Source organism: Methylobacterium sp. Leaf123 (assembly GCF_001423405.1).
Taxonomy (GTDB): domain Bacteria; phylum Pseudomonadota; class Alphaproteobacteria; order Rhizobiales; family Beijerinckiaceae; genus Methylobacterium.
Genome location: NZ_LMNS01000037.1, coordinates 57,672 through 172,667, shown reverse-complemented (window position 1 = coordinate 172,667; position 114,996 = coordinate 57,672). Strand labels below are relative to the sequence as shown.

Here is a 114,996-nt window from a genome sequence, read left to right as displayed (position 1 = left end):
AAGCGCGCGTTCGAAAGGCTGGCGGAGGAACGCGTGCGCTCCGCCGTCGAGCGACCTGGCCCGGCAACCGCTCCTTAATCGGCGTCCCGATGACTACTGCCTGCCCTATGCCGGGGATGAGGGCGAGCGGGCCGCCGGGTGCCTCGCGCCACCTCGAACGAACGCGGCATGATTCAACAAGAGCAGACCCGTGACGAGCCTTTCGACGAACACCGCCGCCCTGACGGCGCTCGGGACGCTCAAGGGCATCACGGCGCAACTCGCCACGACCGGCAATCGCCTGGCGACGGGGCAGAGGATCTCGACCGCCTCGGACAGCGCGGCCTACTGGTCGATCGCGACGGCGATCCGAACCGACAACGCCTCGTTGCGCGCGGTGGTCGACACGCTCGGCTTGGGTGCCGCGGCGTTCGATGTGGCCTATGCTGGCATCGACGGTGTCCTATCCGATCTCCGGACGCTACGCGCGACGCTCCAGACCGCCCTGACAACCGGCGTCGACCGGCCCAAGATCCAGACTGAGGTCGCCGCGATCCAGGCCCGGATGCGGGCCACCGCCGACACATCCGTATCGGCCGGCCGGAATTGGCTCTCGGTCGACTCCGGATCCGCCACCTACCGCGCAAGCGAGGACATCGTCGCAGGGTTCTCCCGCGCGCCCTCGGGTACGGTGGGCTTCTCGACCTTCCCGGTCGATATCGAGGCGCTCAAGCTCTACGACGCCAGCGCCACCTTCGTCCGGATCGAGCCGACACCGGCGACGATCACCGGCCCCCTGCCTTTGGCGATGAGCCCCGCCTTCGCAAGCAACGGGCGTGCGGACTTCACGGGACCGCTGGAGGTCAGCTTGCGGGTGACCACGGAGGACGGATCGAACGACATCCGCGTGAACGGGACAACCCTGGCGTCACGGGTTACCGATCTGGCGGCGGTCACCCCTGCCGAACTGACCGAAGCGATCGAGGCCCAGATCGCCTCATGGGGCGGGACGGGTAACGTTACCGCGGCGCTGACGGCGGACGGACGCCTGAGCTTCGCCACCACCGCGACCGGTGCCGCGGCGTCGCTCAGCCTGCAGGCGGTCCAGCCGAGCGTAGGACATGTCAGCGCCGACCTTGCCGTCGCCCCGGCACCGGATCTTCGTTTCAGTCGCCCCTTTGCCACCGCGACGAACGCCTATCAGAATATCGACCTGTCGGGCACGAACTCGAAGAGCGTCACGCTCGGCGACGGCACGTCCTCGGTCACCTTCACCTTCGACGCGAACAGCCAACCGCCGCCTGCCGACCTGACCTCGGTGACGTTCCACGAGATGGCTTGGATGTTCTGGCGCCATGCGGACAACCGGACCGATGTCGGCTTCTCGATGTGGGCCCAATACGATGGCAGCCAAAGCCGGTTTTCCGCCAGCAACAGTCTGGAAGGCCCCTCGGCGCACGTCACGGTCGGCGGCCCCGACGCCGCCGCCTTCGGGTTCACGCCGGGTCAGTCCGCTGTCGGGGGCGAATATTTCGTGTCATCTCGCCCCAGTTCTGCCGTTGGCCGCGACGGCAGTCCGCCGGTACCGGTCCGCGGGTTGCTCGACACGGCCGGCGCCTCCGGCCACGCGATCGCCACGCTCGACGTCTCGGATATGACTGGTCCCTTGGGGGACGCTACGCTCCTGGACGTCATCCGGGATGTCGAAACGGCCATCGGAAGCGTGACCGATGCCGGTACGCGACTTGGCGCGGGCAAGACGCTCGTCGAAGGCCAGAGGATGTTCCTCGACGCGCTCGTCAAGACCAACGAACGTGCCATCGGCGTCTTGGTCGATGCGGATATCGAGACGGAGGTAAGCAAGTTGAAGGCGCTGCAGACCCAGCGGGAACTCGCCGTGCAAGGGCTTAGCATCGCCAACGCATCGAGCCGGACCCTTCTGTCGTTGTTCGCCTAGGAGGTCTGCGGAGCCATTTTCCGTCCGCCTCTTCGAAGGCTCCCAACGGCTCAAACGGGAACTTCGGCCTCGCGATCCGTGTGAGCGAGCGTGTACCGTGGGAACAGCTCCATCTCGCTCGCCATCACCCTGATCGTGAATCCTCCGTACTTCCGGCCTTCGGTGTCCGGTGCGTGACCCTGGATGGCGTCGAGGACCGAGTCCCTCATCCCGCCCTGCCGCCCGCGTGTCTTGAAGCTGTGCCGCCAGCCGTGGTTGGGGTCCACGCCGACGTCGGTGATCCCGAGCTTCCGGACCCAGGCCGCCAGTCGTTCCCCAACCTTCTTCGAGAGCGGGTTGGCGTCCGAACCGCCGCGGCCCCGCGCCTTGTCGAAGAACAGCTCCTTTGATCGCGTGTCGACATAGTCGAGGAAACCCATCTCGATCAGGTGCGGGTGGATCGGGACGTCGCGGAACCGCTTCGTCTTCACCGTGCCGGCTTCCGGCGTGATGCGAAAGAACCGCACCCCGCCCTCGAAGCGAATGTCCTCGCGGCGCAGCTGCGTCACCTCGCCGACCCGTGCGCCGGAGTAGGCGCACAGCCAGGGCACCCAGCGGCGGGCCGCAGCCTGCTCGGCGCTCAGGCGACCCCGCTGGGACGCGAGGGATGCCGCGAGGATGGTCGTGATCTCCATCTCGGTGAAGTAGCGTTCGCGCAGGACGGGTCCCTCGACCACCTTCACGCGTAGGCCGGCGCAAGGGTTCGCGGCGATCTTCCGCTTGCCCTGCATCCATCCGAACAGCGCCTTGGCTGAAGCAAGGTAGACATCGCGGATGGTCTTGTCGGCGCGCCCGTCCGCGGCCAGGGCGTCGACCCAGTCGGCGATGTTGTCCGGGGTGACGCGGGCGAGATCGCCGTGCCCGACGGACGCCTCCAGCGTCGCCAGGGCCGGCCGCCACCGCTTCCGGGTCGAGGCGGCGAGCTTCGAGGCCTCGGCGTATTTCGAGAACCATTCGTCGAGCGGCAGGGCGACCGTGACCGGCTTGGCCGGCATCTTGGGAAAGCGCCCGGCCATCGGATCCGGGCTGAAATCCCCGTCGAGGTACTTCAGGCTCTGCGTGTTCGCCTGAAGGATCGCCTTGGCGATCGCATACTCCAGGGAGCCTCGCGTCTCCGGATCGACGACCAACCCTTTTCGGGCGAGGTGACCGTCGATCTCCGGCCCGTACAGTCGCAGGAACGCCGCGCGGTTCGTCGAACCGGTATCCTCCACGAACCGCTCGATGATCCCGGTCGTGGCCAGGTTGTAGACCGGCGAGAACCGGCCGACCTGGAACTTGGCGATCAGGTCGTCGTAGACCTCGCCCGCGATTGCGTTGACCTCAAGCAGGTTGAGCCGCCGCACGCCGGCCCGCAGGTTCGCCCAGCGGGCTTCGACCTGGGCGGCATGCGCGGCGTGGCGGCGCTTGGCCTCGCCGACGTCCTTCGTCGCGAGGCTCGCCTTCTCCTCCCGCCGGCCGACGAGGGCCAGCAAGTCCTTCGGCACCCGCCTTCGGAACCAGAAGACGCCGGTCTTCGGATGGGGCCAGGGGCGCGACATCGCCAGAACCACGTGTGTACCACCCGTGTGTACCACCGGACGGTCGCGAAGTCGCTGTTTCCCTAGGGTATCGCTGAAAACAAACGCTTTTCAGGATGAATCGTGGCGAACACCAAAGAATTTCCAATTTCACCATCCAAGTCACTGACAATAATCGTTTTTATTTTAGGGTTTTGCCATTCGCATTAGAATGTGAGGGCATAATTTGCGTCCAAATACGGCTTAGTCTGGCACCACCGCAACCCACAACGTGCTTCGCGCAAAGAAAAAGCCCCAGCTTTCGCCAGGGCTTTCCAAGTCATCGTCTTATCGACGGGCTACAGAAGCTGTCTTCTTGAATAGAACGTCGCGCAGACTTGATCATTCCGAAGCGCCGGTTCGATTCCTCGCCGATCCAGGTCCTTCTTCAACCGGAAGGCATTCGTCCTCCAGCGCTGGGCGAGTTCGGACAGCGACACGTACCTGCGCTCGAAGGCTTCCACCGTCTCGGGTAACACGATGCGGTTAGGGCAGCGGTTCACCGGGTTGATACGATCGACCTGAGGTAGGTGGCTCTTCGCGATGAGCGCCTCGACCACGCGTTGATGCACGCCCAGCCGTACCCGAAGCGTCTGCATGGTGTAGCCGTCGTGGGCTGGCCCGCGGACATGATCGAGCACCTCGTCGGCATTGACGAGGATCGCATGAAACCCGGAGACGTCCGGGTCTAGCCCGACCCACCTGAGCTGCCGCGCCAGGATCAACCGGAGGACGTCCGGGATCGTGCAGTAGGCCCGCTTGGCGGCTCGCGGGATGTCCATGATCGGCCGCTCGGGCTGCGGGTGGACGACGGCCTCCTCGATCAGGCTGGCGATGAAATCGTCGAGGTCGAAGGCCGCGTACCTGGGCCGGATATCTGTCTCCCCGGCGCTCGCGACGATGGGCTTGATGAAGCCGCTGCGCGCGAGCGTCAGCGTATGAGCGTATCGGGTCCGGAGGTGCTCCGCCACGCCATGAAGGCTCATGCCCTTGGCGATGCGGCGCAGGAACGGAGCCGCGAGCCTAGCGTCGAACAGGACGTCGGCATCTCTCCGTTGCGCGTCCGCCGCGATTATCCCCTCGGCGGCGAGGAGCTTCCGCAGCCGCGTCTGATGCTGTTGAGCCGCGGCAGCTGCCGTGACGAGGGAGTGCGTCTTGCGTCGCTTGACCGGCAGCCCGACGACGACCGCCCCGGGTCCGTACGGGATCGTGCGCATGGCATGTCGGAACACGATCTCCCGCAAGGGAGCGTAAGCGGGATCGGGTGTGGGGCGCGTGAGAAGCTCGTTCAGGAGCCCGTACACGGCCGGCGCGCCTTCCCGGCCGGTCCCCGGCGACCTGAGGCCAAAGCGAAGATCGTCGAGCAGATTCTCGACCGAACGCCTGCCGGCATCCATGATCTCGAAGCCGGCGTGGGCTGCGCGCCGCCGATCAGTCTCGTCTAGGCCGGCCAGCGTGACGGAGGCGCGGAACAGGGCGACGGCTCCGACCGCCTCGCACGTCCGCGCCGCGGCGTACCAGGGCATCTCATCGAGCAAGGGCGACGTCGTGGGCGACCCGTCGAGCCGCGCCTTCAAATATGCCTCGGCCGCCGAAGGCGGGACGGTGACGGCGTCATCGGCGCTCCTTTCCAGGGTGTGCAGAGAAGGCCCGATCGTTCGAGCGAAGTCATGCGCGTTCGAGCCGTGTAGCGGTCGGCCGAACTTCTCCAGAAGCACGTTGTGCCGTCCGCAGGCGCGAAGCGGTGCGAACTGCCAGGCGACGCGACCGTAGCAGGTAGCGATCGGCGGGTATCGGGCTTGAGCGACGTCCTCGACGAGGCATCGTGGGCATACGTACACGCAGCTGCGGCGCATCATTGGCTGGAGCGCGATCTGTCCGCGATACGAGTATGTCCTGCCCTCTCGCCGAAGGCTTTGCCGAGCGAGGTCGCCAACCGGTACGGCCGTCAACTCCGCGAGTTGATCGAGCGCCGACGGATCGCCGGCGACGATCTTCGAAAATCGCAGCCCCAGATAGCGGAAGAACGTTCGTACCGAGGACACACGGTGAAGGGCAGAGAGGCGAGCGCAGAAGCTCGGCACGCTCTCGTCTGACATCATGGGCATGAAGGGGAAGAGCTTGGCCATGGCTACTTCCCCTTCCGCGAGGCATTGCGCATCGGCGCAGAGTCCGAATCGTCGCAATCGGACCTGCGGTCGAGCGTCTGGAAGGGATCGGTCGATTTCCAATCGTCCGCGACGAAGGGATTGTCGGCGGCTTGAACGCCGGTGTTGCGCGCATAGGCCTTTGCGAAGTCGGCTGGGCAAAGCGCCCGACCGGACATCTTGTCCGCTGCGGGCAAGCGGTCGATGCGCTTGAGCCGCTCCTGAATGGCGTCATGGACATACTCGATCGATCGGCCGAGCTGATACCCACCCGCATGGATCAGGCGGGGGGCGAGCGAGTCGGCGTGTTCGGCGGTGACCTCCAGCTTCGCGAGGCCGGTGAGTTGCCGAACGATCCATCCGATTTTGTGGACGTCGCCCTCCAAGGTTAGGTCAGCCAGTCGTACGAACTTCAGGCGAGCTTGAAGCTGTCGGTCCTTCTGCAGAGTGCCGGTGAGTTCGGGGATGCCGGAAAAGATCACGCCTATGGGCCACTCCTTATCGATCATCAGGCATTTGAAAGTGTTGATGATCTTCTTGATCTGCCTCACGTTGGCAGGCTGGGTGATGTGGTGGGCTTCGTCGATGTGCAGGATCTTCGCGCCCATCAGGCGCAAGTGATCACGCACCATGTGGGCGAGCCGAGTCTCTTGATGGGGAACATCATGGACCGGCGTTCCTAGCGCCCGTAGGGCGTCGATCGTGAAGCGATCGAGGGTACAATCCCCTTGCGGGATTACCGTCACCAGGGGGCAGCGCGACCCCTCCTGGCCGTAGCCGGGGAAGGACGGACTCTGGTTGAAGATCCGGCGAAGTAGGAAGCTCTTGCCAGCGCGCGGCTCACCGATAACCGCTATTCCGTATGCCTCGTGCTCACCTGCCGGCTGGGAAGAAACGCGCTGCTCTTGAAGAAAATCGATCAGGTCTTCGACATACTCCTCGATCTCGCTGTGTCGCGTGTGCCGAAAATAGGTCCCCCGAATGACCTGCATGATTTTGATACGCTCACGCCGCTGCTCTGAGGCGACGCGGCGGAAATGATCGAGCGGACCCGTGAAATCGTCAGACATCGGGCGTCTCCATCGTCCAGTCGTTGCCGTCTTCATCCCCATCGTCGGCCGGCGGTGGTGCGACGGGTGTTGGCGTGGATTCGCCGCGTGATCGGCGTGTCGATCGTTTCGGCGCGGCGTCTGGGTCGGGCTGGCCGGTGACCGGGATGCCCTTGGCGAGTGGATCTTCGCCGGGTGTCTTGACCTGACGACTGGCGTCTTCGGGGATGTCGAACCCGTGCAGAATCTCCTTCTCAGCGCGACCGATCGCGTTTGCATCGTAGGTATGCGGCGCGATGTTGAAGCGGCGTTCGGCCTTGGCCGCGATGGCCCGGATTTGCCGGAGCGCATCGGCGATGATCGGCCGACTGGCTGCAGCGGCGATCGAGTATCGGCGTCGCTGATCCTCGACGACAGCAAGCCATTCCTGAATCGATGCTCCCTCCAGCCCGCTGGTTGCACAGGGTACGGATTTCCAGGTCTTGCAGATCTGGACGGAGATCCAGCCGAGGTTGTCCGGGTCGACCCGGACCGGGATCTCGATCTCACCCTTGTCGGCGAGCAGCGCCGCCAGGTCGCTGGACTGGTAGTGCAGGCCGAGGAATCGGATGCCTCGCTTGCCAACGGTACGGCTGAGAGGGATCCCGAAGATCGCTCTTAGCTGATGCGCGCCGGGCGTGACCCGGGAGCATCCGCTCTCGACCATGAGGCGCTGCCAGCAGTTGCGAGGGGTCTCACCGTACAGGCTCTCGTGCGGCGAGTTGTGGTAGATGTCGACGTCGTACAGGACGAGCGCACGAGCGAGCTCGTCGACGAAGAGGTTGGCATTCTTGCCGGGGTCGTAGTCTCCTTTGTCACCGACATTCGCAAAGGTTTGACCGGCGAAGTGTGTCAGGAACTGCGTCCGTGTCGTGCCGAAGCTGCGTTCGACATGCGCGCGCTTGTTCGGCTGTCCAACCTGGGGTGCGACGAACGTAATCCCGAGGTCCGCGAGCATCTGCCGAAACCGATCTGACCGGAACGCGGCTCCGGCATCGGTCGCGATCGCGTGCGGGACGCAGGCGTAGTCCCACGCCGTCCTAGCACCCATCGCGGCGGCGAGAGGGGTCTTGTCCTTGATCATCATCCGCAGGAGGACCGCGGCCGCCGCAGTGGTCTCGGTCGGCGCGATGACCTCCGCGAGGATGCAGCGAGAGGCGACATCGATCGCCCGGAGGAGGATCCATCGTTCCTTCGGCACGGCCTTCTGCTGTTCGGGTGTCAGCGTCGCCCAAAGGCCGCTCTCGACGGCCATGTGGATGAGCGATACCTTGAAGCCGTCTATCTGGACGAGCTCGCCGATGCGGGTGACCTCGAATTTACGCCGGACACCACAGTTTCGGCGGATGGCGTAATCGATGCCGTGCCGGGCGCAGTCCCGCTGAAATCGTGAGAACCGCTTGATCCGAGCTCGATATGTCGAAGCACCGATCTGGCGCAGCGGCGGCAACCCGGCCGCGGCACGCTCCTCGTTCTTGCGTTTTAAATCGTCTTCGTAGTCTTTATAGCATTGCTCATAGCTCGGGCGCTTTGTGCTGAGATAGGCATACACCGCCTCCATCATCAGCGCGTACTCCTCGGGCTCGAAGCGCGGCTCGCGATTGCCACTGTTGCAGTGACACTGCCGCAGGCCCCAGGCCTGGCATCCTGCCTCCTCATAGGACACGACATATCGGAGCAGCGTTCTCGGACCGGGCGGAGCACGGAACGAGATCTTCTGACCGGCACGTGCCTTGCGGCGATTGCCCGATTTGCTCAGAGGCGGCGCTTTCACCCCTCGGGCGGTGCGCTTTAGGCCCGACCCCGCCTTCTTGGCGTAGTCGAGTTGCATCAGTTGCGGTCCGGCGCGGCGCATGGCCTCTTTGAGACCAGCCTCAGTGCGGTTCACCCGCTGCTGTCCCGCCGGCGGCGGATTCCGGCAGTCTTGCGCCTCGAAATCCAAGAAGGCGCGGACGCACGCCTCCCGCCAGCGCACGTCTGGCATCTCCTCGGCCGGGATCTCGTCGTCGCTTTCGATGAGCGTACGAGCCCGGGCCCGCGCCCGCGGCTCTGTGTAGAACATGGTGTCCTGGCGGAAGTCGGGGTGCTGCCGCGCCCGCTCGAACTGCTCGAACGAGACGTGGTCGGTCATGTCCGACCCGAACGGCTGCAGAAGGTAGCCGGTCGCCGTCAGCCCTTTGCAGGTCAGCACCTGGCCGCCGCCCAAGACGAGGCGGTCGGCCGGGTCGACCCGATAGCGCGGTGTGATCGAGGAGCCGCCGGTCATCGCGCGCCCTCCGCACCCGCTGCCCAGACGAGGGTGTCGGCCGTGATCGCGGCGAAGCCCTTCGTGGTGATGCGTCGAGAACCGATCAGGCGGACGATGGCGCGGAACGCCTCGCCGCCGTAGCCAGTCGCGTCGCGGAGATCGCCGATGCTGATCTCGCCGACCACGGTCGCGAGCACGGAGAGGACCGCCGCGTCGGCGTCGCCGGGTGGATCGCGCCGACAGTCGTGCAACAACGCGGCGTTATATAGTGCGTCCTTCGGCAGATCACGCTCGGTGATGAGCAGGATCTCGTCGGCGACTACCGGGGAGATCCGGGCGGCCAAATCGATGAGGTAGTCCGCGAAACCAATGGTGTCCGCGCGCCGGCTAGGCTTGTACGAGACCGCTTTGCGCGTACCGTCGCGCATAGTTAGGATGGCGTCGAAATAATGCTTCCGAACGATGCCAGCGTCATCGCGATAAACGGCAGCCTGCTGTTCCAGTACATCGACGACATCGCCGCGTGCGAAGGCGTAGTGGAACAGGCCGCACTCACCCGAGCTCTCATAGAAGATCTGGCGTCGATGCTCGCCGGTCGTGACGAGCACGCCTTGGTTTGACCCACGTGATCGAAAATTCGACGGCAGGCGATGCGCCGAACTCGGCTCGGTTGGGTACCAGGTGTCATCGGGCGTGCAATTGCGACGCTTGGCCATTGAAGGGTCCTCGCGTTTTCGGGCGTTGCGAGCAGCGCGACGGCCAAGCCAGCGACTTGGCGCGCCGGGGCGACCGCCGGTGAGGGCTTTGCGATCGCGGCCTACGCTGACAAACGGCGTGCGATCGGCATGGGGCACCGCCGCCAGCGATCGGGCAGAAGCCCATCCGCCGACTGCGATCGTTCCGCATCGTGCTGGGCAGGGGGCTGTGCCATGCAGAAGCCACCTGCCAGGCTGCGATCAGTGATCGGCGGCAGAGCTCGCCGAGCTGTCGAGCTTGCGCTCAGTCAGCAGACGGATCTCGTCGGCGAAGTCCGGTGGCAGCCGCTTCTGAACATTCAGAAGGTAGGCTTCCAAGTCGTGCTTGCGAGCATACGCCTCGTCGTCGACCGCAATCGCGAGCCGCTTTCCGCAACGTGTGCGTCCGCGGAAGGCGAAACTGTAAAGACCGACCGATCCGTCGTCGCGGGTGAAAACCACATCGAACGGACCGTCCTCGAGCCCGACGATATCGTGCAAGAGGTCGAGGTAGATCTCGAAGTCGCTTCGGCGTGCAGAACCTAGCTTAAGCATCCTGTGATCGACGGTCGCGACATGCGGGCGGCGGAAGTGCTTCGGGACGGTATGGAAGGACATTCTTCGCTCCTTGCGCCAAGCTGCATGCGCAGCCCGGAATGGCTCCGATCCCGCTCGCCCAGGCGGGACGAGCGAGCGTTTCGAGGCGTTGCGAGGAAGCTGAGTTCACCTGTGGAGGGGGGCTTGTGGGCCGAGTCCGCCCGTGTAAGAATCCACAGATAGAGAGCCCGGAGCCTCGATATGCATCGAGTCACCAGGTTCTTCGGGTAGGCCACCCTTCGTTCCTCGCAAGATTGCAGGATGGCCTAGCTCAGCTTCGGAAGCGTCCAAGCGTCAGCTCGGGCGCTTTCGTCGTTTCTAGATCATGTCATGGGCGACGCCTCTATGGGTGGCAAACGATTCTGGGGCTTACATAAACGCCTGACAAGGTGTCCAGCCAAAGATTCTCGCTAGAACCGTCAAGTCGCACCAAGAAATGCCTTGCGGATGCAGGGCGAAGATCAAACAAGATTGGCGCTTTATTTGATCTAAAATTGGTCTAGGCGAGTCTATTCAACTGAGACGAGCCAAGGCTGGGCGTAAGCATCGTCGAGCAACGTCGAGACTATGCGGTCGTCGCATGCGCTGGAGCCGCTACGCAGAAGTCGGCTGCTGTTGACGAGAGGCGGTAAACACGAAGGCCTTCCATCGAAACCGCGTGCTTGCCAGCCGGGGCGTGCCACACCCTGGGCTCGTAGGCTGCAAGCCCCGCCCTGATGGGATCCCGCATGGCCTGCACCATCAGAACGCCAGCAGCACGATGCCGATCTGGATCAGGAGGTACAGGGTCAGGGCGATGTGCCAGCGTTCCAGATCGTGGCGCAGGTCATCGACGGCCCTCGCCGCGGAGCGGTCGATGGCGGTCGTCAGCGCGCCGGCTTGAGCTTCGGTGAAGCCGGTGAGTGTCAACGCGGCAGTATCGTCGGGACGGGCCAACATTGGCTCAGGCCCGAGCCGAAAATCGGTCGTAGGGTGTAATCGGCACGATGGGAATATCCATTTCGTGCCGATAGATCTCCAGGCGCAGCCAGGCTAATTCACTAGCGACTTCTGCTTCCGGCAGATCTTTGTACCAGCAGCGCAACTTGCTCGCAGCGCCGTCATCCCAACGGTACCGGCGGGCCTTCAAAGCATCCTTGGCTTCGAATGGTGCACGAACGGCTTTGATTCGATGCACGGGCTCGAACGCCCGTTCCAGCAGGTAGCTGAACCCTGTGCGCCCGGATTGGGGCAGCGGACGCGCCAGGCATTCGAGCGTGGCTTGGCAATCATCGACCGCGCGATGGGCTGAGTAGATGAAGCCTAAGTCGGCTGCGATGTAGCAGAGCTTGCTGCCCATCCCTTCAGCCGCCCAAGGCACCATCATTAGCGAACACCCCCACGGCTTCGCCGCCAACGCCGGGCAGAGGTCCTCCGCGAACTTCCGGTCAAAATTCGCGTTGTGCGCGATCACCAGATCGGCCTCTGCTACCAGCGAGTTAACCTGAGCGCGGTCGATCATCCGGCCCTCGACCATCACTCCGTCGATCCCGGTCAGCCGGGTGATTTCGGGCAGGATCGCTCCAAAGGGCTGCTGAAACGAGCCGTACGGCGTGCCGGCTGCGACCAGGCGTCCGTCAACAGTATATGTGAATGGTAGCAGTCCCACTTCGATGATTTCGTGGTATGCAGGGTCAAGACCGGTAGTCTCTAAATCGATGATGAGGCCATTTCGGACCTCTGCATCGCCAGGGGCATCGAAAACGCGACGAGGTTTGTGGCGGCGGAGGATGCGATAATCGCCATTTCGCTCCAGTGCGGTAGCGACGATCTCAGGATCTATATCGAGCATGTGCTTTGCACTTCCTGCTAGGGCTGCACTCTCAAGATAGCCCGACTTTCCCAAAACGATACATTTTGTATCGTTTTGATTGATCACATTGTCGTGAATCGGGTGGCTTTCTGGTGGATAGCAGGTTGGTTAGAGCTGGACGCGCGTTGCTCGGCTGGTCTCAGCAGGATTTGGCAGATCGCGCTGGAGTTAAGCGCCTCGTGATTGCGCGGTACGAAAGCGGTATCCAGATACCGCATCCACGCAATATGGATCGTGTCACCGAAGCCTTCGGCAAAGCGGGGGTCGAGGAAATTGTTCGAAGTGATGGGGCGGTAGGTATCGTTGTTCGCCCAAATGAAGGTGATGATAAGGCTGATACCGATTAATAAGCTTGATGATTAGTCATTGGATATTCAGTCGGTCAGTATTTTTAAGCGTGCGAAGCCAGAGGAGGCGTGACTTAGTCTGCAATCATGCTATTTCGGTGTGAGTGCGGCAATGCTAGTCGCTGGGGGTTGTGCCCCTTCAAGCTGAGATCGCGCACGTGGCATAGCCGTATCGGGACCAGCCGCCGATCAAGGTGGTGCGGCGGATCTCGGAGCGGTCGGTGGATGCCGCACCGCAGTACGTCTCAACGCGACGCGTGATGACGCGGGAGGGGGCGCTGCTCGACTTGGTCTCCGATGTAGGCCCGGATTTCTCCTGTGAGGCGACGCCCCTCGATGCGGAGGGCATCGTTTGGTCAGAGATGCCCGAACCGCTGGTCCGCGAACTGACGTTTCGCCTGGAGCCGGACCGAACGACGTTCCCAAGCACGATCTCGGGGACGAATGAAGTATCAGTGGCAAGCGCCGCCGCTGGAACGGGTATTGCCGACGCCGTCATCAACCAAGCGCTGACCGACACGGATTTACGGCCGGAAGGGAGCGCGCGGTTCGAGCGGGTCGATGAGATGCTCAATGCGCTGGAGGCGGACGGGCGTATCCGCGAGCGGACGCCGCTAGTCGAGCCGCCGGGCGGCCATTGGGCCTCGCAGCGGAGTCAGCGCGCGGTTTGGAAGCTCGGTGTCGGTCTGAAGCCATTCCCTGGCTGGTGTTGGATTGTCCTGCAACTTCCACACCGGCGCACCCTGCTGATCGTGAAGTTCGAATTCGATCCAGAGCGTGCGGTACTATGGCTTGAGATCGAGCCGCGCGATCGGGATCATCCGTCATCGTCGCTGATCATGGCCGTGGGGCCTGACCTCCGCGCTCGAGATGACGGCGTTAGTCCAAGCGGTCGAGAACGGTAAAGGTCTCAAGGCTGTGCGGGACGGCAAGGGCCGGCTCCCTGAATTGGTGTGACGGTGCTGGCTTCACCCAAGGCCGGCCAATTGTTGATGAAATTGCTTGCTAGAGAAACAGATTGAGCGGGCGTGAGCGTCACGCTCTGCAATCGTGAGGGCCCGGCTCGACCTCTGAGGGATTTTCGCAGCAGTAGCGGCAGCCGCGCGGGTCAAACCCAAGGCTGCCGCGTATCGGTGTCGACCGTCCTACCGGAGCAACTGCAAGATGCCCTGATTGGCCTGGTTGGCGAGCGAGAGCGCCGAGATGCCGAGCGACTGCCGCGTCGACAGCGCTTGGCTGTTCGCCGCCTCCTCGTTCATGTCGGCGTTGGTCAGGTTCGCCGCGCCGGTGTCGAGGACGTTGACGAGGTTTTTCGTGAAGTCCTGGCGCGTCTGCACCACCGACAGGTTCGAGCCCAGCGTTGAGGACAGCGAGTTCAAGGACGTCAGCGCGTTGGTCAGCGCGTTGGACGCCTTCGCCAGGTCGGCGTTGTTCTGCACCCCGAAATCCGCGCCCGACTGCGTCAATGCGCTGTCGACGAGGCTGCCGATGCCGAGGCCGGAGGCGGTGACGGCGTCACCCTGGACGTCGAGCTTGGACTGCGTGCCGCCGGTCTTCTCATTGAAGACGACCGTCAGCTTGTCGCCGGCCAGCAGGTTGGTGCCGTTGAAGCCGGCGTCCTGAGCAGCCTGGTTGATCTGGGTGCGCAGGTTCTTGAACTGCTCGACCAGGGCCGAGCGCTGTGCCGAGGTGCCGCCGCCGGTCACCCCGCCCGTCGTCGCCGTGCCGAACAGCAGCGCCGTATCGGTCGTGGAGGCCGTGAAGGTGCCCGAAGCGGTCGCGCCGAGGCTGACGCTGAGCGCGTCCGAGCCGCTGCCGGTGACGCTGAGGAGGCCGTTCGAATCGACCGCGGCGTTCGCGATGCCCGACTTGTTGATGGCGTTGACGACGTCGCCGAGGGTGTCGGTTGCGGTGATCGTGTAGGTGTAGACGGCATTGCCGGCCTTAAGCTGCACCTGATTGGCGGCACTGGCGCTGAGACCGAGATTGCCGCTGGCGGAACTCGTCGCGGGCGCGGCGGTGCCGAGCACGGTTTTTGCCATGGCGACGTCGCGCTGGCTCTTGCCCGTGGTGCTGGCCTCGCCGGAGGTACCCAGCGCCACGGTGCCGGCGACCTTCGGCAGGTTGGTGGCCGCATTCGACTGCGCTTGGCTGACCACCGACTGGAGCTGCTTCACCAGCGAGGTGACGGTGTCGATACCCTTGGCGGCGGCCTGGATCGTCTGAATGCCGTTAGAGATGCCGTCGAGCAGGCCGGATAGGGCGGCGGAGCGGTTCGAGAGGTTCTGGGCAGTGAAGAAGTTCACCGGGTTGTCGAGGGCGGAGTTGACCTTCTTGCCGGTGGCGAGCCGGCCCTGGTTCGTGGCGGCCAAGCCGGCGGTGTCCTGCAGCGAGAGTAGGTTCTGGCGCGTGGCAGATGAGAGCGTGACGGATGAAGGCATGTCCAGGATCCGATTTTCCAATATGCGTCGCAGTCGACGCCGCACAGATATTGGTCGGATGAGCTTGCCATCTTCGTAAATATTCAGACTGCGGCGCGGCCTATAGCGGACAATGCGTCCTAAAATACGGACGATGCGTACTTTTACTATATGGTGGCGCGGCTGAGCCTTCCGGTGTTGTTGGAAGCTCCGTGGAGCAAGGCGCGTTATCGGACATGGCTCCGCTGCGGCGTCATGATGCACACGCGAACGCAGGGCAGGAGGGTGGGTTGGATCGGGGGTACGAGGGTAAAAGCCCCATCAGCTCGGCCGCGTGAGGAGCTGTCTGCGGGGGGGGGGCTGGCGAGCAACGCGCATGCAGTCGCCTGCTACCGCAAGTGCGGGTTCATTGAGGAAGGTCGGGAGCGCGAGGCGGCCTTCGTAGGAGGCGCGTGGCAGGACGATCTCATCATGGGGATTCTCGACCGAGAATTCGTCTCCCGTTGAGACCAGCTTCGAGTGGTGATCTGAAGTTGGTTCCGCGCCGAGAACCGGGCATCCCATCTTCGTCCTCTGCAGCCTATTGTTTTATTTGCAATCTAGAGACGACAGATAACGTAGTTGACCAAGGCACCAAGAAACTTGGCCGCTTCACTGTGATCGTCTCGAGAGACTGCGCTGTCTCGTAAATTATGGACCATCCCAGCCGTTCGCTTGACCGGGTTACTACCAGCCTACTCCGGAATCCCTGCTCCGGATTGGATTATGGCAGCTCGCGAACGGACGATCCGAACTGCCTGGAGCCGGCCTCAAAGGTCCTTCATCCACGAGAGCAGGAGCGACTCCCGTTCCATGTGGAACCGGCTCTGGCTCTCGCTGTCGACCTCGCTCGGGTTCAGCCCGTACTTCCGCCGGAAGGCGCGGCTGAACACCCGGTCGTTCTCGAAGCCCAGGGTGTAGCCGATCGTCGCGATCTGCGACTTGCGCTCCTCGGGCTGAGCCAGGATCTGCATGGCCCGGGACAACCGTCGGTCGCGGATGTAGGCGTAGACGCCGCCGTCGGCCTCGAACAGTTTGTAGAGCGGGGTCCGCGAAAGCGCGAACCGGGTCATCAGCATCTCGGCGTTGATGGTCGCGAGGTTCTCGTCGATGAACTGGCGGATGGCGATGCTGGTGACCGCGGCCTTATTGTAGGCGCTGTCGGCCTCCGACAGGAACATCGCGTTGCACAGGGCCGTCGTCGCCGGAATGACGTGGCTCATCTGCGCGGGCGTCGCCGTCTTCAAGCAGGCGCTGACATTGCGGAAGTGGTCTGCGAGCAGCTTGGTCACGGGGTTAGAGGCGGACGGAACGATCTGACCGTGCCAGGCCGAGACGTCGCCAACGCGGCCCTCGAGGGTCCGGCGTGGGATCGCGAGGTTGAGCCCGGTCATACCCTTGGTCTCGGACAGGATCGGCTGCGAGAGATCGAAGGTGACGAAGGATTCCTGCGTGATCTCCCGCGCCTGTCCGGCGATGGAGATGTTGGTCCGGCCGGAGGTGTAGAGCCGCAGCACAATATGATCGAGGTTCTGGGCCGCCACCAACGCCGGCGTCCGCTCGATCGTCTGGGGTGACGCGTCGATCTCGCCGAACACCAACTGGTTCATGTGATGGTAGCGGTGGAACGCGGTCGTCGGCACGACGCTGTCGGAATCGATGTGCGTGACGAAGAACGACGACAGCGTGTCGATCCAAGCCCGGCGGCGTTTCTCGGCATCGAGGATATGGTCGAAGCGATGATCGATGATCATGGGAGCCGAAAGCCGGACGCGACGGGGATACACACGGTGCCGTGAAGGTCCGTGCCGGCCTCACACGCAATGATTGCGTTTGGGTTTCGATCTGCTTTCGGACAGGCGACGAGGGACGGTCCGTCCTCACATCGGAACGCAGCGTCCGTCATGGCCGCCCTGCCGCACGCTGCGATGCCCGAATGCTCGGTCGATGAGGGGCGGGCGGCTGTCCGCCGTCGCGTTCGATCGGACGCGCCTATGTCCGGGTTGACCACATTCTCGTGGCGATCTCTCGCTCCTCCGCCCCCATCACGTCGGCATAGATCGCCGTCGTCGCGATGTCGGCGTGGCCGAGCCAGCGCTGCAGGAGGTTGAGGGGGATGCCGGAACGAAGGGCATGCACGCCGAATCCATGGCGCAGTCCCTTGGGCGAGGCCGCGGTTTCGCCCACCCCCGCGAGCGCCATGACCACTTTCACGTGACGCCACGCCGTAGTGCGTCCGATCGGCCAGAGCCGGTCGCCGGATCGACCCTGGCCATGGACCTGCCGAACGCACGCGAGGAAGGCAAGCGGGACCGGCACTTCGCGGACGACGCCAGCCCGTCGCTTCTTCAAGCTGCGGACGGACACCATGCCGCCTTCGATATCGAGATCGGCATGGGTGAGATTGAGCGCCTCGGTGATTCGACACCCGGTCCAAGCGAGCATCAGGCAGAAGGTGGCGACTTCGGGTGGGTGAGAGGCGACCGCAGCGACGAAACGTTCGCGCTCGTGCGCCGTCAGGTACTTGCGCCGTCCGCTGCCGGTGTAGAGCGACAGGGATGAGGCCGGCACTGTTCGGGCCATCGTGGGGTGTCCTGGAGCCGACCACGGCAGCAAGGCTGCGCGTGGCGCGTTGGAACGCATTTGCCAATTCTGTTCCACGCCGCGGCCCTGACATTGTTCGCCATGGGCATGGAGAGAATGGGCAAGCTGGTAGCTCCGGCCCGGAAGACGATCAAGTGTAAATCGCAAGAAGTTGCAAGGACGTAAACAGAATTGGCAATTCTGTTCCGCGAATCGCTGCACGACTATGACTGAATCGCCAGGATCGATAAACCTCATCCGCGGCGCTTTTGCGATTCACGACTTTCGAGATGCGGCCTTTGTCGTGTCGCACCGATTGTCAGATGGCTGCGCGGTCTGTGTGTCCTGGGCCGAAGCGTACGCCTCCCAGTCGCGGACGCAAAGTACCTTCCAAAGAACGGATCGTCCTTCCGTAGAGGCAATCCTATTTTTCATGGAAAGATTTCAGAAAGGCGCTCAACCCCAACTTAGAACGGCAAGATGACGTCAAGTTCAGGTGCAGAGCGCAAGATTGCGCCACCTTCATGAACCCCACGTAGCGGCTGGAAGAACATACAAGGCAGTTCTTAAACTATCCGATCAACCGTGAAAAATCTTGTTTCAACCCCTGCATCGGCTTGCAGGTGAATGATGTTGCGTGTGGAGTTCACGATCATGGCCAAGACTAAGCTCGCTGCCCTGCTGCTGACCCTCCTGATGGCGGGAACTGCTCAGGCGGCAGATCTGCCGGCAACCCACTACGCGCCTGCCCAGGCCGTCCTCCCCGTTTTCACCTGGACCGGATTATATGCCGGCGTGAACGCCGGGGCCGCCTTCTCCGATTCAGGCCGGCCGCGCTACAGCGAAGGACCCGGCTTCGTCGGCCTTAATCCCGGCACGCTCGCCGGTTTCCAGCGTTCGCGGGAACAGACGGGCTTCGTCGGCGGCGGCCAGTTCGGCTACAACCACCAGGTCGGACGGATCGTCCTCGGTCTCGAGACCGACTTCCAGTATGCCGGCCTCGACCGCCGCCGTTCAGGGACGGGCACGTTCCCGAACCTGCCCGCGGGCGTCACGGACAACGACAATCTGACCTCCCGCTCGCGTCTCGACTATCTCGGCACCGTTCGTGGCCGCGTCGGCTTTCTGCCGAGCGAGCGCCTGATGGTCTATGCGACCGGCGGTCTTGCCTACGGCGATGTCGACGTCCGCACCAGTTACACGGTCATCGGCACCGGCCCGTTTTTCCCCGGTGGCGTCAACGTCATCCCGTATTCCGGTTCTCGCTCGTCGGTGCAGGTCGGCTACGTCGCTGGCGGCGGCGTCGAATACGCCTTCACCGATCGTCTCAGCGCCAAGCTCGAAGGCCTCTACGCCGATCTCGGCAGTTCGAGTGTGACCGCCCGCTACACTGGCACCGGCGGAACCGGCCCGACCGATATCTACACCGTACGTGAGACCAACCGCTTCGGTCTGGTCCGGGCCGGCCTGAACTATCGCTTTACCGGCCTCTGAGGCCTCAGCCTCGTATCCTCGACCGTCCCAGCGCCCGGCTCGCCGAGCGTCGGCCGGGCCGGTCGAGGCTGCACCCATGCCTACCGCCTCTCTTCCGAACGAGATTCCTGGATGTCTAGACACGTCCTGTCGCGGCCGATGTTCGCCGTTGCCATCCTGGCCTTGGGCGGGATTCCAGCCTTCGCCGCCAGCCCGCCGACCATCCCCGACTGGGTCGAGGCCTACACCCGGGAGGCTCTCGCGGCACCCGTCACCCTCGACAACGCCCAGAGGTACCGATGGTATCAGATCGGTGCCGCCATCCGCGCGCAGCACCCGATGGTGTACGACATCGATATTCGGCCGATGCAGGAGCAGCTCAGGCGGCATGGCAACGCCGCCGTCGGGGACCTCAAGCAGCGGCTGGATGAGCGCTTCGCGGCGATCCGCTCCCTCGAGGAGGCCGGCCCGTTCCTTGGCCGATGCGACTGGATCATGGCTCGCGAGCGCGGTGAGGGTGCGACGCAGCTCCAGATCGACCTCGACGCCCATTGCCGCGAGCGCGCACTGCCCGCCCTCTACGTCCGGCTCGTGCGCGAGCGAGCCGAAGCGCTCGACGTGCGCCTCGCGACCCTGCGCCGCCTCGATGTGGGCTATCCTGGCCATCTCGTCGGCAGCCCCGGGTTCGTCGGACGCGCCGATGTAGCCGGTGCCTACGCACGGGCGCTGGAGGATCGCCTGACCGCCGCGCAGCCTCAGGTGATCGCAGATCTTACAGAGGGCTTCCGGACCAGGACGATCGGCGACGATCCCCTGCAGACCGATGTCGCGCAATGCCGCGACCTGCTCGGACCTTGGTTCCCGCAGCGCGATCCAGTTCGCGACATGATGCTGAGCGATCCCCTGCGCAGCGCCGGGGCCGGAACCGAGGCGGCCCTGCGCTTCGGGCAGGCCGTGGGCAGCGCGTGCCGCCGCGAGGCGAAGGCGTGGCTGATGCGTCAGCAGCCCGGGATCGATGCGGCCGTCCGCGCCAGCATCACCGCGCTCGATCCGAAGCAGGGGCCGATCCTCGCCGTTGGCACGCGCTGCTCCGGAGTACTCGGCCGGTGGTTCACCGCCTTCGACGGTTTCGATCTCACCCTGACGGGGCCGCTCCATCAGACCTGTCGGGAGCAGGCGCAGGGGCTGAACGAGCGGGCAGTCGACATCCGGGCGCAGGCCCTGGCCGCCCGCTTCGCCGCCGCCCCGAAGACGCTGGACGGGCTGGAGCGCAACGGCTGGTTCGCGGTGTCGGCCGACGAACTCCAGGCCGCACACGACCCGCGTGATCCCGAGCGCGGCGAGGTCGATGCCCTGATGCAGGCGCGGACCGAGGCGCTCGTCCAGCCCCTGCGCGAGGCCGCGCGCGAGGCCGCCCTGACCGAGATCCGCGACCTCTTCGAGCGGGCCGGGTTGGGCGATGCGGAATTGCAGCCGGCCCGCCGTATATGCAGCCCGTATGTCGGTGGGACGACGCGCACGCTGCCCCCGGGCGGCGCGGACCTGCGCAAGGCGATCAGCGACGCCTGCCGCGAGCAGGAGAACCGGGTCGCCGTGCGGCGCGCCGAGGCTGCCGTCGCCGCGGCAGAGATCGAGCCGGTCCTGGGCGAGGTGCGTCTCGTCCTGAGCGCGCCCGATGGCCGCCTGACCTACGCCGATCCACGCGCGGTGGTGATCGCGGCCGCCGGCAACGGTCTGCAGATCAGCTTCCGGCGTACGACCTCCTGGTTCTTCTGGACGACCGAGACCCTCCGCGTCACGCCGTTCGGCCGGGATAACCCGGCCCTCGTCGGACATCTCGTCGCCGATACCCATCCGGCCGGCGGGCAGGTCCGGCGCGTCACCGGCCTTCAGGTCCTGCCGGGTCTCGACGGGCCCTTCGCGACGTTGGCCTGCCTGACGCAAGGGCCGGAGGCCGCGCAGGCCCTCTGGCTGGCCTGGGCTTGGCCGGAATGGCGAGTATCTTCCTGCTCGACCTGCCGCGGACCGGCGTCGAGCTGCTCTCGGCCGCGGGCACCCTGACCACGAGCATGGGCCAGTGCGCGGACGCGCGGCGCAGCTACTTCGCGCTCCCGGGCCCGGGGGCCTCGTGAACACCGCCTCGGTCTCGATCCCCTCCATCATCGGGTCGCCAGCCATGCTGCCACAGGCCTCGCACCGCCACAGCAGCGGATTGCAGCACTACGACGACGTCCTGGCGCTGACCGGTCAGCAGTACCGCCTGGAAGAGGATGGCGTGACCGTCGGCGTGGTCCTGGGCATGCTCGACACGCGGACCGGGCGCATGCCGATCGGCCTCGTCGATGCGCGACGCGCCTACTGGGCGGACACGCTGTACTACGACGCCAACCGGCGCTGCTTCGACGTCGTCGATCCCGACCGCTGGGTGGCCTTCGTCGGCACCTATGCCGACGGCAGCTGGGTGCTCGGCCTCGTCAGCGGCCTCGGCGGCTTCGCGCTGATGACGGTCGCGGCAGCCGGCTCGGTGGTGCTCGACATGGTCCGGTTCGCCCTGTTCCCGGCCATGCTGTTCGGGCTGGTCGGGCTGCTCGTCTACGGCTTCGTCGGCTACGCCCTGGTCCTGACCGCGCTGCAGGTTCTGCCGTACCTGCTCGGCGGCATCGCGGTCTGGCTCGGGCTCTGCGGTCTGATCGCCCTGGAGCGGCGCGCGCGCTGCCGCCGGGCCGGGCGCGCCATCGAAACCCTGCTCGAACGCCAACTCATGCCGGTCTTCGGCTGAGCTCGTGCAAGTCGGGCCACGCCGTCCGACGAGCACGCTCTATCCACCCCAGTGAGACGATGATGACCATGAACCGCCTCGTGATGCCGGCGGCGCTTGCCGCCTGCGCCATTCTCAGCCCTGCGCATTCGGAGACCGCGTGGCAGAGGCTGACCTACTCGGATCCACGCCACCACTCCGTATTCACGCCGCTCGTCGCACCCCTGTGGCAGCGCGAACTCGCCGGCACGCCGTTCCACCAGATTCATGCGACCCGCATCGAGGCGGACGGCGCGACTTACCTCGTGAGCGTGGCCTTCGCGGGCGGCCTCTGCGAGATGGGTGCGAACGGGCGCAACGCGGTGGCCGAGCCGGCGATCTGTCCGGCACGCGTCGATCTGCTGCGCGACAGCAAGGTCGTGAGCACCACCCGCGGTCGGGTCTGCTCGGTCGCACCGCTACCGGAGGATGCCACGGCCAACCAGTCCGATAGGACCGAGGTCCGGTTCGATCCGGCGACGCGGACAGTGAGCTTCCGCTCGATCATGAGCGGCAAGCCGGTTCGAACCTGCCAGAGACAGATGAAGTTGCGATAGCGGAACGCGCGACAGGTCAGCGGCAGCTCGTGCCGGCGCGAGCCGGGCTCACGACGAAGCGAGAATGGAACACGAAATTTGGGATGCGCACGCCCCGGTACACGACACGGGTGTCAGATTTGCCGGTCGCATGCGCATGAAATTCCAAGCAACGCCTGGTCAAGATCCGCGTTAACCCTGTCGTACAAGGGTCAATACCGAAAATCCGATGACGAACGGTCTCGAACAAGCGCACCCGCCAGAGCGGAAGCGCTTGGCGTTGTTCCTCGACGGCACTCGCAACACGGTCGACGACAACACCAATGTCTGGCGACTGAAAGCCCTGTGCGCCCCGTGCGATGCCGATGGCGTACGCCAGGTCGTCTACTACAGCGTCGGCGTTGGCACGACGCGGAACGAAAGGGTCCGTGGTGGTGCCCTGGGCTTCGGCATCGAGCGGAACGTGTCCCGCGCCTATGAATGGATCGTCGAGAATTACGATCCGGGCGACGAAATCTTCATCTTCGGCTTTAGCCGTGGGGCCTACACGGCACGCAGCCTCGCCGGCTTCATCGCGCTCTGCGGCTTGCTCAAACCCGGCGCTCCACTTGGGACCAGTCAGATGTTTGCCCGGTACCGCCGGGGCGACGAGCGGCGGACGATACGGTGGCTCAAGAACGTCGACGCGAAGGGCACACTGACAGACGCATCGCGCGAAGAACGCTGGATGCTGACCTATTCGATGCCGGTTCCGGTCAAGATGGTCGGCGTTTGGGACACGGTTGGTTCGCTCGGTGTGCCGACACCTGCGATCCGCGTCCTCGACATGATCCCGGGTTTGAGCCGTTCGAGCTACGCCTTCCTGCACACGGGGCTGCGGCTGCCGATCGAGAACGGTTACCACGCGCTGGCGATCGACGAGCACCGGGCGGCGTTCAAGCCGACGCTCTGGACGAAGAAGTTCAAGGACGGCGTGACGCCGGGCGAGATTGCCCCGCCGCGCGCGGTCGCCAACGTCGAGCAGCGCTGGTTCGCTGGCGCGCACGCCAACGTGGGTGGGGGCTATCGAGACGACCTTCTCAGCCAGCTCCCGCTCCAATGGATCATGGAGAAGGCCGCCCACCATGGCATGGCGTTCCGAGCAGATGTTATCCTCGAACCGGGCGCGCTGGAGCTGCGTCCTCACGATAGCTATGGCGAGTTCGCCAAGGGCCTGTATCGCTACGTCGCCCAACCCTTCTATCGCCCCATCGGGGCACCGCCGGAAGTCTCCGGGGGCGATCGCGAGGAAACGGTCAATGAGACGATCGATGCGTCCGTGTTCGAGCGGTGGCGCGCCGATCGAAACTACCGGCCACAGAATCTCGACGAGTGGGGCCGGCGCTTCAGGGTCGAACCCGGAGCACTGACGGACACGGTCTTCGCTCACGATCCCGATACCGTCGTACCTGTGAACACGAAGGACGCGACCGATGCCTCGCTTGCCTGAGCGACGCCGACCGGTCGACTGGACGGTCCAGACCTGGGAGTTCGGAAAGGAGGATCACGCCGATCCGGACGTGCTGGTCTGGATCAGCATCCGAAAGTTCGACGCCCTGTGGCGGCGAACCGAGGAATACATCGCTGATGCCGGTGGGTCCGACGATAACAATCCGGACCGGTATGCCAAGGCCGGTGCTTGGCTCAGATTGGGCGAACCCACCTGGATGCCGGTGGTCGGTCTTGATCATTGGGGGATGCCCACGATCACGGACGGTCGCCATCGCTATCTCTGGATGCGTGAGCACGGGGCATGGTCGATGCCCGTGGCGGTCTCGGCCAGCGAGGCCGATGCGGTCCGGGCGCTGTGCGGGACCCGGTATCGCACGTCGTGGTACGTGCCGCCGCGTACGCGGGTGCCGACAGCAGTGGCGCTTGGCATTCTCGGCTTGGCAGCGGTTAGCCTCGTGGCAGTAGCCCGCTCCTGACAGATGCTATTGTCAAGATTGTCGATTTAGTTCGCGTGGGGTGCGACGGATCTCATTGGGTCGGGGGTGAGGTTCACATACCCTCGCGCCGGACAATAGGGACGATTGCGACACAAGCCGTAATGCCTTCGGGCGCGAATCGCGGGGTGTGCCGGAGATTTGCCGATAGGATGACGTTGGCTTAGCTTGACCGTGCCTTCGAGCGGTTGGCCGAGCGGCAGTGACGCGACACCCTATCGACTGCACGCTTGCCTCGGATGGAGGCCTCATCCGCCCAGGTGCGGTGCGTGACAGGTGTCTGTGTTGCAGGGAGGCCAGGAACGGAGATTAGCTACCTCTCGACCTGAGCCTCCCTGGCCAAGCCCGATCAAGCGGCGATCGTCCGCACCTTCTGGCCGAGCGCTGCGGTCACAGCATCCGCGACGGCATCGGCATTGATACGAAACCACTCGGTCGCGCTGTGAGGCGTGCCGTCCGGTCCTGTGACCTTCAGGGCAACGTGGTACGGCCTCAGCTGCTTATGGACCAGCCTCTCGGCTTCCTGGGCCGAGTGACCCTTGAACTCGTAGGTGTCGACGATCTCGACATCGGCATACAGGTAGGTCGCCTGCGTGGCGGCCCGGCTTATCCGATCTTCAACGCGCCCAGCCGTCGTACCCACCTTCAAAAGCCCGGCGACCTCCGGCCGAGGTGAGAGCGACTTCAGCACGTACACGTACCCAGTCGAAGCGCCTTCAAAGAGCGGCCCGGCGCTGGTCGTTGGAATCCGCCGGGCATCCTTATCCTCGTAGAGCCGGCGCACGAGAGACGACATCAGGAGATTGGACTCGGTGCCGTTCTCGAACACGACGCGCAGACGCGCATCGTCCTTGCCGTTGCGCCGATGCGGGTCGCGGACGTCCGCCACTTGGAGCATCTGGCCTTTGAGCGTGAAGAACTCACCGATCTCCACCCGCTCCTGGCTGAACGGAACGGGCTTGCGCAGGCGCTCCTTCACGCTCTGGCGCACGCTGTCGAACATGCCCTCGAACCGGTCGAAATCCTGGCAGGGCACGCGATCCGCGACGTAGTCCGGCATGGCGCGCGGCTGCAGGGCATCGCGGACCTGGAAAATGTCGGTCCCGTCGGCTAGCAACGGATCGTCCATTGGATCCGCCGCCTGACCGGTGACGAACACGAGGCCATGGACGTCGAACGGCTCGAGGCCCGTGAGGGCGGCCTTAGATGCGCGCAGGCCTGCGAGCTCATTCGCCAGCATGCGCTCCAGAACGCTCCGTCCCTTCTGCGAGACCGGCTCTGTCCTGTTCTCGGCGTAGAAGGCGTTGATTCGCGCAAGAACCTCGGCGGCCTGCTCAACGACCGGTGTGCGCGCAGCTCGGACCTTTTCATCGGGCGTCGCGAGGAGGGGGTCGTTCAGATAATCGATGGCGTCCGGCATCTCAACCATTGGCGGCTCCAGCGGTGCGGCCGGCATCAGCTCCAGCGAGATCGGCGCGACGTTGCCGTGCGAGCCTGCGCATGAAAGCGAGGGCGTCGGCGAGACGGACCTCGCGTCCGTTCGGCGAGTTCAAGTTCGGCTCGCGGCCTTCGCGGGCGATGAATTCCTTGATGCGCGGCATCAACTTCTCGGCTTCCTCCTGGGTCATCACCACCTTCATCGCGCGGACCTCGCCGTGGAGGCGGACGAGGATGTCCTCGTTGAGCTCCTTCGACAGGATCTCGTAAGCGTCGATGAACTCGCGTCGCCCGCCGAGGAGATCGACCTGCAGATCGCGCACGTCGAGGAATTTGTGGGTCGCGCGGATGAAGTTGTCTCCACCGCCCGGCAACTGCGGGTCTTGCGACCCCTGACCGCCGCCCGCCGTCGCGGGTTCGTCCAGCCCGAGCGTCAGGGTCTGGATGACGCTGGGATCCTCCTTCACGGCCCGCCCGAGCTCTGTGCGAGCACCGAACAGCGTGACCACGTCCTGTATGACGTTGTCGGGCTGGTGGGGATACCGCCGTCGCACGATGTCGGTGCAGATGACGTCGTGCATGACGTCGGCATGGTGGGCGTCGGGATTGAGCATCACCGTGATCGTCCGAGGGTCGCTCTGCACGTTGGCGACGAGATCTGGGAAATCGGCGTCGATGATGCGCTTGGCCTCATCCGACACCATGGGCCCGTTGATGACCTCGATCTCGCCCGCGTTGGTTACGGGCTCGGGCTTGCCCGTCTGAGGCTGCTGCCCGGTCATGTCGTCCGACCCCTTGTGGGTACGGAACTTGAAGGTCGGTGCCATCACCTGTTCCATGAGCAGGGACACCGAGATTGCCTTCAGCATGTCGTTGACGGCGCGTGATACGACGTCGTCCTTCGCGAACGGGGCCGAGACGAGGTTCGTGAAGCGCGCCTCGGTCTTGCCCGGCGCGTCGCGGGTCGCGCGGCCGATAATCTGCACCACCTCTGTGAGCGAGCCACGGTAGCCGACCGTGAGGACGTGCTCGCACCAGATCCAGTCGAAGCCCTCCTTGGCCATGCCCAAAGCGATGATGACGTCGACGTCGTCGCGGGATTTGACCTTGCGGAGCGAGGCCATGACCTTCTCTCTACCGGGGCCGTCGTCCACGAGGTTGGCGATCTTCAGGATGCGCCGGCCGTTGCGCACCTTCACGAAGCCGGTAGCCGGATCGACGCCGAGCGGCTCGCCGAGGGTGTCGACGATGGCGTCCACCTCGAACATCTTGTCGGCGACGGCCTCGCTCGATCCCACATGCGGGATGTGGACGATGGTCTTCAGCGCCGGGTCTAGGGCCTCACCCATCCGGTCGAGGTAGCGACCCTGGTAGAAGCGGAAGCCGATGTGCAGGGTCTTGAGGTATTCGTAGCCGTTGAGCTGCTCGTAGTAGGTGTAGATGACCCGCTCGAACCGAGCCTCGTCCTCGGGATGGAGGATCGCTTCCGTGTCTCCACGGAAGTAGGAGCCGGTCATCGCCAGGACGTGGGCGCTGCCGCGGTCCATCAAGCCGCGGAGGAGTGAGCCGAGCTTGTTCTCGTCGTTCGATGAGGCATGGTGCAGTTCGTCGACGCAGATGAGAGCGCCGTCAAAAATCTCGATGCCAGCCCTGGTGAAGGCGAAGCGCAGCGTAGCGTGCGTGCACAGGGCAATGCTCTCGCCGCTGGAACCGAGGAACTCGATCAGTTCGACGACCTTCGATCCGGTCTCCGATCCGACGCCACACAGATCGCGATCGAGCTTCCAGTCGCTGAAGAAGCCACCAGCAGTGAGCTTCGTGTCGCGGAACGACGCGCCGATCGAGCGCTCGGGCACCGCGACGATGACCTTGCGAAGCCCCTGGTTCTGGAGCTTGTCCAAGCCGATGAACATGGCCGCGCGCGACTTGCCGGACGCCGGCGGCGACTTCACCAGGATGTACTGGCTGTCGCGCACGTCCCAGACGCGGCGCTGCATGACACGCATGCCGAGCGCGTCCGTGCGTTTCGAGGATCCGTCCGCCGCATAGCGCAGGGTCGTGTCAGAGAGTTCAGCCACGGCGTTTCCCCTTACGCTCTTCTGCCAGGTTCGTCGGCGATGGCGCGCTCGTAGAGCTGGAGCATATGCTCGATGCGGTCGGCGTCTGAGCGGTACTTACGCGAGCCGAAGATGGCCTCGACGGTTTCGTCGAGTTCCTCATGCGCTCGCTTCAGATCTAGTGGCATGGTCTTGGGCACGTAGAGATCGCCTAGGGTTCGGCTGAACCCTGCTTCCTTGCGGGCGCGATCGATTTCCCACCAGTGTTCTTCGAGCTCGTCCTTCCTTCGATCCGATAGGGCCGGCAACGGAAAGGTGTTCCATACCAATTGGTTGGAATACGAGGGATCCTCTTTAAGGCGGCCGCCGACGGTCTCCAGCCACAGCCGATGGAGGCGCGACGAGAGGATCGCAGCCTGCCAAATTTCTCCGTCGTAGATCGCATAAATTTTATTGTTGCAGATGTGTCCGCTGTCCTTCACTTCAATCGGAAGCCAGGTCCGATTTTCAGAAGTTATTGCAGGTACCATAACAGTATGTGATCTCGCTTCATTTTGCGGATCAAACGCCCAGGGACGCACTGCGAAACGCTGCGTGGCCACCTTTTTGCTATTTGAGCGAAAATTTCTGACCTCACTAATTCTATTATTTATTTCTGCTATCTTCTCTGCTTCCCCGACAAGTTCATCTGGTATCCATATGCACCAGCGTTCCACACCTTTCATCAGTTCCTGGCTTCCATGAATGCGTCTGATGAAAGTGGAAGCCTCCGGGTGCCTGCGAAGCATGCCGTCTTTTTCTTCTCGATCCAGAAGTAGGTAGCCGCCGTCAGTCGGTTTATTCCCGAACAACATAGGCTGCACGTTTGAGATTGGCCTACGGATTTTTTCGACGATAGTCCTTGTGCCCTGAGCAAGATAAGGACCTATCAAATCTACAACGCTGACTGCGCCCTCGTCGAAGAGCAATTTTTGCTTAGCGGACGGGGGGCTTAGTCCGACAATCACGCACGTAACGCCAGCATTTCTTGCCGCCAGGTTAGACCATTTGAATGATCGATGTGCGAATGAGATTTCTAAGTTTTGGAGAAGACGCGGCCATATCGAGGCAACCTGAACGCCCTGCACGAGCGAGTTGGTCGATACGAATGCGATAGAGCATTGAGTTGCTTCCGCATAAATTGCACCCTTCATGAACCAGATAGCGACATAATCAAGTTCGCCCCAGTTCGCTAGGATGCCATCAAAGACGACGTTCATATCCTCTTTCTGAGAATTGCTTTGCCAAGTAGCCCCCTTGAACGGCGGGTTACCAACGACGTACGTTTCCATCGCCGTGTCCGGCGGACATGCAGTGAGCCAATCAACGCGCGCCGAGTTGGCACGCGTGATCCGACCTGCCGCGGTTAGAGGCAGCGCCGGAGGGGCTTTGCCCATTTTCTGTCGGAAGTTCTCGTTGACTTGATATTCTGCGATCCAAAGTCCGAGGCGTGCGGTTTCGCAGGCGAAGTCATCGATCTCGATGCCATAGAAATGCTCGAGCTTGACCACTGGATGCGCGAACTCACCGAGCCGGATAAAGATCTCCATCTCGATGGCGCGCAGATCCTTGTAGGCGAGGATCAGGAAGTTTCCGGATCCACAAGCCGGATCAAACATTCGGATCCGTCCAAGGCGGCTGAGCAGATCGTGCAACCGCCCTTTGTTCGAGCCCGCTTTCTCAAGCTCTGCGCGGAGGTCATCGAGGATGATCGGATTTAGAACTTTGGCGATGTTCGAGGGGGACGTGTAGTGCATCCCCATCTCGCCGCGCTTGTCGATGTCGACGACAGCCTGCAACATCGACCCAAAGATGTCTGGGTTGATAGTGCGCCAGTTCAGCTTAGCGCAGGCGAGCAATTGCTTACGGCATCGGCTATCGAGCGCCGGCATAGTCGATATTTCTTGGAAGAGACCGCCGTTGACATAGGGCAGCTTTGCCCAGCCCCGAGCCGCCTTGGGGCGCTTCTCGGGCTCGGTCGCCATGTGGACGAATGCGCCCTCAAGGAAGGTGGCGAGATCGGAGCCATCGACCTGAGTCGACTGGATTAGGGCGCTCTTGAAGAGGTCAGCCTCGAAGATGCCGACGTCCTCGGCGAACAGGCAGAACAGGACCCGCACCATGAACAGGTTCATGGCGTGCCGGTCGGCTTCGGTAGTCCAAGCGGGGTTCGCATCCCGCACGGCATCGAAGAAGCGTGAGATGTGTTTCGTCGCCCGCACATCCGCCTGACGCTCCGGAGCCGGGACGTAGCGCTCGTGCCCACCGAGAGGGAAGAAGAACTCAGCTTCCATCGGCAGGACATCGACACCCTCATGGATGTCATCGCCGATCTTCGTGTCGTGGGCGGCGATGCCCTCCCCATCGTAGGCCACCAGCAGGCGAGGTCGCTTCATCCTCGCGGCGCTCGCAGCCTCAGCCTTCATGCGTTCGAGCGTGCGGTCGGCATCGCCAAGAGCCACGGTCTCGAACCGCAGCATACGAGTCCAGGAGAAGGAGCCCGTGGCGGCCTCGTCTTTAAGCTTGGTGATGGTGGCGCGCGGTGCGCCGACCGCCTCCATCAGGGCCAAGCCGAACTCGCCGCCGGCCAGCTTCTGCTGCGCGAGCGCGTCGAAGTTCTCGTAAATCTCACTTGGGCTGAGCATGCGGCCTGGGGTGTGAACCATGGTTCTGGACGGCTCCGTCGATACCACGCCAGTCATGTGAGGGCAGCCGCTGTTCGGCTTAGCTGCAAACCATCTGCCGGATGATCCACAGATAAGCATCTGTTATCGTTGAATAATATTCTCATGGAGAGGGCCGTCGGGCGGCTGCGAGACGTGTCGCTCGATCGCGCATCACACGAAGCCTTCGTCGACGAGGCGTGCGCCGGTGGACGTGATCTCGTGCCGCTGTCCGGAGCCTTCGACGACCCTGCACCAGCTCTCGGCGACGAGGCGCGCATTCGCGCCGTCCGCGACCAGTCGGTAGGCGAAGCCTCCGTACATGCCTGGGACGGCGAACCAGGCCGGTTCTGCGTCCAGGCGGGTCTCAACGAGGTGCGCGATCTCTGGCAGTCGTAGCCGGGCATCGCGGACGAGTTCGTCGGCACGGCCCCTGATCACGGTGTGGAAGTGCTCCTGGATCTTGCGCAGCACGCCGAAGGGGACGCGCGATACTCGCACGGGCTCCAGGATCGCCATGAGCCAATCGTGACCGAGACGCTCGGCTACATCGACCGCGCGCTCGCCTCGGGCGTTCTCCAGCGTCCGCCAAGCCCCCAGGCGGATCAGAGCTTCGCAGACCTCCTGCGGCGCATTCCCGTGGGCAGCCTGATGGAGAGGCGCGTACAACGACTGTCCGTCGGGTCGTGTAGTGTTGGCGAGGGAAGGATCCGCCTCAAGGAGAGAGAGAACCCTCGTCCAATCATAGCCCTTTGCGGCATCGGCAAGCGCGTGCCGGCGAGCGGCATGGTCCTGATGGAGAGCCTGCTGGGCTGTGATGCCGTCCCAAACAACTGACACTCACCGGATCCCTGTGTGCCGTAGCAAAGTGCTTGCGCATGAGGGCGGCGCATGCGCCTGATGGCGACCTGAAGTTTCATGCTCCGGTCGAGACCACGCAATTGCGAGCGTGCAACACCGCGATCGTATCGTTCACCGAGTTCGAGGACGGCGTGGCCGACGGGATCGCTTCTGTCTATCGTCCCAAGCCGCAGACCGAGCCATAGCGTACGCAGCGAAGAGCGATTGCGGCTGCACGGGGAGTTCCATGAAGCCGTTCACGCGGACGATCATCGACCTGTTCGACGGCAAGCGGCGCTATTTGATCCCGCTCTATCAACGGCAGTACGCCTGGAAGGTCACGCCGCAGCTTGAGCTGTTGTGGCAGGATATCGCCCGCGAGGCGGGCCGGCTGGAAGTCGGCGGCGGGGCGGTAGCACCGCATTTTATGGGCGCGATCGTGATCGCGCAGGTGAAAACCTTCGGCAAACAGGTTCAGGCGTTCGAGGTCATCGACGGGCAACAGAGGCTGACGACATTCCAGCTTCTAATGGTCGCCCTTCGCGACGTCGCCGCCAAGTACTCACCCGAGTACGCAGCCGAGAGCGCGAAGCACCTGATCAACGACGGCGTAATGCAGGATCCGGCCATCGAGCAGTTCAAGCTCTGGCCGTCTCTTGCCGATCGCCGCGCGTTCACTCGGGCTGTCGATCCGACCGCTGTGGTGCCCGGGCTGGACGGGATCGACGCTGACGGCGACGGCGTCGTCCGCCCGGCGACGGCCGCGCACGCCTACTTCGCGCAGCGGATTGAAGCGCACATCTGCCCGGATGGGGCCTACGATCCATTCAAGCTGGAGAAGCTGTTCGAGGCGCTGAAGACCGGTCTGGCGGTTGTCTCGATCGAGTTGGAAGGCGGCGACGACCCGCAGACGATCTTCGAGACCCTGAACAGCCGCGGCGTCGACCTCACCGCCGGCGATCTGATGCGCAACTTCATCTTCCAGCGGGCGACCGGCTTGGGAATGGTCGCGGGCGATCTCGCCATCGATCAGCTGTACCGGGGGTACTGGTTGCCCCTCGACGCCTGGTTCTGGCGGGAGGGTGACACCCGCGGCCGCCTGACCCGTCCACGGCTAGACTGGCTCCTGTCCGATCACTTGGCGATGATGAAGGCCGAACTGGTGTCCGTGGAGACGCTGTTCGACAGCTACCGACGCTGGATCGTCGACGGGAAGCCGTTCGAAGGCGACGTCGAGGCGGAACTACGGGCGATTGCCGCGAGCGCGACCGTATTTCGCAGGCTGTCCGGGGGCGACAAGGACGATGTGCTCGGACGCTTCGGCCGGTTCTCGCGCGCCTTCGACGTCTCGACGGCGACGCCGCTGGTCCTCTACCTCGGCACGACGATCGACGACCCCGCCGAACTGGGTGCGGCACTCGCCATCATCGAGTCGTTCATCGTCCGCCGCGACATCTGCGGGCTGACGACGGCGGGCTACAACAAGGTCTTCACCGACCTCATCTCACGCCTGCGGGCGGTGGATCGCCAAGCTCTGCTAGCCACCTTGCGAAACGGTCTGGCGATGGGAACCCTCGACACGGTCCGCTGGCCCGATGACGCCGAGTTCGGTGATGCGTGGCGCTCCCGCACCCAGTACAAGCCGGCGCGTCAGGGCAGGCTGCGTCACCTGTTCGAGCGGCTTGAGGAACGCAAGCGCGCGAATGCCTCGGAGATCGTCGAGATCAAAACCGATCTCACGCTTGAGCACATCATGCCCCAGAAGTGGCGGACGCACTGGCCGATCTCAGGCTTTGGTCACGAGGACGAGGCTGCGCCGAGCGCCGAGTACCTCTCGCGACAGTCGGCTCGTGAGGGCAAAGTGCACACGCTGGGCAATCTAACGCTGCTCACCCACGCTCTGAATGCCGCGGTTTCGAACGGCGCGTTCTCCGTGAAGATGCCGGCGATCCGGGCGCAGTCGGCGTTGGTGCTGAACCGCGACCTGCACGATTACGCGGAGTGGGACGAGGATACGATCTCGGTGCGCGGCGCATCCTTGTTCAAGGTCGCGGCGCTACTCTGGCAGGCCCCGCCCCAACAGGCTCAGAACGCATAGGTCAGGATCCCTGGTGGTCAGGCGCTCGTCGGGCGACGTCCTGGCCGTCTCTGCGTCCCGCCACCCTCGACCAATTGTCAGGATTGTCGGTTCTGTCGGGCTGATCCGCAGCATGCGATGCGGCCGCAAACTTGATGTCGAGGCCAGGTGCCGGGGCCCCGCGCCAACGCGGAGCCGCTCGCCCGGATGAAGTGGGGGTACGACGAACGGGTAGGTTTTGGGCTGTCCGGCCGAGAGATGCTGCCAATAAAGCCAATAGTGACGGAATCCTGGCCTATGTGGCTTCTTCGGTCGGCTTGGGGTGGGGAGCGGCGTCCGCGGCCGTGGGCTCCTGCGGGAAGATTGGCTTGGCGTTGACGCGATACTCCTCGCGCTCGCGGCCCTTGGTCGTGCCCTGGCGCTCGGGCTGGTTGATCAGGCGGCGCACGGGTCGCATACTGGGGCTCATGGCGGTCGAGGGATTGCCGACGAAGCCAATCCACAGCACGCTCGGATGTCCCCAGGCTTTCCTGGGCGCTGTGTCCGACCATCCTGAATGGGCCGGTCCCATGATGCTGGATGCCCCGGTCAGACAGGTCTCAACTCGGCGGAAACGCGAAAACGAGGTGCAGGATCGAGATGTCCGGAAGCTCGAGGGCAGGCCGAGGCACAACGGAATGCAGATTGATGCCGAACTGGGGTTCGATAGCGTACAAGGTCGCGCCGTAATTTCCGCGGCGTAGAGCGCCTTCGATTAGATCGGCCCACGGCGGATGATCCTGAGCCGCAGAATACGCGAACATGAGCGCTACGCGCTCGCGGGTATAGGTCGAATCTGTCGTGAGAAAGCACCCGAGCCCATCCTCTCCGAGATAGGCTGACGTGATATCGCCGTGCTGTCGCAAGAGCTTGGCTTCGACGGCTAGAGAGGCTGTCCGGCAACTTCCGAAACGGCGCTTGATCCGGAAATCCATCCGGCGAGCTGTGGGCCCGCGTCGTTTGCGGCTCTCAACAGGGATTTCGGGAACGAATTCGATATCTCGGAGAGGATTATCGATCCTGAACTTGTCTTTGAGGCGATCGATCTCATGAAACAGGGCGACCGAGATATCGACTTCGCCCATTTTTTTCTCGGGCCGAATAGCAAGTTGAGCATCCCAGGCCTTCTGGCGACGCAGTCGTTTGTAGGCGATGGCGACGGCGCGCAGGGAGGTGACCGTCAAGGCGCTCCACAAGCTGGCCTCGTCCCGGACCATGCCGGCTGCCATAAAGGTGTCGATGAGCGCGGCTTGTCTCTTGGTCTGTGCGATCATGTGTGAGGCGCGAGGATACCGGCTGCGACACGATCTGCGTCGATGAAGGCTTGGGCGATCGTCCAGTGATGGGCCTCGGGAGGCTTCACTAAGACGAGGCGCGCGGCATCGGGATCACGCCAGAAAAATAGGCTATCTTCGAACGCCGCTCCGGCATTTTGATCATAGGATCGCAAGGCCGGTTCCAGATCGAAGCTCTGGGAAGGTAGGCTGGGATCGAGGGATGTTTGCACGACGGTGACGTTGCGAACGGGGTCGCGAAACTCGCGTTCCGGGCCGACGCCAGAGACACCGATCAGGCGCTTGCGGATGGTCTGCACATAGGTCTTGTGCGCAGCCTCTTCGGCATCGACGAAAGCGGCCTCTGGAACCTTGGCGTTTGCAAACAGGCGGCGATAATCGAGAAATTCCTCGATGGCGGAGCGGAACTCGCCGGTGATCCCGAGAAGGTCGTAGCAGGCCGTATCGAGATCGATCGGTGCCTGCTCAAGAAACCGCTCGAGTCGCGGATCCTCAAGGCTCCGAAATGGCAGTGGCAGCGACGTGAGATCGACGAGGCTCAAGCGTGGGCGGTCCATCATCGCGGATGGTGCGTGCAGGGTCAGATAGTACTGGGCCCAGCGGCTGTTCAGCACGAGAGTGATCGCTCGCAGGAGTGTTCGTCCATGGGCGACCTTGGGCTCCTTGAGACCGATCCCGATGAGCGTTGTGTTGAAGGCGACAGGCCGCGTCGCCAGAGCTGAGGATCCTTGCTTGCGCGGGACCAGGACGACATCGTTCAGGAACAGCGAACGGTAGTTGTCCTTGATGCTCTTCTGCAGCTTTTTGGGCAGAGGATAGATATCATCGGCATCGTCTAGCTTCAGGGCTGTACTGCTGCCGAAGAAGTTGGTGTAGTCCGTCCGGGCACCGCTGCGGGTCGTGAGCGTATGGCCCTTGGGCACCCCAGAATAGCGCGTCTCGGCTCCGAGTTTCACGACGAGTTCGGGGGTCAGGGACCCGAGGGTTGCGAATCGCCCCCGGGTGATATGGCCATCGACATAGTTCATAATCAGGCGATCGACCGACCGCCCGTTGATCCCGCGGACCCACGCTGTGTCAGTGGCGAGTTCCGCCTGCGGGATGCCGACGCTCTCGCCCGGATCGAGGACGAGCGTCCAAGCCGCGGTTCGGCGTTTGACCGGCTGAGAGATCGCGGTCGGCGCGTCGAAGCGGACGAGGTGATCATCGTCGGCAATCTTGTTCGACATGACCAGGATTGCGGCGGCCTGTTCGGCTTTTTTGAAGAGTTCGCGTCGGAACGGGGCCAAATTGGTCACGCTGACGATTTCGTACGACGTCATGGCATGCCGGAACGGTGCCGCGCGATCGTTTCCGAAGGAACTGGCGGGCAGCAGGTAGGCGGCGATGCCCCCGGGCGCAATCGAACGCTCCAGCGTTTCAAGTACGAAGACCTGAGCGGCCTGAGCGTTCTCGACTCTGTCCTTCCACAGCTGTGCAGCTTTTTTCAGCCATTCGGCATCGCTCCGAAGGGCATTGCCCCAGGGCGGATTGCCGACCACGATATCGAACTGGTCTGAGAAGCGTGTGCTCGGCGAAAAGAAGTCGCCGGGCACGAGGTTCGTGCCGACGAGCGGCGGGAAAAGCTTCTCGCTTACCCCCCGCTTGCCGAGCGAGAAGTCCATGACTTCGTCGCCGTCGAGATAGTCGAGGAGGGTGAGATACAGACTGAAGGCTGCCACGTGGCAGGCCTGAGGCTCGAGCTCAGCTCCGAAGATGCCGGTCGTCAGGATCGTCTGGAGGCGCGAGGCCGGCAGAACCGAATGCTGTTCGGCCACCAGCACGTTCTCGATCTTGCGCCTGTATGCGCCCACGAGGAAGACGCCTGAGCCACAGGCGGGGTCGAGAACACGGTCGTGTTCGGTCAGGAGCTTGCGGTCCTCGACGCTATCCAAGATGAAATCGGCGAGGAACGGCGGCGTGTAGAATGCACCGTCCGCCTTCTTCCGCTTCGGGTTCGTCTTGGCGAGGAACAGTTCATAGACGGCCGAGAGTGTCTCGATCCGGATCGAGCCGAGATCGATCTCGAACAACGCGAGCTGCAGGCTCCCATCGCTATTGGCGCGACCGAGCCTGATTGCGTCGCGCAAGTACGTGAGATGCGCGGCTTCGAGGGTGGTGTTCTCGGTCTGGAGTGGGAAGATGGTCCCGTTGAAGACGCCATCGAGCGTCGTGTTGAGGGCGAGAAACGTCTCGACGGGCCAGGGGCTGTACGGCTCGACAACGGCGCGCCGGTCCTGCTTCTGGTGCTCAAACCAAGCTTCGTTGAGGATCCCACGATCGACCAACATGTAGAGGTAGATCATCCGGCCGATGAGCGCATGGGCGAGCTCAATCGGTAGTTTGCTGAACCCGGCCTGCCCCTTAATCAAAACGTCGGAGAGGTTGCCAAGGTTGTTCAGCAATACTTCATCGACGCCGGTTTCTGATACGGCGTAGTCCCGCCATGTGATGCGCGACCGCAACGCATGAGCGTGGAGCTTGTGGAACACTGTATCGGTCGGACCCGCGAGGCTGTCGACGTCGAGCCTCTTTCGCGTCTTCTGCTCGCGCATGTCCGAGGAGAAGCCGAACCCGTCGCAGAGCCAGGCACTCTGAGGCGTGACCACGATCAGATACGGGACGAGGCCTTGGCTCCAGACCCTACGATGCAGGTTCAGAACGGCGCTGTCATCGTCGGCTTGCGCGATCAGGACCAGTGGCTTGAAACGGGGACGGTTTTGGGACGGGTAGAGCCCGAATGCCGCCACGACCTGCATCCGTGCCGCGGCCGTTGCGAGCGCAGCGCGATGTGATCCGAGGGTATCGAAGGTTTCGGCCCAGACGAGACCGTTCGCCTCGGTGTATCCGAGGCGCTCAATGACCGCGCGGACCGTCTTGGATGAAGTGCGCTCGGTCATCGAGCGTCTCGGTTCGGTAAGGGCGCTTTCGCAGAGCGTTTGGCATCGTGCAGACGGCTAGCGACGGCAAGAAACGCTGGTGCGTCGGCTGCGGCGAGTTCCTCGAGCATGGCGAGCCGTTCCGGCGTTGGCAAAGCTTGGATGCGGCTCAGAACCCGACTGCGCCGCCGCCGAATTTGCTCGCGTTCACGGAAGGTCGCTCCGATGTGTTGATAGTCATGCAGGTCGTCGGAGGGGGTGTAGTTCACCCAGAGCGATTCGATCACCGCCCCGGCTTGGCTCCAGCCGGGGATGTCTATGCGCTGCCAGCCAGGCAGGAGATCGGCATACAGCTTGGATGCGTAGCCCGACAGGATCACCGAGCAAGGTAGGTTGCGCAGGACCGCCAACGCCGCGACGTGATCGGCTTCGCTATAGTCGTGCCGATAGAGCTTGCCACGCGATCGCCGGGTTGCGGCGAGATAGGGCGGATCGCAGTAGACCAACTCCTCACCGGTAAAGCGCCATGCCTTCAGCTGCGCGATCCCGTCGCCGACCTCGATCGTGCAGCCCGACGGCGTGCGGTCTGCCCACCACGCGATCACAGTCGGGTCTCGATCGTAGCCGAAGCTTTCCTGTGCTGGCTTCTTGTGCCGCAGCACTGCGCCATGACCGAGATGGGTCTCGATGTACGTGCGGTGCGGCGGCATCAGAGAGATGATGCGCTTGTAGCACCGTCCTTTTCCGCCCGGGTACGTCATGCGCGCATCATCGCCAAAAATGGCGATGCACGCAAGCGCGCCTGAGGCATTGTCCCGTGTCTGTTGAGTGACACTTCGGGCCGGGCGAAAATCCTCTCCCCTCAGCAAGGGGTGCCATGGCTTTTGGTAGGCCGAAGCCTATTGCCATGGAGGTCTGCCGTTCGTGTCGGGCTTCCGGTAATAGGCGATAGCAGCCTCTGACAGGGGCTGGTGGGCGTAGCGGCCCCGGAAGCACCAAAGGGTTGGCCTGCTGGCGTAGCCCACAGACCAGTCGGCCCGGAGGCGAAATGCGCCGACGAGCGGTGCCTCAAGGGCGATCGCGTCGTCCTGCGGCCACAGTGTGACGCTGATGTCGGTGACCGTAACCTCGGTGTCCCGCAGCGACAGTACGCGGGTGATCGGCAGGCCGTAGATCTTTGCGATGAGCAATGCGACCAGGGCCCAGGCCTCGTCAGAGTGGCGCAGCCTCCTGAGGCGCTGACGCCACTCTTTGATCTCGTCGCGCAACTGCCGTTCCTGCTTGACGGGATCGGGGGGCGCACCTTGGGCACGGTCAGCTTCGGACCGCCCTGGCCCGCGACGAAGCTCACAAAGCCCTGGAGCGAGGCCCGGTGTCCCGGGATTTTGCGCAGTGCGCGTGCGAGGTGGCGCTGGCTGAGATCGGCGAGCGGCGCGTCGCCGAGGACGGCGAGCAGCGCGAGGGCGGTCGTAAGCGCGGTCCGCTGTGTAAGGAGCTTTCGGCCCCGGGCGGCGAAGTCGTCGCGGTATTGGCGGAGGAAGGGGCGTGCGAGCTGTCCCGATGGGCAGTCAGGATCGCCTCGACCCGATCGTTCTCGATGAGGACTTGGAGCCGGGCGCGGTCCCATTCGAGGACGCCGACATCGCTCATGAACTCGATCAGGGGCGCGACGCGCCGTGCACCCGCTGCGCCAATCGTAGCGTGAATTTTTTGGGTGGCGATTTAGCCGTAGGCGGGGTCTGTCGCCGCGATCGCGCGGCAGGCATCAGCGGCGCGGGCGATGCGCTCGGAGGCGAGGCCTTGGTCGAGGGGGGATGCGACCGAGGCAGAAGGCGATGAACATCCCGGATATCCACTGGATCAGGATCGTGGAAGCTGACTCGGCGATCTGGCGCTCGGACCGGCGGCGCTGGCTGCAGGGACAGCAGAGGGTCTGGCCGCTTTCGGGTATGATGGCCTGGCAGATCGGGCAGGTCTGGGTGATCCCGACCAAGCAGGGGAAGGAGATCCGGTCGTTGGCCATCACGGGCGATGGCGGCGACACCCAGCCGTTCAACCGCGATAGCGATGCTCGCGATGCCAGCGCAAAGCGTTGGCGGAGGGTTGCGTTGCGCCTCGCCGCGGTGGCCTTAGCAGCTGGCCGTGCAGGTCGTAGTAGTGCCGCCCGTTGTCGAAGTCGGCCTTGAGCCGTCCGCTGACCTCGAAGTGGTGGTCCTCCGACACGGTAACGTAGCCAAGGTCGAACAGCCGGTGGATGTCCGTGCGCAGCAGCAGGCCGTTGGCTATCTCATGCGCGCCGCCGTCAGCGAAGGGGTGGATGTGAGCGGCGTCCAGGATCGGCAATGTACGCTCACCTGACACCGCACAGCGTCGCTCGTAGCTGTCCGTGACAGCCAAGCGGAACGCACCTTGGCCAAGCCGCGGTTGTATCAGGGCGGGCGCGCCGTATCGTGGGAGCGTCGTGGCCGCCGGCGCTGACGTTCGCACGGCCCTTGGGATTCGCTCTACGACAGCCTCCCAGAGCGCGCCCCCATCGGCATCCTCCGTGTCGTACCCGCGGCCTTGCTGGGTCTGCAGCGAGAACGTCGCCGGGATCGGCAGCCAGAGTTCCTGAGGCCAGAAGAATGGCTGGGTAAGCACGCGGCAACCGATCACCGGATCCTGCCGTGGGTCGAGCAGCGAGGTATCCCGGCGGTAGCGCGCGATCCGTCGACGCATATCGTCGAGGCTCGCGACGCCGTTCTTGGACCCGAAGGCCGACCAAGCCATCGACAGGGGCGCGAGCGATGCGTGAGAGAACACACCACCGCCGGCGATCACATTGCGGGGTGCGTGCAGCTTGAACAGGAACAGCTCGCCTGGGCATAGCGCACGGAACATCCGATTGCCGCTTGGCTGCCAGAAATTGACCTCATCAGGCGGCGCGGCCGAGAGCGCGTCGAACCAATCCTGATCGGTGATGCCGATGTAGAGGCGGACCATGGGCACAGATTTGCTCGATCCCCGCCCTCTGACAAGGCAACCTGCTACCTGCCCTGCCGACGACGGGTTACACCCGATCCGGTTGCGAGCCCCGGAGGGGAGGGGCGAACCTTCGACAACACGTCCCTGGCTTCCTCATAGAAAAGAGCGCGCTGCCCGACGACCAGCACGATGAAGCCGGCGCACCCGGCCTCCAAGGCCAAGCTAATTTTGCGTCCCTAGCCACCGCCCGATCACGGCGGGCCGAACAGCGGGTGATGCGCTGGAAAGCGCGCGTTCAATGCGTCGAGGCTGCCCAGCCGAATCGCGGCGAAGAGCAGCGTCCTGTAATCGATGTCCGTGCTGACGATCTCTTGCGGTTCGTTGGTGCGGCGGTAGCCCTTAACTCGCCGGAGGTCGGTTCGCCGGCTTGTACCAGCGAGATGAGCGTCTCCGGAATTGCGGGTGCCGTCTCCGCTCAACGCTGCGACTTCGACGATGTCGTGCGCATCGACCAAAGCCACTTGGTTCGTCAGAACGTGTTTGCAGTCAGGCGAATGCGCGCGTTCCAAGATCTGGAAAATCGCTGATTTTTCAATGTCTGCGGTGTCGCAGACGCAGGATTATGCTGCGATCGTAGCAACGATCACCACGAAAAACGCAAATCTATGGTGTTCGTGATGTGAATGGCGGAGAGGGGGGGATTCGAACCCCCGATGGGCTTGCACCCATGCCGCATTTCGAGTGCGGTGCATTCAACCGCTCTGCCACCTCTCCGCAGAGGTGTCGTATCGACGGGATGCGCCCTAGCACGGGGCGGGCGGGCCCACAAGCCGGCTTTGCAGAGGATGGGGGACTTCGCCGCTCGAGCCCTTGCGGACGGAGGGGACTGCGGTGTTCATGCCACGCATGTCCGATCTATTCGTTTCCGCCGGTCTTGAGACGGGTGCGCCCCGGCCGCTCGCGGATCGTTTGCGCCCGCGCCGCCTCGCGGAGGTCGTGGGGCAGGAGCACCTCACCGGGCCGGATGGGGCGCTGACACGGCTGCTGGCCTCGCGCAGCCTCGGCTCGCTCGTGTTCTGGGGGCCGCCCGGCACCGGTAAGACCACCGTGGCGCGTCTGCTGGCGCATGAAACCGCGCTGCACTTCGAGCAGATCTCGGCGATCTTCTCCGGCATCGCCGATCTGCGGAAGGTGTTCGAGGCGGCGCGCAAGCGGCGGTCGACGGGCCAGGGTACCCTTCTGTTCGTCGATGAGATCCATCGCTTCAACCGCGCCCAGCTCGATGCCTTCCTGCCGGTGATGGAGGATGGCACCGTCACGCTCGTCGGTGCCACGACGGAGAATCCTTCGTTCGAACTGAACGCCGCTTTGCTGTCGCGTGCGCGGGTGCTGCTGTTTCGTGCGTTGGATGCGTCGGCGCTGGCCCGGCTGCTGGCCCGGGCCGAGGAGATGGACGGGCAGCCCCTCCCCCTTGATGAGGAGGCACGCGCGGCGCTGATCCGCATGGCCGATGGCGACGGGCGCGCGGCGCTGACGCTCGCGGAGGAGGTGTGGCGCTCGGCACGCCCCGGCGAAATCCTCGACGCGGAGACGCTTCAGAGCCTCGTGCAGCGCCGGGCGCCGATCTACGACAAGGCGCAGGAGGGGCACTACAACCTCATCTCCGCGCTGCATAAGACGGTGCGCGGCTCGGATCCCGACGCGGCGCTGTATTACCTCTGTCGGATGCTGGATGCGGGCGAAGACCGATTGTTCATCGCCCGGCGCCTCGTGCGGATGGCGGTGGAGGATATCGGGCTGGCCGACCCGCAGGCTCTCGTCGTGGCGAACGCGGCCAAGGACGCTTTCGACTTCCTCGGCTCGCCCGAGGGCGAACTCGCGCTGGCGCAGGTCACGGTCTATCTCGCCTGCGCGCCGAAATCGAACGCGGTCTACAACGCCTACAAGGCGGCCACGCGGGTGGCGAAGGCTGCGGGCTCGCTTGCGCCGCCGCGCACCATCCTCAACGCCCCCACGGGGCTGATGCGGCGGATCGGTTACGGCGAAGGTTACCGCTACGACCACGACGAGCCCGACGCCTTCTCGGGCCAGGATTACTGGCCGGAGGCGCTCGGGCGCCAGCATTTCTACGAGCCGACCGACCGGGGCATGGAGACTCGCTACCGGGAGCGGCTGGCCTATTGGGAGCGGCTGCGGCAGGAGCGCCGCGGCGACGAATGATCTTTAAAGACGACACCGAGGGATCTCGACTGATCATGCAGGCTTACGCGACGCTCACCGCCACCTTCGCTCGCCTCGGCGCGCTGGAGGATGCGAGCGGCATCCTTGGTTGGGACACGCAGACCCAGATGCCGGACGGCGCCTCCGACACCCGCGGCGAGCAACTGGCGGTGCTGAGCGTGCTGGCTCACGAGATTCTCACCGACCCGCGCAACGCCGAGCGGTTTGACGCGGCGGAAGCCGAGGGCGGCCTCGGCGAATGGGAGCGGGCCAACCTGCGCGAGATGCGCCGGGCCTATGCCCACGCGTCGGCGGTGCCGGGCGATCTCGTCGCGGCGGCCTCGAAAGCGGCGACGCGCTGCGAGATGGTTTGGCGCGAGGCACGGCGTGATTCGGATTTCGCGCGGCTCCGCCCGCATCTCGAAGAGGTGCTGCGGCTGCAACGCTGCGTCGGCGAGGCCAAGGGGGCGGCGCTCGGCCTTTCGCCCTACGATGCGCTGCTCGACGGCTACGATCCCGGTATGCGGCGCGCCCGCATCGATCCGATCTTCGACGCGTTGCGCGCCGTCCTGCCGGATCTGGTCGTCGCGGTGCGCGAACGGCAGGCGGCCGACGCCCCTCCCCTGCCGCTGCCGGGCCCGTTTCCGGTTGCGACCCAGCGGGAGATCGGCCTGCGGCTGATGCAGGCGGTCGGGTTCGATTTCACGCGCGGACGACTCGATATCAGCCTGCACCCGTTCTGCGGCGGGGCCACCGACGACGTGCGCATCACCACCCGCTACGACGAAGCGAGCGCCACCGGGGCGCTGATGGGCGTGCTGCACGAGACCGGCCACGCGCTCTACGAGCAGGGCCGCCCGGCCGCGTGGCGGCATCAGCCGGTGGGGCAGGCCCGCGGCATGAGCCTGCATGAGAGCCAGTCGCTGCTGGTCGAGATGCAGGCCTGTCGCTCGGCCGAGTTCTGCGCCTTCCTCGCGCCGACCCTGCGCGAGGCGTTCGGTGGCGAAGGGCCGGCCTGGGAGGCGGAGAATCTGCACCGCCTCTACACCCGCGTCGAGCCGGGCCTCATCCGCGTGGATGCCGACGAGGTGACCTACCCGGCTCATATCCTGCTGCGCTATCGCCTGGAGACGGCGATGATCGCCGGTGATCTCGCGGTCGCCGACCTGCCGGGCGCCTTCAACGACGGCATGAAGGATTTGCTGGGGCTCACCGTGCCCGATGACCAGCACGGCTGCCTTCAGGACATCCACTGGCCGGGCGGGAGCTTTGGCTATTTCCCGACCTACACCCTCGGCGCGCTGGCCGCCGCGCAGCTTTTCAAAGCCGCCTGCGCTGCCCATCCCGGCATCCGCCCGGCGCTGGCCGAAGGCGACTTTTCGCAGTTGCGCGGTTGGCTGCGGGAGAACGTCCATGCCCGCGCGAGCCTGATGGAAACCGATGAGCTGCTGACCGCCGCGACTGGAAAGCCGCTCGGGGCAGACGATTTCCTGGCGCATCTGCGCCGCCGCTATCTCGGGGCGGCGTAGGAGCCGGTCGAGCGAGGTCGCAGGGCAAGACGCGCGAGGAGTATCGCGTGCGGAGCGGCGGCCCAAGGAACCGAGACGGTCCGCAGGGGCGGCGGACGGAGTGAAACCAGGGCGATCGCTTCAAGCGATCGCCGTCAACGAGGCTGGTTCGGGGATTGCACTCAGCGGCCGGGCGCCGTAACGGGGCCGCCCTCCCCTCAGAATCCAAGCGATCCGGTCCCATGGCGGCCTGCGGCCTCGATTTCGGCACGTCCAACACCACCCTCGGGATCGGCACGGGCACCCATCCGACCCTGGTGCCGCTGGAGGGGACGCACCGCACCCTGCCGAGCGCGATCTTCTTCGCGCCCGGCCACGAGGCGCAGATCGGGCGGGAGGCGATTGAGGCCTATGTCGAGGGTACGCCCGGCCGGCTGATGCGGGCGCTCAAATCCGTGCTCGGCTCCCCCCTGATCGAGGAGACCACGCCGGTCGGCCGCGAGCGCATCCGCTTCCGCGACGTCATCGCCCGCTACCTCACCCTGGTGAAGGCGCGCGGCGAGGCGGAAGCCGGCGTCGAACTCGACACCGTAGTGCATGGGCGCCCGGTCCATTTCGTGGACAACGACCCGGCCGCCGACCGCAAGGCGGAGGACACCCTGCGCCGGATTGCCGAGAGCATCGGCTTCCGCCACGTCCGCTTCCAGTACGAGCCGATCGCGGCGGCCCTCGATTACGAGCGCACGGTGACGTCTGAGGAGATCGCGCTGATCGCCGATATCGGCGGTGGCACCTCGGACTTCTCCATTGTTCGGCTCTCGCCCGAGCGGCATCAGCGCGATGAGCGGGCCGAGGACATCCTGGCCAATGACGGCATCCGCATCGGCGGCACCGATTTCGACCGGAACCTGAGCCTCGGCGCGGTGATGCCGCTCCTCGGCCTCGGAAGCCCGATGAAGCGTGCGGATCTGGCGGTTCCGAACGCCTATTTCCACGACCTCGCGACGTGGTCGAGCATCAACCGGCTCTACAATCCCAAGACCCTGCGCGAGATCGACGAGGTGGTGCGCGACGCCGCCCGGCCGGAACTCGTGAGCCGTCTGCGCACCGTCGTCGAAGCCGAGCGCGGGCATTCCCTCGCCATGGCGGTGGAGGGTGCCAAGATCGCGGCGTCCGATGCGGGGGCCGGCACCGTCGATCTCGAATGGGTCGAGTCGGGCCTGGCGGCGGATGTCGATCGGGCACGGCTGGCCGGACATACCGATGACCTCGCGCGGCGCATGGCGCAGCGGATCGACCGCTGCCTCGATCAGGCCGGGCTGACGGCCGATCGGATCGACGCGCTGTTCCTCACCGGCGGCTCGACCGGCCTGCCGCATGTCCGCGCGGCGCTGACGGCCTGCGTGCCGGGGGCGCGGGTGGTCGATGGCGACACGTTCGGTTCGGTCGGGCTCGGCCTCACGTTGGAGGCGGCGCGGCTGGCGGCCTGAGACGCCGATTCGGCCCTGCTCGCCCGTCTGCTGCCCATGCCGGCGGGAGCGGCAGCGGCGCGGGTCGCCGGGGCTCGCCGTCTCCGCGTGCCGGGGGAACGTCGGCAAGGATTCTGCCGCGCAACCGGCCGCAGCGCTTTGCGCCGTCATCTCAGGGTGATAGCAGCGGCACATGAAGGGACGTCCACCACATCGCGGATCCGGCGCAAAACGCGGGCCCAGCGGGTTCGCGCCGCGTGCCGGCACGGGGCCACGCACCTCCGCCAAAGACGCTGCGCAGCGCGCCGCCCGCAATCGCGGCGAGGATGCTGCCGAACGCTCGCCCTGGGATGACGGCATGGGCAGCGAGGGCACACCGCGCCCGAATCGCGTGCCGGAAGCTGCCGAGCTGAAGCCGGACGCGCCGCGTGCTCGCGCCAAACCGCCTTTTGCCAAGCCCCCCGCGGCCAAGACATCCTTTGCCAAGCCGTCTTTTGCGAAGCCGTCCTTCGCCAAGCCCGACCCGGCCAAGGCACCGCCCACGGAGGCCCCGGCTGGCCCAACGCGCCGCGAACAGCGGGCCGCCGCGTCGGCGACGCTGGCGAGCGGCGTGCAGACGCTGACCGTCGATCCCGACGAGGCCGGGATACGGATCGACCGCTTTCTCGGCGCGCGTTTTCCCCAGCTTCCCTTCACACGCGTGCAGAGCATCGTCCGCAAGGGCGAGCTGCGCGTCGATGGCAAGCGTGCCAAGCCGAGCGACCGGCTGGAGCCGGGTTCGAGCGTGCGGGTGCCGCCGCTCAAGCTCGACCAGCCGACCGACAGGCCGCGCAGCGCGTCCAAGATCGACGGGGATGCCGAGTTCCTGCGCTCGCTGATCCTCTATGAGGACGCGGACATGATGATCCTCAACAAGCCGTTCGGCCTCGCGGTGCAGGGCGGCACGGGCACCGTGCGCCATGTCGACGGCCTGTTGGAGGCGCTGACCGGGCCGGACGGGCAGCGCCCGCGCCTCGTCCATCGCCTCGACAAGGACACGGCGGGTTGCCTGATCGTCGCCAAGACGCGTCTGGCCGCTGCGACTTTGGCCAAGAGCTTCCGCTCCCGCGCCGCCCGCAAAATCTACTGGGCGCTGGTGGCGGGCGTGCCCCGCACCCGCCAGGGCCGGGTCTCGACCTATCTCGTCAAGGACGAGCCGACCGATGCCGATGCGCGGATGCGGGTTGCCAAACACGGCGACGAGGGCGCCAGCCACGCGCTGACCTACTACGCCACGGTCGATCAGGCGGCGCAGAAGCTGGCTTGGCTCTCGCTGAAGCCCGTGACCGGGCGGACGCACCAGTTGCGGGCTCATGCCGCGCATATCGGCCACCCGATCGTCGGCGACCCGAAATACTTCGACGTGGAGAACTGGGAGCTGCCCGGCGGCATCCAGAATCGCCTGCACCTGCTCGCCCGCCGCATCGTGATCCCACATCCGCGCACCGGCCAGCCGGTCGATGTCAGCGCCCCGCTGCCGCCGCACATGGCGCAGAGCTGGAATCTGCTCGGCTTCGATGCCGCCCGCTACGACCCGATCGTCGAAGCGCCGGAAGCCTGAACGATCCAAGGCTCTTCACGAAAGCGCGGAGAGCCTTGGAACCGGACCCTGTTGCCATAACTCTTGCTTCGTCAGTCCGGCGCGTGGACGAGGGCATCGCGAGGTGCTTCTATCGGCATCGCGTTCAGGCCTGGAATCCCGTTGCCGAAGTTCGAATCGATGGGCTGAGGCAGGGATTGCCGGCGGGACTGTCCAAAGCCCCTTCCCTGCCGCGGGCCGGTACAACGAGGTTCAGGATCGCATGAGGCCCGTTACCCTGTTGTCGGTCGCGCTGGTCGGCCTGCTCTGCGCCGCAGCGCCGGCCGGCGCGGCGCCTCCCGGCGATGGAGCGCCGGGGCAGCCCCAAGGACCATCGCAGGAAAAGTCCCAAGGACAGGTCCAAGGCGCACCCCACGCTGCGCCCCCGCCCCATGCGGCGGCCCCTTCCCCGTCTCAGGCGGCACCGGCGGCGCGACCGCCGGGTCCGGGCGTGCGGGCCTCGGAGCGCCGACGCCGCATCTCCTACGCCGCTTGCAACCGCGAATCGCACCGCCGCAGGTTGTCCGGCGGCGCACGCCGCCGCTTCCTCGTTCGCTGCCGCCTCGGCTATGAGCGGCGCCCGGCCTCCCAGCCGGCGCCCGCTCGCAGGCCATGAGCCCTCGGGGCGCTTCGGCCGTGCTCAAGCTGATCGTCTTCGATGTCGATGGCACCCTCATCGACAGCCAGCACCTGATCGTGGAGGCGCAGCACCGCGCCTTCTCCGAGCACGGATTGGTGGCGCCCCCGCGCAAGGAGGCCCTGTCCGTCGTCGGGCTGTCCCTGCCGGAAGCGTTCCGTCGCCTCGTCGGCGAGGCCGGGCCGATCGAATCGCTCGCACAGAGCTATCGCAAGGCGTTCCAGGCGCTGCGGGTCGATCCCGATTACGAGGAGCCGCTGTTTCCGGGCATGGCCGAGTTGGTCGAGCGGCTGCACCGCCGCGACGACATCCAGCTCGGTATCGCCACCGGCAAGTCGCGCCGGGGCGTCGATCATCTCGTGGACAAGTACGGCTGGGAGCGCTGGTTTGCCACGATCCAGACCGCCGATGACGCCCCCTCCAAGCCCGATCCGGCGATGCTGCTCCAGGCCATGAGCGAGACCGGCGCCGAGCCCTCGATGACGGTGATGATCGGCGACACGACCTTCGACATGATGATGGCCCGGAGCGCGAGCGTGGCCGCCATCGGCGTCGGGTGGGGCTACCACACCCCCGGCGCCCTGTTCAGCGCGGGCGCGGTGACGGTGGTCGATTCGGCGGCCACCCTGAGCGACCTGTTCTCCGGCCCTCTGGACGATTCGCGGCCCGGCCCGGTGACGGAACGGCTCGCGACCCCATAGCCGCATCCTCCGTCGCGCCGGAGACTCGCGCGAGGCGATGAGAAATCCTATCTGCGGATCATGAGCACTTCAGGCGACGACGTCACCCGTGATTGGTTGGGCGAACCCGGCGAGAACGGAAAACCCGACCGCGTCCAGGCCTCTCGCGCCGAGACGGGGCCGGCCCTGCCGAAGCGCTTCTACGCGCAGGCCGGCCTCGCGGAGACCGAGGGCGGCTTCCGCCTCGTCCTCGACGGGCGCGGCGCCAACACGCCGGGCCGCCGGCCGCTGGTCGTGCCCGACCGGGTGCTGGGTGAAGCGCTCGCGGCGGAATGGGAGGCGCAGGCGGCGGTGATCGACCCGCGCACCATGCCGCTGACCCGCCTCGTCAACACCACGATCGACGGCGTGGTCGAGCGCCGCGCCGCGGTCGCGGAGGATCTCGCCGCCTTTGCCGGCACCGATCTCGTCGCCTACCGGGCCGGCGCGCCCGAACGCCTCGTCGCGGTGCAGGCCGAGGCCTGGGACCCGCTCGTGGCCTGGGTGGCCGAGACGCTGGGCGCGCGGCTGTTCCTCGCCGAGGGGGTGATGCATGTCGAGCAGCCGGAGGGCTCGGTGGCGGCGTTGCGCGCCGCGATCGAGGCGGTGGACGATCCGTTCCGCCTCGCGGCCCTTCACACGCTCACGACGCTGACCGGCTCCCTCGTGATCGCGCTGGCTGTTCTGCACGGCCGCCTGAGCGCGGACGACGCCTGGGTGGCGGCGCATGTGGACGAGACCTATCAAGCAAGTGTCTGGGGGCGCGACGCGGAGGCCGAGGCGCGCCTCGCCCACCGCCGGACGGAGTTCGAGACCGCGGCGATGGTGGCGCAGCGCAGCGCTTAAGCCGCGCTCAGGCGTGAGCCGCTTGCGACGGCGCCGCCTCGCGGGCTGAGCCGTTCTGGACGGAGATCAACCGCCAGACATGGCCTGACGGATCGAGGAACTCTCCCACACGCTCTCCCCAGCCCGTGTCCTCGGTCACGGGCCCTCAGCTGCGTGGCGTCGCTCCGGCAGCGCGCGCCCGTTCGACGGGTGCATCCACATCGGAAACGTAGAGGTTGGACAGAACGGTGGTGGCGCCCGCCGAACGCGGGGAGCGCGGCCAATCCGGAGGCGGCGCTCCCCGCCCAGCTCGGATTCTCGCGGCCGACCGAGAAATGTGCGTCTCCAAATCGCAGATCGACACTGGTCACGGTTCCCGCGGGCAGATTTTGCATTGGCTCCGAGAGTGCGTTGCGGCTGGTTTCCTCCGCCCCGAGCACATCCCGGTAGAACGCCGCCGCGGCCGCCACGTCCTCGACCAGCAGGACCATGCCGAGTTGGTTCGGCGCCATTCCACCAAGGGTTGTCATCGGTGCCTCTGCGTTGACAGAAATCGGTATCCGCCGCGTGGGCGATTCGGAAGGCCCTTCCCCGTGACACCGCGCCGGACGACCATGACGACCATGACGACATCATCTGGCCTGCTCTGCAATCATGCTTTGACGCTTAGCAATAAAGCTGTTTGTCCAAACTTCGAACAATCTTGAAAACCGAGTGTGTTTCAGAATGACTGTCATCGCGCTGCACTATCGTGACCAGTCTTGATCCACCAATCTCGGCGGCGTTCACTTTTGGAGACGAACGTGCCGACCCTTCGAATTGACACCCGCCGGATCACCCTCGCGGCCGTTGCTGCCGTCCTCGCGCTGAGCACCGCCGCCTGCGCCACCAAGCCGCCCGCTCCGGTTGAGCCGGCACCGCTCATCAAGAAGGGCTGATCCCGCGCCGACGACGCCACGGCCGCGCGCGGGGGGGGGGATCCGGCTGGTCGGACCGCTGCCGCGCGCGGCCTCTCTACGAGGATTAGCCCAATGGCCTCTGGCCGAGCCGTTTCCGAGGGCGGGAACGCGTGCTAAGGGCGATCGATCGATGCAAGGTCAAGCTCTTACGCTTTGATCTGCATTCAAAAAACGATTTCGATCCCCAGGGAGTCTCGCCAGCACCATGAAGGACATTCTCGAGAAGCTTGAGGAGCGTCGCGCACAGGCCCGTCTCGGCGGCGGGGAAAAGCGGCTCGAGGCGCAGCACAAGCGCGGCAAGCTCACGGCGCGCGAGCGTATCGAACTCCTGCTCGACCATGGGTCGTTCGAAGAGTTCGACATGTTCGTGCAGCACCGCTCCACCGATTTCGGCATGGAGAAGCAGAAGATCCCCGGCGACGGCGTCGTCACCGGCTGGGGCACCGTGAACGGCCGCACCGTCTTCCTGTTCTCGAAGGACTTCACGGTGTTCGGCGGCTCGCTCTCCGAGGCGCACGCGGCCAAGATCGTCAAGGTCCAGGACATGGCGCTGAAGATGCGCGCCCCGATCATCGGCATCTTCGATGCCGGCGGCGCCCGCATCCAAGAGGGCGTGGCGGCGCTCGGCGGCTACGGCGAGGTGTTCCGCCGCAACGTCGCGGCGTCCGGCGTGATCCCGCAGATCTCGGTCATCATGGGGCCGTGCGCGGGCGGCGACGTCTACTCGCCGGCCATGACCGATTTTATCTTCATGGTGCGCGACACGAGCTACATGTTCGTGACCGGCCCCGATGTGGTGAAGACCGTCACCAACGAGGTCGTCACGGCCGAAGAACTCGGCGGCGCCAAGGTCCACACCTCGAAATCCTCGATTGCCGACGGCTCGTTCGAGAACGACGTCGAGGCGATCCTCCAGATCCGCCGCCTGCTCGATTTCCTGCCCGCCAACAACATCGAGGGCGTGCCGGAGATCGAGAGCTTCGACGACGTCAACCGCCTCGACAAGTCGCTCGACACGCTGATCCCGGACAACCCGAACAAGCCCTACGACATGGGCGAGCTGATCCGCCGCGTCGTGGACGAGGGCGATTTCTTCGAGATCCAGGCCGCCTACGCCCGCAACATCATCACCGGCTTCGGCCGCGTCGAGGGCCGCACCGTCGGTTTCGTCGCGAACCAGCCGCTGGTGCTGGCCGGCGTGCTCGATTCGGATGCCTCCCGCAAGGCGGCCCGCTTCGTGCGCTTCTGCAACGCCTTCTCGATCCCGATCGTCACCTTCGTGGACGTGCCGGGCTTCCTGCCGGGCACCGCCCAGGAATATGGCGGCCTGATCAAGCACGGCGCCAAGCTGCTCTTCGCCTATAGCCAAGCGACCGTGCCGCTCGTGACCATCATCACCCGCAAGGCCTTCGGCGGCGCCTACGACGTCATGGCGTCGAAGCATGTCGGCGCCGATCTCAACTACGCATGGCCCACGGCGCAGATCGCGGTGATGGGCGCCAAGGGGGCGGTCGAGATCATCTTCCGCGCCGAGATCGGCGACGCGGACAAGATCGCCGAACGGACCAAGGAATACGAGGACCGCTTCCTCTCGCCCTTCGTGGCGGCGGAGCGCGGCTACATCGACGAGGTGATCATGCCCCATTCCACCCGCAAGCGGATCGCGCGGGCGCTCGGCATGCTGCGCACCAAGGAGATGGAGCAGCCCTGGAAGAAGCACGACAACATCCCGCTCTGAGGCGGGACTACGGTGGGCCGCCCCTCGGGGCGGCCTTTTTTGCTCGCGCGGCGTCCGTTCTATCCGAAGTTGGCATTCCGGCTTGTCGCCAGTTCCGGCTTGCCGGCGATCAGCCGCCGCTTCAACCGCGCCAGGGCCTCACGCTGCAGCTCGCTCGGAGCGGAATGGGCGGAGGCGACCTTCGTCAGCATGTCGACGAACTGCATCCGCTCCTCGCCGGTGAGCTTCTCGCGAAACAGCGGCAGCAGCGGGTCGGCGACGAGCGAGAACGGGCGGCGTTCCTGCGTGTAGCGCCAAGCCCGCTCGAAGGTCGCGGAGATCGTCTGGATCGCCAGCGGGTTTTCCATGAGCTCGAAGATGCGGGTCTTCTCGGAGGCCGTGATCGGGCTGCCGGTGCGCACGATCTGGATCATCAGGATGACGGCCGCGAGCCGCACGTCGTTCACCCGCTGCAACGGCGTCCCGACGAGGCCCTCGAAGGCCGACTTCGCTTTGCGCTGAAGACCCTTGGTGTCCTGATCGATCTCTTTGAGCTGCTTGACCGTGTAATGGGCCCGCAGGAGCCAGAACAAAACGCTGGCGACGACAGCGGTGAAAATGATGAGGATCGGCAACAGGCAGTCTCCGCGAACCCACAAATGATGCGAATCGCCGCCTAACCCATCATGCAGACGCGCGAGCGTCAAATACCGGCCGATGGCGTCAGGGAAACTGTCTTGTGACGAAAACGACAGACATGTCGTAGAGGGGCGGTGGTGGGCGCGACAGGGATCGAACCTGTGACCCTTCGCGTGTGAAGCGAATGCTCTCCCGCTGAGCTACGCACCCAAACACCCAACGTGCCGCCGCGGGTGGGCGGCACGGGCGTCGCTGTGGCGACGGAGGGCCGTATACGCCGAGGTCGGGCGCTCGGCAAGCGGGTTCAGCACCACTCCGACAGAAACGTGACGGTACGAGGATCGGGGCAATGTCACCGACCCCGCTTGTCCCGGACAGCCAGGTCGGTTAGACGACCGTACCGTACCGTACGGTACTGTCCAGCCACCGGATCATGCAGGCGAGCCCCCTCATCACCGACGCGCTTTCGGCCGAAACGCCCACGCCGCGCCAGCAGGCCGTGCTGGATGCCGCGTTGGCACTGATGGTCGATGGACGTGATCCGCTGACCATGGACGCGGTGGCGCGCCGGGCGAGCTGCTCGAAGGAGACGCTTTATCGCTGGTTCGGCGACCGTGACGGTCTGCTCACCGCGACGGTGCGCTGGCAGGCCTCGCGCGTCCATGCCGGCCGCTACGACGTGAGCGGGCTGGATGCCGTCGCCTTGCACAAGATCCTCCTCGATTTCGCCGAAACCTGGCTCGCGGTCATTGCCAGCCCGACATCGGTGGCGCTCAACCGCATCGCCATCGCCGATGCGGGGTCGAGCAAGAGCAATCTCGGCGGCATCGTGCTGGCCAACGGCCGCTTCGCCATCGGCGCGCGGGTGAAACCGGTGTTGGAGGCGGGCCGCGCGGCCGGTCTCCTCGCCTTCGAGGACAGCGAGGCGGCCTTTCGGACCTTCTTCGGTCTGGTCGGTCGCGATATTCAGATCCGACTTCTTCTCGGCGACGCGCTCGACCTCGACGCCGCCGGGATCCGGAGCGACGCGGCCCGTGCCGTCGAGCAGTTCCTGGCCCTCTACGGCCGGGCGAAACCCTGAACCGAAACCACTGACACGAGAGAGGACACCACCATGCGCGTCTATTACGATCGCGATGCCGACCTGAATCTGATCAAAGGCAAGAACGTCGTCATCGTCGGCTACGGCTCCCAGGGCCATGCCCATGCGCTCAACCTGCGCGATTCGGGCGTGAAGGACATCGTCATCGCTCTGCGCGAGGGCTCTGCCACCGCCAAGAAGGCCGAGCACGAGGGCTTCAAGGTGATGAACGTCGCCGACGCCGCCAAGTGGGGCGACGTGGTGATGATGCTCACCCCCGACGAGCTGCAGGGCGACATCTACAAGGAGTCGCTGGAGCCGAACATGAAGCAGGGCGCCGCGCTCCTGTTCGCCCACGGCCTCAACGTGCACTTCAACCTGATCGAGCCGCGCAAGGACCTCGACGTGCTCATGGTCGCCCCGAAGGGCCCCGGCCACACGGTGCGCGGCGAGTACCTCAAGGGCGGCGGCGTGCCGACCCTGATCGCCATCGCCCAGGACGCCTCGGGCAACGCCCACGACCTCGGCCTCTCCTACGCCTCGGCCAATGGCGGCGGCCGCGCCGGCATCATCGAGACGACCTTCAAGGAAGAGTGCGAGACCGACCTGTTCGGTGAGCAGGCCGTGCTCTGCGGCGGCCTCGTCGAGCTGATCAAGGCCGGCTTCGAGACCCTGGTCGAGGCGGGCTACGCCCCCGAGATGGCCTATTTCGAGTGCCTGCACGAGGTGAAGCTGATCGTCGACCTCATCTACGAGGGCGGCATCGCCAACATGAACTACTCGATCTCGAACACCGCCGAGTATGGCGAGTACGTCACCGGCCCGCGCATCGTCACGCCGGAGACCAAGGCCGAGATGAAGCGCGTCCTCAACGACATCCAGTCGGGCATCTTCACCCGCAACTGGATGCTGGAGAACAAGGTCGGCCAGACCTCGTTCAAGGCCACCCGCGCCAAGCTCGCCGCCCACCCGATCGAGGAAGTCGGCGCCAAGCTCCGCGGCATGATGCCGTGGATCTCGGAGAAGGCCCTGGTCGACAAGTCCAAGAACTGATTTGAGATCGGAGGCCGTGCTTTGCTCGACCTCCACCGCTGCGGAGAAAGGCCGGTTCGCGCGAGCGTGACCGGCCTTTCTTGTGGTCGCGTTTGCGCCCTCGCGCCTTTGCCTTAAACGATCCCGGAGGAGGCCCGAAGCAATCGGCCCCGGAGGAGACGCATATGGCATCGCTCTACTCGGAGGCGCACCGCGCCCTCCAAGAGGAATTCGGCACGACCAAGCTCGCCGTGCGCCTCGATGAGGATTGGGTTCATGAGACGATCCAGCCCGACGAGGCCGCCTTCATCGCCTCGCGCGACATGTTCTTCCTCTCGACCGTCGATCCCGACGGCATGCCGACCGTCTCCTACAAGGGCGGCCCCACCGGCTTCGTGAAGGTGGTCGACGGCTCGACGCTGGTCTTCCCCGGCTTCGACGGCAACGGGATGTTCTACTCGATGGGCAATATCGAGGGGCAGGCCAAGATCGGTCTCCTGTTCATCGACTTCGAGACGCCGCACCGCATCCGGGTCCAGGGTCACGCCTCGCTGCTGCGCGACGACCCGCTGATGGCCGAGTACACTGAGGCGAAGTATCTCGTGCGCGTCGATGTGACGAAGATCTGGATCAACTGCCCGCGCTACATCCACAAATACAAGAAGCTCGAGCAGAACAAATACGTCCCCCGCCCCGACCGGGAGACGCCGCTCGCGGCCTGGAAGCGGCTCGACCTCGCCGGGGACGTCATCAGCGACGAGGACAAGGCGCGCGTGGCGCGGGAAGGCCGCCTCGAAGTCCCGGAATACGAGGCGCTCGTCGCCCGCGGTGAGGCCTGAGCCCGGCCGAGGCGTCATTCCCTCGCGTTCGTTCGACCCGGCCGGCTTTACGCGCCGCGCCGGGTCGTGCTTCGTGCGCGCGACCTCGAACAGCACGACGGGCCGCATCTCGGCATGACGTTTCTCAAACGAACGCTGCACCAGCATCCGCAGATCAAGCGGGCGCTCAAGTCCGTCGCCAAATCGGCCGGCTTGTTCCGCGACAGCCCGGCCAACGACTTCTATCGCGATCTGGCCGAGGTGAAGACGCGCGGCGACGACGCCTTCTCGAAGCTGTTCTACGGCTACGACGGCGACCACCTGATCAACAAGTGGAACCACTTCCTGCCGATCTACAGCCGGCTGTTCGCGCCCTTCCGCGACGGCAGGCCGGACGGGCGACCGCTGCGCTTCCTCGAGATCGGCGTCTACGAGGGCGGCTCCCTCGACCTCTGGCGTCGCTTCTTCGGACCCAGCGCCATCCTCTACGGCATCGATGTCGATCCGCGCTGCGCGGTCTTCGACGGCCGCGCCGCGCAGGTCCGTATCGGCTCGCAGGCCGATCCCGCCTTCCTCCGGTCCGTGGTCGAGGAGATGGGCGGCGTCGATGTCATCCTCGACGACGGCAGCCACGTCGCGAGCCACCAAAGGGTGACCTTCGAAACGCTGTTTCCGCTCCTGGCGCAGGACGGTCTCTACGTCGCCGAAGACCTGCACACCTCGTACTGGCGGGGCTACGAGGGCGGCTATCGCCGCCGGGGCACCTTCCTCGAAATGACGAAGGCGTTCATCGACGACATGCACGCTTGGTATCACGATCGGGGCGCGCAGGAGATCGGTCGGAGCATCGGCGCGATCCACGTCTTCGACAGCATCGTGGCGTTCGAGAAGGGCGGCGGCGAACGGCCCTTCCACACCACCATCGGCACACCGCAGCGAGCGATCGACCGAGTACGCTGAGGGCTTGAAAACAAGAACGCCCGCGCATCCGTGGGGATACGCGGGCGTTTTGGCGTCAGTGCGACGGGCTTACATTGCCTTGAGCGGACCGGCCTCGATCACGTCCTCGACCGTGCGTAGACCCGCGCGGGTGGAGTTCACGAGCACCGCCATGTTGCCCGGCGGGTGCTGGTTCTTCCACATCTTGGTGTGCGCCGCCGGAATCTTGTCCCAGGGGAACACCTCGCTCATGCAGGGATCGACGCGCCGGTCCATCACGAACTGGTTGGCGGCCGAGGCCTGCTTGAGGTGGGCGAAGTGCGAGCCCTGGATACGCTTCTGGCGCATCCAGACGTAGCGGGCATCGAAGGTGATGTTGAAGCCGGTGGTGCCGGCGCAGAACACGATCATGCCGCCGCGCTTGGCGACCAAGGTGGAGACCGGGAAGGTCGCCTCGCCGGGATGCTCGAACACGATGTCAACGTCGTTACCCTTGCCGGTGATGTCCCAGATCGCCTTGCCGAACTTCCGGGCTTCCTTGAGCCAGGTGTTGTATTCGGGGCTGTTGACCGTGGGGAGCTGGCCCCAGCACGCGTAGTCCTTGCGGTTGATGACGCCCTTGGCGCCGAGGCTCATCACGTAGTCGCGCTTGGACTCGTCCGAGATCACAGCAATGGCGTTGGCGCCCGAGGCCGCGCAGAGCTGGACGCCGAACACGCCGAGGCCGCCGGAGGCACCCCAGATCAGCACGTTCTGGCCCGGACGCACGGTGTGCGGCGCGTGACCGAACAGCATGCGGTAGGCGGTGGCCAGCGTCAGCGTGTAGCAGGCGGCCTCTTCCCAGGTCAGGTGCTTGGGGCGGGCCATGAGCTGGCGCGACTGCACCCGGCAGAACTGTGCGAACGAACCGTCGCCGGTCTCGTAACCCCAGATCCGCTGGGTCGGCGAGAACATCGGATCGCCGCCGTTGCACTCCTCGTCGTCGCCGTCATCCTGGTTGCAGTGGACGATGACCTCATCGCCGACCTTCCAGCGCTTCACCTTGGCGCCAACCTTCCAGACGATGCCCGACGCGTCCGAACCGGCGATATGGTACTCGCCCTTGTGCACGTCGAACGGCGAGATCGGCTCGCCGAGGCCGGCCCAGACGCCGTTGTAGTTCACGCCCGCGGCCATGACGTAGACGAGCACCTCGTCGTCGCCGATCTCCCAGACGGGAAGCACTTCGAGCTGGTGCGATTGCTCCGGCGGCCCGTGGCGCTCGCGGCGGATCGCCCAGGCATACATCTTGGCAGGCACGTGGCCGAGCGGCGGGATTTCACCGAGCTCGTAAAGGTCCTTGGCTTCCGCCGTCTGCCCGGTCCAGGCCGGCGCTGCGCTTGCAGCCATCGTGGCACTCCCTGTTGATTCTGGCACGCGCGTGACGAACCGCGCGACCTTGGCCGACGCTATAAGCACGATGTTTCCGGCCTTCCAAGTGGCCTAAAAGGCAAGGGATTGTCTCGTCCGCACAAAAAAGAGGCACCGGCCGACGCCGATGCCCCTGTATTCAAAATAACGTTGAGATGACTATTCGGCGGCGGCCAGTGCGGTGTCGATGCCGAGGCCCTTGGCAACGCCGCGCCCGAAATCCTCGTGCACCTTGAACCAGTGGGCGATCATCCGCTCCTGAATGTTGCGCGGGCTGTCGCCCATGGAGGTGACGATGTTCTCGACGAGCCGCTGACGGCCGCCCTCGTCGAGCACCTTGGTCCAGAACAGCTTGGGCTGACCGTAGAGGTCTTCGTCATCGCCCGGCCAACCATAGCGTCCGGCATCGCCCTGGATGCGCAAGGGCGGCTCGCTGAAGGACGGGTCCTGCTTCGGACCGCCGAAGGAGTTCGGCTCGTAATCGACCCGAGCGCCGTGATTGCCGTCGGTGCGCATCGCGCCGTCGCGGTGATAGGTCTGAACGTCAGCGTTCTTCGCCTGGTTCACCGGGATCTGCTGGTAGTTGACGCCGAGCCGATAGCGGTGGGCGTCGGCATAGGACAGCACCCGGTTCTGCAGCATCTTGTCCGGCGAGAAGCCGATGCCGGGCACCACGTTCGAGGGCTCGAAAGCCGATTGCTCGATCTCGGCGAAGTAGTTCTCAGGGTTGCGGTTCAGCTCCATCTCGCCGATCTCGATCAGCGGATAGTCGCTGTGCGGCCAGACCTTGGTGAGGTCGAACGGGTTGATGCGGTAGGTGTCGGCCTCAAGCTCCGGCATGAGCTGCACCGAGACCTTCCATTTCGGGAAGTCGCCCTTCTCGATGGCGGTGGAGAGGTCGGCGGACGAGTAATCCGGATCCTTGCCGGCCACCTCATCGGCCTCGTCGGCGGTGAAGTTCTGGATGCCCTGCTTGGTGTGGAAGTGGAACTTCACCCAGTGGCGCTCGCCCCGGTCGTTCCAAAGCGAGAAGGTGTGCGAGCCGTAGCCGTTCATGAAGCGCGCCGATTTCGGCGTGCCACGATCCGAGTACAGGAACATCACCTGATGGATCGCCTCCGGCGACAGGCTCCAGAAATCCCAGCGGCGCCAGTGCGGCTTGAGATGGGTGCGCGGGTCGCGCTTCTGAGTGCGGATGAAGTCGGAGAACTTGATCGCGTCGCGCACGAAGAAGATCGGGGTGTTGTTGCCGACGAGATCCCAGTTGCCCTCCTCGGTATAGAATTTGAGGGCGAACCCGCGCGGGTCGCGGGCAGTGTCGGCGGAGCCGGACTCGCCGCCGACCGTGGAGAAGCGCGCCACAATCGGCACGTCCTTGCCGACTTCAGTCAGCACCTTGGCGCGGGTGAACTCGGACAGGCTTTTGGTGAGCCGGAATGTACCGTAGGCGCCGTAACCCTTGGCATGCACCACCCGCTCGGGAATCCGCTCCCGGTTAAAGTGGGCCATCTTCTCGATGAGGTGGTAGTCCTGCATCAACACCGGCCCACGCGAGCCGGCGGTGAGCGAATTCTGGTTGTCGGAAATCGGGTTTCCGAAGGCTGTGGTCAGGCGCGGGCCCTGGTCTGCCATCGTCGGTCTCTCCTTGTCTGCGCCTCTGCGGGCGGGCGTCGCAACCAGCGGTACGCTGTGCGAACGTTGCCGCCCCAACGCGCGACGCCGAGCTTGGAGCCATTCGATTCTGCAACGATGCGATGCATCTGTCGCCGTACGGTTGAGGACGCGCTCGGTCGTGATGCGGAATTAAGGAGGTCAGAGCAGCGCGACGACGACGGGGTCGCCCGCGGCGGCCTGAGCCCGAAGATCCCTGCGCCGGGCAACACGGTGCGCCTGCTCGCCAGTTCAAGCCAGCGCAATCGCAAGAATCCGCGCCGACGGCCGATGTCAATTTTCGAGCCTCGTTCGACAAGCTGGGTAGCATGCATGAGTGCGCGCTTCAGAGTCGAGAACGGGGCAGGCGGACATGGCGGATCTGACGGCAGGTCAACGGGAAAAGCTGACGTTTCTGACCGGGATCGATGAGAACGGCGCCATCGCTGAGAACACCTTCCAAACTTGGAGCGTGGGCGATAATCTTGGCCGGGTTTGGCTTTCCAAGTGGAACAACGACGAAAACGGCGCGGTCCGTTCTCCAACGAGTGCCGCGGGCACGCCGGGCGGCACTGTCAACTACGCTTTCTCGCTCGACCTCCCGGATGAGGCGAAGGCTGCCTACGAAGCGGCCCTGACCCTCTGGTCCGATATCGCGAACATCCAGTTTCGACAAACAGATGACGTCGCAGCCGCCAGCTTGCGTTTCGATAATCTCGATGGCGGCGGCGGGATCACCTTCTCGCCCGCCAACGGTTCCTCCCTGACGGGCGTTGGCATCACCGAGATTCCATCACAGAACGCTCCGGATACGCGAGGCGGACAAGCCACTGTCGCAGTCAGTGCGCCGGCTGAACATTTCAATAGTTTTGCCCCGGATCATGCCGGCACGCTAACCACGGTGGTCCACGAGGTCAGTCATGCCCTGGGCCTGGGCCACGGGGGTCGATACAACGGCGACGATTTCGAGCGTCAGACGGACGTTTACGACAGTGAACTCTGGACGATCATGTCCTATGCCAAACCGGACGACACGACGCAGCCATTCAATGCGCTGAGCGAAGTCAAAGGCACGAACTGGACGACCGTCAATTCGGGAGAGACTTACGGACTTCACTCTCAGACGCCGATGATGCTCGACATTCCCGCGATGCAGCGCCTCTACGGCCACTCAACGAGCAGCACCTTTGCCGGTGGCCAGACCTACGGCTTCAACACGAACATCTCCGGACTGTCTCGGCAGTTTTACGACTTTACGAACAATCAAGATCCCGTTCTGACGATCTACAATCGCGGAACCGACAACACGCTCGATGTCTCCGGCTTCTCCACCAACAGCACGATCAACCTAAATCCGGGAACATTCAGCAGCGCGAGCACGAACGGAACACTGGTCAACAATATTGGGATCGCCTTTGAAACGCGGATCGACCAAGCGATCGGCGGAAGCGGAGACGACACGTTCTTCACGAACGGAAACGGCAACACGATCAACGGCGGCACCGGCTTCGACACGGTGCGCCTTGTCGGAGTCGAGGGCGACTATACGATCGCGCAGGACTCGGAGGGTGCGACGCTCGCCGTCAACAGGCTGAGCGGCACCACCGACCGGTTGCTCAACGTCGAGGCCGTCGAGTTTGCCGGGCCGCCGATCTGCTTCACCACCGGCACCCGGATCGCGCTCCTTCGCGGGGGCGTCTCGGTCGAAGTTCCGGTCGAATCCCTGCGCGTCGGCGATGTCGCCGTCACCGCGAGCGGCGAGCGGCGCACCATTCGCTGGATCGGCCATCGCCATCTGGGCTCGTCCGAGAAGCCCATCAGTGCAGACCAAGCCCCGATCCGCATCCGCTCAGGCGCTTTCGGTCGGGACGGCGAGGGCCGTGCTCGCCCGACGCGCGATCTCCTGCTCTCCCCCGGTCATCCCGTCCTAGTCGAGGCGGCCGATGGCGGCGAAGTGCTGGTGCCGATCCTGTGCCTGATCAACGGGACTACCATCACCCGAGAGCCGGCGGTTGACGTGACCTACTGGCATATCGAGCTCGATGCCCATGACATCCTGTTCGCCGAAGGTCTGGCGGCGGAGAGCTATATCGACGGAGGCGATCGCGCCTTCTTCGTCGAGGCGTCCGACCACGCGCTCCACAATCCCGATTTCGTACCGCCGGGTTGGGGCGGCCGCTGCCGGCCGGTGCATGTCGCAGGTCCGGTGGTCGAGGCGGAGCGCGCTCGTCTGGATACCCTCTTCGCCCTCGACCTCGAACGGGCCTGCCTCTGGGCCGCCAACCCCTTCGAGGGTCTCTCGATGTAAGGCGATCTCCAAATCCGCTTCACGCCTCCTCAAGTTTTTCCAACGGCAGGGCGGTCGATCCTCGACCTTTCTCCCAGATGACGCGGCGCGGCGGCTTCGCTACGGTGCCGGCCAACAGCCGCGCCTCGAGGCGCGCGATCGCATCGGACAGGGAGTCGAGTGGGATGAGCGCGCAAGCGAGCGTCGCCGAGGTCAAGCGCGATAAGCCGTGGATCATCCGCACCTATGCGGGGCATTCCACGGCGGCGGAGTCGAACAAGCTCTATCGCGGCAACCTCGCCAAGGGTCAGACCGGCCTCTCGGTCGCCTTCGATCTGCCGACGCAGACCGGCTACGACCCGGACCACGAACTTGCCCGCGGCGAGGTCGGCAAGGTCGGTGTCTCGATCGCACATCTCGGCGACATGCGGGCCCTGTTCGACCAGATCCCGCTGGCGCAGATGAACACCTCGATGACGATCAACGCCACGGCGCCGTGGCTGTTGTCGCTCTATCTCGCGGTGGCCGAGGAGCAGGGCGCGCCGCTCGCGGCACTCCAGGGCACCACGCAGAACGACATCATCAAGGAATATCTCTCGCGCGGCACCTACGTGTTTCCGCCCGCGCCGTCGCTTCGGCTCACCAAGGACGTGATCCTGTTCACGACCAAGAACGTGCCGAAGTGGAACCCGATGAATGTCTGCTCCTACCACCTGCAGGAGGCGGGGGCGACGCCGGTTCAGGAACTATCCTACGCGCTGGCCATCGCCATCGCCGTGCTCGACACGGTGCGCGACGACCCCGATTTCGACGAGGCCAGCTTCTCCGACGTCTTCAGCCGGATCTCGTTCTTCGTGAACGCCGGCATGCGGTTCGTCACTGAAATCTGCAAGATGCGCGCCTTCGCCGAGCTGTGGGACGAGATCGCCCAGGAGCGCTACGGCATCACCGATGCCAAGAAGCGGATCTTTCGCTACGGCGTACAGGTCAACTCGCTCGGACTGACGGAGCAGCAGCCCGAGAACAACGTCCACCGCATCCTGATCGAGATGCTGGCGGTGACGCTTTCCAAGCGCGCCCGCGCCCGCGCGGTGCAGCTTCCGGCCTGGAACGAGGCGCTCGGCCTGCCGCGTCCGTGGGACCAGCAATGGTCGATGCGGATGCAGCAGATCCTCGCCTTCGAGACCGACCTGCTGGAATACGACGACATCTTCGACGGCTCGACGGTGATCGAGGCGCGCGTCGAGGCGCTCAAGGAGCAGACCCGGGCCGAGCTTACGCGCATCGCCGAGATCGGCGGCGCGGTCACGGCGGTCGAGGCGGGCGAACTCAAGCGGGCGCTGGTCGAGTCCAATGCCCGGCGCATCTCGGCGATCGAGAAGGGCGAGCAGATCGTCGTCGGCGTCAACAAGTGGCAGCAGGGCGAGCCCTCGCCGCTGACCGCCGGGGACGGTGCGATCTTCACCGTCTCGGAGACGGTGGAGATGGAGGCCGAGGCCCGCATCCGCGAGTGGCGCGCCAAGCGCGACGACCGGGCGGTCGGTCAGGCGCTCGCCGATCTGGAACAGGCCGCGCGCTCGGGCGCCAACATCATGCCGCCCTCCATCGCCGCCGCGAAGGCGGGTGTGACCACCGGCGAATGGGGCCAGCGCCTGCGCGAGGTGTTCGGCGAGTACCGCGCGCCCACGGGCGTGACGCTGCAGACCGTCACCTCCGGGGCGGCGGAGGATGCCCGCCTGCTCATCGCCGATCTCGGCGAACGGCTCGGCGAGACGCCGCGCCTCGTCGTCGGAAAGCCGGGCCTCGACGGCCATTCCAACGGCGCCGAGCAGATCGCGCTGCGCGCCCGCGATGTCGGCTTCGACGTGACCTATGACGGCATCCGCCAGACGCCGACGGAGATCGTCGCCAAGGCGAAGGAGCGCGGGGCCCACGTCATCGGCCTCTCGGTGTTGTCGGGCAGCCACGTGCCGCTGGTGCGCGAGGTGAAGGCCAAACTGCGCGAGGCCGGGCTCGATCACGTGCCGGTCGTCGTCGGCGGCATCATCTCGACCGAGGACGAGCTGGTGCTCAAGAATATGGGCGTCACCGCCGTCTACACGCCGAAGGACTATGAGCTCGACAAGATCATGGTCGGGCTCGCCAAGGTGGTGGAGCGGGCGCTCGACAAGCGCGCTGCCGATCGGGCTGATACGGAAGCCGGTGTGCCGGGCGCGCCGAAGCGGAACGAGGGCGCGGCGCAGGTCTTCTGAGGTCTGTCGCGATGAGCCGGGAGCGGTGACGAACGGATCGTCATCACTCCCGGCATCGAACGCCGCGCGAAGAGCCCCTCAGTACCGAACGAAGAGATTCAGCGAGAGGATGTGATCCAGCTCGGTCCCGCCGGCCTGCGTCCGGGCAGTCTGATTGAGGTAGCCGATCTCGACCGTCGATTTTCCGCCGATCGGCAGCTCGAGGCCGATGAAGGCCCGGATGCGGTCGAAGCCGGCACGGGCCCCCCAATCCGTGTCGTTCAGGGCCACGAAGAGTTCCGTCCAGCCAACGGCCGAGACACTGCCCCAGTCCTGCGGCAGGGGCACCGCGAAACGCACATTCTCGCGCAGCCGGAACCCCACATCCCGCCCGGTGGATTGCCATCGCTGCTCGAAGCGGGTGCGGGACGAGACCTTCACGCCCGAGACCTCTCCGATCTTCCAGTTGATCTCCTGAAAGCTGCGGTCCTCGATCCGCACCATGTCACGCATGCCGTGGTCTTCGACATAGGCGTAGCCCTGGTAGAGCACGAGCGCGTCGTTGACCTTCCAACCCACCGCCGGGCGAAGGATGAGCTGGTCGAGTTGTGAGATGCCGTTGCCGATGCGCGGCTGAACTTCCGCGAAGTAGGCCACATCGCCGACGGACCCGAACAGGCTCGTGTTGATCCAGAGCTGACCGTCCTGCACCGGCTCGGCGGAGGTCCGCGCCCCTGTCGCGATCAGGCACAGGGCAGCGAGGAGAAGACGCGTATGTCGGATCACGATCCACTCTCCGCCCGCGGCATCGCCCGCCTTCGGCTTACGGCGTCAGGCCCGGAATGGGATTGTCCGGTCTCCGAGCCTATCGTCAAGCTCACCACGGGGCCGCATGCGATCAGAGTCCCGAATGGGCTCGGGTCGAGACTACTTTCAACGCGAGGCGTTCGCTAACGGGTCAGCCGCCGCCCGTAGGAATCGTTGCAACGACGCAGGCCGACGATGACGGAGCATGGCCGGCCCGCTTGCCATTAGGGTTCTTCCTGCGCCCACATCGCGTGTGCGCAGGCTGAAACGCTGCGCGTCAGCGAACGCCGCCGCTGGCGTTGATCACTTCACCCGTCACCCAGCGGGCATCGTCGGAGGCGAGGAACGCGACGACCCCGGCGATGTCGTCCGGCTGGCCGGCTCGGCCGAGCGGCGTCTGTGCGACGAAGCCGGCCTCCATCTCCGAGCCGGCGATGCCGGCAGTATGGGTGCCCTCGGTCTCGACGTAGCCGGGGCTGACGACGTTGACCCGGATCTTCCGCGGAGCCAGCTCGTTGGCGAGGACGCCGGAGATCGCGTTCAAAGCCCCTTTGGTCCCGGTATAGACCGCACTCGTCGGCGTCAGCACGTCGGTGACGGCGGACGAGATGTTGATGATGCTCCCGCCTTCTCCCAGGTGTTTGGCTGCCGCCTGAGTCGCAAGCAGCACACCCAGCACGTTGACGTCGAAGAGGCGGCGGTAATGCTCTTCGGTCACTTCCTCGATCGCAGCGAATTCGTAGACGCCGGAATTGTTCACCAGCACGTCGAGCCGACCGAATCGCTGCACCGCAGCCTCGACTAGGTTCTGCGCCTGCGCGGCCTGCGAAACGTCGGCCTGGACCGCGACGGCCCGGCCGCCGCCTGCCGTGATGGCATTGACGACGGCATCCGCGCCGGCCTTGCTCGATGCGTAGTTGACGATGACGGCCGCGCCGTCCTTCGCCAATGCCTTTGCGATGGCGGCGCCGATCCCCTTCGACGCGCCGGTCACGACCGCGACCTTGCCCTCAAGCTTTGACATCTGTGCTAACCCTTCGACATGGGCCGGCGCCGATACGGTCGCCTCAGTCCCATAGTTCGGGATTTCGGAACTACCGAAGCGGGGTTCAAGCCCCCATATGGGTAAATCATGAGGCCCCTGTTTCACCCCGCGATCGAGGACGTCCCGCCGGAGGCGATCCTCCACGCCCTGTCCGATCCGCGCCGGGCGGCCATCTTCGCCCGGATCACGAAGGCGGGGTGCGTGGAAGCCTGCTCGTCCCTCTCATCGGTGGGCGATCAGGTGATCCCGAAATCGTCGCTGTCGAGCCACTTCAAGGTGCTGCGCGAGGCCGGCTTGATCCGCTGCGAGCGGCACGGCGTCGAGATGCGCAACCACTCGCGCTGCGCGGAAGTGGAGGCACGCTTTCCCGGCCTGCTCTCCGCGATCATGAACGCCTATGCGGCGCGGGCTTCGTGATCGTTCACGGATAACGAGGCCGCCGGGCGGGCGGCATGCGGGCGTGGCCCATCCTGCTTGACCGGCCGCCGCTGCGGGTGCCAGAACCCGCCGCTTCAAGCGGGATGCGAGATCGCCTCGGCCCAGACTTTCTTTCCAGGGACCCGCGCCGATGGCTGCGTTCACCGAACTCGTGTTCTCCGGCGTCCAGCCGACCGGGAACCTGCACCTCGGCAACTATCTCGGGGCCATCAAGCGCTTCGTCGAGATGCAGGAGCGCGACGCGCAGTGCCTCTATTGCGTGGTCGATCTCCACGCGATCACGATGTGGCAGGATCCGCAAGCGCTGAAAGGTCAGATCCGCGAGGTCACCGCCGCCTTCCTCGCCGCCGGTATCGATCCGAAGCGCTCCATCGTCTTCAACCAGTCCCAGGTGCCGCAGCACGCGGAACTCGCCTGGATCTTCAACTGCGTTGCCCGACTCGGCTGGCTCAACCGCATGACGCAGTTCAAGGACAAGGCCGGCAAGGACCGGGAGAACGCCTCCATCGGTCTCTACGATTACCCCGTGCTGATGGCCGCCGACATCCTCGCTTATCGCGCCACGCATGTGCCCGTGGGTGAGGACCAGAAGCAGCACCTCGAACTGACCCGCGACATTGCGCAGAAGTTCAACAACGACTTCGCCGGGTCGATCCTCGCGCATGGCCATGGCGAGCAGTTCTTCCCGATCACCGAGCCGCTGATCGGCGGGCCGGCGGCGCGCGTGATGTCCTTGCGCGACGGCACCAAGAAGATGTCGAAGTCGGACCCGTCCGAGTATTCGCGCATCGCGCTCACCGACGACGCGGATGCCATCGCCCAGAAGGTGCGCAAGGCCAAGACCGATCCGGAGCCTCTCCCCTCGGAGGTCGCGGGCCTCGCCGGCCGGCCGGAGGCCGACAACCTCGTCGGCATCTTCGCGGCCTTGCGCGGCATCACCCGCGACGAGGTGCTGACGGATTTCGGCGGCGCGCAGTTCTCCAGCTTCAAGCCGGCCCTGGTCGATCTCGCCGTCGAGACGCTTGCGCCGATCGGTGCCGAGATGAAGCGGCTCGTCGCCGATCCGGCCTATATCGATTCCGTCCTCGGAGACGGCGCGAGCCGGGCCGAGGCGATCGCGGCGCCGACGCTGGATGCCGTCAAGGACATCGTCGGCTTCGTCCGGCGCGGGCCGGCACTCAGGGCGGTTTAAAGCGCTTTCCGACGAAGTGGACACCGGTTCGGCGAAATAAAGCGTGGCAAAACAGGAGGTTAGAGGCGTAATCCGACCAAACGTGGTCGGGCACGGCTCTAGCGGTTTAGCGCCGTCACCGCCGGGGCTCGTCCTTGCGCAGGTGGCGGCCATAGGCCTGTTCCTTCTCCTCCCGCTCCTTGATCAGGTCGGCATAGGCTTGGCGCATCTCGGGGGAAACGCTCACGCTCTTGCCCTTGGCGGGCTTGCGCTTGGGCGCCTTCTTGAAAGTGTCTGAGGTGTCGGCCATCGGTTTCGCTATCCCCCTTCGCGAACCATCCTATCATAACGCAAGCGCAATGCCGGTTTAAACGGAGCGGCTACCGGCGAGGCGATGGGACTGCTAAATACCGGCGGACCCAAGGCCGGAGGATCTGTACCCGGCGGCCGACGACGATTTCGAGAAGACCCATGGAAAAGTTCACGACCCTGGAGGGCGTCGCCGCGCCCATGCGGATCATCAACATCGATACCGACCGCATCATCCCCAAGCAGTATCTCAAGACGATCAAACGCACCGGGCTCGGCCAGGGCCTGTTCTCGGAGATGCGCTACAACGATGACGGCTCGGAGAATCCCGATTTCGTCCTCAACCAGCCGGCCTACCGCCACGCCAAGACCCTCGTGGTCGGCGACAATTTCGGCTGCGGCTCCTCGCGCGAGCACGCGCCCTGGGCGCTGGCCGATTTCGGCATCCGCTGCGTGATCTCCACGAGCTTTGCCGACATCTTCTTCAACAACTGCGCCAAGAACGGCATCCTCGCGATCGTCGTCTCGCCGGAGGATCTGGAGAAGCTGTTCCAGGACGCGGAGCGCGGCGCCAACGCGACGCTGACGATCGATCTGGCGGCGCAGACCATCAAGGGCCCGGACGGCGGCACCCTGCATTTCGACATCGACGAGGGCCGCAAGCACAACCTGCTCAACGGCCTCGACGAGATCGGCCTGACCCTCGACCAGAAGGCTCGGGCGATCGACGCCTACGAGGCGAAAGTCGCTCAGCGCGAATGGGCCTGACCCGCGGCTAACGCTGCGCCCTGCCCAGCAGGGCGAGCACCCGCGCCGCCTCGATCAAGGCGTCGGCCCAGAGATCGAGCGCGGGCCGGCGGCGCCCTCCTCCGGCCGTCGGTCGCTGTGTGCGCGGCGGCATCGGAATGTGCAGGAACACGACCGGCCGCCCCGTCGCCAGAGCGCGGTAATACGAGGCGTTGCACAAGTAGCGTCCGGCATCGCGGGAAGCGGCGGCATCGAGGCCGACGCGCCTCAAGGCCACCCGTACCTGCGTCGCCGCCGCGCTGGGCCGCTGCGCCGGGCCATCCGGATCGAATGCCAGAAAACACCCTACCGCTCCGCTTGCGTCGGGAAACAACCGGCTGACCCGGTTGACCGCGCGGGTCTCGACGCAGACGCGGGGCCGACGCGCGGCGACGCCGATCATCAGCACGGCGCTTGGCCCCCTGGCCAGGGCCGGAGCGAGCTGCGTGTGGAGGGCGTCGTAGCGCGTGTCGAGCACGAGGCAGTCCGGCGTGTGGCCGAGGACGCGGCGCAGATGCGGAAAGGCCGCCAGACGCCGCGCGAGGCGGGCGCTCGGGTTGTCCGGCACGGTCGGGAACGGGCCGAAGCCCGTGATGAGCAGACGGCTCACAACCCGATCAGGGTCGCGATCGCGTCGGCACCGGCCGCGGGCGAGTGCTCGCCGCCCGCGACCGCTCGCTCCGCCTCGGCGGTGGCTTGGCGCACCTCGGCGCTGCCGATGAGGCGCTGATGCAGCCGCTCGTGAACGAGCGCCCACATCCACTTCACATCCTGCTCGCGGCGCTTGCCCGCGATCTCACCGGTCGCGGTGAGCTTGGCGCGGTGATCCTCGATCCGGCTCCAGAGGGAATCGAGCCCCTTGCCGTGAAGGCCCGAGATCGTGACCACCGGCGGCGTCCACGTGGCCGACGGTGGGGTCAGGATGTGGAGCGCGGCGCGGTATTCGGAGGCGGCGGCACTCGCCCGGCGCTCGCCGTCGCCATCGTCGGCCTTGTTGACCGCGATCATGTCGGCGAGTTCCAAAATGCCCTTCTTGATGCCCTGAAGCTCGTCGCCGGCGCCGGGCAGCATCAGCACGAGGAAGAAGTCGGTGAGGTCGGCTACCGCCGTCTCCGATTGGCCGACGCCGACGGTTTCGACCAGGATCACGTCGAAGCCGGCCGCCTCGCACAGCAGCATGGTCTCGCGAGTCTTGGCCGCGACGCCGCCGAGCGTGCCCGAGGAGGGCGAGGGCCGGATGAAGGCGTTGCGGTCGATGGCGAGCCGCGCCATCCGCGTCTTGTCGCCGAGGATCGAGCCGCCGGTGCGGGTCGAGGACGGATCGACGGCGAGCACCGCCACCTTGTGGCCCGCCGCGGTCAGGAGCGAGCCCAGGGCGTCGATGGTGGTGGATTTGCCGACGCCGGGCACGCCGGTGATGCCGACGCGGATCGCCCGCCCCGTCTGCGGCAGCACCGCGTCGATGAGGTCGCGCACCGCCGCCCGGTGATCGGCCCGGCGCGACTCGGCCAGCGTGATGGCGCGAGCCAGCGCCGCCCGGTCGCCGGCCAGAAGCCGCTCGCGAAGTGTGTCCATGTCGGGAAGGGTCGTGCTCATGGCTCCTTCATGCCGGGGCGTCGGGCGGGCGTCGAGTGCCCAAAATCCCAATCGTGCCCCGCCACGGTCAAGATCGTGCGCGAAGGAGGAGCGCCCAGCGCCGGCTTGCCACCGGAGCGGGATTCCTCGGGGACTCGAAACCGCTCATGCAGCCCTCCGACGCGACCCGCCGCTCTCTCCTGCGCCTCATGGGGTTGGCGGGCGTGGCCGGACTCTCCCCTGCCCTGTCAGGTTGCGTGATGGACGGGCTCGCCACCGGCGCCGTCGGCGAGACGCAATCGGCGCTCGACGTGAGCCCGGTGCTCCTCATCGCCACCACCCGTCGCCCCGCCGCCGGCAATCCGCCGAAGGCGCCATTCTTCGGCTCGGAGCGCGGCCGGGGCCTGAGCTTTGCCGAGGCGCGCATGACCGCGCCGGACCGCTCGCTGATCGGCAAGGTTTCGGCGGTGGTGGGCGGCGATTGGGGCGTCCGCTCCGTCGGCGACGTCACGACGGGGTCGGGCGCGGCGGCAGCCTTCGCTCAATCCGCCTTCGGCCGCGACGTGCTGATCTACGTCCACGGCTACCGCGAGAGCTTCGAATCGGCCGCAATCAGCGCCGCCCGCCTCTCCGACGGCATCCGCTTCAACGGGGCCTCGGCCCTGTTTACATGGCCCTCGGCCGCGGCGACCTTCGATTACGGCTACGACCGCGAGAGCGCGCTGTGGTCACGCGACGCGTTCGAGGACCTGCTGAAGACCGTGGCGACCACGCCGAGCGGCGGGCGCATCCACATCGTCGCCCACTCGATGGGCACGCTCCTCACGCTGGAGACGCTGCGGATGCTGCGGGCCGAGGCTGGCGAGGCGGCGGTCGCCCGGATCGGCGCCGTGGTGCTTGCCGCGCCCGACATCGACATCGACCTCTTCGCCAACGGCGTCGAGCGCCTCGGGCCGGACGCCAAGCGCATCACCGTCATCTCGGCGACGAACGACCGCGCGCTCGAACTCTCGGGCGCCATCGCCGGCGGCGTCGTCCGCGCGGGTGCCGCCGACCGGGAGCGCCTGGAGGCTCTGGGCGTGCGGGTGGCCGATGCCTCGGATTACGGCGGCGGCCTCTTCAACCACGATCTGTTCCTGTCGAACCGCGAGGTTCAGGCCGTCGTGAAGCGGGCCGTCTCGCGAGGCAGCAGCGGCACCTGAAGCAAATTCGCGAGCGTGGATCGCCGCTTTGCGGCGATTGCCCTGAACGCGCGGCTTTCGCCCATCGACGAATCCGGCCCCGGCGTCCTACAAGCGCCGCCGAACCCGGCCAGTCCGGTGCGGGTTTCCCGCGCAGCGCCGCCCGTCGGCCCGCGGCTCTTTTCCCTCTTTCGAGGACAGTCCCCATGTTCACGCTCGAGATCGACGGCAAGGCGATCGCGGTCATCAACGGCGACGAGGCGACCGCCCGCGACCTGTTCACCTGCGACGGCTTCAAGGAAGACATCCGGACGATGACGATCGACGGCACGCCGATCTGGAACGGCACGTCGGATCTGACCGTACGCAAGGCCAGCGAGGACGAGATCGAAGAGTTCGAGGACGCGCTCGCCTCCGATGACGGCGAGGGCGATTTCGAGCCCGACGCGCAGCACGAAGCGGAAGGCGACGCCTCGGACGACGAGGACGAGGCCGACATCGTCTTCCTCGTGGACATCGACGACGAGGACGAGGATCAGACGCTCGACGCGTAACGGAACGCGGATCTCCGCGTGAGGACAGGCCATGCTGGCCATTTCCGCCGGCATGGCCATAGGATCGGGCGGCGTAGCTACCCCTCCCGCACCACCTGCATCGACGTCCCCGCCGATTCATCCTCGCGGATCGGCTCGCAGCGCCCGCCGAGATGGCGCGCCAGGAAGTCTTCCGCACGGGCGAAGAAGGCAAGCCGGTTGGCCGGGCGCACGAGGCCGTGGCCCTCGTCCGGGAAGAGCAGGTAGGTGACGGGGATGCCGCCCCGCTCCATCGCCGCGACCATCTGGTCGGATTCGGCTTGGCGAACCCGCGGATCGTTGGCGCCCTGCACGATCAACAGCGGCGCCTTGATCCGGTCGGCGAAGTAGACCGGCGAGCGCTCGCGGATCAGGGCCATGCCCTCCTCGGTGTCGGGATCGCCGATGGCGCGGTGGAGCTGCGCCCGCATCGCCTCCCAATAGGGCGGAATCGTCCGAACCAGGGTTTCGAGGTTGGCCGGGCCGACGAGGTCGATGCCGCAGGCGTAAGATTCCGGATTGCGAGTCAGCGCCATCAGCGTGGCGTAGCCGCCATAGCTGCCGCCCATGATCGCCACCCGCGCCGGATCGGCCACGCCCTGCGCCACGGCCCAGGCGACGGCATCGCTGAGGTCGTCGTCCATCCGCCGACCCCATTCGCCGTCACCCGCATTGAGGAAGGCTTTTCCGAAGCCGGTCGAGGAGCGGAAGTTGACGCTGAGCGCGGCATAGCCGCGATTGGCCAGCCATTGATGGATGCCGTCGAAGCCGAAGCTGTCGCGCGCCCACGGGCCGCCATGGACCAGCAGCACCAGCGGGCCGGGGCCCTGCGCATCGAGCGGGCGGCTGAGATACGAGACGAGATCGAGGCCGTCGCGGGAGCGGATGATCGCCGGGCTCATCGGGGCGAGCGGCGCACCCTCCAGTTCCGGCCGGGCGCTGCCGAGCGAGCGCAACGTCTTCGCCCGCCGGTCGTAGAGTGCGGCTTCGCCGACGCGGGTGTCGGCGCGGGCCACCACGATCCAGACGGAATCGTCCTCGGTGCGGCTCGCCGGATACCAGTCGCCGAGCCCCTGTGTTTCGAGGAAAGCGAAATCGTCGGTAAAGCGCGGGTCGAGCACGTGCCAGGATTTGCGGGCATGGGTAACCGAGTAGGCCACCGGCTCGTGCGTCTCGGCATCCTGCAGCACGGCGCCGATATCCGCCTCCTCGTGCGCGGCGAGCACACGGGTCTCACCGGTGGCGAGATCGATCCGGGTGAGCGCGGCGGTGTTGCGTCCGCGGCTATCGCGGCAGAACAGGGCGGTGCCGGCGGCGTCGAGGTTCTCCGCGCCCGACACACGGGCATCTTCGGGCGGGAAAGTGAGCCACGGCTTCCAGTTCGCGCCGTCGGGGGCGATCAACTGGCTCGACCCATCCGGAAGGTTGCGGAAGGCAAAGCGCACGGCGTAGCGCTCGTCGATCAGGAAGCCGGCAAAGCCCGGATTCTCGATGACGAGACTGCGTTCGCCGGTGGCGAGATCGATGCTGTGCAGGTCGTGGAAGCGCGCGTCGCGGTCGTTGATCGCGACGAGCACGCGGTCGCGCACGATGCGGCTGAGGCCCACGATCGCCGCGGCGATGCCAGGGATCGGCGTCAAGTCGCGCCGCTCACCCGTGGTGAGATCGACGGCGTAGAGGTGGTGATTCTCGTCGCCGTCCGCGTCCTGCACGTAGAGCAGGTGGCGCCCGTCATAGGCGAAGGCATAGGCGTCGATGCCGCGGCGCCGGTCGGTCGTGACGGGCACAGCCGCATCGAGGTCGTCGATCGGCGCCGACCAGATGTTGAGCACGCCCTCATGGGGCGCCACCCAGCCGAGGCGGCGCCCGTCGGGGCTGATCTGATGGCCGTAGCGCGTCGGGTTACCGAAGAGATGCGCGCGCGGGATCAGATCGACCATGACGTTTCCTCGTTTCGGGTGCCCGCCGTCCGAAGGCGGGCCGACCGTGCGAGGAAACTATCGCGGGATCAGCCGAGCACCACCACTTTCGCGCCGACTTCGACGCGGTTGAACAGGTCGATGGCGTCCTGATTGATCATGCGGATGCAGCCCGAGGACACGCTCTTGCCGATGGAGTGCGGCTCCAGCGTGCCGTGGATGCGGAACAGCGTGTCCTTGTTGTTCTGCCAGAGGTACATGGCCCGTGCGCCGAGCGGGTTGCGGCTGCCGCCGGGCACGCCCAGGCCGCTCTGGAGCTTGTCGACCTCGCGGGCGAGGTCTGGCCGGCGGGCGATCATCTCCTTGGGCGGATACCAATCCGGCCACGCCTGCTTGGAGTTGACGGTGGCGCTGCCCGACCAGGAGAAGCCTTGCTTGCCCACGCCGACGCCGTAGCGCCGCGCCCGGCCGTTCGGCAGGACGAGGTAAAGGAAGTGCGCCTTGGGATCGACCACGATGGTGCCCGGAGGCTCGTTCGTGCGGAAATCGACCTCCTGGCGCAGGTAGATCGGGTTGAACTTCTTGTAGGGAATCGCCTGGACCGGGAACGGCTCGTTGGCGATCGCCGCATAGGCCCGCGTGTAGTCGATCGGGCCGTTATCGGGCTCCTGCGGCGGCACCGGATACCCGGCCTGCTGCTGGCGCGGCGTCTGGTTCGGCGCGTCGGCGGCGGACGGCTCGCCGGTGCGCTCGGCCCGGCGGCGGGCATATGCCTCGGCGTCGAGATCCGTCTGCGAATCGGGCACCGGCCGGCCGTTGCTCACTCGGCCGTTATAGGGAACGTATTGCCCGCCCCGGCGGCGGTAGAGCTGGCCATTGCCGTCCTGATAGAGACGGTCGTCGTCGAACCCTTCGAAACTCTGGGCGAGGACGCTCGCCGGCAGGCTCGCGAGCCCGAGGCTCGTCACGGCTCCGATGAGAAGCTTACGGCGGTTCTGAACTGACATGGATCGCTCGATCGAAGTGGCCGGGCCGGGAAACGTCTCCGGAATACGGGGAAACGGTCACGATCATCCGGGCCGGCTGAACTGCCCCGCTTGCTCCGTAGCAAGGAAGCGGCCGGGCGTCAGGGCCGATCGCAACCGCCACGCCTCCTGCACCGGCAAGTGTGCGAACATTGTGTCCGAAAGGTTACACGCACGCCCGCCATGCGCCGAATGAGGGGCTTTAACGATTTCGTAAAAAACGTGCGGATTCCGAGGCGAAATGTGGCCGGCGGGAATTGCATTGGCCGGGCCGGTCTCTAGATCAAGCGTAGCCGTTCGGCCCGACCACGGACCCCATCCCTTGCGCGCCTCCCTCCTCCGCATTTCGTTCGGATTGCTTTGCCTTGGCCTGATGCTGCCCGGCGAGGCCATGGCCGCCCGCAAGGCGGCACCCTCGCGCCCGGCGAGGACAGCCGTCGCGCAAGCCGCGACGCAGCCGCTCGCACCGCAGACCGCCTGGACCGCCGCCGAGTCCGCCAATTGCAACCGCGTGCGGCGCAAGCTCTGGCAGGCGGACGAGGGCTGGATCGTGAAGACTGTCACCGTCTGCCACTGATCCGGTCCGACGCAGGCTATGAGGCCCATCGCTCGAAGCTGCTTTGGCAGCTTCGCGGCGCGAAGAGCGCCGCGCGGAGCGGGCTTTTTGGGCGTGCGCCCCGGAAAGCGTCGAGCGGAGCGACAGCCTCAGGCCGCGGAGGCGGCCGCCGGCGCTTGAAGCCGGAAAAAACCGCGCGAGCGCTTCAAGCGATCGCGAATCACAGGAGATCCGGGCCTGCGGCCGGGACGCTCTCGAAGCCGGCGGCCTAACCCGCTACAAACCGCGCGAGGCGGCGACGGTCGCGGCCCCGGTAGCGGTGAGTGGCGTCTCCAGTGATCCGCGTTCTCCATACGGGCGACTGGCATATCGGCCAGACGCTGCGCGGCTTCTCGCGCGAACGCGAGCACGACGCAGTGTTCGGCTGTCTCGAGAGCATCGTCGTCGAGCGCGAGGTCGATGCCCTCGTCGTGGCCGGCGACGTGTTCGACAGCCAGAACCCGTCCGGCGAGTCGCAGGCCCGCTTCTACACCTTGATGGCGCGCCTCCACGCGGCACGGCCGGCCATGACCATCGTCATCACCGCCGGCAACCACGATGCCGCCGGGCGGCTCGAAGCGCCGCGCCCGCTATTGGAGGCCATCGGCGTCCACGTCGTCGGCAATGTCCGCCGCCGCGACGGCGCGATCGACCTCGACCGGCACCTCGTGCCGGTTCGCTCGGCCAACGGGGACGTGGCCGCACAGGTGCTTGCCGTCTCCTATCCCACCGCCGCCTGCCTGCCGCCGCTCTCGTCGCTCGGCCAGCAACCCCGCATCGGCGAGACCTCGCCGATCGTGCGGGCGGTGCGCGACCTCTACGGCCAGCTCTTCGAGGCGGCCCGGCCGCGGCTCGTCGGCTTGCCGCTCCTCGTCACCGGCCATCTCCATGTGGCGGGCGGGCTCGAATCGGAAGGGGCGGAGCGGCGCATCCTCGTCGGCGGTGAGCATGCCGTGCCCTCCGACGTGTTTCCGGAGGAGGCGCGCTACGTGGCGCTCGGCCATCTCCACCGGGCGCAGGCGCTGGGCCGCGGACAGGTGCGCTATTGCGGCTCGCTGATCCCGCTCTCGGCCGCCGAGCAGCCCTATCGCCACGGGGTCACCCTGGTGACGCTCGGCACCGGCGCGGCGGAGATCGAGCATATCGAGATCCCCCGCCCCGTCCCGTTCCTGCGCCTGCCGCCATCGGGCGACATGCCGCTGGCCGATCTCGGCGACCATCTCGCCGCCCTGGCGCTCGACCCCGACCTGCCGATGGAGGCGCGGCCCTACATCCAGGTCCGGCTCGCCCGCGAGGGATTGCTGCCCGGCTACCGCGCCGAGGTAGACCGCATCGCCGAGAGCTTTCCGGTCCGCGTCGTCGATGTGCGAGTGACGGTGCCGCCGCGGGCCGCGATCGCGATCGTGGAATCCGATGCACCGCCGCCGCGCCTGTCCGAGCGCGACCCGGAGGAGCTGTTCCGCCTCGCCTACCGCGCCAAGTGGGACGAGGAACCCGAGCCTGCCCATCTCGACGTGTTCCACCGCGCACGAGCGGAAGCCTGAGGCTTTAGCACATGCGCATCCTCGCGATCCGCGGCGAGAACCTCGCGAGCCTCGCCGCGCCCTTCGCGGTCGATCTCGCGGCCGAGCCGCTCGGCGCCACCGGTCTATTCGCCATCACGGGCGAGACGGGTGCGGGCAAGTCCACCATCCTCGACGCGCTTTGCCTCGCGCTCTACGGCCGCTACCCCCGCGTCGCCGTGAGCCGCCGGGAGGACGTGCCCGATCCCGGCGGCGAGACGCTGAGCGCCAGCGACGGGCGGGCGATCCTGCGCCGGGGCGCGGGCTCGGGCTATGCCGAGGTCGATTTCATCGGCCAGGACGGTGTCGCCTATCGCGTCGGCTGGGAAGCTTTTCGCGCCCGCAACCGGGCAACGGGAAAGCTTCAGGCGGAGCGGCGGCGCCTGCACCGGCTCGACGACGGCAGCGCCGTCGCGGCCGGCAAGACGCAGGTGCTCGACCGGGTGGTCGCGCTGACCGACCTGACCTTCGACCAGTTCCGCCGCACGGTGCTGCTGGCGCAGGGGGAGTTCGACGCCTTCCTTCTCGCCGCCGAGGGCGAGCGGGCCGAGCTTCTGGAGAAGATCACCGGCACGGCAATCTATTCCGAGATCTCGAAGCGGGTGCATCTCGGCTACGAGGAGCACCGCCGGGCGGTCGAGGCCTTGGAGGTCCGCCGGGGCGAGATCGGCCTGCTCGATGCGGAGGGGCTGTCGAGCCGCAGCGCCGAGCGCGAGGCTTTGCGGGCCGGGCTCGAGACGTGGCGGGGCGAGCAGGCAGCGGTCGCCCGCATTCTTGAGACGGCCCGCCGGATCGAGGCCACCCACCTGGCGCTCGCGGAGGCCGAACGACGCGCCGTCTCGGCGGGGGAAAGCCTGGAGGCGGCCGGGCCGGACCGGGCGCGGCTTGCCGAACTCGACGCGGTCGAGCCGCTGCGCGGACGGGCCGAGGCCTTGGGCGAGACCGCCCGCGAGCGCGCCGAAGCGCTGGCGCGGGTCGAGGCGACCGGCGCTCGTGTCCGAGACGCCCGCGCCGCGGCCGAGGCAGCCGAGGCGAAGCGGGCGGAAGCGAATGCGGGGGACGAGGCGGCGGAAGCCGTCTTCAAGAGCTTCGGGCCGCTCTGGGACCGGGCCGCCGCGCTCGACGCGACCATCGCCATCGCCGAGCAGGAAGCCGCCGGGGCCGCGCAGGCCGCTCTCCGCTCGGACGAGGCGGCGGTCGCGGCGGCTGCCGCGCTCACCACGATCGAGCGTCGCCTCGACGCGGCGCGGGAAGCGCGCGACGCCGCAGCCCGGCAACTCGAAGCCGACCGCGGCCACACGCCGCTGGCCGAGCGCGGCGACGACTTCGCCCGCCGCATCCGTGAGCGGGCACGGCTTCAGGCGCAGGCGGAGGCGGCCGACAAGGAAAGTGCCGCGCGGCGAGCCGAGATCGCCGGCTGCGATGGCGAGGCGGAAGCCGGGGCTGCACGCCTCGCCGCGTTCCGCGCCCGCCGCGAGGCCTTGGCCGGCACTCGCGCGGAACGCGAAGCCGCGCTCGCTGCGCTCGCCGAGCCCACCGCACAGGCGCGCAGTGCCGCTCTCGAAAGGCTGCTCGATGGCCTGCGCGAGGCCTACGCCCTGGCCGGGCGCCACGGCACGGCGCTGGCCGACCGCGCCGCCGCCGCCGAGGCCGAGGCGGAAGCCGGCTTGGTCGCAGCCGAGGCCGCCGCGCGCTACGCGGTGGAAGACCAAGCCTTGCACGAGGCCGGGATCCGCCGGGCCGAGATCGCGCCCCTGGCCGAACTGGCCGAGGAGAGCGTCTCGCGCGAGGCTGCCCGGCTGCGCAGCCTGCTCGTCGCCGGCGGGCCCTGCCCCGTCTGCGGCAGCGCCGACCATCCCCACGCCCACGAATCCGACGGTGCGCTCGGCCGGCTCGCCGAGGAGATGCGGACCCGCCGCGCCGAGCTCGATGCGCGGATCGCTGAGCACCAAGCCGCCCGCGACCGCGCCCGCGGTGATCACGCGGCGGCGGAGGGCCGGCGCGACGACGCCCAGGAGCGCGCCGCCGCCGCGGCCGAAGCGGCGGCGGCCACCGCTTCCCGCTACCGCGCCGCGTTGCCCGGTCTCCTGGCCTCGCTCGAAGCGGCTGGGCTCGCGGCCATCCTGCCGCCGGAGCCCGATGCGCCAGCGCTGGCCGCGGCCGGGACGAGTGCACGGGCCGAACGCGATGCCACCCTGCACGTGCTCGCCACGGCCCGGACGCTGCGCAGCGAGATCGATGGCCTGATCCGCGAACGCGACGCGGCGGAGGCGCAGGCCGAGGCGGAGACCCGCGCGCTCGACGCCCTCACCCGGCGCCGGAGCGAGGCCGGACTCGCGGCCGAGCGCGCCGAGAGCACGCGAACCGCCCTCGTCCAGCGCGCCGCGGATCTAACGGATGAGATCGCGCCCGCCCTGAGCGCCGCCGATCTGAGCCTGGCCGATCTCGATCGCGCCCCGGAAATGTGCGCCGAGCGGGTCACGACCCTCGGGCAGGCTTACGCGGCCCTGCGGACCCGGCATGCCGGCCTGGAGGCGCAGCTCGGCGCCCTGGCGCCCGAGCTGGCCGCCGCCGCATCCCTGCGGGAGGCCGAAACGCGTGCGGCCGGGAAGGCGCGCGCGGAGGCCGAGGAACGGCAGACGCGTCTGAAGCAGGCCCGCGCGGAGCGCGCCGGCCTCCTCGGCGGCGAACCGACCGGCGCCCACCGCACCCGGCTCAACAATGAGCGCCGCGCCGCCCGCGAAGCGCTTCAGGCCGCGCAGACCGCCTGCGCCGAGGCCGCCCGCGCCTTGACCGGCGCCGTAACCGACGAGGCCGGTGCCATCGCGGGAGCGGAGCGCGCCGCCGCCCGCCACAGCGCGGCGGAGGCCTCCTTCGTGCAGGCCTGCGGCGAGCGTGGGCGCGAGGCGGTGGCCGCGCTGCTCGCCGTGCCGGTCGAGACCCGCGACGCGCTGCGCGCCGGTCTCGACCGCTTGGCCCGCGAGGCCGCCGAGACGCGGACCGCCCTCGCCACCCGCCGCGCGGATGTCGAGGCCCTGGACACCGAGGCCGCGATCGACGTCGCCGCCGCTGAGGCCGAAGCGGCTCGGCTCGCGGAGGCCATGGCGCAGGCGCAGCAACGCCTCGGCGCCCTCGATGCGGAACTGCGCCGCGACGAGGCCGCCCGCGCCAAGGCGGCTGATCTCGCAGGGGAGATTGATTCCGCGACGGCCGAGCTCACGACGTGGCACCGGGTCGAGGAAGCGATCGGCTCGGCGGGCGGCGACCGCTTCCGCCGCTTCGCGCAAGGGGTGACCCTCGATCATCTCGTGCATCTCGCCAACGAACAGCTTCGGGCCCTGAGCCCGCGCTACCGCCTCGCCCGCAGCGTCGGCGCCGACCTCGCCCTTCATGTCGTGGACCGCGACATGGGCGACGAGCGCCGGGCCACCCGCAGCCTGTCGGGCGGCGAGCGTTTCCTCGTCTCGCTGGCGCTGGCCCTGGCGCTGTCCGGCCTGGAAGGGCGGCAATCCTTCGTCGACACCCTGTTCATCGACGAGGGCTTCGGTTCGCTCGACGCCGAGACCCTCGATCTGGCCGTCGATGCCCTCGAAACGCTCCAGGGCCGCGGCCGCAAGGTCGGCGTCATCACCCACGTCGCCGGGATGATGGAACGCATCGCCGTGCAGATCCGGGTGGAGAAGCGCGGCAGCGGTCGCAGCGTGGTCCGGGTGGTGGATCGCGGCGCTGCTGTCGTTTGAGGCAGCGTAGCCGCTGCATCGTTCATAGGCAGCGATGCTTGCGTTAGCGGCACGCAGCGGTCGCTGCCGCTGCTTTCAAGCAGGGAATGAGTTGGCACGCGGGCTGCATTACTGGTGTCGCAGCCCTCGGGCGGCGAGCGGGGCAACGGCGCCTCGCGCTCGGACGGCGCATGTCCGGACACACTCTTCCGCATGAAAGACCGCGCCCGGCTTCGACGAGCGGCGCGTCTTCGAGCCCCACGAGCACGCCGATGGCATCCTTTAAGACCGTGATGAAGTCGGGCCACCCCCCGACCCTGTTCGCCGCCTTCCTCTATTTCGATTTCTGCTTCGCGATCTGGGTGCTCAACGGCGCCATGGGTCCGTTCATCACCGAGACCTACGGGCTCACCCCGGCCCAGACCGGCTTCATGATCTCGCTGCCGATCCTGGCCGGCGCGATCATGCGCTTTCCGCTCGGGATCCTGGCCCAGTATATCGGCCGCAAGAACGCGGCGCTGACGGAGATGGGCGTCATCGTCCTGGCGATGGCCTACGGGTTCTTGTTCGTCTCCTCCTACAACGACGTGCTGGCCATGGGCGTGCTGCTCGGCATCGCCGGCGCCTCGTTCGGCGTGGCGCTCTCGCTCGGCTCGGGCTGGTTCCCGCCGGAGCACAAGGGGCTTGCCATGGGCATCGCGGGCGCCGGCAATTCCGGCACCGTGCTCGCCGTGCTGTTCGCGCCGCCGCTGGCCCAGGCCTATGGCTGGCAGGCGGTCTACGGCTTCGCCGGCCTCGTGATGATCATTCCGATCCTCGTGATGATCGTCCTCGCCAAGGAGCCGCCGGACTGCCACGGCCAGACCTTCAAGGAGCACGTCTCCTGCCTGTTCACCAGGGACGGCTGGTCGTTCTCGCTGATCTACATCATCACCTTCGGCGGCTTCATCGGCCTGTCGAACTTCCTGCCGACCTTCTTCTACGAGCAGTTCGCCGTCACGAAGGTCGAGGCTGGTCGCCTCACGATGCTGGCCGCCCTGATGGGCTCCGGCATCCGCATCCTCGGCGGCTACTTCGCCGACCGGATGGGCGGCATCCTCGTCCTCTCCCTGGTGCTGCTGGCCGCGATCGGCTCGTTCCTGGCGCTGACCACAACGCCGTCGCTCGCCGTGACGACGCTGCTGTTCATGCTCTGCTTTGCCGCGCTGGGCGCCGGAAACGGCGCGCTGTTCCAGCTCGTGCCCCTGCGCTGGCCGACCAACACCGCGGTGGCCGGCTCGATGATCGGCGAGGTCGGGGCGCTCGGCGGCGCGATCCTGCCCAACGTCATGGGCTTCTCGAAGCAGTATACCGGCGGTTTCGCCACCGGCTTCGTCGCCTACGCCCTGTTCACGGGCTTCGTGCTCGGCTGCCTGTTCCTGTGGCAGCGCAAGTGGGTCGGCGCCTGGGTCGGGCCCCGCGGTAAGGTGCTCGATCAGCCGGCCGAAGCGCAGGTTCAGACCGGAGGCCGTATGGAGCCCGCAAGCGCGTAAGGCGGATCTTTCCGTCTGAAGTGGATTGGTTGGACGGGGGCCCTCGCGGCCCCCGTTTCCGTTGGCGGCCTACAACCCGTCCCGCGTCACCGTCGCGAAGGTAAGGAGATCGACGCCCGCCGCGCCGGCGCGCAGCAGCACGCGGGCGGCGGCGTTGCCCGTGGCACCCGTGGTCGCCACGTCGTCGATGAGCAGCAGGCGCCGGCCGGCGATCCGCGATCGCGCCTCCTCCGGCACGCGAAAGGCGCCCTGAAGGTTCATCGCGCGCTGATGGCGGGTCAGGCTGACCTGCGGCCGGGTCGCCTTCACACGGGCGAGCGCCCGCAGGTCGCACGGCGTTCCGGAAACGCGCGCGATCTCGCGGGCCAGCAGGGCCGATTGATTGAATCGCCGCCGCCAGAGACGCCGGCCGTGCAAAGGCACCGGCAGGATCACCTCGGCCTCGTCCAACAGCTCGCGCCCGGAAGAGGCCATCATCCGGGCCATGGTCCGAGCCAGATCGAGCCGGTCGTTGTATTTGAGACGGTGAACGAGGTCGCGGGCGGTGCCCTCGTAGAGCGCGACAGCCCGCGCCCGCCCAAAGGCCGGCGGCTCGGCGATGGCGCCGGGCGACAGCAGGCGGCCGACGCCGAGATCGAGGGCGAAGGGCGTGCCGAGCCGCTCGCAATAGGGCCGCTCGATCAGCCGCAACCCGCTCCAGCAGCTGGCACAGAGAGCATGCGGCTGCCCCGTCGCCGCGCCGCAGGACACGCAGGTCGGCGGATAAATCAGGCCGATGAGGGTCGAAGCAATGCGGCGCACGCCGTCCCGCAGAACGGGAAGGCCGTGCGCGGTCATCGCCGGATGATCGTCGTCACACTACGCGGTCAGTGCGCGCCGTTTCCCTGAGCGCCCTGCTGAGCCGCCTTGTCCTTCCTGTTCGCCTGATGCCGGCCCAAGGCACATCCGGCCGCGGCGCCCATGACGCCGTGCCCGGCCATATGCCCGGCCACGCCACCCACCACGGCACCCTTCAGGCAACCCTTGGCCTCCGCGGTGCTGGCCAGCGCGACGGCGACAAGGATCAGAGCGGCGCGGATCAGTATCCGGGTCATCTTCACTCTCCTCGATCGACGAGCCAAACGGAGAGACCCGGATTCCGTTCCAAGACAATCCACAACCGGATGATAATACGGACGCCTGATTCGCAAAATCGCGAAACCGCGCCGTGCACCGCCGGAAGGATGCCTGCGGACCCTTGGCCGGGACTGAACTTACGCCCTGGCCGCGGCGCCCTCGGAGCCCCATCTCCCCGATCGATGAACGAATCCGCCCCCCTGTTTGATCCCGCCCTTGTTCGACGCCGCATCGCGCGTGCGCGCGCATCCGGCTATGCCAGCTTCCTGCTCGAACGGGTCGCCGAGGATCTGGAGGATCGTCTGGCGGCGGTCACCCGTCCCTTTCCCCTCGGCCTCGACCTCGGCACGCCGCTTCCCCTCGTATCCGAGCGCCTGGGGCAGAGCGGCCGGGTCGGGCGGATGATCCGCGTCGCTCCGGTCTCCGAACCGGGCGGCTCGGTGGTCGGCGACCCGGAAATGCTGCCATTTGGGGGAAAGGCCGGGTTCGACCTCGCGGTCTCGGCCCTGGCGCTTCAGCACGTCAACGACCTGCCGGGCGCCCTGCTGCAGGTGCGCCGGGCGCTCAAGCCCGATGGCCTGTTCCTCGGGGGTCTCTTCGGAGGGGCGACCCTGACCGAGCTGCGCCAAGCCTTTCTCCAGGCCGAGAGCGAGACCGAAGGCGGCGCGAGCCCGCGCGTGGCGCCCTTCGCCGAACTGCGCGACCTCGGCGGCCTGCTCCAACGGGCGGGCTTTGCCCTGCCCGTCGTGGATGCGGACACGATCACCGTGCGCTACGGCGATCCGTTCGCACTGATGCGCGATCTGCGGGCCATGGGGCTGACCAATGCCCTGCACGACCGGCGCCGTGCGCCTTTGCGCCGGGCGACGTTGATGCGAGCCGCCGCGATCTATGCCGAGCGCTTCTCCGATCCGGACGGGCGGCTGCGGGCGACTTTCGAGATCCTGTGGCTGTCCGGCTGGGCGCCCCACGAGAGCCAGCAGAAGCCGCTAAGGCCCGGCAGCGCCAAGGCACGGCTCGCCGATGCGCTCGGCGCCGCCGAGCATCGATTTCCGATCCGGGAGGAACCCGCATGAAGGAACCCGGCCCCGCCCACCCGATCACCATCACGCCCCACCCGGCACCCGTGCGGGTGCGGCTCGGCGGGCGCATCGTCGCCGAGACGCGGCGGGCGCTGAAGCTGTGCGAGGCGGGCTACGACCCCGTTCTCTACCTGCCGCGCGAGGATATCGCCGCGGACGCGCTCAGCCCGAACCCGCGGCGGACCTTCTGCCCCTACAAGGGCGAGGCCTCCTATTTCGACCTGACCGTCGGCGGCGCGACGCGGGAAGCGGCGGCGTGGTCCTACGAGAACCCGTTTCCGGCGGTGGCCCACATCCGCGGACATGTCGCGTTTGATCCCGACCGGGTCGATGCCATCGAGGCGTGAGGCTCGCCTTACCCTTCGACCTGCGACCAGAACCCCGACTTGCGCCCATGCGCCTTGCGAAGCTGCGCCACGTATTCGGCGTGGCTCGGCGTCAGGTCGCCGGGCGCCAGCTCCCGTGCGAGTTCGGAAAGACGTGTCAGATGGCGGGCGCCGTGGCCATAGGCGGGCGAGCGGCCGCGTTCGAGAATGTCGTCGATGAGCGCGCGGTAGAGCACGCTCGCCGCGAGCGGATGGTCCGGCTCCAGCGCCTCGGCAGCCGGGGCGAGCAATTCCCAGATGCGGCCCGACCACGCCTCGCGCCGGTCGAGCACGAGGCGGGCGGCGCGGTCCAGATTGGGCCAGCGGATCAGGAAGTAGAGGCCGCCATGCGGGTCCTTGCGGCTCGCGGCATGGGTGAAGGCCCGGTCCAGCGCCTCCTCGTCCTCGAAATCCGGCAGGCGGGTGAGGTAATCGCGCAGGGCCTGCGGATCGAGGCTCTTCTCGAACCGCGCCCAGCGGAGGCTCTGCGCCTCGTCCTTGCGGCCGAGCGCGTCGAGGATGCGGATCTCGACCGCCTCACGCTCCCGTTCGGGACCTTCCGGATCGAATCCGCCGACGATCAGGTCCTCGCGCGTCACCACGACCGTGCCGCGCTTCTGCTTGCGGCGAATCCAGTCGAGGGCCTCCGCGGCGCGCCCTGCCGCGAGCAGCCGCTCGGCCACCGCCGCGAGATCGGGCCGCTCGGGCGACATTTCCAGTTCGAGGGCGATGAACGCATCGGCATCGCCGCGAGCGTCGGCGATGACCTGACGCAGGCGGGTGAGGCTCAGGCGCTGATAACGCCGCTCCCATTCCTGCCCGGCTCTCTCGGATGCCGCCGGGCCGGTCTTCTTCGCTGAAGCCGGAAGCTTGGCGAGGGCTTCGACCAGATGGGCGTCGAGGGGTTCGAGCGCCGCCTTCGGCAGCTTGGGCAGGAGATCGACCAGCAGGGCGCCGACGAGGCCGAAGCCGTCATCGTCGAGAGCATCGAGGGCGCGGGTCGCGAAAACCAGCGCGGCGTCCGCGGAGAGCCCCGCCGCGAGGCCCGCGGCGGCTTCGGCGGTCGCCTCGTAGAGTCCGTGAACCTGCCCGCTGGAATCGTCGACCCGTTCCAACGTGGCGCTCGCGCTGCGGAGGAAGCGGAGCAGCCGATCGAGGGCCATGCCGGCATCGAGCGGCTTCAGGTCGGAGAGGATGGTCGCGAGGGTGGCGTCGAGGTCGGCGGCGAAGGCCCGGCGCTTCTGCCAATCGATATAGCCGCGGGCCTTTTCCAGCGCCGAGAGACGGCGGTCGATCAGGGCCGCCACCCGGTCCGGCCCTTGGAGCGCGGCGATCGCGGCGCTCACCCGCTTCTTGAAGGGCGCGCTCTGTCCGACCTCCTGAAGGATCAGGGCGATGAGCCGTTCCTGGCTGAGGGCTGCGAGGCTTTCCGCCGTCGGTGTCGTGCTGCGGGATTTTTTTTGCGGCTTCGATTCCGTCGGCGTGTTCGCCGACGCTTCGCTCTCGACCGCCGCCTTTGCCCGTCGCGCCATACTCCGTCCCTCTCCGGCCTCGGGCCCGATCAGGGTCCGAGCAGATCGATCAGGAAGGGGATCAGCGGCAGATCGGCCGGCGGCATCGGCAGATCGCGCAAAGCCCCCGGCCGCATCCAGCGGAGCGCCTGCGCCTCGCGCGATTGCGGAAGCCCCTCCCAGCGCCGACAGATGTAGAGCGGCATCAGCAGGTGGAAATCCGGATAGGCGTGGCTCGCGAAGGTGAGCGGCGCGAGGCAGGGCTCCTTCACGGTGATGCCGAGTTCCTCGGTGAGTTCGCGGATCAGCGTCTCCTCCGGCCGCTCGCCGGGCTCGACTTTGCCGCCGGGAAACTCCCAGAGGCCGGCCAGCGCCTTGCCCTCAGGGCGCTGGGCCATCAGCACGCGCCCATCGGTATCGACCAGGGCCGCCGCGACGACGAGGAGAAGCTTGAGCGGCGTGCTCATCGGCTAATCGCGAACACGGCATCGACCTCGGCCGAAGTCTCGATCGATCCCGCCACGACCGGCACGGCGGTGCGGCCGCGGGGGGCGGCCGCCTTCATCGCCATGCCATAGGGCATGGGGCGGGGCGACTCGGCCCGCGGCGGCGATTCGATCGACACGACAGTGCCGAGCTTCACGCCGGTCGCCTCGGCGATGCGCTCGGCCTGGGCGCGGGCATCCTTGACGGCGGCGACCTGCACGGCGGCCTCCGCCGCGGCCGGGTCGCGCAGGCCGAAGCTGATCCCCTGGATCCGGTTGGCTCCGGATTCGAGGGTGCGCCGCATCAATTCGCCGAGCTTGCCCATGTCGGCCAAGCGCACCCGCACGCGGTTGCCCGCCGTGTAGCCGTCATCCCGCTCGCCCATCGTTCCGTCGGGCTGGCGGACGGACTTGGTCCGCGGCTGGAGAGTGATCGAGGAGGTGCCGATATCGGCCTCCGCCACGCCCATCTCCCGCGCGCTCGCGACGATGCCCTTCGCCGCCTGGCTCGCGGTATCGAGGGCGGCGGCCGGCGTCGCACCGTGGGTCTCGACGCCGATCTCGACCGACGCGAAGTCCGGCGCGAGTTCCTGCGAGGCCCGGCCGATCACCCGAATGCGGCCGGTCTCGTCATCGGCCGCGGCGGGCGCCGCCGCCACGGCGAGGAGCAGGAGGGGAGCGGCGAGCGCCGAAAGCTTCACGAGCGATAGTCTCCGTTGATGGCGACGTAGGCCTTGGTCAGGTCGCAGGTCCAGACGCGCGCCCGGCCCTGGCCGAGACCGAGATCGACCCGCACGGTGATCTCGGGCCGGCGCATCACGGCGCTGGCCGCCTCCTCGCTGTAATCGGGATCGCGGGCGCCCTGCACCGCGACGCGCACATCGCCGAACCAGATCGCGAGGCGGTCGCGGTCGGCGGGCTCGCCGGCCTTGCCGACCGCCATCACCACGCGGCCCCAATTGGCGTCCTCGCCGGCCACCGCGGTCTTCACCAGCGGCGAGTTGGCGATCGACATGGCGATGCGGTGGGCGGAGGGATCGCTCTCGGCGCCCTCGACCTTGACGGTCACGAGCTTGTTGGCGCCCTCCCCGTCCCGCGCGACGAGCTGCGCGAGTTCGATCAGCAGATCGTCAAGAGCAGCGCGGAAGCCGGCGAGCCGCGGATCGTCGGCCCGCGTCACCGCCGCGTTGCCGGCCGCGCCAGTGGCGAAGAGCAGCAGCGTGTCGGAGGTGGAGGTGTCGCCGTCCACCGTCACGCAGTTGAACGACGTCTTGGTGCCCGCGCTCAGGAGTTCCTGAAGAACGTCCTGCGGCAGCGCCGCATCGGTGAAGGCGAAGGACAGCATCGTCGCCATGTCGGGGGCGATCATGCCCGCGCCCTTGGCGATGCCGTTGATCGTCACCGGCACCCCGTCGATCTCGACCCGGCGGGTGGCGAGCTTCGGGAAGGTGTCGGTCGTCATGATCGCCTGCGCGGCCTGCGCCCAGGCCTCGGCGCCGCCCTCGGCGCGCCCGGCGCAATCGGCCAGCACACCCTCGAACTTGCGCGCGTCGAGCGGCTCACCGATCACGCCGGTGGAGGCGATCATCACCGCCTCCGGGGCGCAATCAGCGGCCCGAGCCGCGATGTCGGCGGTCAGCGCCACGGCCTCACGACCCTTGAGCCCGGTGAAGGCGTTGGCGTTGCCTGAATTCACCACGAGCGCCCGCGCGCCCTTGCCCGACTTCAGCGCGTCACGGCACCAATCCACCGGCGCGGAGGGGCAGCGCGAGCGGGTGAACACCCCGGCCACTTCCGTGCCCTCGGCCAGGGCGACGTAGAGCACATCCGTGCGGTTCTTGTAGCGGATGGCGGCCTGGGCCGTGGCGATGCGCACGCCCGCGATCTCCGGCAGCGACGGCGAAGTGGCGGGTGCCAGGGGGGAGATCTCGGTGGATGACATCGGTCGTCGGCTCCGTCTCGTGCCCGCTCTTGCCCATTCGGCCGCGTCGGGAGGGGCCGCCTCGCATGCGCAGGCGACACGGGCATGAACGTCATGGTCGCGGGTCGCTGTCTTGCGCCCGCCGGGCCTCACGTCAACACGCGCGGTGACGCCCGCCGCCGTGAGACGGCCCGTCTCCGGCGCCGCCGCTCATGCGGGGCACGAACCGGATGTGTCGGAAGAACTTGTCTTTCGGCGATGCAACTCAACGACGCGGAAGACGAAGGCCTCTCGAATTCGTCCTCGAAATCTGCTGCGGAAACTGTGACTCGAAAAATGCACCATCGCCACGGTCGAGCGTTGCCGCTTGTATGCCTTACGCAACCTGCTTAACCTAGAATGATGCAGCGCACCCAAGATCGTGAGGAAGCGACCATCGACCTCGATCCCGTCCGCGCGGACAGACAGGTGGGGGGCCACGCGGCCCCGCGCAGTTGCTACGGGGTCCAAGTATTGGTCGCCGGGCGCCGCAAACAATGGCGCGATGAGGTGAACGGGCAGATCCGCCGGGCCGGCTACAGCGCCATCACCGTCGACTCGGCCGTCGATGCCCTCACCGTGCTGGTGCTCGGGCTCCCCGTCGATGTTCTCGTGACGGATGCTGAACTGCACGGCTCCCTCGGCCTCAGCGAACTCGCCGCGGAGGCGCGTGCGTTAAGACCGAATCTCGGCATCGTCGTCGCCTGCGATTCGGCGGTCAACGACTGTGCCGACCTCGTGCCGGCGGATGCGTTGCTGATCTCCTCCCTGGGCCCGGAGGAAGCCGTCGCGTCCTCGGTCCGTGAGGCGATGGCCGCCCGCGCCGGCTGAGTCCGCCGAGCCCGCGACGATCCGGCCCGTACCCGACGGCCGGCCGGGTGTGGCAGCTTCGGCGCCGGAGGATAGGACGCCATGACGATTCGCCGCCGGGACTGCCTCGGACTGCTTGCCGTGCTCGCCGCGAGCCGCGCCCATGCCGCGGAAGCCGGGCCGGCGGGGGCCTTCGCCTTCGACAAGCCGGAGGGGGGCGCCCTGCCGCTCTCGGCCTATGCCGGCAAGCCCATCCTCGTGGTCAACACCGCCACCGCCTGCGGCTACGCTCCGCAATTCGTCGGTCTGCAAGGCCTCTGGACCCGTTTCGGCGCGCGGGGCCTGACGGTGATCGCGGTGCCGTCGCCCGATTTCGGCAATCAGGAGCCGCTCGACGGCGCCGCCATTGCCGACGCCGCGCGCAAGAACCACGGCGTGACCTTCCCCGTCACCGACAAGACCCATGTGCGGGGGCCGTCCGCCCATCCGTTCTACCGCTGGGCGGCCGAGCAGAAGCCGGGGCAGAGCCCGCAATGGAACTTCCACAAATACCTCGTCGGTCGTGACGGCAACCTGCGCGCCGCCTTCGCGACCCAGGTCGATCCGAGCGATCCGCGCATCGTCAGCGCCATCGTCGCGGAACTCGGGCAGGCCTGAACGACGGTCCGTGTGGTTCTACCGGCCCGGAACGTCGGCCGGCGGCAGCAACCCGCGCTCGATCCGCCCCGGCGGCAGGGGACGGCGGGCGCGCGGTGCCTGAAGGCGCCCGTCTCGCTCAAGGATGCGCGGCGCTGCGGACGGATAGTTCGAGGCGAAGGGGTTCGGCGGCACGCCCTGGGCCCGGCATGGCAGGGCCACCAGGCAAAGACTCGCAGCGGCGAAGACGGTGCTTGGGCGCATCGGCAGTGGATTTTCCGGTCGGCAGGGACTCGCGCCGGCACGGGGCGCCTCCCCACATGGCAGCCGGTCACGTCATCATTGCGGCCGGAAAGATCGAGCCATGGAACCGCACAGCTTCGAGCAGGACGGCACCGTCTACGAGGTTCGCTTCGAGCGGACGCCGGAGGGCTGGATCGCGCATATCCGGCCCGAAGGCTGGAGCGAGGCCCACGTCGTCGCCTTTCCCGAGGGCGTCGGCTTCGATCGGGATGACGTGCGCGGCTCCCTGATCGCCGGCTGCGAAGCGGCAGTGGCCCGCCTCCCGCGCCGTCCGCCGACCCGGCATTGAGGCGGTCGAACGGAACCTCCGGCATCCCGACCGGTTCGGGGTCCAGCACGTTGAACGAAGCATGCTGGAAACGAACGGGATTTTGCGATGACCGAGGTGACCTATCACATCGTCGAGCACGACGGCGGCTTCGCCTACAAGGTCGGGGACGTGTTCTCCGAGACCTTCCCGAGCCGGGCGGAGGCGTTGCAGGCGGCGCAGGCCGCCGCCGCCGAGCAGCAGGTGCCGGGCTCGACCGAGGGCATCCGCTACCAGGACGGGCGCGGCCAGTGGCACGACGAGACCGCGCAGGGCAGCGACCGGCCGGTGGCCCGGGTCGTGGAGGACTGAAGCGCCTTCAGCCCTCCAGGGTGATCAGGCCTACGCTGCCGCCCGCCGCCGCGGTGTTGACCGTCAGCGTCCGCTCCGTGGCGAAGCGGGCGAGATAATGGGGACCGCCGGCCTTCGGGCCGGTGCCCGACAGGCCGGTGCCGCCGAAGGGCTGGCTGCCGACGACCGCGCCGATCATGTTGCGGTTCACGTAGACGTTGCCGTGCGGCAGGGCTTCGGCGATCCGCTCGGCGGTCTCCTCGATGCGCGAATGGATGCCGAGGGTGAGCCCGTAGCAGCCGGCCCGGATGGCCTCCACGACCGCCCCGAGGCCGTGCGCCGGGTAGCGGACGACGTGGAGGATGGGCCCGAACACCTCCTCCCGCAGATCGGCGACGCTGCCGATCTCAAAGATGTGGGGCGCCACGTGGAGACCGCCCGGCTCCGTGCCGGCAAAGTGCAGCCGCGCCGAGGCCGTCATGGCCGCGATATGTGTTTCGAGCCGTTGCTTGGCGCCCGCATCGATCACCGGACCGAGATCGGTGGCGAGATCGCGCGGGTCACCGACCGTCAGTTCCCGCGCCGCGCCGACCACCACCGCGATCATCCGATCAGCCACGTCCTCCTGCACGAGAAGCAGGCGCAGGGCCGAACAGCGCTGGCCGGCGGAGCGGAAGGCCGAGACCACCACGTCGTCGGCGACCTGCTCGGGAAGCGCCGTCGCATCGACGATCATCGCGTTGATGCCGCCGGTCTCGGCGATCAGCGGCAGGATCGCGCCCTCGCGGGCGGCGAGCGTTCGGTTGATCCGTTGCGCGGTCGCCGTGGAGCCGGTGAAGACGACGCCGGACAGGGCCGGATGGTCGATCAGCGCGGCGCCGGTCTCCGGTCCGCCGGGGACGAGGTGCAGGGCACTGCCCGGAATGCCGGCCGCATGGAGCAGGCGCACGGCGAGGTCCGCCATCAGCGGCGTCTGCGGCGCGGGCTTGGCGACGACCGCGTTGCCCGCCATCAGCGCAGCGGCGACCTGCCCCGTGAAGATGGCCAGCGGGAAATTCCAGGGCGAGACGGCGACGAACACGCCCCGGCCGACGAGGCGTAGGCTGTTGGCCTCACCCGCCGGGCCGGGCAGGCTTTGCGATTCTGAGAACAGATCCCGGCCCTGCGCCGCGTAGTAGCGCAGGAAGTCGATCGCCTCGCGCCACTCGGCCACGGCATCGTCGAGGGTCTTGCCGGCCTCGACTTGCAGCAGGTGAAGAAGCCGGCCCTGCTCCCGCACGAAGGCTTCGGCGGCTCCCTCGAGGCAGGCGGCACGCTCGCGGGCGGGCGTCGCGGCCCAGGTGGGGAAGCCTCGGCCGGCGGCCTCCATGGCGAGCGCGGCGGTGGCGGGGTCCGCCTCGATGACGCTGCCGAGGGTCGCGCCGTCGATGGGGCTCGCCACCGTTCGGGCACGACCGGTTTGGACCGCCCCATCGATGATCGGCGCGGCCTCGGCGGGGCCAGCGGCCCTCGCGACGGCCTCACTCCATCGCCGCAGCGCCGCGCCATCGCCGAGGGCAAGACCCGGCGAATTGCGGCGCTCACGCCCAAACAGGTCGCGGGGCAGCAGGATCTTGGGATGCCGGGCCTGCGAAGGCGTCTCCACCAGCGTCTGAGGCCGGGCGAGAAGCTCGGCCACCGGCACCGCGGGATCACCGGCACGGGAAACGAAGGAGGAATTCGCGCCGTTCTCCAGCAGCCGCCGGACGAGATAGGCGAGCAGCTCGCGGTGGCCGCCGACGGGCGCGTAGACTCGCTGGCCGATGCCCGGCGCCCGCTCGGCGAGCCGCTGGTAGAGCGCCTCGCCCATGCCGTGCAGGCGCTGGAACTCGAAGCCGGCCTCCTCGTCCGCCGGGTGATCGAGCAGACCGGCCAGACCGAGCACGCTCGCCACGGTCAGCGCGTTATGCGTGGCAAATTGCGGGTAGAGGCGCGGGCGGAGGGCCAGCAGCCGCCGGGCGGCGGCCAGATAGTTCAGGTCCGTCATCGCCTTGCGGGTGAAGACGGGATAGTCGACCACCCCTTGCGTCTGGGCGAGCTTCACCTCCGTGTCCCAGTAGGCGCCCTTGACGAGGCGCACCATCAGCCGCCGGTCGTGCCGCTCGGCGAGGTCCGCGACGTGGTCGATCACTGGAAGGCAGCGCTTGGAATAGGCCTGGATCGCCAGCCCGAACCCGTCCCAGCCGGCCAGCGCCGGATCGGCCAGCACAGCGGCGAACACGTCGAGGGAGAGTTCGAGCCGCTCGGCTTCCTCGGCGTCGAGGGTGAAGTTGAGGTCGTGGGCCCGGGCGTCGCGGGCGAGGTCGCGCACCACCGGCACCAGCTCGGCCATGACACGCCCGCTTTGCGTCGGGGCGTAGCGCGGATGCAGCGCCGAGAGCTTCACCGAGATGCCCGGCCGGGCCGGAAGCGGTGCGTTGCCGGCCTCCCGCCCGATCCGCGCAATGGCGCGGGCATAGGCTTGGCGGTAGCTCTCGGCATCCTCGGCCGTGCGGGCGCCCTCGCCGAGCATGTCGAAGGAGAAGCGGGACCGGCGCGCCGTGCCCGAGCCGGCCCGCTTGAGCGCCGCGTCGATCTCCTCGGCCAGCACGAATTGCCCGCCCATCACCCGCATCGCCCGGTGGGCCGCCGCGCGCAAGGCCGGGCGGCCGAGGCGGCGGACCATGCTGCCCAGTGTTGCCTCGGGCGTGTCCTGCGGGCCGACCAGGCGGGCACCGAGGCCGAGCGCCCAGGACGCGGCATGGGCAAGGCCGCTCTCGGAACGCACGGCGTGATGGGCGAAATCGCCCTCGCGCAGCTTATCGGCGATCAGTCGGTCGGCGGTGGCCGCATCGGGCACCCGCAGCAGCGCCTCGGCGAGACTCATGAGGGCGAGCCCCTCGCGGGTCGTCAGCGCATATTCCCGCAGCAAGGCCTCGACGGCGCCGTGGCCGGCATCTGCGCGGATCGCGCCGATCAGGTCGGCGGCGAGCCGATCGACCGCCGCCTCCGTGGCCGCCGGCAGGGGCGCCTCCCGCAGCAACGCCTCCGCCAAAGCGGCGTCGTCCGGGGCATAGGGAGACTGAAAGCGTGAGCCTGCCATGGAAGCCGTAGCGGTCGTGAGGGGAGCGTAACACCGTCTCTGTCGTCCGACACGCCGATTCTGCCCTTTCGAGACGGGCGATTTCTGCCCTCGAACGGGGGCACGAGCGGTCCGACGGCTCTCCGACGACGCAGGGAGCGCTTTGGCTCATGCCACGCTCGTGCCGGACAATCCCGAAGCCAAGCCCTGCGGGAGGCTTGATCTCCCGGCCGCTCAGAGATGCGGTCTTTCGTCCGCGATGCGGACGGTTCTCCGAGCCGCGCGTCCCTTCAGGGACGAACGCCAGGCGGGTTGATGTTGAGGGGCTGTGCCTCCGGGCCGGGCGCCGGCTCGGCTTCGATCCGGGCGCGGCGAGCAGCCTCTTCCGCCTCGCGTTGGCGGGCTTGGCGCGCCGCGTCGTCGGCCTGCTGCGCCTTGATCCGCGCCTGTCGGGCCGCCTCCTCGGCCGCGAGGCGGGCGCGATCCATCTCGATGCGGGCGCGGCGGCGCTGGCGCTCGCTTTGGTCGGCATCGAACAGCTCGATCTTCTCGAGTTCGCGCTGGAGCACGAGGGCGGCAAGACCCGTGGTCAGCGGCGCCGCATCGAGCCGCCGCTCAGGCGTGGCCAGCGGACCACTCAGCCCGAGCTGGATCGAGGGCGCCGCGCCGGACCAACCCTTCGGTCCGGCCGCCGCCGTCAGGGCCCCGCGGGCGTCGAGCGTACGGCTGCGCAGATCGACCTGGAGCGTCCCGTTCCAGCGTGCCGGGCCGAGATCGAGGCCGAACGGTCCCGTGCGCAGGGTGCCGGCGGAGAGGGTGAAGGCGGCCGAAACCGGCGCCCTGGCCCGGAGCGGTCCGGCGGACAGCTCGTCCGACACGAGCGCCTGGAGCCGCCCCTCGCGCAAGGGATCGTCCTCGGCCAAAGCCTTGCCGAGCGCCCGGTCCAGAGCGCCCGCATCGGCGCCCGGCAGCGCGAGGTCGGCGAGCCGGATCTCGCCATTGCCGGAGAGGTCGTTCGCCAGGGCGGCGAGGCTCACGCCGGTCGCGCCGAAGCGCAGGGTCGCCGAAAGTCGGCCCGTGAGCGGTCCCGCCCCGATCAGGCCGGTGAGATCGGCGCCCTCGACGCTGCCCTCGCCCGACAATGCGGCGGCACCTACCGGCCGGGCCAAGGTGAGGCTGCCGCCGAGCCGCCCCCCGGCGAGCCCGGCCGAGAGGTCGCGCAAGCTCAGCGCATCGCCCTCGCGCACCAGCATCAGGCTCGCATTGTCGGCGACAAGACCCCGGCCGAGATCGAGCTGGCTGATCATGAGGCCGAGGTTGAGTTGCGGCTGAGCCGGCACCGGGGCGAAGCGTCCATTGGCGTCGGTGGGCAGCACCGTCGCCGCAACCAAGGCCGGCAGGGACAGGCGGGCGAGCGTCGCGCTGCCGGTGAGCGCACCGTCCGGCGCGCGGTCGAGGGCGGCGGTGAGGTCGGTTCCCGCCACCTGCCCCGTGACGTCGGCGTGCAGCGCGGCGTGCCGGCGCGACAGGGCCAGGGTGAGCGAGGCGGGCAGCGGCCCGGCCGCCGGGCCGGCACTGCCAGCGAGGATCAGGAAGGGGGCAAGGTCGGGCGCTGCCAGTTGCAGCGTGCCAGCGGTCGGCGGGCGATCAAGGGTGTCGAGCAGGATCGGGCGCGGCGTCGAGACCGTGAGGCCGGCGAGATCGCCCTCAATGCCCAGCGCGAGCGGCGGCGTGCCCCCCTGGCCGGCTTCGGCGGCGGGCCGGGCACCGGTGAGTCGCAGGCGGCCGGGCTGGCGCAGGGCGGCGATGTCGTCGCGGCCGAACCAGCGGCCGGTCTTCGGCGTCGTCAGCGTGGCGTCGAGGCGGTCGATCCGGCCGGAGCGGGTCAGCAGCGCGAGGTCGAGATCGCCCTCGCCCGCCTTGCCTTTCGCGGATGCGCGCAAGGCATCCGCCTCGCCCGATTCCCGTTCCAGGGTCAGATCGAGCGCCAACCCGCTCTGGCGGACACTCTGCGGCACGAGGCGGGCCTCGGGCAGGAAGCCGCGTTCGAGCAGGGCCAGCAGCGGCGCCGCCTTGCCGGCCGTCACGCGGCCCTCGATCCGGCCCGAACCGTCCGGGGCGATCCGCCCGGCGAGCTGGGCGCTCGCACCCGCGAGGTCGGCGATGTCGAGGGTATCGACGACGAGGCTGGCGCCGTCCGATTGCAGGCTGACGGCGATGGTGCCGTTGCCGGAATGCGCGCCGGCCGGTCCGTAGCGCACATCGCGCGCCTTCAGCGTTAGGCCGAGGTCGTGCCGGTGAAGGCCCGACATGAGCTCGCCGAGTGGGGGCAATTCGGCGATGTCGATGCCGGTGGCGGAGAGCTGCGCATCGAGCCGCCCGCGCCCGTTCGCATCGGCCCGCAGGTAGCGGGCATTGCCGGTGACGCGGGCTTCGCCCAGGGCGAGGCGCAGATTGCGTAAGGAAAGGTCGGTGCCGGCGGCCGAGAGGTCCGTGCCGATCTCGAAAGCGCGCCCGTCGAGAATCGCCGTGACGCTTTCCTCGGCGCCGGTCCGGCCGAGATAGCGCCCCAGCGCCTCGGAGTTGCGCGTGGCGATGTCGATATGCCCGGTGAAGCGCGGCGAGCCCGACAGCTCGGCCTCGCCGGTCGCCGCGACGGTTGCGGCCCCCGGCGCCCTGCCCTCGAAGCGGCGCAATACGAGCCCGCCGGTGCGATCGAAGGTGCCGCGAAACCCGACATCGGCCCAGTCGTCGAGTCCGAGGGCGACGCTCTCGGCGGCAATATCGAGGTCGAGCAGGAGCGGCGGCGTCAGGGCGCCCGATGTCAGCCCCTGCGCCAGCAGCCCGCGGGCACCGCCGGACAGCAGCAGCCCGTCGAGGTCGAGGCGGCGGGTCCGTAGGGTCAGGCCGAGCCGGGCCTCGCGCAGGTCGAGGCGGCCGCTGCCCGACAGGCGGGCGGCCTTGCCGCCGGGGTCGAGTTCGAGATCGACCGTCTTGGCCTGAACCAGGGGACCGCGCGACGTGAACTTGGCCGCCAGGGTGAGCGGCAGGATGGCGCCCGCCGGCTGCACCGGCGGCCCCACGGTGAGCCGGGCGGTCCCCTCCGCCTCCGGCACGAGGCCGCTTCGCGCTCGATCCGCCCCCGATGCGTCCTCGGGCTTGAGGATGATGCGGGCATCGAGTTCCAGGCGGGGCATGGTGTCGCCGCCGCCGGTCAGCTTCAGCGAGAGGCTGCCGTCGCTGCTGGCCACGCTGGTGGCGAGGTGAAACGGGCTTCCCTTCGCCGTCCCCTCCGCCAGCCAGGGCCCGGCGAGCGTGGGTGCCCTGAGGCGCAGATTTTCGGCGGCCAACTGCTCCTGCGGCAACTCGCCCGTCCGCGCGGTGGCGACCGTGAGCCGCCGAATGCGCAGGTCGTCGATGACGATGTCGCGGCGCAGCGTCTGCGGCTCGCGCGGCAGCAGCAGCGCCTCGTCGGAGACCGGCAGGGTGAGACCGGCGCGCTCGACGGAGGTCTGGATGAAGCGGACCTCGCCCTTGAGCAGCGGGGCCAGGGCGATCTCCGCATCGACGGTGTGCGCGTCGACGGCCGGCCCGTCCTCGGCGCCGAGCCTAAGGCGGGCAAGGCGAAGATGCGGCGAGGGCAGCAGGCGCAGATCGATGGCGCCCTCGCTGCGGGCACCGGCCCCGAGGGAGTCGCTCACCATGCGGTCGATCAGCGCGCGATGAGCCGACCAGTCGATGAACGGCGGCACCGCAAGGGCCGCCACGAGAACCAGCACGACGGCGCCCGCGAGCGCGGTCAGGGAATCACGCACCGTTATCGCTTCCGCCTGGCCTGCGGACCGCAGGACTTCGTTCGCGTGTCACACGCGTTCGACAGGCCGATGCCTTTTGAACGGCGCGAAACCCGCGTTCCTGCGGCCATAGCACAGGCCGCGGCCGGCCCGCACCTCACGCTCAAGCTTTCGCCGCGTGTCAGCGGCGCACGCCGAGGGAGGGCCCGGCCGGCGGCGGAACGTTGAGCGGCGCCCGCTGGATCTGGTTGCGGATGGCGCTGTTCTCCAAAGTCTGGCGCTGTTCGAAGTTGCGGTTCTCGTTGCGGTACTCGAACGATTGGTTCTGCCGGCTCGTGGCGCCGCGGTTGCCGGGGCTCTGCGCCCAAGCGGGCGTCAGCGCCGGACTCAGCGCGGTGAGGAGGGTCAGGAGGGCGACAGACGGGGCGCGCATGGCCTCGTATCCTTCATGGGTGGCGGTTTCGGGTTTCCCGAGTGACGCGTGAGGGGGTGCACCGGTTCCGGATCGGGTCTCGACGGCGTTCGCCTTTTGGTCCAGGGATGCGCGCATGATGCAAGAGCCCAACGACGCGCACGGCGCGTTCCGGCCGCGCCCGTCCGACGACGAAGCGCCGTCGGCCCCGACCTCCATCGCCGCCCGCGCCATGGCGTCTCTACGGCCCGAGGGTGCGTCCTACCTCTCCGGCCTCAACCCGGAGCAGCGCCGCGCCGTGGAGGCCACGGAAGGCCCCGTGCTCGTGCTCGCGGGCGCCGGCACCGGCAAGACGCGGGTTCTGACGACGCGCATCGCCCACCTCATCGCCACCGGCAAGGCGCGGCCCTACGACATCCTCTCGGTGACCTTCACCAACAAGGCCGCCCGCGAGATGAAGCACCGCATTGGCGGCCTGATCGGGCCGGCGGGCGAAGGCATGCCCTGGCTCGGCACCTTCCACGCCATCGGCACCAAGATCCTGCGCCGCCACGCCGAACTCGTTGGCCTGAAATCCGACTTCACGATTCTCGGCACCGACGACCAGCTCCGCCTGATGAAGCAGGTCATCGCTGACCAGAACATCGACGAGAAGCGCTGGCCGGCCCGCTCGCTGGCCCACACCATCGACGGCTGGAAGAACCGGGGCTTGAGCCCCGAACAGGTGCCGCCGGGCGAGGCGCAGTCCTTCGCCTTCGGCAAGGGCGGCCAGCTCTACGCGGCGTATCAGGCCCGGCTCGCGACGCTCAACGCGGTCGATTTCGGCGATCTTCTGCTGCTTTGCCTCAAGCTGTGGCGCGAGAATCCGGACATCCTGGCCAATTACCAGGACCGCTTCCGCTACATCCTCGTGGACGAGTACCAGGACACCAACGTCGCCCAGTATCTCTGGCTCAGGCTGCTGGCCCAGGCGCGGAAAAACGTCGCCTGCGTCGGCGACGACGACCAGTCGATCTATGGCTGGCGCGGCGCCGAGGTCGACAACATCCTGCGCTTCGAGCACGATTTTCCCGGCGCCACCGTGGTGCGGCTGGAACGCAACTACCGCTCGACCGGCCATATCCTCGCCGCCGCCTCCGGGCTCATCGCCAAGAACGAGGGGCGGCTCGGCAAGACCCTGCGCACCGAGGACGAGGCGGGCGAGCCCGTCACGGTCACGGGCTCGTGGGATTCCGAGGAGGAGGCGCGTCAGGTCGCCGAATCGATCGAGTCGCTCCAGCGCAGGGGGCACGCGCTCTCGGAGATCGCGGTGCTGGTGCGGATCTCGGCGCAGATGCGCGAGATCGAAGACCGCTTCGTGCAGGTCGGCCTGCCCTATCGCGTCATCGGCGGCCCGCGCTTCTACGAGCGGGCCGAGATCCGCGACGCGCTGGCCTATCTGCGCGTCACCATGAACGGCGCCGACGACCTCGCTTTTGAGCGCATCTTCAACACGCCCAAGCGCGGCCTCGGCGACGCGACCCTGCAAACGCTACACGCCTATGCCCGCGCCGACCGGATTCCCCTGCTCGCGGCGGCGCGCAAGCTGATCGAGACCGACGAGCTGAAGCCGCGCGCCCGCTCGATGCTGCGCGGCCTCGTCGAGAGTTTTACGCGCTGGGTGCGGCTGGTGGAGACCAAGCCCCATCCGGAGGTCGCCCAGACCATCATGGAAGAGTCCGGCTACACCGAGATGTGGCAGAAGGACCGTTCGGCCGACGCCGCCGGGCGGCTCGAAAACCTCAAGGAATTCGTCCGCTCGATGGAGGAATTCCCAGACATGGCGGCCTTCCTCGAACACGTCTCCCTTGTGATGGAAGCTTCCGAGGCGGAAGGGGCTGACCGCGTCTCGCTGATGACGCTGCACGCGGCCAAGGGGCTCGAGTTCGACACCGTGTTCCTGCCGGGCTGGGAGGACGGCCTGTTCCCGAACCAGCGTGCCATCGACGAGAGCGGGCGGGCGGGCCTGGAGGAGGAGCGGCGTCTCGCCCATGTCGGGCTCACCCGCGCCCGCAAGCGCGCCAAGCTGTCCTTCGCGGTCAACCGGCGCATCCACGGGATGTGGTCCTCGACCATCCCCTCGCGCTTCATCGACGAGTTGCCGCCGCAGGCCGTGGACGTGGTCGAGGCGCCCGCGCATTTCTCGGCCGGCGCCTCACGTTTCGACCGCAACCCGACCCCGTTCGGCTCCTCCTATGGCACGCCGGGCTGGCAGCGGGCCCAGGCCAACACTTCGGGCGGGTTCGGCGGGGGACTGAGCGGGGGACAGGGCCGGAATGGCCGTTCGAGCGGTCCACGGGAGATCGAGGGCGAGCTGATCGCCAAATCGACGGGCGCGCCCTCCACCTTCGAGAACGGCCAACGGGTCTTCCACACCAAGTTCGGCCCCGGCACCGTGGCCGGTATCGACGGCAACAAGCTCACCGTTGACTTCGACAAGGCCGGCCGGAAAATGGTCCTCGACAGCTTCCTCCAACCCGGTTGAAGCGTCCCGCCGGCGGTGCTCCGCCGGCTGCGCCGCCGCCCGAGGAGGGCGACGCCCGCGATGGCCCAGGCAAGGATCGCCCCGATCCGCAGGCAAAGCCGCGAGGCGTATAGGTCAACGCTTCTCGGGTCATCGCTTCTTCGCAAAGCCGTCACGCCCCCGTCGCCCCCGCCTGCAACCTTTGCCGGGTGGGTGAAGCGTTGCCCGAAAGCCGCTCTCCACAGCCTTCATGGCGCGCCGTGGAACCGACTCATGGGGTTTGGCTTTGCTCTTGCGTACAGTTGAACGAAGATCGGCATTGTCTTCGCCGAATCGAAGGAGAGTCGCGAAAGTCGAGACGGGTTGAAAAAGCGAGTTTGCGAGAGTCACGCACGAGTCAAGGTGGAGTATCGATCCATGAAGAGACGACGCGCACGGCTTGAACTGGTTGAGGACCGACCGATCCGGATGCATCGCACCCGTTTCGACGAGGAACGTAACCTTGCACCAATCCAACCACTGACCGATCGACAAGGTCAGTACCTCGACGCCCTCGCGTCATCTTCACAAGTCATCGTCTTAGGCCCGGCCGGCACCGGAAAGACTTTCATCGCCGGCACCCGCGCCGCCGATCTTCTCCGCCAGCGCCGGATCGCCAAGGTCGTCATCACCCGCCCGAACGTGCCCTCGGGCCGCTCGCTCGGCTTCTTCCCCGGCACGCTGGAAGAGAAGATCGCGCCCTGGGTCGCGCCACTCACCGAGACCATGAAAGAGCGTATGGGTGCGGCCGCCTTCGACATCGCGGTCAAGGCCGGCGACATCGAAGTGGTGCCGTTCGAAGTGATGCGCGGGCGCACCTTCAAGAACTGCCTCGTGATCCTCGACGAGGCGCAGAACACCACCACCGCCGAAATCAAGATGTTCTTGACCCGCATCGGTGACGATTGCCAGGTCATCATCAACGGCGATGTGTCCCAGACCGACCTGCGCGAGACCTCGGGGCTTCGCACCGTCATCCACCTCGTAAAGAGCCGGATGATGACGATCCCGATCGTTGAGTTCACCCTCGACGACATCGTCCGCTCCGGCATCTGCGCGGAATGGGTGAGAGCGTTCGAGGAAGAGAAGCTGTAGCCGACGCGAAGACCTGACACGGTGTGATGACGGGGCATGAAGTTGCCTCGTCATCGCTTGTGTGCCGCCGTCAGATCTCGGCGCCCCTCTCAATGACCGATGTCTCGACGATGTCGGCGGGTTCGTAGAGCCATCGCCCGACGACCCCGGCCGCGATCGCGCCGGCGATCGGCGCGAGCCAGAACAGCCAGAGCTGCGAGATATAGTCCGGCCCCGCGAACAGGGCTGGCCCCGTGCTGCGCGCTGGGTTGACCGACGTGTTGGTCACGGGAATCGAGATCAGGTGGATCAGCACGAGGGCCAACCCGATAGGGATGCCGGCAAAGCCCGCCGCCGCGCCCTTCGACGTCGTGCCGACGATGATGAACAGGAAGATGAACGTCGTCAGCACCTCCGTGATCAAGCAGGCGGCGAGGCCGTACTTGCCGGGGCTGAGTTCGCCGTAGCCGTTCGAGGCGAACCCGTTCGGCACCCAGCCCGCCTTACCGGAGGCAATGGTGTAGAGGGCGAAGGCCGCCACCGTCGCCCCGATGACCTGCGCGATGATGTAGGGCAGAACGTGCCGGCTCGCGCAGCGTCGGGCCGACCACAAGCCGAGTGTGACGGCCGGATTGAAGTGGCCGCCCGAGATGTGCCCCACGGCGTATGCCATCGTCAGCACGGTAAAGCCGAAGGCGAAGGCGACGCCCAGGAAGCCGATCCCGAGCTCCGGATAGGCCGCAGAGATGACGGCGGCGCCGCAGCCGCCGAAGGTCAACCAAAAGGTGCCGAAGAATTCGGCGATCGTCCGACGCATCGTATCGTGATCCATGGCGACACCTCTTGCTGAGAGGGCTGCGCGGCGCGCACCGAGCGGTCGTTTCGAAGGTTCAATCGCGCACCGCGAGACCGAAATCATCTGCGTCGGCACCCGCCAGGACGCATCGGGCGAAGATTTCACGCGCGGATGACGCAAGCAATGATCGGCGTCACACGTCGAACGGCACGAAAAAGTCGTACCGCCGACGTGCCCAATGCGTGCTGATGGGCGATTCTGCGCCGTCCCAGCTCGGATGATGGTGGACGAACGGCAGCAGGACGCCGCGCAACGAACCACGCATCGCCGCGATTTCAGGCAGCCGCGACGCCCTTGATCCGCAGCGGTCCGACGCTCTTGCCGTCGAGCAATTGGCGCAGCCGCTCGACATCGTCGAAATTGTTCGACGTCAGCTCGGTGATGTCGCCCTCGACCAGCGCATCGACATGGCGGCAACGGCGGCGGTGGGTGCCCGCCGGGCAGGAACAGCGCAGATACGGCCCGTCCGTCCGCTCCTCGAATTCGAGCTGGTAGCGGTTGCCGGTGCTGCCGCGCATGGCGAAGCGCAACGCGTTCGAGGGCCGGAGATCGACGATGCCCGAGGCGCGTAGAGCCTTCGCCGAGGTCGAACGGGTCATGTCCCGGCGTGGCGTCGTGAGGGCACGGATCGGGGTGAGGCCGAGCCCGCGAGCGAGATCGGCGATATCGGTCGCCCCCGTCTCGCGCAGGGCCGCGAGCGCGATCTCGGCGCAGGCAAAGGCATCCTCGCCCGCGTCGTGGTGCTCGAAACGGATGCCGAGGCGGCCCGCCACCTTGGCGAGGCCGTGGCCGGCGGGATCGGGGAAGACGCGCCGGGCGATCTGGAGGGTGCAATGGCCGGCCATATCCGGCACCGGCTCGCCCCACGCGGCGAGCGAGGCGGCAAGCACCCCCATGTCGAAGCCGGCATTGTGCGCGAGCATCAGCCCGCCCGACAGGTCGGGCAGGAACTCGGCAATCACCTCGGGGAAGTTCGGCGCGTCGCGCACATCCGCCGGCAGGATGCCGTGGACACGGATATTGCCGGGCGAGAACCGCATCTGCGGCGGGCGGATCAGCCGGGATTCGCGCCGCACCACGCGGCCTCCCTCGATCCAGGCAAGCCCGACCGCGCAGGCGCTGTCGCGCCGCTCGTTGGCGGTCTCGAAGTCGATCGCGACGACGCTCATGGAGACAAGATTAAGGGGTCGCGGACTCATCCCGCAAGACGCGATTGGCCCTAACCTCCGTTCGGCGGTCCGAGCCGGCGGTCGAAGATCGTCCGCACCGTCCGCCGTTCCTCGTCGAGCCGGGCGCTGAGCGCCTTGGCATCGGGCAGGTTGGCGGCGCGAGCGAGGCGGGCGAGCGCCACGTCGGAGGCCTGCGTCGGGTCGCCCTCGACCATCAGGCGCTGCCACTGGTGCACGTCGTCGAGGAGCCGGTAGGCGTCGGCGAGTTGCTCGGCCTCGTCCGCCGCGATGATCCCGTCTTCGGCGGCGCGGGAAAACACCGCGGGCGCATCGAGACCGATCAGGTCGGGATAGTCGTGCGCATGGCCGAGAACGAGGGCCTGCGCCAGGAAATCGAGGTCGAGCAGACCGCCGGGGGCGAGCTTGAGGTCGAGGGGGCCGTGATCGCCCTTCTCGTTCTCGACCGTCGCGCGCATGCCGCGCACCGAGCGGTTCACCGTGTCGGCGTCGCGCGGCTGCATCAGCGCGTCGCGGATCGTCGCTTTCGCATCCTCGGCGAGGCTCTCATCACCCGCGATGACGCGGGCGCGGGTGAGCGCCATGTGCTCCCACAGCTCGGCCTCCTCGCGCTGGTAGGCGCGGAAGCTGCGGAACTGCGCCGCCACCGCACCCTGGCCGCCCCCGGGACGCAGGCGCAGATCCACCTCGTAGAGCAGCCCGCGGCGGGTCGGGGCGGTGAGCGCCGCGACGAGGCGCTGGGTCAGCCGATTGTAGGCCACCGCCGCATCAAGGGGTTTGGGGCCGGTGCTGGTGCGGTTCTCCGGATCGAAATCGTAGAGCACCACAAGGTCGAGGTCCGATTCCGCCGTGAGTTGGTGCGAGCCGAGGCGGCCATAGCCGAGCACGACGATGCGGCCGCTCAGAATCGGGCCGTGATCAGCAAAGAAGGTTTTTGAGACCGCTTCCAGCGCGGTCGCCACCGCGGCATCGGCGATGGCCGAGAAGGCGCAGCCGGCCGCCTGCGGCGTGAGAATGCCGGAGAGGAGTCGCGCCCCGGTGAGGAAGCGGAGCTGCCGGGCCGCGTCGCGGCTGCGGTCGAGAAACACCTCGTGGCTGTCCGGCCGGCCCAGCAGGGCGCGGTAATGCGCGTCGATGGCCCCGGCATCGACCGACGGGTCGCCGAAATCGGGGTCGATCACCGCGTCGAGCACGTGCGGCGAGAAGGCGACGGTGCCCGCCAAGCGGGGAGCGCTGCCGAGCAGGTCGGCGAAGAGCAGCCGCAGGCGCTCATGCTCGCGCAGGATGGTCAGCAACTCCACCGCCGCCGGCATCCGGCCGAAGGCGCGGTCGAGATTGGCCAGCGCCGCATCCGGATCGGGCGTGCCGGAGAGCGCCTTGAGCAGGGCCGGAACGAGTTCGGTCAGCACCTCGCGGGCGCGAGGACTGCGCACCGCCGCCCGCCGCCCGAAATGCCAGCCACGCACTGTGTCGGTGACGCGCTCGGGATCGCGGAAGCCGAGGCTGCGCAGGGTGGCGAGCGTCGCCGGATCGTCGGCGGCGCCGCTGAAGACGAGGTCGCCCACATCGGACGAGAGATCGGGCCCGGCCTCGAACAGCAAGGCGTAATGCGCCTGTACCCGGCGGGCATGGGCGAGCAAGGCCGCCTCGAAGCCGGCCAGATCGGGAAAGCCCGCGAACCGGGCGAAACTCTCGAGTTCGGTCCGGTCGGTCGGCAGGCGCTGGGTCTGCTCGTCGCGGACCATCTGCAAGCGGTGCTCGACCGTGCGCAGGAAGGCGTAGGCTTGCGCCAGCTCGTCCCGCGCCTCGGCCGAGATCCAGCCGTCCTCGTGCAGCTTGGCCAGCATCGGCACGGTCGAGCGCCCCCGCAGCATCGGGCGCCGGCCGCCGAAGACGAGTTGCTGGGTCTGGACGAAGAACTCGATCTCGCGGATGCCGCCCCGGCCGAGCTTGATGTCGTGGCCGGCTACCGCCAGCGCCTCGTGCCCGCGCACGGCGTGGATCTGCCGCTTCATGGCGTGCACGTCGGCAATCGCGGCGAAGTCGAAATACTTGCGCCAGACGAAGGGGGTGAGGTCGGCCAGGAACCGCTCGCCCACCGGGATGTCACCGGCGATGGCGCGGGCCTTGATGAAGGCCGCCCGCTCCCAGTTCTGGCCCGTGGTCTCGTAATAGACATAGGCCGAGGCGAGGCTCATCGCGGTCGGCGTCGAGCCGGGATCGGGGCGCAGGCGGTAATCGACCCGGTGGACATAGCCGTCGCGGGTGCGCTCCTGCAGCAGCTTCGAGACGCCCTGCGCCAGCTTGGTGAAGAACGGCGTCGGCTCCAGCCCTGGCTTCAGGGGTGCGGTTTCGGGATCGAAGAACACGATCAGGTCGATATCGCTCGAATAGTTCAGCTCGCGCCCGCCGAGCTTGCCCAAGCCCAACACGACGAGGCCCGAGCCGGCCTGCGGATCGTTTCGCTCCGTCGGGAGGTAGCGGCCGGAGGCGGCCGCTTGCAGCAGCATCGCATCGACGGCCGCCGAGACCGAGGCGTCGGCGAAATCGGAGAGCGCGGTGGTCACCCGCTCCAAGGGCCAGAGACCGCCGATATCGGCGAGCGCGACGAGGAGCGCGTGCTCGGCCCGGTTCCGCCGCAAGGTCTTGCCGACCGCGTCGAGATCGGGCGCGGCGCCCTCCCCCGCCCGGCCGGCGGCGCGCTGCGCGGCGATGATGCGGGCGTCGGCGGCTTCCGGCGCTTCTTCGAACAGGCGGACGAGGCGGGCGGGATCGCGCGCGGCGAGCGACCACAGGAAGGTCGAGTGGTCGGCGAGCGCCGCGAGGAGGTCTCGGGCCGAACCCTCGCGCAGGGTGGCGGGGAGCGCGTCGGCGATCTCATCAAGGCGCGCCTGGGCCGCCTCGGGATTCGAGAGCGGCGGGGCCTGCCCCAGCCGCGCGATCAGGGGCGCCGTGCCGTCGTCGCGGGCAATCTGCCCGTCGTGTCGCCTGCCCATGCCGTCCCTTCTTCGCTTCGAAGCGCCCGCATCGCCGTCGCGCCGCGGCCCTGCCCATCAAACGCGCAAATCGGGTTCTGCCAAGGGCATTTCGGAACAGGGGAGCAAGGCACGCGCGCCACGGGGTTTCGGGTTCAGGCCGCCCGAAGCGTTCCCACGAAGTCGCGGACGGTCTCGGCGAGCGCGTCGCATTCCCCGGCCAGACGCTCGGAGGCGTCGAGCCCGGCTGCCGCGGCGGCGCCGGTGAGATCGGCGGAACGGGCGAGGCCGTCGAGGTTGTCGGAGACCGCGCCCGTTCGCCGGGCCGCCCGCTCGGCGTTGTCGGCGATGGCGCCGGTCGCTGCCCCCTGCCCTTCCACCGCCGCGGCGACCGAGCGGGTGATGGTGCCGAGTTCCTCGATCGTCCCGCCAATCCGGCCGATCGCCGCGACCGCCTGACCGGTCTGGTCCTGGATCGCAAGGATCTGCGCTTCGATCTCCTGCGTCGCGAGGGCGGTGCGGGCCGCGAGCGCCTTCACCTCGCCCGCGACCACACCGAACCCCCGGCCGGCCGCGCCGGCACGCGAGGCTTCGATGGTCGCGTTGAGCGCGAGCAGGTTGGTCTGCTCGGCGATGGTGCCGATGAGCAGCACGATCTGGTTGATGCGCTGGGCCGCCTCGGCCAGCGCGCGCACGGTCTCGTCGGTCTGGCCCGCCTCCCGTGTCGCCCGGCCCGCCACCTCGGCGGCGCGGGTCATGTGGCTTCCGATCTCGCGCACCGTGGCCGAGAGCGTGCCGGCCGCAGCCGCGACGCCCTGCACGTCGGCGGCGGTCTCCTGCGAGGCCGTGGACAAAGCCGTCGTGCGGCGGGCGGCGTCGCCTGCGGCGGCTGAGAGATCCTGCGAGGCGTGCCGCACCCGGTTGGCGGATTCGGCCGCGTCCCGGACGAGGCGGTTCACGCTGCTCTCGAAACGCTCGGCCAGTTCGCCGGCCGTGCGGCGGCGCTCGGCCCGGGCCTCGGCTTCGGCCGCGCCCTGGCGAGTATGGGCTTCGGTCTCGGCGGCGCGCGCGGCGTCGGCGGCGGCGAGCGAGCGCGCCGAGACCGAGAACAGGGACGCGAGCTGGACGCTGAGCCAGACGAGGACCGCGGTCTTCAGCACGACGATGACCGCGTGGAGCACCACCCGGCCGAGATCGGCCCCATTTGGATAGACCGCAATCGGCAGAAGCAGGTTCAGGCCGAGATGGTGCAGAGCCGTCGCCGCGGCGGCGGAGAGAAGCACGCGCCAGTCGCAATAGGCCGAGAGCACCGCCAGGGCGGCGAAGAAGTACATGTGCAGGTCGAGCTGCCAGGAATGGCCGGAAGCCGCAGCGAGCAGCAGCGCCACCATTCCGACCATCGCCACCGCCACGGTGAGACGCGTGGCGAGCCCGTCGCCGTTCAGACGCCACGTGACCGTGGCCGCCGCAGCGAGGCCGAACGTCATCAGCCCCTGGGCCGCGATCGGGTTTCCGAGGGCGGCCGCCACGGCGACGTTGAACGGCACGTGCAGCCAGAGCAGGGCGATGAGGCCGCGGCTCGCGGTGCGGCGCAGGCTGTCGAGATCACGCAAGCGGGATTCGGTCATGGTCGTGGCTCTCGGGCTCCAAGCTCTTGGAATTTGGGCTTTTCAGGAGAGGTGCAGAGGCCGAAGCCCCGCGGGTCGAACAGAACGAGCGCGCCGCCCGCCCGCAGGCGCTCGGCGAAGCCCGGCGCGGAGGATCGGGTGACGACGAGTCCCGGCAGGCGACCGAGGCCCAGCACGGCGCCACCCGCCGCCACCGCGGCGCCGAGGCTGCGGCTCGGCTCCCACCAGGGCGGAAACAGGGCGGCCACCGGCCGGCCCGGCTCCGCCATCGGCGCTCCAAGCCACGCTGAGCCGATCAGGCTCGCCAGCAAGAGGGCCACGGGCAGCAGCCAGCTTCGAGCGGAGCCCGGTGTCGACGGCTGAGTCCGGATTCCTTCCCCTGCCATCGACTTGGCGCCACGGTACGACTTCGAACGATCAACAACCCAACATTGTTGATCCGTGTTAAGTTCGGGTTATGCCCGATGCCCGTGACGGCGGAGTCCCGAACGGGCGTAACGCTGCGCCGACTGCACCGGTCAAGCTCGACAGTTCCGCCCCGAGCGGCGCGATCGCAGCCGAGACGCCGGGGGCGGCGATGGTGATCCGGTCGTTCATGCGACGGCTCTCCGTTCCGTGCGTCCGGGTTCTGGCTCCGGACGCCCCGAGCACAAGAGGGCGAGGGTCAGGGGGGCGTCGAAGGCCATCGCCCGATCGCCTCGTGCCCGGCCGGCGTCAGCGCGTAGACGCCGTGGCCGGTGCGCTCGAACCAGCCGTAGACGTTGCGGCGGAGGATGGCGGCAGCCGTCGGGACGGCGCTCGCCAGGTCGCGCGGGCGCAGCGGCCCGGGCGCCAGGGCGCGGGCGCAGAGGAGGGCCTGCTGGCGATAGGCGGTCATCACCGGCGCACGCGAACCGCCGCCGGCCACGGGGTCGCCCTGTCGGCGGCGATGCTCGTTCAGAAGGCGCGAGCGCCGCTTGGGGTCGCGCCGGGGCATCGGCGCTCCAGGGCCGAGAAGGACATGGACGCCGTCGTCGGCACCGACGCCGAGAAGGCCGAAGCCGAGGCGCCGGCACAGCTTGCGGAAGCGCGCATCGGCCTCCCGCCCCTTGCCGCGCACCGACAGGCGCGCCGCCAGCCACACCTCGTCGCAGGCGCCGGCGCGGTCCACGGCCTGCAGCACGAGTTCCAGGTTGAAGCTCTGCTTCAGCTCGCACACCACCAGCACCGGCGGCTCGCCCTCGCGCACGCCCAGGAGGTCGCAGCCGCCGATCTCGCCTTTGACGGCAAAGCCGAGGGTTTCGAGGAAGCCCTTCACCGGCGCGTAGAGCGCTGTTTCCGGCGGGCGGGCGGACGCGCTCACGGCCGCGGCGACCGGCAAGCGCGGGAGGCCGTGCGGATGGGGCGGAGCGGTTGGATCATCGGGCGACACGCGCGAGGCAGATACCACCCGAAGCGCGAGACCTCCACCGCGCGAGGCGTCTTCCCGCTCCCCGTCAGGCCGGGTCGCACCGCGCCGAGCCCGGCCAGCGCCGCCTCCTTGCTCAGGGCGAACCTGTCGAAGCGATGGTCCTTGGAAGCCGCTCTGACGATCGCGCGAACGAAGACAGCTTGTCGGAGCCGCACCTCGGCCCCGGCGCCCTGCCTCGAGGGAATTTTTCGGCCGGCCGGCCGTCCTGTCATGAAGGGCTCGGGGAGCAGGCACGCGCTTTCTTCGGTTGATCCCAGCCAAGCCGGAGCGGCATTCTCTCGCGGTACCTCCGGCGGGCGACACGGCGACCGAGGACGAAAGTGAATCGATGAGCAGCATCAACCTCGTTCCCTTCGCCGAAGCTGCCGTCTTCACGCTCGGCTGCATCCTGATCGCGAGCCGGCGGTTCGAGCCGCAGCGGGTCGGCGCGGTGCTCGGGCTCGCCACCATCACGCTGGCGGTGCTGCTGGTGGTCCTGGCGCTTCCCGGCAGTCCGCAGGCGACGCTTGCCGACCCTGACGGCGTGCGCAATTTCCTGAACTGAGTTCGCTTCAGGCCGCACCGGCCGGCAGGCTCAGGGTGACGGCGAGCCCCGGAGCATTATCGGCAAGGTCGAGGCTTCCGCCGTGCAGCCGGGCGACGGCGGCGACGAGGCTGAGGCCCAGGCCGAAGCCGGGGCGCGTGCGGGCGGCATCGAGGCGCACGAAGCGGTCGAGCACCCGTTCCCGCTCGGCCTCCGGGATGCCGGGGCCGCGATCCGCCACCCGTAGCTGGACGACGCCATCGGCGCGGCGCGCGCTGACCGTGATTTCCTGCGGGCCGGACGCCGAGGCGCAGGCACCGTACTTGATCGCGTTGTCGAGGAGGTTGGCGATCGCCTGCCCGACCAGTTCGCGATTGCCGTCGAGGCTCAGGTCCGGCTCGATCTGAACGGTGAGGCTGAGGCCCCTGTCTTCGGCCAGCGGCTCGTAGAGTTCGGCCACTTCCCGCGCCACCGCACCGGCGTCGAAACGGCTCACGCTCTCGGGCGCGTTGCCGGCCTCCAGCCGGGCGATGGTGAGGAGCGCGTTGAACACCCGGATCAGCCCGTCGCTGTCCTCGATCACGCCCTCCATCGCCGCGCGCAGGGCCTCCGGCGTCTCGGCATTGCGCAGGGCCTCGTCGGCGCGGTTGCGCAGGCGTGTGAGCGGCGTCTTGAGGTCGTGGGCGATGTTGTCGGAGACTTCGCGCATGCCGCGCATCAGCTCGCCGATGCGCTCCAGCATCAGGTTGAGGTTCTGGGCGAGGCGGTCCAGCTCGTCCCCGGCGCTGCCGACCCGCAGGCGGCCGTCGAGATCGCCCGCCATGATCGTGCGGGTGGTCTCGGTCATGTCGTCCACGCGCTTCAAGACGCGGCTCGCCACGAACCAGCCGCCGAGCACGCCGAGCAGCACGACGAGGGCCAGCGAGGAGCCGAAGGTGTTGCCGATCGCCGCGCGCAAGCGGTCGCGCTCTTCGGTGTCGCGGCCGACCACGAGGCGAAAGCCCCCGGCGAGGTTGAACACCCGCAGGATCGCGCGGTGCTCGCTCGGGTCGGCATCGGAGCCGCGCCCGTAATAGCTCTCGTACTGGCCGGACCGGGCGAGGATGTCGGCCGGCAGCCGGCTCACATTGCCGACGATGTGCTCGCCCGCAGGCGTGGTCACGAGATACAGCGAGGCCCCGGGCTCCCCCGCGCGCCGTTCCACCACGGCGATGAGGCGGCGCAGCCCGCCCGCGGTGTATTGCTCGGACAGCCCGTTGATCTCGGCATCGATGGTCGAGACGATCTGGTCGTCGAGCACCCGGCGCGCGTTCCAGGCGACATAGCCGAGCCCGAGCGAGGCCAGCACCGCGAACAGCACGAGATAGGCGAGCGACAGCTTGAACGCCGTCGTGCGGAAGATCTTTCCGAGGCGCGCGATGAGGCCGTCCGGCGGCGGTGAGGCGGCGGGACTCACGAGGCTTGCGGCTCGTCGGCCCGGATGACGTAGCCCGCGCCGCGCACCGTGTGGATCATCGGATGCTCGAAGCCGCGGTCGATCTTCGCGCGCAGGCGCGAGACGTGGACGTCGATGACGTTGGTCTGCGGATCGAAATGGTAGTCCCAGACATGCTCCAGCAGCATCGTCCGGGTCACGACCTGCCCGGCATGACGCATGAGGTATTCGAGCAGCCGGAACTCGCGGGGTTGGAGCACGATCTCGCGGCCCGCCCGTGTCACCCGGTGCGAGAGCCGGTCGAGTTCGAGATCGCCGACCCGGTAGGCGGTGGCCTCGCTCTGGCCGGTCGCGGCCGTGCGGCGGCGGGCCAGCACCTCGGTACGGGCCAGAAGCTCGGAGAAGGCATAGGGTTTCGGGAGATAGTCGTCGCCCCCGGCCCGCAGCCCCTTCACCCGGTCGTCCACTTGGCCCAGCGCCGAGAGGATGAGGACCGGCGTGGCGATCTCCTGCTCGCGCAAGGAGCGCACGAGCGAGAGCCCGTCGAGCTTCGGCAACATGCGATCGACGATCAGAACGTCGTAATCGCCCTCGCGGGCGAGCGCATAGCCGTCGAGGCCGTCGCCCGCATGGTCCACCGCGTGCCCGGCTTCCCGGAACGCTTTGACCAGATAGGCGGCGGCCTCGCGGTCGTCCTCGATGATGAGCAGGCGCATGACGCCTGTCAGATACGCTGCGCCGCTCAGGAGCGCGAGGCGTTCACCGACAATTCCGGCTTGTGGTTGAGGGTCTGGAACACGACGCAGTAGCGCTCGGTCAGCTTGAGGAGCTGGTCGAGCTTCTCCTGAGGGGCGTCGGTGTCGAGGTCGAACGTCAGGCGGATCGCGCGGAAGCCGACCGGCGCCTCCTTGTCGACGCCGAGCGTGCCGCGGAAGTCGAGGTCGCCCTCGGCGCTGACCGTGCCGGCCTTCAGCGGGATTTCGAGCGCGGTGGCCACCGCCTTCACCGTTACGCCCGCGCAGGCGACGAGCGCTTCGAGCAGCATGTCGCCGGAGCAGAGTTCGGCGCCCGAACCGCCGGTGGCGGGGTGCAGGCCGGCCACTGCCAGCGCGCGGCCGGTCTCGACCTTGCAGGCGATGCTGGTGTCGTCGAGCGAGCCCTTCGCCTCGAGGGTGATGACGGCCGAATCCGGCGTCTCACGGTACTTGTTCTTGAGCGGGGCCTGGAGAGCGCGCAGGGCGTCGGCGTCCATGGATTTCCTCCTGTTTTTTTGGTGGCCTGGATTTAGCGGCTTTCGCGCGGCCGCGACACCTCAGAACGAGCTGCCGCCGGCGAGTTCCGGCGCACGGGAGGCGTCGCGCGGGCGCAGCGAATGGTCGAGGGCGGCGAGGATGTTGCGGGTCGCCGCCTCGCTCGTCGGCGCCGCCGGGTCGCGCGGCCGGCGCATCGGCAGCGCGACCGTGTCGTCGAGGCGGCCCGGGCGCGGGCGCATGACGATGGCGCGGTCGGCGAGCGCCACGGCCTCGGCGACGTCGTGGGTGACGATCAGCACCGTCGGCCGCACCTCCTCCCACAGGGCGAGGAGATGGCGGTGGAGATCCTTGCGGGTGAAGGCATCGAGCGCCGAGAACGGCTCGTCGAGAAGCAGCACCCGCGGATTGGCCACGAAGGCGCGGGCGATCGAGACGCGCTGCTGCTGCCCGCCCGACAATTCGCGCGGCCAGCGCCCGGCCTGCTCGGCGAGGCCGACCCGCTCCAGGGCGTGGGCGACGCGCTCCCTGCGCTCGCGCCGCGGCAGATGATCGATGCCGAAGCCGACATTCTCGGCGACCGTCAGCCAGGGCAGCAGGCGCGGCTCCTGAAACACGAGCCCGACGCCGGGATGGGGGCCGGTGATCGGCTCACCGTCGAGCGCGATCTGGCCCGCACTCGGCCGGTCGAGCCCGGCGATGAGGCGCAGGAGCGTCGTCTTCCCGCAGCCTGAGCCGCCGATCAGCGCGACGATCTCGGCGTTCGGAACGTCGAGGTCGATGCCCTCCAGCGCGCGGGTGCCGTCGGCATAGGTCTTGGAGAGGCTCTGGATGCTCAGCATGGCGGCCTCACAGCGTCTCGCGCGCCGTATCCTGCCAGCGCACCAGCGGGCTGGTCAGGGCGACGAGCCCGGCATCGGCGGCCTTGCCGACGACGGCAAAGCTGATGATCGCGGTCAGGATCTGGTCGGGCTTGCTGAATTGCTGGCCATCGAGAAGCAGGTAGCCGAGCCCCTCGGAAGCGCCCATCAGTTCGGCCGCCACCACGAACAGGAAGCCCAGCCCGAGCCCGGTGCGAAGCGCCGTCAGGGTGGCCGGGAGCACGGCCGGCAGGAGGATGCGCCGGGCGAGTGCGACCCGCGAGAGGCGGAAGATGCGGCCAACCTCCACCAGCTTGCGATCGACCGAGGCGATGGCGCC

Annotated in this window: 99 protein-coding genes and 2 tRNA genes (2 of these 101 running past the window's edge); 47 read left to right on the top strand and 54 right to left on the bottom strand. The window is 67.3% G+C overall.

Features of this window, described 5'->3' with window-relative positions; translation table 11 throughout:
• On the top strand, positions 1-78 hold the 3' end of the coding sequence (locus ASF53_RS19510; RefSeq protein WP_056202481.1) for a hypothetical protein. 546 nt of this gene lie to the left of the window's left edge; the window shows 78 of its 624 coding nt (coding positions 547-624); its start codon lies off the left edge, out of view; the stop codon is at positions 76-78.
• Positions 79-190: 112 nt separating this feature from the next.
• Positions 191-1,936 (top strand): flagellin N-terminal helical domain-containing protein, encoded by a 1,746-nt coding sequence (locus tag ASF53_RS19505; protein WP_056202478.1) that lies wholly within the window; start codon positions 191-193, stop codon positions 1,934-1,936.
• 50 nt (positions 1,937-1,986) lie between these two features.
• Here ASF53_RS19505 and ASF53_RS19500 read toward each other — a convergent pair whose 3' ends face one another.
• The 8 genes from ASF53_RS19500 to ASF53_RS19470 form a co-directional block, all read right to left on the bottom strand.
• Entirely contained in the window at positions 1,987-3,516 is a 1,530-nt protein-coding gene (locus tag ASF53_RS19500) for a site-specific integrase (RefSeq protein WP_156635681.1), read from the bottom strand.
• Positions 3,517-3,833: 317 nt separating this feature from the next.
• A complete protein-coding gene (locus tag ASF53_RS19495) occupies positions 3,834-5,663 on the bottom strand; it encodes a TniQ family protein (protein WP_056202472.1) in 1,830 nt (609 codons plus the stop codon).
• Between the two features lie 2 nt (positions 5,664-5,665).
• Positions 5,666-6,751 carry an ATP-binding protein gene (locus ASF53_RS25285; protein ID WP_162242242.1) on the bottom strand — a complete coding sequence of 362 codons (1,086 nt, stop codon included), beginning with the start codon at positions 6,749-6,751 and terminating at the stop codon, positions 5,666-5,668.
• Positions 6,744-9,035, bottom strand: coding sequence for a TnsB C-terminal domain-containing protein (locus ASF53_RS19485; RefSeq protein ID WP_056202469.1), 2,292 nt, complete (start codon positions 9,033-9,035; stop codon positions 6,744-6,746). The genes ASF53_RS25285 and ASF53_RS19485 overlap by 8 nt, the downstream gene beginning before the upstream one ends.
• Positions 9,032-9,733, bottom strand: coding sequence for a PDDEXK family nuclease (locus ASF53_RS19480; RefSeq protein ID WP_056202465.1), 702 nt, complete (start codon positions 9,731-9,733; stop codon positions 9,032-9,034). The genes ASF53_RS19485 and ASF53_RS19480 overlap by 4 nt, the downstream gene beginning before the upstream one ends.
• A 240-nt stretch (positions 9,734-9,973) precedes the next feature.
• On the bottom strand, positions 9,974-10,369 hold the full coding sequence (locus ASF53_RS19475) for a hypothetical protein (RefSeq protein ID WP_056202462.1): 396 nt from the start codon (positions 10,367-10,369) through the stop codon (positions 9,974-9,976).
• A gap of 720 nt (positions 10,370-11,089) precedes the next feature.
• A complete protein-coding gene (locus tag ASF53_RS25945; protein WP_156635677.1) occupies positions 11,090-11,257 on the bottom strand; it encodes a hypothetical protein in 168 nt (55 codons plus the stop codon).
• Positions 11,258-11,291: 34 nt separating this feature from the next.
• Positions 11,292-12,179, bottom strand: a complete 888-nt coding sequence (locus tag ASF53_RS19470; RefSeq protein WP_056202458.1) for a 3'-5' exonuclease — start codon at positions 12,177-12,179, stop codon at positions 11,292-11,294.
• A 113-nt stretch (positions 12,180-12,292) separates the two neighbouring features.
• Between ASF53_RS19470 and ASF53_RS27030 the strand changes: the two genes are divergently transcribed.
• Together ASF53_RS27030 and ASF53_RS19465 are read left to right on the top strand one after the other, a co-directional pair.
• A complete protein-coding gene (locus ASF53_RS27030; RefSeq protein WP_353652183.1) occupies positions 12,293-12,547 on the top strand; it encodes a helix-turn-helix transcriptional regulator in 255 nt (84 codons plus the stop codon).
• 221 nt (positions 12,548-12,768) lie between these two features.
• Positions 12,769-13,452, top strand: coding sequence for a hypothetical protein (locus ASF53_RS19465; RefSeq protein ID WP_156635675.1), 684 nt, complete (start codon positions 12,769-12,771; stop codon positions 13,450-13,452).
• A 240-nt stretch (positions 13,453-13,692) separates the two neighbouring features.
• On the opposite strand, the gene ASF53_RS19460 is transcribed toward ASF53_RS19465, so the two are convergent.
• The 3 genes from ASF53_RS19460 to ASF53_RS19445 form a co-directional block, all read right to left on the bottom strand.
• Positions 13,693-14,988, bottom strand: coding sequence for a flagellin N-terminal helical domain-containing protein (locus ASF53_RS19460; RefSeq protein WP_056202453.1), 1,296 nt, complete (start codon positions 14,986-14,988; stop codon positions 13,693-13,695).
• A 788-nt stretch (positions 14,989-15,776) separates the two neighbouring features.
• Complete coding sequence (locus ASF53_RS19450; RefSeq protein ID WP_056202446.1) at positions 15,777-16,760, bottom strand: AraC family transcriptional regulator; 984 nt, start codon at positions 16,758-16,760, stop codon at positions 15,777-15,779.
• A gap of 238 nt (positions 16,761-16,998) precedes the next feature.
• Positions 16,999-17,589, bottom strand: coding sequence for a tyrosine-type recombinase/integrase (locus tag ASF53_RS19445; protein ID WP_056202441.1), 591 nt, complete (start codon positions 17,587-17,589; stop codon positions 16,999-17,001).
• A gap of 639 nt (positions 17,590-18,228) precedes the next feature.
• On the opposite strand from ASF53_RS19445, the gene ASF53_RS19440 reads away from it, so the two are divergent.
• The 7 genes from ASF53_RS19440 (at position 18,229) to ASF53_RS19415 (ending at position 24,362) form a co-directional block, all read left to right on the top strand.
• Positions 18,229-19,083 (top strand): outer membrane protein, encoded by an 855-nt coding sequence (locus ASF53_RS19440; RefSeq protein WP_162242240.1) that lies wholly within the window; start codon positions 18,229-18,231, stop codon positions 19,081-19,083.
• Positions 19,084-19,194: 111 nt separating this feature from the next.
• Complete coding sequence (locus tag ASF53_RS19435) at positions 19,195-21,123, top strand: hypothetical protein (protein ID WP_156635673.1); 1,929 nt, start codon at positions 19,195-19,197, stop codon at positions 21,121-21,123.
• 67 nt (positions 21,124-21,190) lie between these two features.
• Positions 21,191-21,841: a hypothetical protein gene (locus ASF53_RS19430; protein ID WP_156635671.1), complete on the top strand. Its 651-nt coding sequence runs from the start codon at positions 21,191-21,193 to the stop codon at positions 21,839-21,841.
• 68 nt (positions 21,842-21,909) lie between these two features.
• Complete coding sequence (locus tag ASF53_RS19425; RefSeq protein ID WP_156635669.1) at positions 21,910-22,416, top strand: hypothetical protein; 507 nt, start codon at positions 21,910-21,912, stop codon at positions 22,414-22,416.
• A complete protein-coding gene (locus ASF53_RS25270; protein ID WP_082482846.1) occupies positions 22,389-22,556 on the top strand; it encodes a DUF4113 domain-containing protein in 168 nt (55 codons plus the stop codon). Before ASF53_RS19425 ends, ASF53_RS25270 begins: the two co-directional genes overlap by 28 nt.
• Before the next feature lie 68 nt (positions 22,557-22,624).
• Positions 22,625-23,884 (top strand): T6SS phospholipase effector Tle1-like catalytic domain-containing protein, encoded by a 1,260-nt coding sequence (locus ASF53_RS19420; RefSeq protein WP_056202426.1) that lies wholly within the window; start codon positions 22,625-22,627, stop codon positions 23,882-23,884.
• Positions 23,877-24,362: a plasmid fertility inhibition factor family protein gene (locus ASF53_RS19415; protein WP_156635667.1), complete on the top strand. Its 486-nt coding sequence runs from the start codon at positions 23,877-23,879 to the stop codon at positions 24,360-24,362. Before ASF53_RS19420 ends, ASF53_RS19415 begins: the two co-directional genes overlap by 8 nt.
• 367 nt (positions 24,363-24,729) lie before the next feature.
• Here the strand turns inward: ASF53_RS19415 and ASF53_RS19410 are convergent, their stop codons facing one another.
• The 4 genes from ASF53_RS19410 to ASF53_RS26865 form a co-directional block, all read right to left on the bottom strand.
• Positions 24,730-25,800 carry a GIY-YIG nuclease family protein gene (locus tag ASF53_RS19410; protein ID WP_056202419.1) on the bottom strand — a complete coding sequence of 357 codons (1,071 nt, stop codon included), beginning with the start codon at positions 25,798-25,800 and terminating at the stop codon, positions 24,730-24,732.
• 1 nt (position 25,801) lies between these two features.
• Positions 25,802-27,895 (bottom strand): DEAD/DEAH box helicase, encoded by a 2,094-nt coding sequence (locus tag ASF53_RS19405; RefSeq protein ID WP_056202414.1) that lies wholly within the window; start codon positions 27,893-27,895, stop codon positions 25,802-25,804.
• Positions 27,896-27,906: 11 nt separating this feature from the next.
• Positions 27,907-30,579, bottom strand: a complete 2,673-nt coding sequence (locus ASF53_RS19400; protein ID WP_162242239.1) for a class I SAM-dependent DNA methyltransferase — start codon at positions 30,577-30,579, stop codon at positions 27,907-27,909.
• Between the two features lie 171 nt (positions 30,580-30,750).
• A complete protein-coding gene (locus ASF53_RS26865) occupies positions 30,751-31,095 on the bottom strand; it encodes a hypothetical protein (protein WP_286134557.1) in 345 nt (114 codons plus the stop codon).
• Positions 31,096-31,104: 9 nt separating this feature from the next.
• Between ASF53_RS26865 and ASF53_RS26860 the strand changes: the two genes are divergently transcribed.
• From ASF53_RS26860 to ASF53_RS19390, 3 genes are read left to right on the top strand one after another with little or no spacing between them, the layout of a single operon-like run.
• Positions 31,105-31,413, top strand: coding sequence for a hypothetical protein (locus ASF53_RS26860; protein ID WP_286134556.1), 309 nt, complete (start codon positions 31,105-31,107; stop codon positions 31,411-31,413).
• 41 nt (positions 31,414-31,454) lie between these two features.
• Positions 31,455-31,622 (top strand): hypothetical protein, encoded by a 168-nt coding sequence (locus ASF53_RS26165; RefSeq protein WP_162242238.1) that lies wholly within the window; start codon positions 31,455-31,457, stop codon positions 31,620-31,622.
• 41 nt (positions 31,623-31,663) lie between these two features.
• A complete protein-coding gene (locus ASF53_RS19390) occupies positions 31,664-33,514 on the top strand; it encodes a DUF262 domain-containing protein (protein WP_056202405.1) in 1,851 nt (616 codons plus the stop codon).
• A gap of 274 nt (positions 33,515-33,788) precedes the next feature.
• On the opposite strand, the gene ASF53_RS19385 is transcribed toward ASF53_RS19390, so the two are convergent.
• From ASF53_RS19385 to ASF53_RS19350, 6 genes are all read right to left on the bottom strand, one after another.
• Complete coding sequence (locus ASF53_RS19385; protein ID WP_156635663.1) at positions 33,789-33,950, bottom strand: hypothetical protein; 162 nt, start codon at positions 33,948-33,950, stop codon at positions 33,789-33,791.
• 142 nt (positions 33,951-34,092) lie between these two features.
• Positions 34,093-34,806 carry a hypothetical protein gene (locus ASF53_RS19380; protein ID WP_056202399.1) on the bottom strand — a complete coding sequence of 238 codons (714 nt, stop codon included), beginning with the start codon at positions 34,804-34,806 and terminating at the stop codon, positions 34,093-34,095.
• The gene (locus tag ASF53_RS19375; RefSeq protein ID WP_056202395.1) at positions 34,803-37,766 is read right to left on the bottom strand and encodes an HsdM family class I SAM-dependent methyltransferase; all 2,964 of its coding nucleotides are present in this window, start codon (positions 37,764-37,766) and stop codon (positions 34,803-34,805) included. Before ASF53_RS19375 ends, ASF53_RS19380 begins: the two co-directional genes overlap by 4 nt.
• Positions 37,763-38,506: a DNA adenine methylase gene (locus tag ASF53_RS19370; protein WP_156635661.1), complete on the bottom strand. Its 744-nt coding sequence runs from the start codon at positions 38,504-38,506 to the stop codon at positions 37,763-37,765. Before ASF53_RS19370 ends, ASF53_RS19375 begins: the two co-directional genes overlap by 4 nt.
• Positions 38,507-38,644: 138 nt before the next feature.
• A complete protein-coding gene (locus ASF53_RS19365; RefSeq protein ID WP_056202389.1) occupies positions 38,645-39,013 on the bottom strand; it encodes a hypothetical protein in 369 nt (122 codons plus the stop codon).
• Positions 39,014-39,797: 784 nt separating this feature from the next.
• Positions 39,798-40,727 (bottom strand): HNH endonuclease, encoded by a 930-nt coding sequence (locus tag ASF53_RS19350; RefSeq protein WP_056202379.1) that lies wholly within the window; start codon positions 40,725-40,727, stop codon positions 39,798-39,800.
• Positions 40,728-40,984: 257 nt separating this feature from the next.
• Between ASF53_RS19350 and ASF53_RS25940 the strand changes: the two genes are divergently transcribed.
• Positions 40,985-41,296, top strand: a complete 312-nt coding sequence (locus tag ASF53_RS25940; protein WP_156635659.1) for a hypothetical protein — start codon at positions 40,985-40,987, stop codon at positions 41,294-41,296.
• Between the two features lie 97 nt (positions 41,297-41,393).
• Here ASF53_RS25940 and ASF53_RS19340 read toward each other — a convergent pair.
• A tRNA-Ser gene (locus ASF53_RS19340) sits at positions 41,394-41,483 on the bottom strand.
• Positions 41,484-41,615: 132 nt separating this feature from the next.
• On the opposite strand from ASF53_RS19340, the gene ASF53_RS19335 reads away from it, so the two are divergent.
• From ASF53_RS19335 to ASF53_RS19305, 8 genes are all read left to right on the top strand, one after another.
• Entirely contained in the window at positions 41,616-42,929 is a 1,314-nt protein-coding gene (locus tag ASF53_RS19335) for a replication-associated recombination protein A (protein ID WP_056202373.1), read from the top strand.
• A 35-nt stretch (positions 42,930-42,964) separates the two neighbouring features.
• Positions 42,965-44,458, top strand: a complete 1,494-nt coding sequence (locus ASF53_RS19330) for a carboxypeptidase M32 (RefSeq protein WP_056202369.1) — start codon at positions 42,965-42,967, stop codon at positions 44,456-44,458.
• A gap of 221 nt (positions 44,459-44,679) precedes the next feature.
• Positions 44,680-45,927, top strand: coding sequence for an Hsp70 family protein (locus ASF53_RS19325; protein WP_056202367.1), 1,248 nt, complete (start codon positions 44,680-44,682; stop codon positions 45,925-45,927).
• 172 nt (positions 45,928-46,099) lie between these two features.
• Positions 46,100-47,506, top strand: coding sequence for an RluA family pseudouridine synthase (locus ASF53_RS19320; RefSeq protein ID WP_056202364.1), 1,407 nt, complete (start codon positions 46,100-46,102; stop codon positions 47,504-47,506).
• A 654-nt stretch (positions 47,507-48,160) separates the two neighbouring features.
• Positions 48,161-48,862 carry an HAD-IA family hydrolase gene (locus ASF53_RS19315; RefSeq protein ID WP_056202361.1) on the top strand — a complete coding sequence of 234 codons (702 nt, stop codon included), beginning with the start codon at positions 48,161-48,163 and terminating at the stop codon, positions 48,860-48,862.
• A gap of 60 nt (positions 48,863-48,922) precedes the next feature.
• Positions 48,923-49,726 (top strand): ATP12 family chaperone protein, encoded by an 804-nt coding sequence (locus ASF53_RS19310; RefSeq protein WP_056202360.1) that lies wholly within the window; start codon positions 48,923-48,925, stop codon positions 49,724-49,726.
• A 782-nt stretch (positions 49,727-50,508) separates the two neighbouring features.
• A complete protein-coding gene (locus ASF53_RS26855) occupies positions 50,509-50,643 on the top strand; it encodes a hypothetical protein (protein ID WP_286134554.1) in 135 nt (44 codons plus the stop codon).
• 226 nt (positions 50,644-50,869) lie between these two features.
• Positions 50,870-52,402 (top strand): acyl-CoA carboxylase subunit beta, encoded by a 1,533-nt coding sequence (locus ASF53_RS19305; RefSeq protein ID WP_003597263.1) that lies wholly within the window; start codon positions 50,870-50,872, stop codon positions 52,400-52,402.
• Between the two features lie 59 nt (positions 52,403-52,461).
• Here the strand turns inward: ASF53_RS19305 and ASF53_RS19300 are convergent, their stop codons facing one another.
• Both ASF53_RS19300 and ASF53_RS19295 read right to left on the bottom strand, forming a co-directional pair.
• Positions 52,462-53,016 (bottom strand): tellurite resistance TerB family protein, encoded by a 555-nt coding sequence (locus ASF53_RS19300; protein ID WP_056202357.1) that lies wholly within the window; start codon positions 53,014-53,016, stop codon positions 52,462-52,464.
• 139 nt (positions 53,017-53,155) lie between these two features.
• Positions 53,156-53,230: transfer RNA gene (locus ASF53_RS19295), tRNA-Val, on the bottom strand.
• 223 nt (positions 53,231-53,453) lie between these two features.
• On the opposite strand from ASF53_RS19295, the gene ASF53_RS19290 reads away from it, so the two are divergent.
• The 4 genes from ASF53_RS19290 to ASF53_RS19275 all read left to right on the top strand — a co-directional run bounded on the left by ASF53_RS19290 (position 53,454) and on the right by ASF53_RS19275 (position 56,911).
• The gene (locus ASF53_RS19290; RefSeq protein ID WP_056202353.1) at positions 53,454-54,101 is read left to right on the top strand and encodes a TetR/AcrR family transcriptional regulator; all 648 of its coding nucleotides are present in this window, start codon (positions 53,454-53,456) and stop codon (positions 54,099-54,101) included.
• A 33-nt stretch (positions 54,102-54,134) separates the two neighbouring features.
• A complete protein-coding gene (ilvC, locus tag ASF53_RS19285; RefSeq protein ID WP_056202350.1) occupies positions 54,135-55,154 on the top strand; it encodes a ketol-acid reductoisomerase in 1,020 nt (339 codons plus the stop codon).
• Between the two features lie 164 nt (positions 55,155-55,318).
• Complete coding sequence (locus ASF53_RS19280) at positions 55,319-55,972, top strand: pyridoxamine 5'-phosphate oxidase family protein (protein ID WP_056202347.1); 654 nt, start codon at positions 55,319-55,321, stop codon at positions 55,970-55,972.
• Between the two features lie 114 nt (positions 55,973-56,086).
• Positions 56,087-56,911: a class I SAM-dependent methyltransferase gene (locus tag ASF53_RS19275; RefSeq protein WP_056202569.1), complete on the top strand. Its 825-nt coding sequence runs from the start codon at positions 56,087-56,089 to the stop codon at positions 56,909-56,911.
• Positions 56,912-56,980: 69 nt separating this feature from the next.
• Here the strand turns inward: ASF53_RS19275 and ccrA are convergent, their stop codons facing one another.
• Positions 56,981-58,279 (bottom strand): crotonyl-CoA carboxylase/reductase, encoded by a 1,299-nt coding sequence (gene ccrA / locus ASF53_RS19270; RefSeq protein WP_056202344.1) that lies wholly within the window; start codon positions 58,277-58,279, stop codon positions 56,981-56,983.
• Between the two features lie 180 nt (positions 58,280-58,459).
• Entirely contained in the window at positions 58,460-59,932 is a 1,473-nt protein-coding gene (locus ASF53_RS19265; protein ID WP_056202339.1) for a catalase, read from the bottom strand.
• Between the two features lie 391 nt (positions 59,933-60,323).
• Between ASF53_RS19265 and ASF53_RS19260 the strand changes: the two genes are divergently transcribed.
• Positions 60,324-62,258, top strand: coding sequence for a Hint domain-containing protein (locus ASF53_RS19260; protein ID WP_056202336.1), 1,935 nt, complete (start codon positions 60,324-60,326; stop codon positions 62,256-62,258).
• Positions 62,259-62,422: 164 nt separating this feature from the next.
• Positions 62,423-64,489, top strand: coding sequence for an ethylmalonyl-CoA mutase (locus tag ASF53_RS19255; protein ID WP_056202334.1), 2,067 nt, complete (start codon positions 62,423-62,425; stop codon positions 64,487-64,489).
• Between the two features lie 78 nt (positions 64,490-64,567).
• On the opposite strand, the gene ASF53_RS19250 is transcribed toward ASF53_RS19255, so the two are convergent.
• Together ASF53_RS19250 and ASF53_RS19245 are read right to left on the bottom strand one after the other, a co-directional pair.
• Positions 64,568-65,254 carry a DUF2490 domain-containing protein gene (locus ASF53_RS19250; protein WP_056202331.1) on the bottom strand — a complete coding sequence of 229 codons (687 nt, stop codon included), beginning with the start codon at positions 65,252-65,254 and terminating at the stop codon, positions 64,568-64,570.
• 298 nt (positions 65,255-65,552) lie between these two features.
• On the bottom strand, positions 65,553-66,299 hold the full coding sequence (locus ASF53_RS19245) for a glucose 1-dehydrogenase (RefSeq protein ID WP_056202327.1): 747 nt from the start codon (positions 66,297-66,299) through the stop codon (positions 65,553-65,555).
• A 108-nt stretch (positions 66,300-66,407) separates the two neighbouring features.
• Between ASF53_RS19245 and ASF53_RS19240 the strand changes: the two genes are divergently transcribed.
• Together ASF53_RS19240 and trpS are read left to right on the top strand one after the other, a co-directional pair.
• Complete coding sequence (locus ASF53_RS19240) at positions 66,408-66,737, top strand: ArsR/SmtB family transcription factor (protein WP_056202322.1); 330 nt, start codon at positions 66,408-66,410, stop codon at positions 66,735-66,737.
• A 151-nt stretch (positions 66,738-66,888) separates the two neighbouring features.
• On the top strand, positions 66,889-67,950 hold the full coding sequence (gene trpS / locus ASF53_RS19235; RefSeq protein ID WP_056202319.1) for a tryptophan--tRNA ligase: 1,062 nt from the start codon (positions 66,889-66,891) through the stop codon (positions 67,948-67,950).
• A gap of 115 nt (positions 67,951-68,065) precedes the next feature.
• Here trpS and ASF53_RS26360 read toward each other — a convergent pair whose 3' ends face one another.
• The gene (locus ASF53_RS26360; RefSeq protein ID WP_003597291.1) at positions 68,066-68,239 is read right to left on the bottom strand and encodes a hypothetical protein; all 174 of its coding nucleotides are present in this window, start codon (positions 68,237-68,239) and stop codon (positions 68,066-68,068) included.
• Positions 68,240-68,400: 161 nt separating this feature from the next.
• On the opposite strand from ASF53_RS26360, the gene leuD reads away from it, so the two are divergent.
• Positions 68,401-69,006 carry a 3-isopropylmalate dehydratase small subunit gene (gene leuD, locus ASF53_RS19230; protein WP_056202316.1) on the top strand — a complete coding sequence of 202 codons (606 nt, stop codon included), beginning with the start codon at positions 68,401-68,403 and terminating at the stop codon, positions 69,004-69,006.
• A gap of 7 nt (positions 69,007-69,013) precedes the next feature.
• Here the strand turns inward: leuD and ASF53_RS19225 are convergent, their stop codons facing one another.
• Together ASF53_RS19225 and meaB are read right to left on the bottom strand one after the other, a co-directional pair.
• On the bottom strand, positions 69,014-69,634 hold the full coding sequence (locus ASF53_RS19225) for a pyroglutamyl-peptidase I (protein WP_056202313.1): 621 nt from the start codon (positions 69,632-69,634) through the stop codon (positions 69,014-69,016).
• Positions 69,631-70,620, bottom strand: coding sequence for a methylmalonyl Co-A mutase-associated GTPase MeaB (gene meaB / locus ASF53_RS19220; RefSeq protein ID WP_056202309.1), 990 nt, complete (start codon positions 70,618-70,620; stop codon positions 69,631-69,633). The genes ASF53_RS19225 and meaB overlap by 4 nt, the downstream gene beginning before the upstream one ends.
• A 146-nt stretch (positions 70,621-70,766) precedes the next feature.
• Here meaB and ASF53_RS19215 point away from each other — a divergent pair, with 146 nt between their 5' ends.
• Together ASF53_RS19215 and ASF53_RS19210 are read left to right on the top strand one after the other, a co-directional pair.
• Positions 70,767-71,801, top strand: coding sequence for an alpha/beta hydrolase (locus ASF53_RS19215; protein ID WP_056202308.1), 1,035 nt, complete (start codon positions 70,767-70,769; stop codon positions 71,799-71,801).
• A gap of 185 nt (positions 71,802-71,986) precedes the next feature.
• Positions 71,987-72,334 carry a hypothetical protein gene (locus ASF53_RS19210; RefSeq protein ID WP_056202305.1) on the top strand — a complete coding sequence of 116 codons (348 nt, stop codon included), beginning with the start codon at positions 71,987-71,989 and terminating at the stop codon, positions 72,332-72,334.
• Positions 72,335-72,411: 77 nt separating this feature from the next.
• On the opposite strand, the gene ASF53_RS19205 is transcribed toward ASF53_RS19210, so the two are convergent.
• Entirely contained in the window at positions 72,412-74,292 is a 1,881-nt protein-coding gene (locus ASF53_RS19205) for a S9 family peptidase (protein ID WP_056202303.1), read from the bottom strand.
• Positions 74,293-74,360: 68 nt separating this feature from the next.
• Positions 74,361-75,278: a L,D-transpeptidase gene (locus ASF53_RS19200; RefSeq protein ID WP_056202299.1), complete on the bottom strand. Its 918-nt coding sequence runs from the start codon at positions 75,276-75,278 to the stop codon at positions 74,361-74,363.
• A gap of 340 nt (positions 75,279-75,618) precedes the next feature.
• On the opposite strand from ASF53_RS19200, the gene ASF53_RS19195 reads away from it, so the two are divergent.
• The 4 genes from ASF53_RS19195 to ASF53_RS19180 all read left to right on the top strand — a co-directional run bounded on the left by ASF53_RS19195 (position 75,619) and on the right by ASF53_RS19180 (position 82,704).
• Entirely contained in the window at positions 75,619-75,873 is a 255-nt protein-coding gene (locus ASF53_RS19195) for a hypothetical protein (protein WP_056202296.1), read from the top strand.
• A 314-nt stretch (positions 75,874-76,187) separates the two neighbouring features.
• Entirely contained in the window at positions 76,188-77,435 is a 1,248-nt protein-coding gene (locus tag ASF53_RS19190) for an exonuclease SbcCD subunit D (RefSeq protein WP_056202293.1), read from the top strand.
• Between the two features lie 11 nt (positions 77,436-77,446).
• Entirely contained in the window at positions 77,447-81,193 is a 3,747-nt protein-coding gene (locus tag ASF53_RS19185; RefSeq protein ID WP_056202289.1) for an AAA family ATPase, read from the top strand.
• A gap of 251 nt (positions 81,194-81,444) precedes the next feature.
• Positions 81,445-82,704, top strand: coding sequence for an MFS transporter (locus ASF53_RS19180; protein ID WP_056202286.1), 1,260 nt, complete (start codon positions 81,445-81,447; stop codon positions 82,702-82,704).
• Between the two features lie 69 nt (positions 82,705-82,773).
• Here ASF53_RS19180 and ASF53_RS19175 read toward each other — a convergent pair whose 3' ends face one another.
• Both ASF53_RS19175 and ASF53_RS19170 read right to left on the bottom strand, forming a co-directional pair.
• A complete protein-coding gene (locus ASF53_RS19175) occupies positions 82,774-83,541 on the bottom strand; it encodes a ComF family protein (protein WP_056202283.1) in 768 nt (255 codons plus the stop codon).
• 29 nt (positions 83,542-83,570) lie between these two features.
• The gene (locus ASF53_RS19170; protein WP_056202278.1) at positions 83,571-83,798 is read right to left on the bottom strand and encodes a hypothetical protein; all 228 of its coding nucleotides are present in this window, start codon (positions 83,796-83,798) and stop codon (positions 83,571-83,573) included.
• Positions 83,799-84,002: 204 nt separating this feature from the next.
• Here ASF53_RS19170 and ASF53_RS19165 point away from each other — a divergent pair, with 204 nt between their 5' ends.
• Positions 84,003-84,896 carry a methyltransferase domain-containing protein gene (locus ASF53_RS19165; RefSeq protein ID WP_056202275.1) on the top strand — a complete coding sequence of 298 codons (894 nt, stop codon included), beginning with the start codon at positions 84,003-84,005 and terminating at the stop codon, positions 84,894-84,896.
• A complete protein-coding gene (locus ASF53_RS19160; protein WP_056202272.1) occupies positions 84,893-85,249 on the top strand; it encodes a DUF427 domain-containing protein in 357 nt (118 codons plus the stop codon). The genes ASF53_RS19165 and ASF53_RS19160 overlap by 4 nt, the downstream gene beginning before the upstream one ends.
• Positions 85,250-85,257: 8 nt before the next feature.
• Here ASF53_RS19160 and ASF53_RS19155 read toward each other — a convergent pair whose 3' ends face one another.
• The 4 genes from ASF53_RS19155 to argJ are packed head-to-tail and all read right to left on the bottom strand — an operon-like array spanning position 85,258 to position 89,205.
• The gene (locus ASF53_RS19155; RefSeq protein WP_056202268.1) at positions 85,258-86,799 is read right to left on the bottom strand and encodes a DUF6880 family protein; all 1,542 of its coding nucleotides are present in this window, start codon (positions 86,797-86,799) and stop codon (positions 85,258-85,260) included.
• 29 nt (positions 86,800-86,828) lie between these two features.
• Positions 86,829-87,245, bottom strand: a complete 417-nt coding sequence (locus ASF53_RS19150; RefSeq protein WP_056202264.1) for a (deoxy)nucleoside triphosphate pyrophosphohydrolase — start codon at positions 87,243-87,245, stop codon at positions 86,829-86,831.
• Complete coding sequence (locus ASF53_RS19145) at positions 87,242-87,964, bottom strand: SIMPL domain-containing protein (protein ID WP_056202261.1); 723 nt, start codon at positions 87,962-87,964, stop codon at positions 87,242-87,244. The genes ASF53_RS19150 and ASF53_RS19145 overlap by 4 nt, the downstream gene beginning before the upstream one ends.
• Positions 87,961-89,205 carry a bifunctional glutamate N-acetyltransferase/amino-acid acetyltransferase ArgJ gene (gene argJ / locus ASF53_RS19140; protein WP_056202258.1) on the bottom strand — a complete coding sequence of 415 codons (1,245 nt, stop codon included), beginning with the start codon at positions 89,203-89,205 and terminating at the stop codon, positions 87,961-87,963. The genes ASF53_RS19145 and argJ overlap by 4 nt, the downstream gene beginning before the upstream one ends.
• 378 nt (positions 89,206-89,583) lie before the next feature.
• On the opposite strand from argJ, the gene ASF53_RS19135 reads away from it, so the two are divergent.
• Both ASF53_RS19135 and ASF53_RS19130 read left to right on the top strand, forming a co-directional pair.
• Positions 89,584-90,054, top strand: a complete 471-nt coding sequence (locus ASF53_RS19135) for a response regulator (RefSeq protein ID WP_056202255.1) — start codon at positions 89,584-89,586, stop codon at positions 90,052-90,054.
• Positions 90,055-90,135: 81 nt separating this feature from the next.
• Entirely contained in the window at positions 90,136-90,690 is a 555-nt protein-coding gene (locus ASF53_RS19130) for a glutathione peroxidase (RefSeq protein WP_056202251.1), read from the top strand.
• Between the two features lie 18 nt (positions 90,691-90,708).
• Here ASF53_RS19130 and ASF53_RS25260 read toward each other — a convergent pair whose 3' ends face one another.
• Positions 90,709-90,933 (bottom strand): hypothetical protein, encoded by a 225-nt coding sequence (locus ASF53_RS25260; RefSeq protein WP_286134551.1) that lies wholly within the window; start codon positions 90,931-90,933, stop codon positions 90,709-90,711.
• A gap of 100 nt (positions 90,934-91,033) precedes the next feature.
• Here ASF53_RS25260 and ASF53_RS19125 point away from each other — a divergent pair, with 100 nt between their 5' ends.
• Entirely contained in the window at positions 91,034-91,261 is a 228-nt protein-coding gene (locus tag ASF53_RS19125) for a hypothetical protein (protein WP_056202248.1), read from the top strand.
• Between the two features lie 87 nt (positions 91,262-91,348).
• Positions 91,349-91,591 carry a DUF2188 domain-containing protein gene (locus ASF53_RS19120; protein ID WP_003603627.1) on the top strand — a complete coding sequence of 81 codons (243 nt, stop codon included), beginning with the start codon at positions 91,349-91,351 and terminating at the stop codon, positions 91,589-91,591.
• Between the two features lie 7 nt (positions 91,592-91,598).
• Here ASF53_RS19120 and putA read toward each other — a convergent pair whose 3' ends face one another.
• The 3 genes from putA to ASF53_RS19105 form a co-directional block, all read right to left on the bottom strand.
• Positions 91,599-94,691: a bifunctional proline dehydrogenase/L-glutamate gamma-semialdehyde dehydrogenase PutA gene (gene putA / locus ASF53_RS19115; protein WP_056202245.1), complete on the bottom strand. Its 3,093-nt coding sequence runs from the start codon at positions 94,689-94,691 to the stop codon at positions 91,599-91,601.
• A 269-nt stretch (positions 94,692-94,960) separates the two neighbouring features.
• Complete coding sequence (locus ASF53_RS19110) at positions 94,961-98,485, bottom strand: AsmA family protein (protein ID WP_056202241.1); 3,525 nt, start codon at positions 98,483-98,485, stop codon at positions 94,961-94,963.
• Between the two features lie 160 nt (positions 98,486-98,645).
• The gene (locus ASF53_RS19105) at positions 98,646-98,897 is read right to left on the bottom strand and encodes a hypothetical protein (protein ID WP_056202237.1); all 252 of its coding nucleotides are present in this window, start codon (positions 98,895-98,897) and stop codon (positions 98,646-98,648) included.
• Positions 98,898-99,012: 115 nt separating this feature from the next.
• On the opposite strand from ASF53_RS19105, the gene ASF53_RS19100 reads away from it, so the two are divergent.
• On the top strand, positions 99,013-101,400 hold the full coding sequence (locus ASF53_RS19100) for an ATP-dependent helicase (RefSeq protein ID WP_056202233.1): 2,388 nt from the start codon (positions 99,013-99,015) through the stop codon (positions 101,398-101,400).
• 396 nt (positions 101,401-101,796) lie between these two features.
• Positions 101,797-102,513 (top strand): PhoH family protein, encoded by a 717-nt coding sequence (locus ASF53_RS19095; protein ID WP_056202230.1) that lies wholly within the window; start codon positions 101,797-101,799, stop codon positions 102,511-102,513.
• Positions 102,514-102,583: 70 nt separating this feature from the next.
• Here the strand turns inward: ASF53_RS19095 and aqpZ are convergent, their stop codons facing one another.
• From aqpZ to ASF53_RS19065, 6 genes are all read right to left on the bottom strand, one after another.
• The gene (gene aqpZ, locus ASF53_RS19090) at positions 102,584-103,324 is read right to left on the bottom strand and encodes an aquaporin Z (RefSeq protein WP_056202228.1); all 741 of its coding nucleotides are present in this window, start codon (positions 103,322-103,324) and stop codon (positions 102,584-102,586) included.
• 299 nt (positions 103,325-103,623) lie between these two features.
• Complete coding sequence (locus ASF53_RS19085) at positions 103,624-104,517, bottom strand: 3'-5' exonuclease (RefSeq protein WP_056202225.1); 894 nt, start codon at positions 104,515-104,517, stop codon at positions 103,624-103,626.
• 50 nt (positions 104,518-104,567) lie between these two features.
• Positions 104,568-107,531, bottom strand: coding sequence for a bifunctional [glutamine synthetase] adenylyltransferase/[glutamine synthetase]-adenylyl-L-tyrosine phosphorylase (locus tag ASF53_RS19080; protein ID WP_056202223.1), 2,964 nt, complete (start codon positions 107,529-107,531; stop codon positions 104,568-104,570).
• 134 nt (positions 107,532-107,665) lie between these two features.
• The gene (locus tag ASF53_RS19075) at positions 107,666-109,138 is read right to left on the bottom strand and encodes a methyl-accepting chemotaxis protein (RefSeq protein ID WP_056202220.1); all 1,473 of its coding nucleotides are present in this window, start codon (positions 109,136-109,138) and stop codon (positions 107,666-107,668) included.
• A complete protein-coding gene (locus ASF53_RS19070; RefSeq protein WP_156635657.1) occupies positions 109,135-109,458 on the bottom strand; it encodes a hypothetical protein in 324 nt (107 codons plus the stop codon). The genes ASF53_RS19075 and ASF53_RS19070 overlap by 4 nt, the downstream gene beginning before the upstream one ends.
• 344 nt (positions 109,459-109,802) lie before the next feature.
• Positions 109,803-110,498, bottom strand: a complete 696-nt coding sequence (locus ASF53_RS19065) for a DUF2161 domain-containing phosphodiesterase (protein ID WP_056202215.1) — start codon at positions 110,496-110,498, stop codon at positions 109,803-109,805.
• A 418-nt stretch (positions 110,499-110,916) separates the two neighbouring features.
• Here ASF53_RS19065 and ASF53_RS19055 point away from each other — a divergent pair, with 418 nt between their 5' ends.
• The gene (locus ASF53_RS19055) at positions 110,917-111,132 is read left to right on the top strand and encodes a hypothetical protein (RefSeq protein ID WP_056202206.1); all 216 of its coding nucleotides are present in this window, start codon (positions 110,917-110,919) and stop codon (positions 111,130-111,132) included.
• 7 nt (positions 111,133-111,139) lie between these two features.
• Here the strand turns inward: ASF53_RS19055 and ASF53_RS19050 are convergent, their stop codons facing one another.
• The 5 genes in view from ASF53_RS19050 to ASF53_RS19030 are tightly spaced (at most 60 nt apart) and all read right to left on the bottom strand, a layout consistent with a single transcriptional unit that may run on beyond the window.
• Complete coding sequence (locus tag ASF53_RS19050) at positions 111,140-112,567, bottom strand: HAMP domain-containing sensor histidine kinase (RefSeq protein WP_056202203.1); 1,428 nt, start codon at positions 112,565-112,567, stop codon at positions 111,140-111,142.
• A complete protein-coding gene (locus ASF53_RS19045; RefSeq protein WP_056202200.1) occupies positions 112,564-113,262 on the bottom strand; it encodes a response regulator transcription factor in 699 nt (232 codons plus the stop codon). Before ASF53_RS19045 ends, ASF53_RS19050 begins: the two co-directional genes overlap by 4 nt.
• Positions 113,263-113,288: 26 nt before the next feature.
• Positions 113,289-113,798: an OsmC family protein gene (locus ASF53_RS19040; RefSeq protein WP_056202198.1), complete on the bottom strand. Its 510-nt coding sequence runs from the start codon at positions 113,796-113,798 to the stop codon at positions 113,289-113,291.
• Between the two features lie 60 nt (positions 113,799-113,858).
• Positions 113,859-114,638, bottom strand: a complete 780-nt coding sequence (locus tag ASF53_RS19035; protein WP_056202195.1) for an ABC transporter ATP-binding protein — start codon at positions 114,636-114,638, stop codon at positions 113,859-113,861.
• A gap of 7 nt (positions 114,639-114,645) precedes the next feature.
• Positions 114,646-114,996, bottom strand: the 3' portion of a protein-coding gene (locus tag ASF53_RS19030) for an ABC transporter permease (RefSeq protein WP_056202192.1). 489 nt of this gene lie beyond the right edge of the window; the window shows 351 of its 840 coding nt (coding positions 490-840); the start codon falls outside the window, past its right edge — the gene reads right to left on this strand; it ends in the stop codon at positions 114,646-114,648.

Coding starts and splice junctions, on each gene's coding strand:
- ASF53_RS19445 (WP_056202441.1), bottom strand. CDS start 17,589: ATGGCCCGAACAGTGCCGGCCTCATCCCTGTCGCTCTACACCGGCAGC.
- ASF53_RS19085 (WP_056202225.1), bottom strand. CDS start 104,517: ATGAGCGTCGTCGCGATCGACTTCGAGACCGCCAACGAGCGGCGCGAC.
- trpS (WP_056202319.1), top strand. CDS start 66,889: ATGGCTGCGTTCACCGAACTCGTGTTCTCCGGCGTCCAGCCGACCGGG.
- ASF53_RS19160 (WP_056202272.1), top strand. CDS start 84,893: ATGAAGGAACCCGGCCCCGCCCACCCGATCACCATCACGCCCCACCCG.
- ASF53_RS19075 (WP_056202220.1), bottom strand. CDS start 109,138: ATGACCGAATCCCGCTTGCGTGATCTCGACAGCCTGCGCCGCACCGCG.
- ASF53_RS19080 (WP_056202223.1), bottom strand. CDS start 107,531: ATGGGCAGGCGACACGACGGGCAGATTGCCCGCGACGACGGCACGGCG.
- leuD (WP_056202316.1), top strand. CDS start 68,401: ATGGAAAAGTTCACGACCCTGGAGGGCGTCGCCGCGCCCATGCGGATC.
- ASF53_RS19170 (WP_056202278.1), bottom strand. CDS start 83,798: ATGACCCGGATACTGATCCGCGCCGCTCTGATCCTTGTCGCCGTCGCG.
- ASF53_RS19180 (WP_056202286.1), top strand. CDS start 81,445: ATGGCATCCTTTAAGACCGTGATGAAGTCGGGCCACCCCCCGACCCTG.
- ASF53_RS19275 (WP_056202569.1), top strand. CDS start 56,087: ATGACGTTTCTCAAACGAACGCTGCACCAGCATCCGCAGATCAAGCGG.
- ASF53_RS19175 (WP_056202283.1), bottom strand. CDS start 83,541: ATGACCGCGCACGGCCTTCCCGTTCTGCGGGACGGCGTGCGCCGCATT.
- ASF53_RS19385 (WP_156635663.1), bottom strand. CDS start 33,950: ATGCGACCCGTGCGCCGCCTGATCAACCAGCCCGAGCGCCAGGGCACG.
- ASF53_RS19495 (WP_056202472.1), bottom strand. CDS start 5,663: ATGGCCAAGCTCTTCCCCTTCATGCCCATGATGTCAGACGAGAGCGTG.
- ASF53_RS26360 (WP_003597291.1), bottom strand. CDS start 68,239: ATGGCCGACACCTCAGACACTTTCAAGAAGGCGCCCAAGCGCAAGCCC.
- ASF53_RS19200 (WP_056202299.1), bottom strand. CDS start 75,278: ATGTCAGTTCAGAACCGCCGTAAGCTTCTCATCGGAGCCGTGACGAGC.
- ASF53_RS19380 (WP_056202399.1), bottom strand. CDS start 34,806: ATGATCGCACAGACCAAGAGACAAGCCGCGCTCATCGACACCTTTATG.
- ASF53_RS19105 (WP_056202237.1), bottom strand. CDS start 98,897: ATGCGCGCCCCGTCTGTCGCCCTCCTGACCCTCCTCACCGCGCTGAGT.
- ASF53_RS19155 (WP_056202268.1), bottom strand. CDS start 86,799: ATGGCGCGACGGGCAAAGGCGGCGGTCGAGAGCGAAGCGTCGGCGAAC.
- ASF53_RS19375 (WP_056202395.1), bottom strand. CDS start 37,766: ATGACCGAGCGCACTTCATCCAAGACGGTCCGCGCGGTCATTGAGCGC.
- ASF53_RS19370 (WP_156635661.1), bottom strand. CDS start 38,506: ATGACGTACCCGGGCGGAAAAGGACGGTGCTACAAGCGCATCATCTCT.
- ASF53_RS19350 (WP_056202379.1), bottom strand. CDS start 40,727: ATGGTCCGCCTCTACATCGGCATCACCGATCAGGATTGGTTCGACGCG.
- ASF53_RS19330 (WP_056202369.1), top strand. CDS start 42,965: ATGCAGGCTTACGCGACGCTCACCGCCACCTTCGCTCGCCTCGGCGCG.
- ASF53_RS26165 (WP_162242238.1), top strand. CDS start 31,455: ATGAGGGCGGCGCATGCGCCTGATGGCGACCTGAAGTTTCATGCTCCG.
- ASF53_RS19470 (WP_056202458.1), bottom strand. CDS start 12,179: ATGCTCGATATAGATCCTGAGATCGTCGCTACCGCACTGGAGCGAAAT.
- ASF53_RS19335 (WP_056202373.1), top strand. CDS start 41,616: ATGTCCGATCTATTCGTTTCCGCCGGTCTTGAGACGGGTGCGCCCCGG.
- ASF53_RS25940 (WP_156635659.1), top strand. CDS start 40,985: ATGCGCTGGAAAGCGCGCGTTCAATGCGTCGAGGCTGCCCAGCCGAAT.
- ASF53_RS19210 (WP_056202305.1), top strand. CDS start 71,987: ATGTTCACGCTCGAGATCGACGGCAAGGCGATCGCGGTCATCAACGGC.
- ASF53_RS19045 (WP_056202200.1), bottom strand. CDS start 113,262: ATGCGCCTGCTCATCATCGAGGACGACCGCGAGGCCGCCGCCTATCTG.
- ilvC (WP_056202350.1), top strand. CDS start 54,135: ATGCGCGTCTATTACGATCGCGATGCCGACCTGAATCTGATCAAAGGC.
- ASF53_RS19035 (WP_056202195.1), bottom strand. CDS start 114,638: ATGCTGAGCATCCAGAGCCTCTCCAAGACCTATGCCGACGGCACCCGC.
- ccrA (WP_056202344.1), bottom strand. CDS start 58,279: ATGGCTGCAAGCGCAGCGCCGGCCTGGACCGGGCAGACGGCGGAAGCC.
- ASF53_RS19325 (WP_056202367.1), top strand. CDS start 44,680: ATGGCGGCCTGCGGCCTCGATTTCGGCACGTCCAACACCACCCTCGGG.
- ASF53_RS19320 (WP_056202364.1), top strand. CDS start 46,100: ATGAAGGGACGTCCACCACATCGCGGATCCGGCGCAAAACGCGGGCCC.
- ASF53_RS19265 (WP_056202339.1), bottom strand. CDS start 59,932: ATGGCAGACCAGGGCCCGCGCCTGACCACAGCCTTCGGAAACCCGATT.
- ASF53_RS25285 (WP_162242242.1), bottom strand. CDS start 6,751: ATGTCTGACGATTTCACGGGTCCGCTCGATCATTTCCGCCGCGTCGCC.
- ASF53_RS19150 (WP_056202264.1), bottom strand. CDS start 87,245: ATGAGCACGCCGCTCAAGCTTCTCCTCGTCGTCGCGGCGGCCCTGGTC.
- aqpZ (WP_056202228.1), bottom strand. CDS start 103,324: ATGGATCACGATACGATGCGTCGGACGATCGCCGAATTCTTCGGCACC.
- ASF53_RS19475 (WP_056202462.1), bottom strand. CDS start 10,369: ATGTCCTTCCATACCGTCCCGAAGCACTTCCGCCGCCCGCATGTCGCG.
- ASF53_RS26865 (WP_286134557.1), bottom strand. CDS start 31,095: ATGGCGATCCTGGAGCCCGTGCGAGTATCGCGCGTCCCCTTCGGCGTG.
- ASF53_RS19485 (WP_056202469.1), bottom strand. CDS start 9,035: ATGACCGGCGGCTCCTCGATCACACCGCGCTATCGGGTCGACCCGGCC.
- ASF53_RS19245 (WP_056202327.1), bottom strand. CDS start 66,299: ATGTCAAAGCTTGAGGGCAAGGTCGCGGTCGTGACCGGCGCGTCGAAG.
- ASF53_RS19310 (WP_056202360.1), top strand. CDS start 48,923: ATGAGCACTTCAGGCGACGACGTCACCCGTGATTGGTTGGGCGAACCC.
- ASF53_RS19460 (WP_056202453.1), bottom strand. CDS start 14,988: ATGCCTTCATCCGTCACGCTCTCATCTGCCACGCGCCAGAACCTACTC.
- ASF53_RS19040 (WP_056202198.1), bottom strand. CDS start 113,798: ATGGACGCCGACGCCCTGCGCGCTCTCCAGGCCCCGCTCAAGAACAAG.
- ASF53_RS19240 (WP_056202322.1), top strand. CDS start 66,408: ATGAGGCCCCTGTTTCACCCCGCGATCGAGGACGTCCCGCCGGAGGCG.
- ASF53_RS19390 (WP_056202405.1), top strand. CDS start 31,664: ATGAAGCCGTTCACGCGGACGATCATCGACCTGTTCGACGGCAAGCGG.
- ASF53_RS19290 (WP_056202353.1), top strand. CDS start 53,454: ATGCAGGCGAGCCCCCTCATCACCGACGCGCTTTCGGCCGAAACGCCC.
- ASF53_RS19450 (WP_056202446.1), bottom strand. CDS start 16,760: ATGATCATCGATCATCGCTTCGACCATATCCTCGATGCCGAGAAACGC.
- ASF53_RS25260 (WP_286134551.1), bottom strand. CDS start 90,933: ATGCGCCCAAGCACCGTCTTCGCCGCTGCGAGTCTTTGCCTGGTGGCC.
- ASF53_RS19255 (WP_056202334.1), top strand. CDS start 62,423: ATGAGCGCGCAAGCGAGCGTCGCCGAGGTCAAGCGCGATAAGCCGTGG.
- ASF53_RS19215 (WP_056202308.1), top strand. CDS start 70,767: ATGCAGCCCTCCGACGCGACCCGCCGCTCTCTCCTGCGCCTCATGGGG.
- ASF53_RS19120 (WP_003603627.1), top strand. CDS start 91,349: ATGACCGAGGTGACCTATCACATCGTCGAGCACGACGGCGGCTTCGCC.
- meaB (WP_056202309.1), bottom strand. CDS start 70,620: ATGAGCACGACCCTTCCCGACATGGACACACTTCGCGAGCGGCTTCTG.
- ASF53_RS19135 (WP_056202255.1), top strand. CDS start 89,584: ATGATGCAGCGCACCCAAGATCGTGAGGAAGCGACCATCGACCTCGAT.
- ASF53_RS19055 (WP_056202206.1), top strand. CDS start 110,917: ATGAGCAGCATCAACCTCGTTCCCTTCGCCGAAGCTGCCGTCTTCACG.
- ASF53_RS19165 (WP_056202275.1), top strand. CDS start 84,003: ATGAACGAATCCGCCCCCCTGTTTGATCCCGCCCTTGTTCGACGCCGC.
- ASF53_RS19095 (WP_056202230.1), top strand. CDS start 101,797: ATGAAGAGACGACGCGCACGGCTTGAACTGGTTGAGGACCGACCGATC.
- ASF53_RS19435 (WP_156635673.1), top strand. CDS start 19,195: ATGTCTAGACACGTCCTGTCGCGGCCGATGTTCGCCGTTGCCATCCTG.
- ASF53_RS19305 (WP_003597263.1), top strand. CDS start 50,870: ATGAAGGACATTCTCGAGAAGCTTGAGGAGCGTCGCGCACAGGCCCGT.
- argJ (WP_056202258.1), bottom strand. CDS start 89,205: ATGTCATCCACCGAGATCTCCCCCCTGGCACCCGCCACTTCGCCGTCG.
- ASF53_RS19410 (WP_056202419.1), bottom strand. CDS start 25,800: ATGCCGGACGCCATCGATTATCTGAACGACCCCCTCCTCGCGACGCCC.
- ASF53_RS19400 (WP_162242239.1), bottom strand. CDS start 30,579: ATGGTTCACACCCCAGGCCGCATGCTCAGCCCAAGTGAGATTTACGAG.
- ASF53_RS19130 (WP_056202251.1), top strand. CDS start 90,136: ATGACGATTCGCCGCCGGGACTGCCTCGGACTGCTTGCCGTGCTCGCC.
- putA (WP_056202245.1), bottom strand. CDS start 94,691: ATGGCAGGCTCACGCTTTCAGTCTCCCTATGCCCCGGACGACGCCGCT.
- ASF53_RS19125 (WP_056202248.1), top strand. CDS start 91,034: ATGGAACCGCACAGCTTCGAGCAGGACGGCACCGTCTACGAGGTTCGC.
- ASF53_RS19100 (WP_056202233.1), top strand. CDS start 99,013: ATGATGCAAGAGCCCAACGACGCGCACGGCGCGTTCCGGCCGCGCCCG.
- ASF53_RS19480 (WP_056202465.1), bottom strand. CDS start 9,733: ATGGCCAAGCGTCGCAATTGCACGCCCGATGACACCTGGTACCCAACC.
- ASF53_RS19205 (WP_056202303.1), bottom strand. CDS start 74,292: ATGGTCGATCTGATCCCGCGCGCGCATCTCTTCGGTAACCCGACGCGC.
- ASF53_RS19420 (WP_056202426.1), top strand. CDS start 22,625: ATGACGAACGGTCTCGAACAAGCGCACCCGCCAGAGCGGAAGCGCTTG.
- ASF53_RS19425 (WP_156635669.1), top strand. CDS start 21,910: ATGAACCGCCTCGTGATGCCGGCGGCGCTTGCCGCCTGCGCCATTCTC.
- ASF53_RS19280 (WP_056202347.1), top strand. CDS start 55,319: ATGGCATCGCTCTACTCGGAGGCGCACCGCGCCCTCCAAGAGGAATTC.
- ASF53_RS19260 (WP_056202336.1), top strand. CDS start 60,324: ATGGCGGATCTGACGGCAGGTCAACGGGAAAAGCTGACGTTTCTGACC.
- ASF53_RS19185 (WP_056202289.1), top strand. CDS start 77,447: ATGCGCATCCTCGCGATCCGCGGCGAGAACCTCGCGAGCCTCGCCGCG.
- ASF53_RS19500 (WP_156635681.1), bottom strand. CDS start 3,516: ATGTCGCGCCCCTGGCCCCATCCGAAGACCGGCGTCTTCTGGTTCCGA.